The organism is Devosia sp. Leaf420 (genome assembly GCF_001425445.1).
GTDB lineage: Bacteria > Pseudomonadota > Alphaproteobacteria > Rhizobiales > Devosiaceae > Devosia.
In genome coordinates, this window is the sequence record NZ_LMQU01000013.1 from 230687 (window position 1) to 342268 (window position 111582).

General features: G+C 59.6%; 123 protein-coding genes and 1 tRNA gene (2 of these 124 only partly in view). 62 read left to right on the forward strand and 62 right to left on the reverse strand.

Features of this window, described 5'->3' with window-relative positions; genetic code table 11:
- Positions 1-1597, forward strand: partial view of a hypothetical protein gene (locus ASG47_RS16970; protein WP_156464150.1) — the 3' end only. The gene continues 1748 nt to the left of window position 1, outside the view; only the last 1597 of its 3345 coding nucleotides appear in the window; its start codon lies off the left edge, out of view; its stop codon occupies positions 1595-1597.
- A 536-nt stretch (positions 1598-2133) separates the two neighbouring features.
- Here the strand turns inward: ASG47_RS16970 and nhaA are convergent.
- The 3 genes from nhaA to ASG47_RS16990 all read right to left on the reverse strand — a co-directional run bounded on the left by nhaA (position 2134) and on the right by ASG47_RS16990 (position 5130).
- Positions 2134-3330, reverse strand: a complete 1197-nt coding sequence (gene nhaA, locus ASG47_RS16980; protein WP_061911217.1) for a Na+/H+ antiporter NhaA — start codon at positions 3328-3330, stop codon at positions 2134-2136.
- Positions 3331-3716: 386 nt separating this feature from the next.
- On the reverse strand, positions 3717-4508 hold the full coding sequence (gene fliP / locus ASG47_RS16985; protein ID WP_061911610.1) for a flagellar type III secretion system pore protein FliP: 792 nt from the start codon (positions 4506-4508) through the stop codon (positions 3717-3719).
- Positions 4474-5130 (reverse strand): flagellar biosynthetic protein FliO, encoded by a 657-nt coding sequence (locus ASG47_RS16990; protein WP_061911219.1) that lies wholly within the window; start codon positions 5128-5130, stop codon positions 4474-4476. Before ASG47_RS16990 ends, fliP begins: the two co-directional genes overlap by 35 nt.
- A 177-nt stretch (positions 5131-5307) precedes the next feature.
- Here ASG47_RS16990 and flgB point away from each other — a divergent pair, with 177 nt between their 5' ends.
- The 6 genes from flgB (at position 5308) to flhB (ending at position 8887) form a co-directional block, all read left to right on the forward strand.
- On the forward strand, positions 5308-5715 hold the full coding sequence (flgB, locus tag ASG47_RS16995) for a flagellar basal body rod protein FlgB (protein ID WP_061911221.1): 408 nt from the start codon (positions 5308-5310) through the stop codon (positions 5713-5715).
- A gap of 14 nt (positions 5716-5729) precedes the next feature.
- Entirely contained in the window at positions 5730-6140 is a 411-nt protein-coding gene (flgC, locus tag ASG47_RS17000; RefSeq protein WP_061911223.1) for a flagellar basal body rod protein FlgC, read from the forward strand.
- Between the two features lie 20 nt (positions 6141-6160).
- The gene (locus tag ASG47_RS17005) at positions 6161-6655 is read left to right on the forward strand and encodes a flagellar hook-basal body complex protein FliE (protein WP_244484022.1); all 495 of its coding nucleotides are present in this window, start codon (positions 6161-6163) and stop codon (positions 6653-6655) included.
- Between the two features lie 109 nt (positions 6656-6764).
- Positions 6765-7031, forward strand: coding sequence for a flagellar biosynthesis protein FliQ (gene fliQ / locus ASG47_RS17010; RefSeq protein WP_061911225.1), 267 nt, complete (start codon positions 6765-6767; stop codon positions 7029-7031).
- Positions 7031-7801 (forward strand): flagellar biosynthetic protein FliR, encoded by a 771-nt coding sequence (gene fliR, locus ASG47_RS17015; RefSeq protein WP_061911227.1) that lies wholly within the window; start codon positions 7031-7033, stop codon positions 7799-7801. The genes fliQ and fliR overlap by 1 nt, the downstream gene beginning before the upstream one ends.
- A 3-nt stretch (positions 7802-7804) precedes the next feature.
- Positions 7805-8887 carry a flagellar biosynthesis protein FlhB gene (flhB, locus tag ASG47_RS17020; RefSeq protein WP_061911229.1) on the forward strand — a complete coding sequence of 361 codons (1083 nt, stop codon included), beginning with the start codon at positions 7805-7807 and terminating at the stop codon, positions 8885-8887.
- Here the strand turns inward: flhB and ASG47_RS20450 are convergent.
- A complete protein-coding gene (locus ASG47_RS20450; RefSeq protein ID WP_082511810.1) occupies positions 8773-9432 on the reverse strand; it encodes an AAA family ATPase in 660 nt (219 codons plus the stop codon). The genes flhB and ASG47_RS20450 overlap by 115 nt on opposite strands.
- Positions 9433-9591: 159 nt before the next feature.
- Here ASG47_RS20450 and cckA point away from each other — a divergent pair, with 159 nt between their 5' ends.
- A complete protein-coding gene (cckA, locus tag ASG47_RS17030; protein ID WP_061911234.1) occupies positions 9592-12162 on the forward strand; it encodes a cell cycle histidine kinase CckA in 2571 nt (856 codons plus the stop codon).
- A 43-nt stretch (positions 12163-12205) separates the two neighbouring features.
- Positions 12206-12601 (forward strand): DUF2237 family protein, encoded by a 396-nt coding sequence (locus ASG47_RS17035; protein ID WP_061911236.1) that lies wholly within the window; start codon positions 12206-12208, stop codon positions 12599-12601.
- Positions 12602-12611: 10 nt separating this feature from the next.
- Here the strand turns inward: ASG47_RS17035 and ASG47_RS17040 are convergent, their stop codons facing one another.
- From ASG47_RS17040 to araD1, 4 genes are all read right to left on the reverse strand, one after another.
- The gene (locus tag ASG47_RS17040; protein WP_244487126.1) at positions 12612-13100 is read right to left on the reverse strand and encodes a glutathione binding-like protein; all 489 of its coding nucleotides are present in this window, start codon (positions 13098-13100) and stop codon (positions 12612-12614) included.
- 14 nt (positions 13101-13114) lie between these two features.
- A complete protein-coding gene (locus ASG47_RS21130; RefSeq protein ID WP_244487127.1) occupies positions 13115-13255 on the reverse strand; it encodes a hypothetical protein in 141 nt (46 codons plus the stop codon).
- Between the two features lie 8 nt (positions 13256-13263).
- Entirely contained in the window at positions 13264-14280 is a 1017-nt protein-coding gene (locus ASG47_RS17045; RefSeq protein ID WP_061911238.1) for an aldo/keto reductase, read from the reverse strand.
- 131 nt (positions 14281-14411) lie between these two features.
- On the reverse strand, positions 14412-15407 hold the full coding sequence (gene araD1 / locus ASG47_RS17050; RefSeq protein WP_061911240.1) for an AraD1 family protein: 996 nt from the start codon (positions 15405-15407) through the stop codon (positions 14412-14414).
- A 276-nt stretch (positions 15408-15683) separates the two neighbouring features.
- On the opposite strand from araD1, the gene recA reads away from it, so the two are divergent.
- Together recA and alaS are read left to right on the forward strand one after the other, a co-directional pair.
- The gene (gene recA, locus ASG47_RS17055; protein WP_061911241.1) at positions 15684-16754 is read left to right on the forward strand and encodes a recombinase RecA; all 1071 of its coding nucleotides are present in this window, start codon (positions 15684-15686) and stop codon (positions 16752-16754) included.
- 265 nt (positions 16755-17019) lie between these two features.
- Positions 17020-19659: an alanine--tRNA ligase gene (alaS, locus tag ASG47_RS17060; RefSeq protein WP_061911612.1), complete on the forward strand. Its 2640-nt coding sequence runs from the start codon at positions 17020-17022 to the stop codon at positions 19657-19659.
- 109 nt (positions 19660-19768) lie between these two features.
- Here the strand turns inward: alaS and ASG47_RS17065 are convergent, their stop codons facing one another.
- Positions 19769-20653 (reverse strand): DMT family transporter, encoded by an 885-nt coding sequence (locus tag ASG47_RS17065; RefSeq protein ID WP_061911243.1) that lies wholly within the window; start codon positions 20651-20653, stop codon positions 19769-19771.
- Between the two features lie 197 nt (positions 20654-20850).
- Here ASG47_RS17065 and ASG47_RS17070 point away from each other — a divergent pair, with 197 nt between their 5' ends.
- Positions 20851-22548, forward strand: a complete 1698-nt coding sequence (locus ASG47_RS17070; RefSeq protein WP_061911245.1) for a vWA domain-containing protein — start codon at positions 20851-20853, stop codon at positions 22546-22548.
- 69 nt (positions 22549-22617) lie between these two features.
- On the opposite strand, the gene ASG47_RS17075 is transcribed toward ASG47_RS17070, so the two are convergent.
- Positions 22618-23829 carry an NADP-dependent isocitrate dehydrogenase gene (locus tag ASG47_RS17075; RefSeq protein WP_061911247.1) on the reverse strand — a complete coding sequence of 404 codons (1212 nt, stop codon included), beginning with the start codon at positions 23827-23829 and terminating at the stop codon, positions 22618-22620.
- A gap of 142 nt (positions 23830-23971) precedes the next feature.
- On the opposite strand from ASG47_RS17075, the gene ASG47_RS17080 reads away from it, so the two are divergent.
- Positions 23972-24388 carry a MarR family winged helix-turn-helix transcriptional regulator gene (locus ASG47_RS17080; protein ID WP_082511811.1) on the forward strand — a complete coding sequence of 139 codons (417 nt, stop codon included), beginning with the start codon at positions 23972-23974 and terminating at the stop codon, positions 24386-24388.
- Between the two features lie 56 nt (positions 24389-24444).
- Positions 24445-25728 (forward strand): beta-ketoacyl-ACP synthase II, encoded by a 1284-nt coding sequence (fabF, locus tag ASG47_RS17085; protein ID WP_061911613.1) that lies wholly within the window; start codon positions 24445-24447, stop codon positions 25726-25728.
- 2 nt (positions 25729-25730) lie between these two features.
- Here the strand turns inward: fabF and ASG47_RS17090 are convergent, their stop codons facing one another.
- Positions 25731-26066, reverse strand: a complete 336-nt coding sequence (locus ASG47_RS17090) for a TfoX/Sxy family protein (RefSeq protein ID WP_200940963.1) — start codon at positions 26064-26066, stop codon at positions 25731-25733.
- On the reverse strand, positions 26066-26521 hold the full coding sequence (locus ASG47_RS21340) for a GFA family protein (protein ID WP_082511812.1): 456 nt from the start codon (positions 26519-26521) through the stop codon (positions 26066-26068). The genes ASG47_RS17090 and ASG47_RS21340 overlap by 1 nt, the downstream gene beginning before the upstream one ends.
- A gap of 57 nt (positions 26522-26578) precedes the next feature.
- Here ASG47_RS21340 and ASG47_RS17095 point away from each other — a divergent pair, with 57 nt between their 5' ends.
- The 6 genes from ASG47_RS17095 to ASG47_RS17120 all read left to right on the forward strand — a co-directional run bounded on the left by ASG47_RS17095 (position 26579) and on the right by ASG47_RS17120 (position 31522).
- Positions 26579-27148 carry a GNAT family N-acetyltransferase gene (locus tag ASG47_RS17095; protein WP_061911251.1) on the forward strand — a complete coding sequence of 190 codons (570 nt, stop codon included), beginning with the start codon at positions 26579-26581 and terminating at the stop codon, positions 27146-27148.
- A gap of 180 nt (positions 27149-27328) precedes the next feature.
- Entirely contained in the window at positions 27329-27925 is a 597-nt protein-coding gene (locus ASG47_RS17100) for a GNAT family N-acetyltransferase (protein ID WP_061911252.1), read from the forward strand.
- A gap of 56 nt (positions 27926-27981) precedes the next feature.
- Positions 27982-28794, forward strand: a complete 813-nt coding sequence (locus ASG47_RS17105) for an RNA methyltransferase (protein ID WP_061911615.1) — start codon at positions 27982-27984, stop codon at positions 28792-28794.
- 67 nt (positions 28795-28861) lie between these two features.
- Complete coding sequence (locus tag ASG47_RS17110; RefSeq protein ID WP_061911254.1) at positions 28862-30100, forward strand: MFS transporter; 1239 nt, start codon at positions 28862-28864, stop codon at positions 30098-30100.
- A 173-nt stretch (positions 30101-30273) separates the two neighbouring features.
- Positions 30274-30891 carry a 30S ribosomal protein S4 gene (gene rpsD / locus ASG47_RS17115; protein WP_061911256.1) on the forward strand — a complete coding sequence of 206 codons (618 nt, stop codon included), beginning with the start codon at positions 30274-30276 and terminating at the stop codon, positions 30889-30891.
- Positions 30892-31096: 205 nt separating this feature from the next.
- The gene (locus ASG47_RS17120) at positions 31097-31522 is read left to right on the forward strand and encodes a VOC family protein (protein ID WP_061911258.1); all 426 of its coding nucleotides are present in this window, start codon (positions 31097-31099) and stop codon (positions 31520-31522) included.
- Positions 31523-31568: 46 nt separating this feature from the next.
- Here the strand turns inward: ASG47_RS17120 and ASG47_RS17125 are convergent, their stop codons facing one another.
- On the reverse strand, positions 31569-32969 hold the full coding sequence (locus ASG47_RS17125; protein ID WP_061911260.1) for a peptide transporter: 1401 nt from the start codon (positions 32967-32969) through the stop codon (positions 31569-31571).
- Between the two features lie 178 nt (positions 32970-33147).
- Here ASG47_RS17125 and ttcA point away from each other — a divergent pair, with 178 nt between their 5' ends.
- Both ttcA and ASG47_RS17135 read left to right on the forward strand, forming a co-directional pair.
- Positions 33148-34011 carry a tRNA 2-thiocytidine(32) synthetase TtcA gene (gene ttcA, locus ASG47_RS17130; protein ID WP_156464161.1) on the forward strand — a complete coding sequence of 288 codons (864 nt, stop codon included), beginning with the start codon at positions 33148-33150 and terminating at the stop codon, positions 34009-34011.
- Entirely contained in the window at positions 34008-34820 is an 813-nt protein-coding gene (locus tag ASG47_RS17135; RefSeq protein ID WP_061911265.1) for an inositol monophosphatase family protein, read from the forward strand. The genes ttcA and ASG47_RS17135 overlap by 4 nt, the downstream gene beginning before the upstream one ends.
- Here ASG47_RS17135 and ASG47_RS17140 read toward each other — a convergent pair.
- A complete protein-coding gene (locus ASG47_RS17140; protein ID WP_061911267.1) occupies positions 34810-36012 on the reverse strand; it encodes a pyridoxal-phosphate-dependent aminotransferase family protein in 1203 nt (400 codons plus the stop codon). The genes ASG47_RS17135 and ASG47_RS17140 overlap by 11 nt on opposite strands.
- A gap of 105 nt (positions 36013-36117) precedes the next feature.
- Between ASG47_RS17140 and ASG47_RS17145 the strand changes: the two genes are divergently transcribed.
- The 3 genes from ASG47_RS17145 to ASG47_RS17155 are packed head-to-tail and all read left to right on the forward strand — an operon-like array spanning position 36118 to position 37433.
- Entirely contained in the window at positions 36118-36432 is a 315-nt protein-coding gene (locus ASG47_RS17145) for an ArsR/SmtB family transcription factor (RefSeq protein ID WP_061911270.1), read from the forward strand.
- A complete protein-coding gene (locus ASG47_RS17150; protein ID WP_061911272.1) occupies positions 36429-36758 on the forward strand; it encodes an SRPBCC family protein in 330 nt (109 codons plus the stop codon). Before ASG47_RS17145 ends, ASG47_RS17150 begins: the two co-directional genes overlap by 4 nt.
- A 45-nt stretch (positions 36759-36803) precedes the next feature.
- Complete coding sequence (locus ASG47_RS17155; protein ID WP_061911274.1) at positions 36804-37433, forward strand: ATP-dependent Clp protease proteolytic subunit; 630 nt, start codon at positions 36804-36806, stop codon at positions 37431-37433.
- Positions 37434-37468: 35 nt separating this feature from the next.
- Here ASG47_RS17155 and ASG47_RS17160 read toward each other — a convergent pair whose 3' ends face one another.
- The 17 genes from ASG47_RS17160 to purC all read right to left on the reverse strand — a co-directional run bounded on the left by ASG47_RS17160 (position 37469) and on the right by purC (position 50020).
- Positions 37469-38725: a multidrug effflux MFS transporter gene (locus ASG47_RS17160; protein ID WP_061911276.1), complete on the reverse strand. Its 1257-nt coding sequence runs from the start codon at positions 38723-38725 to the stop codon at positions 37469-37471.
- A gap of 121 nt (positions 38726-38846) precedes the next feature.
- Positions 38847-40067 (reverse strand): MFS transporter, encoded by a 1221-nt coding sequence (locus ASG47_RS17165; protein WP_061911278.1) that lies wholly within the window; start codon positions 40065-40067, stop codon positions 38847-38849.
- Between the two features lie 147 nt (positions 40068-40214).
- Positions 40215-40550 (reverse strand): Grx4 family monothiol glutaredoxin, encoded by a 336-nt coding sequence (gene grxD / locus ASG47_RS17170; protein WP_061911280.1) that lies wholly within the window; start codon positions 40548-40550, stop codon positions 40215-40217.
- Between the two features lie 108 nt (positions 40551-40658).
- The gene (locus ASG47_RS17175) at positions 40659-40898 is read right to left on the reverse strand and encodes a hypothetical protein (protein ID WP_061911282.1); all 240 of its coding nucleotides are present in this window, start codon (positions 40896-40898) and stop codon (positions 40659-40661) included.
- Between the two features lie 27 nt (positions 40899-40925).
- Positions 40926-41219 carry a hypothetical protein gene (locus tag ASG47_RS17180; protein ID WP_061911284.1) on the reverse strand — a complete coding sequence of 98 codons (294 nt, stop codon included), beginning with the start codon at positions 41217-41219 and terminating at the stop codon, positions 40926-40928.
- Positions 41219-41842 (reverse strand): HAD family hydrolase, encoded by a 624-nt coding sequence (locus tag ASG47_RS17185; protein ID WP_061911286.1) that lies wholly within the window; start codon positions 41840-41842, stop codon positions 41219-41221. Before ASG47_RS17185 ends, ASG47_RS17180 begins: the two co-directional genes overlap by 1 nt.
- Positions 41839-42162 (reverse strand): HIT family protein, encoded by a 324-nt coding sequence (locus ASG47_RS17190; RefSeq protein ID WP_162243272.1) that lies wholly within the window; start codon positions 42160-42162, stop codon positions 41839-41841. Before ASG47_RS17190 ends, ASG47_RS17185 begins: the two co-directional genes overlap by 4 nt.
- Before the next feature lie 53 nt (positions 42163-42215).
- On the reverse strand, positions 42216-42530 hold the full coding sequence (locus tag ASG47_RS17195) for a DUF6665 family protein (protein WP_061911290.1): 315 nt from the start codon (positions 42528-42530) through the stop codon (positions 42216-42218).
- Between the two features lie 5 nt (positions 42531-42535).
- Positions 42536-42769 (reverse strand): BolA family protein, encoded by a 234-nt coding sequence (locus ASG47_RS17200; RefSeq protein ID WP_061911292.1) that lies wholly within the window; start codon positions 42767-42769, stop codon positions 42536-42538.
- Between the two features lie 88 nt (positions 42770-42857).
- Positions 42858-43451, reverse strand: coding sequence for a hypothetical protein (locus tag ASG47_RS17205; RefSeq protein WP_061911294.1), 594 nt, complete (start codon positions 43449-43451; stop codon positions 42858-42860).
- A gap of 80 nt (positions 43452-43531) precedes the next feature.
- Positions 43532-45757 carry a phosphoribosylformylglycinamidine synthase subunit PurL gene (gene purL / locus ASG47_RS17210; RefSeq protein ID WP_061911296.1) on the reverse strand — a complete coding sequence of 742 codons (2226 nt, stop codon included), beginning with the start codon at positions 45755-45757 and terminating at the stop codon, positions 43532-43534.
- The gene (locus ASG47_RS17215; RefSeq protein ID WP_061911298.1) at positions 45754-46365 is read right to left on the reverse strand and encodes a DJ-1/PfpI family protein; all 612 of its coding nucleotides are present in this window, start codon (positions 46363-46365) and stop codon (positions 45754-45756) included. The genes purL and ASG47_RS17215 overlap by 4 nt, the downstream gene beginning before the upstream one ends.
- Before the next feature lie 33 nt (positions 46366-46398).
- A complete protein-coding gene (purQ, locus tag ASG47_RS17220; protein ID WP_061911300.1) occupies positions 46399-47067 on the reverse strand; it encodes a phosphoribosylformylglycinamidine synthase subunit PurQ in 669 nt (222 codons plus the stop codon).
- A gap of 4 nt (positions 47068-47071) precedes the next feature.
- Positions 47072-47593, reverse strand: coding sequence for a hypothetical protein (locus ASG47_RS17225; RefSeq protein ID WP_061911302.1), 522 nt, complete (start codon positions 47591-47593; stop codon positions 47072-47074).
- Between the two features lie 61 nt (positions 47594-47654).
- Positions 47655-48731, reverse strand: a complete 1077-nt coding sequence (locus tag ASG47_RS17230) for an acyltransferase family protein (RefSeq protein WP_061911304.1) — start codon at positions 48729-48731, stop codon at positions 47655-47657.
- Positions 48732-48996: 265 nt separating this feature from the next.
- Positions 48997-49242 (reverse strand): phosphoribosylformylglycinamidine synthase subunit PurS, encoded by a 246-nt coding sequence (purS, locus tag ASG47_RS17235; protein ID WP_156464151.1) that lies wholly within the window; start codon positions 49240-49242, stop codon positions 48997-48999.
- A 13-nt stretch (positions 49243-49255) separates the two neighbouring features.
- A complete protein-coding gene (gene purC / locus ASG47_RS17240; RefSeq protein WP_061911308.1) occupies positions 49256-50020 on the reverse strand; it encodes a phosphoribosylaminoimidazolesuccinocarboxamide synthase in 765 nt (254 codons plus the stop codon).
- Positions 50021-50248: 228 nt separating this feature from the next.
- On the opposite strand from purC, the gene ASG47_RS17250 reads away from it, so the two are divergent.
- Positions 50249-50572, forward strand: a complete 324-nt coding sequence (locus ASG47_RS17250) for a DUF1476 domain-containing protein (protein ID WP_061911312.1) — start codon at positions 50249-50251, stop codon at positions 50570-50572.
- A gap of 52 nt (positions 50573-50624) precedes the next feature.
- Here ASG47_RS17250 and ASG47_RS17255 read toward each other — a convergent pair whose 3' ends face one another.
- The 6 genes from ASG47_RS17255 to rpe form a co-directional block, all read right to left on the reverse strand.
- Entirely contained in the window at positions 50625-50930 is a 306-nt protein-coding gene (locus tag ASG47_RS17255) for a DUF1344 domain-containing protein (RefSeq protein ID WP_082511832.1), read from the reverse strand.
- Positions 50931-51257: 327 nt separating this feature from the next.
- Entirely contained in the window at positions 51258-51569 is a 312-nt protein-coding gene (locus ASG47_RS17260; RefSeq protein WP_061911315.1) for a DUF1344 domain-containing protein, read from the reverse strand.
- Positions 51570-51802: 233 nt separating this feature from the next.
- On the reverse strand, positions 51803-52216 hold the full coding sequence (locus ASG47_RS17265) for a GNAT family N-acetyltransferase (RefSeq protein ID WP_061911317.1): 414 nt from the start codon (positions 52214-52216) through the stop codon (positions 51803-51805).
- The gene (locus tag ASG47_RS17270; RefSeq protein ID WP_061911318.1) at positions 52216-52767 is read right to left on the reverse strand and encodes an RBBP9/YdeN family alpha/beta hydrolase; all 552 of its coding nucleotides are present in this window, start codon (positions 52765-52767) and stop codon (positions 52216-52218) included. The genes ASG47_RS17265 and ASG47_RS17270 overlap by 1 nt, the downstream gene beginning before the upstream one ends.
- Positions 52764-54095 carry an adenylosuccinate lyase gene (purB, locus tag ASG47_RS17275; RefSeq protein ID WP_061911320.1) on the reverse strand — a complete coding sequence of 444 codons (1332 nt, stop codon included), beginning with the start codon at positions 54093-54095 and terminating at the stop codon, positions 52764-52766. The genes ASG47_RS17270 and purB overlap by 4 nt, the downstream gene beginning before the upstream one ends.
- A 30-nt stretch (positions 54096-54125) precedes the next feature.
- Positions 54126-54806: a ribulose-phosphate 3-epimerase gene (rpe, locus tag ASG47_RS17280; protein WP_061911322.1), complete on the reverse strand. Its 681-nt coding sequence runs from the start codon at positions 54804-54806 to the stop codon at positions 54126-54128.
- A 200-nt stretch (positions 54807-55006) separates the two neighbouring features.
- Between rpe and dgt the strand changes: the two genes are divergently transcribed.
- The 3 genes from dgt (at position 55007) to ASG47_RS17295 (ending at position 58550) form a co-directional block, all read left to right on the forward strand.
- On the forward strand, positions 55007-56350 hold the full coding sequence (gene dgt, locus ASG47_RS17285) for a dGTP triphosphohydrolase (protein ID WP_061911324.1): 1344 nt from the start codon (positions 55007-55009) through the stop codon (positions 56348-56350).
- A gap of 85 nt (positions 56351-56435) precedes the next feature.
- Positions 56436-57173, forward strand: coding sequence for a cytochrome c biogenesis CcdA family protein (locus ASG47_RS17290; protein ID WP_061911326.1), 738 nt, complete (start codon positions 56436-56438; stop codon positions 57171-57173).
- 117 nt (positions 57174-57290) lie between these two features.
- Positions 57291-58550: a GNAT family N-acetyltransferase gene (locus ASG47_RS17295; protein ID WP_061911328.1), complete on the forward strand. Its 1260-nt coding sequence runs from the start codon at positions 57291-57293 to the stop codon at positions 58548-58550.
- On the opposite strand, the gene radC is transcribed toward ASG47_RS17295, so the two are convergent.
- Positions 58542-59219 carry a RadC family protein gene (radC, locus tag ASG47_RS17300; RefSeq protein ID WP_082511833.1) on the reverse strand — a complete coding sequence of 226 codons (678 nt, stop codon included), beginning with the start codon at positions 59217-59219 and terminating at the stop codon, positions 58542-58544. The two genes, ASG47_RS17295 and radC, sit on opposite strands and share 9 nt — an antisense overlap.
- A gap of 50 nt (positions 59220-59269) precedes the next feature.
- The gene (gene map, locus ASG47_RS17305) at positions 59270-60100 is read right to left on the reverse strand and encodes a type I methionyl aminopeptidase (protein ID WP_061911332.1); all 831 of its coding nucleotides are present in this window, start codon (positions 60098-60100) and stop codon (positions 59270-59272) included.
- Positions 60101-60222: 122 nt separating this feature from the next.
- Here map and ASG47_RS17310 point away from each other — a divergent pair, with 122 nt between their 5' ends.
- A complete protein-coding gene (locus ASG47_RS17310; protein ID WP_061911334.1) occupies positions 60223-60993 on the forward strand; it encodes a competence/damage-inducible protein A in 771 nt (256 codons plus the stop codon).
- Between the two features lie 79 nt (positions 60994-61072).
- Complete coding sequence (gpt, locus tag ASG47_RS17315; RefSeq protein WP_061911336.1) at positions 61073-61570, forward strand: xanthine phosphoribosyltransferase; 498 nt, start codon at positions 61073-61075, stop codon at positions 61568-61570.
- Here gpt and ASG47_RS17320 read toward each other — a convergent pair whose 3' ends face one another.
- Positions 61571-62248, reverse strand: a complete 678-nt coding sequence (locus tag ASG47_RS17320) for a spermidine synthase (RefSeq protein ID WP_061911338.1) — start codon at positions 62246-62248, stop codon at positions 61571-61573.
- 19 nt (positions 62249-62267) lie between these two features.
- A tRNA-Leu gene (locus ASG47_RS17325) sits at positions 62268-62352 on the reverse strand.
- A gap of 79 nt (positions 62353-62431) precedes the next feature.
- On the opposite strand from ASG47_RS17325, the gene ASG47_RS17330 reads away from it, so the two are divergent.
- A complete protein-coding gene (locus ASG47_RS17330) occupies positions 62432-62812 on the forward strand; it encodes a RidA family protein (protein ID WP_061911340.1) in 381 nt (126 codons plus the stop codon).
- A complete protein-coding gene (locus ASG47_RS17335; protein ID WP_061911342.1) occupies positions 62812-63090 on the forward strand; it encodes a hypothetical protein in 279 nt (92 codons plus the stop codon). Before ASG47_RS17330 ends, ASG47_RS17335 begins: the two co-directional genes overlap by 1 nt.
- A 13-nt stretch (positions 63091-63103) precedes the next feature.
- Here ASG47_RS17335 and ASG47_RS17340 read toward each other — a convergent pair whose 3' ends face one another.
- On the reverse strand, positions 63104-63775 hold the full coding sequence (locus tag ASG47_RS17340) for an RluA family pseudouridine synthase (protein ID WP_061911344.1): 672 nt from the start codon (positions 63773-63775) through the stop codon (positions 63104-63106).
- A gap of 54 nt (positions 63776-63829) precedes the next feature.
- Between ASG47_RS17340 and ASG47_RS17345 the strand changes: the two genes are divergently transcribed.
- The 5 genes from ASG47_RS17345 to ASG47_RS17365 all read left to right on the forward strand — a co-directional run bounded on the left by ASG47_RS17345 (position 63830) and on the right by ASG47_RS17365 (position 67557).
- A complete protein-coding gene (locus tag ASG47_RS17345; protein WP_061911346.1) occupies positions 63830-64366 on the forward strand; it encodes a methylated-DNA--[protein]-cysteine S-methyltransferase in 537 nt (178 codons plus the stop codon).
- A 7-nt stretch (positions 64367-64373) separates the two neighbouring features.
- Positions 64374-65258: a CHAD domain-containing protein gene (locus tag ASG47_RS17350; protein ID WP_061911348.1), complete on the forward strand. Its 885-nt coding sequence runs from the start codon at positions 64374-64376 to the stop codon at positions 65256-65258.
- Position 65259: 1 nt separating this feature from the next.
- Positions 65260-65727 (forward strand): CYTH domain-containing protein, encoded by a 468-nt coding sequence (locus tag ASG47_RS17355; RefSeq protein ID WP_061911350.1) that lies wholly within the window; start codon positions 65260-65262, stop codon positions 65725-65727.
- 100 nt (positions 65728-65827) lie between these two features.
- The gene (locus ASG47_RS17360; protein WP_061911352.1) at positions 65828-66583 is read left to right on the forward strand and encodes an SDR family NAD(P)-dependent oxidoreductase; all 756 of its coding nucleotides are present in this window, start codon (positions 65828-65830) and stop codon (positions 66581-66583) included.
- Positions 66584-66651: 68 nt separating this feature from the next.
- Complete coding sequence (locus tag ASG47_RS17365) at positions 66652-67557, forward strand: DMT family transporter (protein ID WP_061911353.1); 906 nt, start codon at positions 66652-66654, stop codon at positions 67555-67557.
- Here the strand turns inward: ASG47_RS17365 and ASG47_RS17370 are convergent.
- Both ASG47_RS17370 and ASG47_RS17375 read right to left on the reverse strand, forming a co-directional pair.
- Complete coding sequence (locus ASG47_RS17370) at positions 67541-68089, reverse strand: gluconokinase (RefSeq protein ID WP_244487128.1); 549 nt, start codon at positions 68087-68089, stop codon at positions 67541-67543. The two genes, ASG47_RS17365 and ASG47_RS17370, sit on opposite strands and share 17 nt — an antisense overlap.
- Complete coding sequence (locus ASG47_RS17375) at positions 68076-68846, reverse strand: glucose 1-dehydrogenase (protein ID WP_061911357.1); 771 nt, start codon at positions 68844-68846, stop codon at positions 68076-68078. Before ASG47_RS17375 ends, ASG47_RS17370 begins: the two co-directional genes overlap by 14 nt.
- A 220-nt stretch (positions 68847-69066) precedes the next feature.
- Here ASG47_RS17375 and gndA point away from each other — a divergent pair, with 220 nt between their 5' ends.
- Together gndA and ASG47_RS17385 are read left to right on the forward strand one after the other, a co-directional pair.
- A complete protein-coding gene (gene gndA / locus ASG47_RS17380; RefSeq protein WP_061911359.1) occupies positions 69067-70485 on the forward strand; it encodes an NADP-dependent phosphogluconate dehydrogenase in 1419 nt (472 codons plus the stop codon).
- Between the two features lie 67 nt (positions 70486-70552).
- Positions 70553-71881 carry a chloride channel protein gene (locus ASG47_RS17385; protein ID WP_061911361.1) on the forward strand — a complete coding sequence of 443 codons (1329 nt, stop codon included), beginning with the start codon at positions 70553-70555 and terminating at the stop codon, positions 71879-71881.
- Between the two features lie 3 nt (positions 71882-71884).
- On the opposite strand, the gene ASG47_RS17390 is transcribed toward ASG47_RS17385, so the two are convergent.
- From ASG47_RS17390 to ASG47_RS17410, 5 genes are all read right to left on the reverse strand, one after another.
- Entirely contained in the window at positions 71885-73453 is a 1569-nt protein-coding gene (locus ASG47_RS17390) for a cryptochrome/photolyase family protein (RefSeq protein WP_061911363.1), read from the reverse strand.
- A gap of 31 nt (positions 73454-73484) precedes the next feature.
- Complete coding sequence (locus tag ASG47_RS17395; protein ID WP_061911617.1) at positions 73485-73970, reverse strand: GNAT family N-acetyltransferase; 486 nt, start codon at positions 73968-73970, stop codon at positions 73485-73487.
- On the reverse strand, positions 73945-75279 hold the full coding sequence (locus tag ASG47_RS17400; protein WP_061911365.1) for a TCR/Tet family MFS transporter: 1335 nt from the start codon (positions 75277-75279) through the stop codon (positions 73945-73947). The genes ASG47_RS17395 and ASG47_RS17400 overlap by 26 nt, the downstream gene beginning before the upstream one ends.
- 76 nt (positions 75280-75355) lie before the next feature.
- Positions 75356-76540 carry an FAD-dependent monooxygenase gene (locus ASG47_RS17405; protein WP_061911367.1) on the reverse strand — a complete coding sequence of 395 codons (1185 nt, stop codon included), beginning with the start codon at positions 76538-76540 and terminating at the stop codon, positions 75356-75358.
- Positions 76541-76548: 8 nt separating this feature from the next.
- Positions 76549-76794, reverse strand: a complete 246-nt coding sequence (locus tag ASG47_RS17410) for a zinc-finger domain-containing protein (protein ID WP_061911369.1) — start codon at positions 76792-76794, stop codon at positions 76549-76551.
- Positions 76795-76942: 148 nt separating this feature from the next.
- Here ASG47_RS17410 and ASG47_RS17415 point away from each other — a divergent pair, with 148 nt between their 5' ends.
- From ASG47_RS17415 to ASG47_RS17425, 3 genes are all read left to right on the forward strand, one after another.
- Positions 76943-77713: an alpha/beta fold hydrolase gene (locus tag ASG47_RS17415; protein WP_061911372.1), complete on the forward strand. Its 771-nt coding sequence runs from the start codon at positions 76943-76945 to the stop codon at positions 77711-77713.
- Positions 77714-77793: 80 nt separating this feature from the next.
- Positions 77794-78618 carry a serine O-acetyltransferase gene (gene cysE / locus ASG47_RS17420; protein WP_061911373.1) on the forward strand — a complete coding sequence of 275 codons (825 nt, stop codon included), beginning with the start codon at positions 77794-77796 and terminating at the stop codon, positions 78616-78618.
- Between the two features lie 112 nt (positions 78619-78730).
- Positions 78731-78949, forward strand: a complete 219-nt coding sequence (locus tag ASG47_RS17425; protein WP_061911375.1) for a DUF3126 family protein — start codon at positions 78731-78733, stop codon at positions 78947-78949.
- A 16-nt stretch (positions 78950-78965) separates the two neighbouring features.
- Here ASG47_RS17425 and ASG47_RS17430 read toward each other — a convergent pair whose 3' ends face one another.
- Positions 78966-79622, reverse strand: coding sequence for a hypothetical protein (locus ASG47_RS17430; RefSeq protein WP_061911377.1), 657 nt, complete (start codon positions 79620-79622; stop codon positions 78966-78968).
- A gap of 113 nt (positions 79623-79735) precedes the next feature.
- On the opposite strand from ASG47_RS17430, the gene ASG47_RS17435 reads away from it, so the two are divergent.
- A complete protein-coding gene (locus ASG47_RS17435) occupies positions 79736-80056 on the forward strand; it encodes a DUF6949 family protein (RefSeq protein WP_061911379.1) in 321 nt (106 codons plus the stop codon).
- A gap of 120 nt (positions 80057-80176) precedes the next feature.
- Here the strand turns inward: ASG47_RS17435 and ASG47_RS17440 are convergent, their stop codons facing one another.
- From ASG47_RS17440 to ASG47_RS17450, 3 genes are all read right to left on the reverse strand, one after another.
- Positions 80177-80800 (reverse strand): transglutaminase-like cysteine peptidase, encoded by a 624-nt coding sequence (locus ASG47_RS17440; protein ID WP_061911381.1) that lies wholly within the window; start codon positions 80798-80800, stop codon positions 80177-80179.
- A gap of 211 nt (positions 80801-81011) precedes the next feature.
- Complete coding sequence (locus ASG47_RS17445) at positions 81012-81635, reverse strand: PilZ domain-containing protein (protein ID WP_061911383.1); 624 nt, start codon at positions 81633-81635, stop codon at positions 81012-81014.
- Positions 81636-81705: 70 nt separating this feature from the next.
- Positions 81706-82380 (reverse strand): PAS domain-containing protein, encoded by a 675-nt coding sequence (locus tag ASG47_RS17450; protein ID WP_162243273.1) that lies wholly within the window; start codon positions 82378-82380, stop codon positions 81706-81708.
- 160 nt (positions 82381-82540) lie between these two features.
- Here ASG47_RS17450 and ASG47_RS17455 point away from each other — a divergent pair, with 160 nt between their 5' ends.
- Both ASG47_RS17455 and ASG47_RS17460 read left to right on the forward strand, forming a co-directional pair.
- Positions 82541-83275: a rhomboid family intramembrane serine protease gene (locus tag ASG47_RS17455; protein WP_082511818.1), complete on the forward strand. Its 735-nt coding sequence runs from the start codon at positions 82541-82543 to the stop codon at positions 83273-83275.
- Between the two features lie 110 nt (positions 83276-83385).
- Entirely contained in the window at positions 83386-85185 is a 1800-nt protein-coding gene (locus ASG47_RS17460) for a hypothetical protein (RefSeq protein ID WP_061911389.1), read from the forward strand.
- Between the two features lie 92 nt (positions 85186-85277).
- On the opposite strand, the gene ASG47_RS17465 is transcribed toward ASG47_RS17460, so the two are convergent.
- The 6 genes from ASG47_RS17465 to ASG47_RS17490 form a co-directional block, all read right to left on the reverse strand.
- Positions 85278-86654, reverse strand: coding sequence for a phosphomannomutase (locus ASG47_RS17465; protein ID WP_061911391.1), 1377 nt, complete (start codon positions 86652-86654; stop codon positions 85278-85280).
- A 24-nt stretch (positions 86655-86678) separates the two neighbouring features.
- Positions 86679-87110 carry an alternative ribosome rescue aminoacyl-tRNA hydrolase ArfB gene (gene arfB, locus ASG47_RS17470; protein WP_061911393.1) on the reverse strand — a complete coding sequence of 144 codons (432 nt, stop codon included), beginning with the start codon at positions 87108-87110 and terminating at the stop codon, positions 86679-86681.
- 20 nt (positions 87111-87130) lie between these two features.
- Complete coding sequence (locus ASG47_RS17475) at positions 87131-87355, reverse strand: hypothetical protein (RefSeq protein ID WP_061911395.1); 225 nt, start codon at positions 87353-87355, stop codon at positions 87131-87133.
- A gap of 1 nt (position 87356) precedes the next feature.
- The gene (gene thrS / locus ASG47_RS17480) at positions 87357-89345 is read right to left on the reverse strand and encodes a threonine--tRNA ligase (RefSeq protein WP_061911618.1); all 1989 of its coding nucleotides are present in this window, start codon (positions 89343-89345) and stop codon (positions 87357-87359) included.
- A 161-nt stretch (positions 89346-89506) separates the two neighbouring features.
- On the reverse strand, positions 89507-89818 hold the full coding sequence (gene yidD / locus ASG47_RS17485; protein WP_061911397.1) for a membrane protein insertion efficiency factor YidD: 312 nt from the start codon (positions 89816-89818) through the stop codon (positions 89507-89509).
- Positions 89818-90270, reverse strand: a complete 453-nt coding sequence (locus tag ASG47_RS17490; RefSeq protein ID WP_061911399.1) for an iron-sulfur cluster assembly scaffold protein — start codon at positions 90268-90270, stop codon at positions 89818-89820. Before ASG47_RS17490 ends, yidD begins: the two co-directional genes overlap by 1 nt.
- Positions 90271-90412: 142 nt before the next feature.
- On the opposite strand from ASG47_RS17490, the gene folE reads away from it, so the two are divergent.
- A complete protein-coding gene (gene folE, locus ASG47_RS17495) occupies positions 90413-91033 on the forward strand; it encodes a GTP cyclohydrolase I FolE (protein ID WP_061911401.1) in 621 nt (206 codons plus the stop codon).
- Between the two features lie 25 nt (positions 91034-91058).
- Here the strand turns inward: folE and ASG47_RS17500 are convergent, their stop codons facing one another.
- A complete protein-coding gene (locus tag ASG47_RS17500; RefSeq protein WP_061911404.1) occupies positions 91059-91478 on the reverse strand; it encodes an EVE domain-containing protein in 420 nt (139 codons plus the stop codon).
- A gap of 109 nt (positions 91479-91587) precedes the next feature.
- Here ASG47_RS17500 and hisI point away from each other — a divergent pair, with 109 nt between their 5' ends.
- The 14 genes from hisI to ASG47_RS17575 all read left to right on the forward strand — a co-directional run bounded on the left by hisI (position 91588) and on the right by ASG47_RS17575 (position 108485).
- Positions 91588-92037, forward strand: coding sequence for a phosphoribosyl-AMP cyclohydrolase (hisI, locus tag ASG47_RS17505; RefSeq protein WP_061911406.1), 450 nt, complete (start codon positions 91588-91590; stop codon positions 92035-92037).
- 649 nt (positions 92038-92686) lie between these two features.
- Positions 92687-96142: a DNA polymerase III subunit alpha gene (dnaE, locus tag ASG47_RS17515; protein ID WP_061911410.1), complete on the forward strand. Its 3456-nt coding sequence runs from the start codon at positions 92687-92689 to the stop codon at positions 96140-96142.
- Between the two features lie 365 nt (positions 96143-96507).
- The gene (gene rpsB / locus ASG47_RS17520) at positions 96508-97278 is read left to right on the forward strand and encodes a 30S ribosomal protein S2 (RefSeq protein WP_061911412.1); all 771 of its coding nucleotides are present in this window, start codon (positions 96508-96510) and stop codon (positions 97276-97278) included.
- A gap of 70 nt (positions 97279-97348) precedes the next feature.
- Positions 97349-98278 carry a translation elongation factor Ts gene (gene tsf, locus ASG47_RS17525; RefSeq protein ID WP_061911413.1) on the forward strand — a complete coding sequence of 310 codons (930 nt, stop codon included), beginning with the start codon at positions 97349-97351 and terminating at the stop codon, positions 98276-98278.
- 177 nt (positions 98279-98455) lie between these two features.
- Positions 98456-99175: a UMP kinase gene (pyrH, locus tag ASG47_RS17530; RefSeq protein WP_061911416.1), complete on the forward strand. Its 720-nt coding sequence runs from the start codon at positions 98456-98458 to the stop codon at positions 99173-99175.
- Positions 99176-99263: 88 nt separating this feature from the next.
- Positions 99264-99818, forward strand: coding sequence for a ribosome recycling factor (gene frr, locus ASG47_RS17535; RefSeq protein ID WP_061911417.1), 555 nt, complete (start codon positions 99264-99266; stop codon positions 99816-99818).
- 34 nt (positions 99819-99852) lie between these two features.
- Positions 99853-100614, forward strand: a complete 762-nt coding sequence (locus ASG47_RS17540; protein WP_061911419.1) for an isoprenyl transferase — start codon at positions 99853-99855, stop codon at positions 100612-100614.
- Between the two features lie 59 nt (positions 100615-100673).
- Positions 100674-101471 (forward strand): phosphatidate cytidylyltransferase, encoded by a 798-nt coding sequence (locus ASG47_RS17545; protein WP_061911421.1) that lies wholly within the window; start codon positions 100674-100676, stop codon positions 101469-101471.
- 37 nt (positions 101472-101508) lie between these two features.
- On the forward strand, positions 101509-102645 hold the full coding sequence (gene rseP / locus ASG47_RS17550; protein WP_244484018.1) for an RIP metalloprotease RseP: 1137 nt from the start codon (positions 101509-101511) through the stop codon (positions 102643-102645).
- 180 nt (positions 102646-102825) lie between these two features.
- Positions 102826-104949 (forward strand): outer membrane protein assembly factor BamA, encoded by a 2124-nt coding sequence (bamA, locus tag ASG47_RS17555; protein ID WP_061911425.1) that lies wholly within the window; start codon positions 102826-102828, stop codon positions 104947-104949.
- Between the two features lie 73 nt (positions 104950-105022).
- The gene (gene lpxD, locus ASG47_RS17560; RefSeq protein ID WP_061911427.1) at positions 105023-106051 is read left to right on the forward strand and encodes a UDP-3-O-(3-hydroxymyristoyl)glucosamine N-acyltransferase; all 1029 of its coding nucleotides are present in this window, start codon (positions 105023-105025) and stop codon (positions 106049-106051) included.
- Positions 106048-106521, forward strand: a complete 474-nt coding sequence (fabZ, locus tag ASG47_RS17565; protein ID WP_061911429.1) for a 3-hydroxyacyl-ACP dehydratase FabZ — start codon at positions 106048-106050, stop codon at positions 106519-106521. The genes lpxD and fabZ overlap by 4 nt, the downstream gene beginning before the upstream one ends.
- A complete protein-coding gene (gene lpxA / locus ASG47_RS17570; RefSeq protein ID WP_061911431.1) occupies positions 106518-107327 on the forward strand; it encodes an acyl-ACP--UDP-N-acetylglucosamine O-acyltransferase in 810 nt (269 codons plus the stop codon). Before fabZ ends, lpxA begins: the two co-directional genes overlap by 4 nt.
- Entirely contained in the window at positions 107328-108485 is a 1158-nt protein-coding gene (locus tag ASG47_RS17575) for a lipid-A-disaccharide synthase (RefSeq protein ID WP_061911433.1), read from the forward strand.
- A gap of 30 nt (positions 108486-108515) precedes the next feature.
- Here the strand turns inward: ASG47_RS17575 and gltA are convergent, their stop codons facing one another.
- Both gltA and gltX read right to left on the reverse strand, forming a co-directional pair.
- Positions 108516-109805 (reverse strand): citrate synthase, encoded by a 1290-nt coding sequence (gene gltA / locus ASG47_RS17580; protein ID WP_061911435.1) that lies wholly within the window; start codon positions 109803-109805, stop codon positions 108516-108518.
- A 154-nt stretch (positions 109806-109959) separates the two neighbouring features.
- The gene (gltX, locus tag ASG47_RS17585; protein ID WP_156464162.1) at positions 109960-111375 is read right to left on the reverse strand and encodes a glutamate--tRNA ligase; all 1416 of its coding nucleotides are present in this window, start codon (positions 111373-111375) and stop codon (positions 109960-109962) included.
- Between the two features lie 73 nt (positions 111376-111448).
- On the opposite strand from gltX, the gene ASG47_RS17590 reads away from it, so the two are divergent.
- Positions 111449-111582: the beginning of a ComEC/Rec2 family competence protein gene (locus ASG47_RS17590; RefSeq protein ID WP_082511822.1), read on the forward strand. 1996 nt of this gene lie beyond the right edge of the window; only the first 134 of its 2130 coding nucleotides appear in the window; it begins with the start codon at positions 111449-111451; the stop codon falls past the right edge of the window.

Below are 111582 nucleotides of genomic sequence, written 5' to 3' on the forward strand. Positions count from 1 at the left end.
TGGCTTTGCCATGGAGGCCCTCGGTGTGCTCCGCGTTACCGAAGGCAATCTGCGCAATGATGAATTGCTGGCCAAGCTGAAGATGAGCATGGCCGCCGCCAACATCATGGCTGGCCGTCCCCAGGATGCGCTGACGCAGCTCAACACGCCCGACTATGATCAGGACATCGATGGCATGTTCTGGCGCGCCATCGCCCGCTCGCATGCCGGCGACTATGCCGGAGCGCGCGCCGATGCCACCCAGGCCTATTCAATCATCGATTCCTATCCCGGCTGGGCGCGCGAGACCTTCCTTCTCGCCGCCACCCGCGCCGCCATCGAAGAGCATTATGCCGACCAGGCCCAGCAGATGATCGGCGACGTCCGCTTCTCCGATCTCGGCAATGACCAGGTGGCCGATTTCAATCTCCTCACCGGCCGCATCGCCGAAGAGCGCGGCGAACTCAACAACGCTATCGATATCTACGGCCAGGTCATCGCCATGGAAGTGCGCGAGCCGCGCGCCGAGGCTGTCTACCGCACGCTCAAAATCCTCGACCAGCAGAAGCGTCTCGACATCGTCAAGGGCGCCCAGACGCTCTCTGCCGAAGCGCTGCTCTGGCGCGGCGATGCGCTTGAGGCCTCGATGCAAGGCATGCTGGCCGATCTCTATTTCCGCTCCGGCGAATATCGTCAGGGTTTTGAATCGGTGATGGCCGCTGTGGCGAGCGATCCCGATAGCCGTGACGTGCAGGCGCTCAGCGACAATGCGCAAAAGACTTTCAACGAGCTTTTCCTCAATGGCCTCGCCGATTCCATCGGCCCGGTCGAAGCGCTCAGCATCTATTACGACTTCCGCCAGTTGACCCCGCCGGGCACGCGCGGCGATGAGATGATCCGCAATCTCGCCCGTCGCCTCGTCCGCGTTGATCTGCTGCCGCAGGCGGCAGAGCTGCTTAAGTATCAGCTCGACAATCGTCTGCGCGGCGTGGCCCGCACGCAGGTCGCTTCCGATCTGGCGGTCATTTATCTCGCCGATCAGCAGCCTGCCGAGGCGATGCGTGTCCTCAACGACACGCGGCTGCCCGATCTGCCAGACGGGCTCGGTCGTCAGCGCCGCATTCTCGAAGCCCGCGCGCTCCTCGATGGCGGCCGCGATCAGCTCGCGCTCGACATGATCCGCGAATTGACCGGCAAGGATGTCGACCTCATGCGCATCGACGCGCATTGGAAGGCCAAGCGTTATGGTCAGGCCGGCCAACTCATCGAAGGCCTCTATCCGGCAACGCCGGGCGTACCCCTCAGCAAGTCCGCCCGCATGGCCGTTCTACAGGCCGCAGTCGGCTACGTCATGAGCAATGATTCGAGCGGCATTGCCCGCCTCAGGTCGAAATATTCCGACGCCATGGTCAGCTCGCCCGAATGGCCGATGTTCGACTATGTCACCGGCCCAATCGAAGCCACCAGCAACCAGTTCCGCCAAGTCGCCACCGAAATCGCCTCCGTCAACGGGCTCGAAACCTTCCTCTCGGCCTATCGCGAAGTCTACGGCAGCGAAGGCGCGCTGACTCCGGAGTCGGCGGCGCAGCCGGATGGTGCGGTAGCGACGCTGAAGTAGGAGAGGCCATCGCTGGAAATTGTTGGCGAGATAAAGATGTCGCCAAAAGTCACGTGAGTGACGGGTAGCTATTCATAGAGGCCGTTTTCGACCCCGTTCAAGAAATGGATTAGCTCCTGAAAGCGGATACACCCGCCTCAGGCCGTTAGGAAAAAGTCGATCCATCGCTCAGAACTGCAGGATCAATATAGCTATCGCCACAGCAACGACAATCGCCATGATCAAGATATGGATGTGCACCCTACGCTCCTGCGCTGATCCAGATCGGGCCAGAACCTTCAGCCGGTGCGCACGGAGGCCACGGTCGAGATTTTCGGGCTCGTAAAGGCTTGTGCAAACCGGAGTGAAGTCCGGCTGCATGTGCCAAACGAGCGCCCGAAGATTGGCCGGTGAGCCAACTGGTATAAGCTGGCATCCGACTACACGCTCGCCCGCCGCTACCGGAGAGGATGCCTCGATTAGCACACTCTCCGGGACCGGCTCTCTACGGCCAGGCAGCACACGCTGCACGCCGTAGAGCTTCTTTTCCTGCCTCATCAGACTGGTTTTGCCTTCTGCTCGGGCGCGCGCGCTTGAGACGTGCCGAGCACGAGCGCGCCGAGCAAGGCTGAGATTAGAGATCCCAAGAGAACGCCGAGTTTGACCTCGTCCTGCAGCAGCGTTGAGTCAGGGAAGGCAAGCAAGCCAATAAAGAGGCTCATGGTGAAGCCAATGCCGCAAAGAAGGGACACCCCATAGACCTGCCGCCATGTTGCATACATCGGCAATTCGGCCCAGCCGGCACGAATGACGAGTGCGGCCGCCGCAAAGACCCCGACCTGCTTGCCGATGACGAGGCCCGCCGCAACACCGAGCGGCACTGGATCGGCAAGTTGGCCGATCGACATACCCGCGAAAGACACGCCGGCATTGGCAAAACCGAAGATCGGCAGGATCAGGAAGGTCACCCAGGGTTGCAGGCCGTGCTCAAGCTTATGCAGCGGGGAATTCATGTCGTCAGGACGCGTAGGGCTCGGGCGTAGCGGGATCGTCAGCGCGAGAACGACGCCAGCAAGCGTAGCGTGGATGCCTGATTGCAGGACGAAGAACCAGAGCACCGCGCCGAGCAGCAAATAGGGCCACAGCACACGCACCCCAGTCCGGTTCATGGCAACGAGCGCAACGATGAGACCAGCAGCGAGGCCAAGGTTCATCATATCAATTGAGGTCGTATAGAAGAGCGCAATGATGATGACAGCGCCAAGGTCATCGATGATGGCGAGAGCGGTCAGGAACACTTTTAGCGTTGTGGGCACGCGCGATCCCAAAAGCGACAGTACGCCAAGCGCGAAGGCAATGTCCGTCGCGGCCGGGATGGCCCAGCCGTTGGGGTGACCTGTTGGTCCCATATTGAACGCCAGATAAATCAGCGCAGGCCCCACCATACCGCCTATGGCGGCAGAGCCGGGCAGAACGCGCCTCGGCCATGTCGAAAGCTGCCCATCGATGACCTCCCGCTTGATCTCGAGACCGACCAACAGAAAGAACAGCGCCATCAAGCCGTCATTGATCCAATGATGCACCGAGAGGCCGCCGACATAGGCGTGAAGCCCATCGAAGTAAGCGGCGGCGAGCGGCGAATTGGCGACCAGGATGGCGAGCGCCGCGGCAACCATGAGAATGATACCGCCCGAAGAGGCGTTGTCGAGAAAGGCGCGGAGAAGAGAAACGGGACGCGTGGGCGCAGCAGACATTGTCGCCAGCTCCTTAAGACACGGATGTTCGGAAAAGTGGTTTAGGCCCGACGCGACAAAGCGCGTGGCAGCTCAACAGCCGCCGCTGGGTAAACCAGAAATGCAATGAAGATGGAGTGGCTTTGTTCAGCCAAGCACAAGTGGGCCATGGGTCTCTTTCGAGATTCTGTTCCGCTGGCGGCCCGACCAGCGCAATCCTGCCCCATGAGGGCACCCGAGGAAGGTCTAGCGACCTGTGTCGGAAAGTTCAAGCAATGTTGGGATGCGGTTAGCGACCATGAAGCGTGCCAAATCTCTTCCCGCACCAATGTTGGCTTATGATGAATGTGAGTTTAAAGCCGCCAACCTTCGTCCCAACCCTCGTCTGCCGTTTAGCCCAACACCACCTAACTCACAAAACTTCGCACCAGCGATCCGACGACCAGATACCAGCCGTCCACGAGCACGAAGAAGATCAGCTTGAAGGGCAGGGAGATCACGACGGGCGGCAGCATCATCATACCCATGCTCATCAGCACCGACGCGACGACCATGTCGATGATGACGAAGGGCAGGAACAGCAGGAAGCCGATTTCGAAGGCGCGCCGCAGTTCTGAAATCAGGAAAGCCGGGATCAGCAATTGCAGCGGAATGGCTTCCGCTTCATCGGGGATTTCCGCATCCGTCAGATCGTAGAACAGCGACAGGTCCTGATCCCGGACATTGGCGCGCATGAAGGCATGGAGCGGCGCCACGGTCGGCTCGAAGGCTTCGGTGATCTCGATCTGCCCGGCCAAGAGCGGCGCGATGCCGTTGTCATAGCTCTGCTGCAGCGTCGGCTGCATGATGAAGAAGGTGAGGAACAGCGCCAGCGAGATCATTACCGAGTTCGGCGGCGCCGTCTGGAGACCGATGGCCGTGCGGAGCAGGGACAGCACGACGACGATACGGGTAAAACTCGTCACCATCACGAGGATGGATGGCGCGAGTGACAGGATGGTCAGAAGGCCGATGAACTGGATGGCGCGCTCGGCGATCGCAGTGTCGTCGCCGAAGCCGATGGAGATGTCCTGCGCCTGGGCGATGCCTGTTGCCAGAAGTGTCAGCCCGGCAGCAAGCGCCAGGCCGATAAAGGCCGTTTTCTTGAGGCGCCTGCGCGGGGCGCTAGTTTCTGTTGCTCTCGCCCTGCGCTTCGTGATCACGCGTTATGCTTTCGTTAACCGGCTCGTCTTCGCCTTCTTTAGCTGAGTCGGCCGCGTTTACGGGCGAAATGTCCGCTTTATACCCCGGCGGCAAAGTGTCCTGCGTCGTTACCGGGCGCAGCAGGCCCGTGTGGCGCAGCGATTTGCCCGGCGCATGCTCGCGCACCTTGTTGGCTTCACGGGCGCGATCTGCGGCGGCGCCGGGGCCCGCGGCTACAGTCGCAGCCGGCACAATCGTCGGCTTTATATCGGTCTTGCGCCCTTCACTGGCTGGGCGGCGACCAACCATGGGTACAGGGCGGCGCGAGGTTTGCGCGGCGGGCGGCTCCGGAGGCGTGATCCCCGATTCCACGACGAGGTCCTGGCTGCCGCCGGTCAGGATCAGGTGTTCGACATTGTCGCGCCGCACGATCAGCAATTGCCGCTTCTGATCGACCACCAGAGTGTCGATGATCGCGAGGCGCCGATTGCGTCCGCGCACGCCGTTGCTCGACACGTTGAAGACCAGTTTGAGCAGCCATACACCGAAGATGATGAGGACGATTACGGCCCCGAGGGCGAAGAAAGCGGTCAGGTATGTACTGCCGCTACCGCCGAAAAGGCTGGTGATGAACTGCACTGATTCTAACTCCTAAAGTGGCCGCCGTGATTCTGACGGGCATTTTCTGCCCAGTCAAACCAGGCAATCGTGCAGATTGCGAGGCAATTTGGGACAGCATGCGTGCTCAATTAACTCTTCTTTAACCACAAATGGGCAGGATTTTCCTATCTAGCCTGGACTCAAGGAGCGCTGGCGATGGGATTGTTGGATATGCCGGTCTTCGCGGCGCTGACGGACAAGATGCGCTGGCATCAGGCCCGGCAGGGATTGCTCGCCGAAAACGTCGCCAACGCCGATAACCCCGGCTTCAAGGGTCGCGACCTCAAGCAATACAACTTCGAGGATCGGTTCAAGGTCGCACAGGCGCCGACGGTGGCGACTGCAGCGACCCAGCCTATGCACTTTTCCACCAGCCTTGGCGGCGGTTCAAGCTTTGCCGATCAGCGCATGGTGAATTTCGAAGTCACGCCGCGCGGAAATGGCATCACGCTCGAAGACGAAATGATGAAGGTCACGACCAATATGATGGATTATCAGGCCGCGACCTCCCTTTACCAGAAGTCGGTCAAGATCTTGAAGACCGCACTCGGCAAGACAGCATAAGGAGGGCGTGACCCATGGACTTCAACACTTCGATCGGCATCGCCGCAACTGGCCTTCATGCCCAATCCGCCCGTATGCGCGTCATCGCTGAAAACATTGCCAATGCCGACTCGACGGCCTCGACCCCGGGCGGCCAGCCCTACCGTCGCCGCGTGCCGACGTTCGAAACGGTGATGAACCAGGAGCTTGGCGGTAAGGTCATCACCATGGGCAAGGTTGCCCTCGATCAAAGCGATTTCACGAGCCGTTACGAACCCGGCCATCCGGCCGCGGATGCCAGCGGCTACGTCCAGTATCCCAACGTCAATACGCTCATCGAGACGATGGACATGCGCGAGGCCCAGCGCAGTTACGAGGCCAATCTCAACGTGGTTACCATCTCTCGCCAGATGCTCGGGCAAACGCTCGACATCCTGCGCGGCTGACGTTCTAGGGGGCAAATATCATGGCGTCGACACCATTCAACATCGCAGCCGCGGCCTATGGCAATGCCAGCCGCCTCGCGTCGCAAATCAGCCGTCCGGAAGTCGAAAGCACGATCGCCGGGATTTCCGGTGGTCCGAACTTCGCACAGATGCTGGCCCAGTCGGTCCAGGGCATCGCCGAAACCGGCCGCGCCGCCGACCCGACTGCCGTCGCGTCGCTCAACGATGCCGCAAGCCGTCTTCTCTCCCAGGCGTCGCAGCCGGGCGCGCAGCTCGGCACCAATGCCGGCAAATCAGGCAATGAATTCGCCCAGATGCTGGCCCAGTCGGTGCAGGGTGTCGTCGATACCGGCCGCTCCTCGGACAAAATGGCCATCGACATGGTCAACGGCAAAGCCAATGTCGTCGATATGGTCACCGCCATGTCCCAGACCGAGTTTGCCATCGACAGCATCGTGACCATTCGCGACCGCGTCATCCAGTCCTATGAATCGATCATGAGCATGCCGATCTAAGGCATGCTTTCGCTCTCGCAACTTTGAGGGCTGCCGCTGCATAGAATTCGCGGCGGATTCAGGAATCAGTTACCTATGGCTTCGCGATTCTGTTCGCGGAGCGACTAAAATGACCGGCGCCGAAGTTCTCGACATTGCCAATCAGGGCATTTGGACGCTCGTCATCGTGTCCCTGCCCATGATGCTCGTCGGTCTCGTCGTGGGCGTCGTCATCGCGCTCTTTCAGGCGCTGACGCAGATCCAGGAACAGACCCTGGTCTTCGTGCCCAAGATCATCGCCATCTTCGTCACCATGCTGATCGCCCTGCCGTTCATGGGCGCGACCATGTCGGCTTATATGACGCGCGTGGTCGACATGATCATCGTCGGCGGCTGATGTTTACGCTCAACATCGATTGGGCGCCTGGCGCCGCCTTTACCTATCTCATCCTGTTTTCGCGCATCGCCGCGATGCTGATGCTGATGCCGGCATTGGGTGAAGACACGATCCCCGCGCGCTTGCGTCTCTCCTTTGCGCTGCTGCTGACTTTGGTACTATACCCATTGCTGCGCGACGTGATTCCGCCCGCTTCGACCGATTTCGGCCCGATGCTGGGACTGCTGTTCCATGAGATCGCCGTTGGCCTCATTATCGGGGCCATCGTGCGCATCACCACCATGGCCACCCAGGTCGCGGGCGCCATCGTCGCCTTCCAGACTGGCCTTTCCGGCGCCATGGCGGCCGACCCGACCCAGCAGGGCATGCAGGCTGCGGTGTTTTCAAGCTTTCTGTCGTTCCTCGGCATCACGCTGATCTTTGCGACCGATCTCCATCACATGATCCTCGCGGCGATCTACGACAGCTATGATGTGTTCTCGCCGACCATGCCCATCATGTCGGAAGATGCCATGCAACTGGCGCTCAAGACCGTCGCCGGCGCCTTCTCGGTCGGCGTGCAGATGTCTGCGCCCTTCATCGTCTTCGGACTCGTGTTCAACCTTGGCGCCGGCATCCTGGCGCGCCTGATGCCTGCCTTGCAGGTCTATTTTCTGCTCATGCCCGCCAACATCCTCGCCGGCCTCGTGCTTTTCGCGCTCCTGCTCATGATGATGATGGGGTGGTATCTCTCCGCCTTTGAAAATCATCTGGCCATGTGGCGGGGGTAGTCGATGTCAGACGAGGCCCCGGAGCAGGAAAGCAAAACAGAAGATCCCTCCCATAGAAAGCTCGAGGAAGCCCATAAAAAGGGCGATGTCGCCAAGAGCCACGAGGTAACGGCCTGGTTCATGCTGGTGGGCATGGCCGTCGTGGTCTCGTCGATGGCGCCTTGGGTCGCCCAGCAGATCAGCAATCCACTGCAGATCATCATGATGAATGCCGATCGCTTCGACGTCGAGGGGTCGGGTTTCTCTGCCTTTTTCAATGGGCTCGCGCTCGCCATGATCGGCGCAGTGCTAGCCCCGCTTGGCGTGCTCTATGTCTGCGGCGTCGTTGCCAATCTCATCCAGCACAAGCCGCTGTTCTCTACCGAGCCCGTCACCCCGAAATTCTCCAAGATTTCTCCGCTCGCTGGAGCCAAGCGCCTGTTCTCGGGCGAAGCGCTGGTCAATTTTGGCAAGGGGCTCGCCAAGATCGCCGTTGTCGGCACCGTCGTCGTGATGACTGTCTGGCCCGAGCGAGATCGCCTCGACACCATGATGACGGCCGACCCGATCGTCATCCTGCTCGATTTCCAGGAATTGGCGGTCAAGATCCTGACCTCCGTGCTCATCGTCGTCACCGCCATTGCGGCCGCCGACTACTTCTACACACGCAACAAGTGGTGGAAGCGGCAGATGATGACCATGCAGGAAACGCGCGACGAATATAAGCAGATGGAAGGCGATCCGCACGTCAAGGGCCGCATTCGCCAGCTCCGGCAGGAGAAGGCGCGTAAGCGCATGATGCAGGCCGTGCCCGACGCCACGGTCGTTGTCACCAACCCGACCCACTATGCCGTGGCGCTTAAATACGAAAAGGGCATGGGCGCACCAAAATGCGTCGCTAAGGGCGCCGACGCGGTCGCCTTGCGCATTCGCACCGTGGCCAAGGAAAGCGATGTGCCGATCATCGAAAATCCGCCGCTCGCCCGCGCGCTCTACGCGTCGGTTGACGTTGACCAGGATATCCCCGCCGAACACTTCAAGGCTGTCGCCGAGATTATCGGCTTCGTCATGCGCCTCAAGCACGGGCAGAGCTGGAAGGCGCGCTGATCGCGGCTGTGCTGCTGGAGGCCTAGGGTTGAGATCACGAAATCCGCCCGCGCGACGACCGGGATTTTTGGAAGCTCGATCACGTCATATCCCATTGCGGGGTAGTCGCGCTTTAGCCGCTCATATTCCACCAGTGCGGCGTCTAGCCCATGTTGCCGCTCGGCATCTCTGCGGTAGATCTCTGGCCATGGCGGCGTCAAAAACACTGTCTTGTGGAAGCTCGGATAGCCAGCCTCATAGAGCACGCCGCGATTGCCCGTCACTTCGGCCAGACCAGACAGAGCATCGAAAAGCCCGCGGTCGAAAAATACCGGGCCATCGAGTGTACTTGCCGTCGCAAGATCCTCTCGCGAGAGCGACACTACTCTGGTCAGAAACCCCTTGAGATCCAGCCAGGGCAGGGCGCTTCCGCCCGCGGCTTCTTCCTCGATAACGATCCTTCGCCCGGGCTCTTCGATCACGGCAAAGCCGCGCCGGGACAGTTCGGTCAGCAGCGTGGATTTGCCGCCGCCTGAGCAGCCGGAAATAATGATCAACCCGTTCAAATTCGAATTCCTTTCGTGAGGTTTTATTGCGCCAAACCGCAGGGATTTGAGGCACAGGGCGGGAAAAGCCGCCTTCGCTCTCCCAACGGGGGAATCCATTTGCTAAACCAATGTCGAGTGTCCCGAATCGGGGCAGGTTTTGCGCTGGAGCTCCCATTCATGGCCACGACGCCGCTCGGCGAAGACAACTACCCCGATCCGTTGGTTTCTGCTGCCAAGGGCGGTGCCGGTCTCTGGCGCGTCGCGGCGCTGGGGCTTGTTCTGGTCGGCGCCGCGGTTGCCTTTGCGCTCTTTGGTGAGCGGGTCCCGGCCGAAGTGGTCATGACTTTTGTGGGGCTGCTGGCCGTCGCCGGAGTCTTCTTCCTCTTTGGCTTGGCTGCCGGGCTGTTCCGCTTCGCGGCGTCCGAAGAGCGCCGGACGATCGCCCGAGCTGTGGTCGATACGGCTGCACGCGGGATCGTCGTGGCCGATCGCGATGGCAAGATCGCCTATGTGAATTCGCACTATGGCAATTTTAATGGAGCGCTGACCAATGGCGTGCCCGTCAGCCTGCCGCGCCTTTTCGCCGGACAGGCCGATGCCGGCGAGGCCATTTACCGGCTTACCCGCGCCGCCAAGGATGGCCGTAATGCAATCGAGGATTTGCGCATCGTCGGCGGCCTCGGTGGGTCGCAGACCGAGAGCGCTCGGGCCTTCTGGTATCGCATTTCCGTCCGGCCGCTGCCAGCCACCGATGAGACGACCAAGCCGATGGTCGTCTGGACCGTCGAAGACATTACGCGCGACCGCGAAAGCAACGAAACCGCTTTCCTCGATCTCCAGCGCGCCATCGATTATCTCGATCATTCTCCCGCCGGCTTCTTCTCCGCCGATGCTCAAGGCCGCATCCAATACCTCAACTCGACGCTCGCCGATTGGCTGGGCTACGACCTTGCCGAGTTCAACGCCGGTCATTTGAGCCTTGGCGATGTGGTCCGTGGCGATGGTGCGACGCTCCTGATGCGCGGCCGTCGCGATGGCGAAATCCACACCGAGATCATCGATATCGACCTCGTGCGCCGCAATGGCACCGCCTTGCCGGTTCGTATGTTGCACCGCGCCGCGCGTCTTGCTGATGGCGAATTGGGCGAGACGCGGACCCTCGTCCTCGATCGCTCCAGCGCCCCCGAAAGCGAAGAAGAACTCCGCGCCGCCGAAGTCCGCTTCTCGCGCTTCTTCAACGACACGCCTTTCGCCATTGCTACCCTCGATGGCCAAGGCCGCATTGTGCGAACCAACGCTCCATTCGGGCGCATCTTCCGCTGGTCTGGCGAGGAAAAGAGCTTGGAACTGCAGCCGATGCATGACCTCATCGGCGAAGGCAGCCGCGACAAGCTTATGCGCGCACTGTCCGACGCTACGGCACAGCGCAGTGAAGTCGAACCCGTCGACGCGCAGTTGAGCGTCGAAGGCGAGCATGCCGTCAGGCTCTATATCTCCGCGTCCGAAGTCAGTGCCGGCTCACCTGAGCAGATCAACGTCTATGCGCTCGATATGACCGATCAGCGCAAGCTCGAAGCCCAGTTCGCTCAGAGCCAGAAGATGCAGGCGGTCGGCCAGCTTGCGGGGGGCGTCGCGCACGATTTCAACAATCTGCTCACCGCCATCATCGGCTTCTCCGATCTCCTGCTGCTCAAGCACAAGCCGGGCGATCCGTCGTTCAGCGAACTCATGCAGATCAAGCAGAATGCCAATCGCGCTGCCGGTCTTACTCGTCAGCTACTCGCCTTCTCGCGCCGCCAGACTTTGCGCCCGCAAGTGCTCGAACTGCCGCTGATCGTCGATGACCTCACCGTGCTGTTGAAGCGCATGATCGGCGAGAAGAACAATCTGACGGTCGAGCACGGCCGAAATATCTGGCCAGTCCGTGCCGACGTGGTGCAGCTCGAACAGGTCATCATTAATCTCGTCGTCAATGCGCGCGACGCCATGCCCGATGGTGGCTCGATCACAGTCCGCACCAACAACATCACCGAAGACGAAGCCCGCGACCTCAAGTTCGATGGCATGGCCGCTGCAGACTATGTCCTTATCGACGTCCAGGATACGGGCACCGGCATGAGCCCCGAAGTCATGGCGAAAATCTTTGAGCCCTTCTTCACCACCAAGGAATTGGGCAAGGGCACAGGCCTCGGCCTCTCGACGGTCTACGGCATCGTCAAGCAGACCGAAGGCTTCATCTATCCCGTCTCGGTTGTCGGCGTCGGCACGACCTTCAAGATTTTCCTGCCGCGCTATGTCCCGACCGCGGAAGAGACCGCGGCCAAGGTCGCCATCGCCACGGCGCCGGCCAAGGACCTCACCGGCCACGAACGCATTCTCCTTGTCGAAGACGAGGAAAGCGTTCGCGCCTTCTCGGCCCGCGCACTGCGCACCACCGGCTATGAAGTCTTCGAAGCCGATGGCGGCGAAGAGGCGCTCGAAGTGCTCGAACACCTCGATTACAAGGTCGACCTCATCATTTCCGACGTCGTCATGCCGGAAATGGACGGGCCGACCATGCTCAAGGTCATCCGCGAAAAGATGACGAACCTGAAAATCATATTTGTGTCGGGTTACGCCGAAGAAAGCGTGCGCCGCGATATCGAGGATGATCAGAGCGTCGACTTCCTGCCAAAACCCTATTCGCTCGACCAGATCAATTCCAAGGTCAAGGAAGTGCTTCGGCGCCAGGACAAGACTGACGGCTAGGGCAGGGCGCAACATCGCCCTGCCACCTCAGTTCGGAGCTTTCATGAACCACCAAAACCGCATCGAAGGCCCGAACGAATATAACGTCCTCGGCGAAGCGCTGCAGCCGTGCTCCGACGATCCTCTCACGGGCTTCTTCCGCACCGGCTATTGCGCGGCTGGCCCAGAAAACTCGGCCGTGCATCTTGTCTGCATCGAAGCCACAGCCGAGTTCCTCGCCTATTCCAAATCCGTCGGCAACGACCTCTCGACGCCACGCCCCGAGTTCGGCTTTACCGGCATCGTCCCCGGCAATCGCTGGTGCCTCGTCGCCGCCCGCTGGCTGCAGGCCCATGAAGCCGGCAAGGCGCCACGCATCCATCTCCGCGCCACCAACCGCAAGGTTCTCGACCTCGTTCCGCTAGACATTCTGAAGCGTTACGCAATCGACTTGAACTGACGCATCAACCTCAGTCGTATGCCCGTAGTTCGTCGTAAGATACCATCACATGCTCGCGGAAAGCCTGCCGCTGCGTGAGTTGGTGATAATAGCGCTCGATATTGGGCCAGCTTGGTCGCGGAATATCGATGTCGAAATAGCGATAGAGCACGTGTCCAAACTGGATATCGGCGAGCGTAAAATCGCCGCCCGCCATAAATGTATGCCGCGCCAACTGCGCCTCGGCAATCGCGAGGATTGCATGCAGCTTTTCAAGCGCCGCTGCGATCGCCACGGGATCACGCCGTGACGGCGCCGTCCGTACCACGCGCCAAAATACCGGGGCCGTAAAAGCCAGCGTCACATTGATCTTGGCCCACTCTGCCCACTGATCCACCGGCGCCCGCACTGCCGGATCGCTCGGCCAAAACGGAGCATCGCCGTAGCGCCCCGCGAGATAACGCAAAATGGCGCCCGTCTCCCAGATAGGCTGATTGAGCCCATCCTGCAGCACTGGCACCGTCCCATTCGGGTTTATCGCCAAAATTCCGGCGTATCATTGCCGCCGAAGCGATGCCCGACATCGTAGCGCTCGTAGGGCAGCCCGAGTTCGCCGATGCACCACATCAGCGCCTGCACATTCGACGATGTCTTGCGCCCCCAGACTGTCAGCATGTGATGGCTCAGGCGGTTCCGCCCGGTATCGGCGTCCCCTCGGCCAATAGACCCTTCTCCGCTAGCGCGGTCCACAACGCGTCTGGGATCTTCGCATCCCACCAATTCAAAATGCCATCCAGCTCCTCGGGAGAGCGAGGACCCGGCAGCACATTGCACACGGCCGGATGGGTCAGCGGAAACTGCAGCGCCGCCGCGGGCAGTGGCACGCCGAACTCACGACACACGGCCTCGATCCCGCGAACCTTGGTGACGATCTCTTCCGGCGCGCGCTCATAATTGAACTTGTCGCCGCCAACCAGAATGCCGGAATTGAACGGTCCGCCGACGACGACCGACGCCTTGCGCGCGATACAGGTCGAGAGGAATGGCTCCAGCGAAGTCTGTTCCAAGAGCGTATAACGCCCGGCAAGCAGGAACACGTCCCAATCACCAAGCGCAAAGGCGTCCATCAACACCTGCCACTCGTTGACGCCGAGCCCGATCGCCTTGATCACTCCGCTATCGCGGAGCTCGCGCAGCGCCTTGTACCCGCCGCTCGCCAGTTGCGCCCAGAGCGGCTTGTTGCCCTCAACCCCATGCGTCGCTGTGCCGATATCATGGACATAGACGATATCCACACGGTCGAGCCCCAGCCGCTGCAGGCTATCTTCGAACGAGCGCATCACGCCATCGTAGGTGTAAACGTAGTGCTGATCGAATGGCAGGGGATCGACCCAGTTGCCTTTGTCCTGCCGGTCTGGCGAAACCGGCTTGAGCAACCGCCCGACCTTGGTTGACACCACGGGTCGAACCGCTGCTTCGCGCAGCACGTCGCCGACGAGATGCTCCGATCGCCCCAAGCCATATTGCGGCGCGGTATCGACATAGGTGATGCCCTTGTCGAGCGCGTGTTGCACCGTGGCTCGAGCCTGGTCAGCCGGCACGCGCGAGAAAATCCCGGCCAGCGATGCGCAGCCAAGCCCCAGTGTCGTCACCTCGAGCGCCGTCTCGCCCACGCGCCGCGTGTCAAACCCGCTGGTCACCAGAAACCTCCCTTAACTCCCTCCAAAACAACTGACATGTTAGTTGCGGCGAGTAAAGTGCAGCGCCCTTCGACAAACAAAAAGGCCCCTCGCTTTTCAGCGAGAGGCCCGATTTCAGTCTTGCTAGACCCTCAGTAGAGCCCGCTGATCAGCACTGGCTTTTCCTGCTCGAGACGCACCGGATTGCGCAGCGGCAAACCGAACTGGCCTTCTTCGATTTCGAAGATGTCGTTTTCCTTGGTCGAAATGCCATCCGCAAAGCTCAGCGTCGCCGTCCCGAACATATGGACATGCACATCGCCTGGCTCACGGAAGAGGCCATATTTGAAGTGGTGATATTCGAGGTTGGCGATGGTGTGGCTCATATTGTCCTCGCCGGAGAGGAATGGCTTTTCCCAAAGCACTTCGCCGTCGCGACGAATGCGCGACATGCCTTCGATATGATTGGGCAGATCGCCAACCCGCAGTTCCGGCCCAAAAGAGCAGGCGCGCAGTTTGGAATGCGCCAGGTAGAGATAGTTGATCCGCTCGGTCACGTGGTCGGAAAATTCGTTGGCGAGCGCAAAGCCAAGGCGGCGCGGCTGGCCATTGGCGCCGATCAAATAAATGCCGGCGATTTCAGGCTCTTCGCCCGCGTCGAGCGCAAAGGAGGGCGAGGGGATCGGATGGCCTGGATTGGAAACAATATGGCCATTGCCTTTATAGAACCATTCGGGCTGCACGCCCTTTTCGCCGCCAGTTGGCTTGCCGTTTTCCAGCCCCATGCGGAACATTTTCATGCTGTCGGTCAATTCGCCCGCCGGCTTTTCACCATTGCTCTTGTGCATGGCGTCGCGCGTTGCGGCCGATCCGAGATGGGTCAGGCCAGTACCAGTTACATGCATATGCGTCGCGTCGGGGTGATCGATAGGAGCCAGCAACCGGCCCTCGGCCAAAAGGGCGGCCTTATCTACAGTGCCACAAAGACCACGCGCATCGATCGCGGCCGATAGACCGCCAAGGCCCGCCAGGGCTGCCTGAGCCAGTTCATAGACACTGCTGACGCCCTCGACCTTGCGAGTCGCTCCGTCGCGCGTCACGCCCACGGCGCGGGTGCCATTGTCATCGAAATACTGGATAAGGTGCATGACTTTCCTTGCCTCCTGGGGCCTTCGGGAGCTTGGCAGGCATAAAGCGCAACCAGTCGCAGCATGTCTAGTCAAAAATCATACTTTTGAGACTCGCGGTCCCAATCATCCGCAGAATCATCACACAAGGTCGCATCGGTCAATCTAAATGTTCTCTTTTTGTACCTTGACAGCAATGAAACATAATGAGAACAAATACAGCACGACTTGTGGACATTGATCTCTCGACCCAGCGCGTTGCGTGGTCCTCGAGAGCGTGAAATAAGGAGAGAAATCATGGCTAGCTCGCCGCTTCGCGTTGTTGAGGGTGGATCGATGGATAAAGACAAGGCTCTTGCGGCAGCGCTGAGCCAGATCGAGCGGAATTTCGGCAAGGGCTCGATCATGCGCCTGGGCGAAAATTCCGCAATCGAAGTGGAATCGATCTCGACCGGCTCGCTCGGTCTCGATATCGCGCTTGGTATTGGCGGATTGCCCAAGGGCCGTATCGTCGAAATCTTCGGGCCGGAAAGCTCGGGCAAGACGACGCTGGCTTTGCATGTCATTGCCGAAGCGCAGCGCAAAGGGGGCATCTGCGCCTTTGTCGACGCGGAACATGCGCTCGATCCGGTCTATGCGCGTAAGCTCGGCGTCAATGTCGATGACCTGTTGATTTCCCAGCCGGATGCCGGCGAACAGGCGCTCGAAATCACCGACACGCTGGTCCGGTCCGGTGCTATCGACGTTCTCGTCGTCGACTCGGTTGCAGCGCTCACCCCGCGCGCCGAACTCGAAGGCGAAATGGGTGATGCGCTTCCAGGCCTTCAGGCCCGCCTGATGAGCCAGGCCATGCGCAAGCTGACCTCGTCGATTTCGAAGTCCAAGTGCCTCGTTATCTTCATCAATCAGATCCGTATGAAGATCGGCGTGATGTATGGTTCGCCCGAAACCACGACGGGCGGTAATGCGCTGAAATTCTATGCTTCGGTTCGTCTCGATATCCGCCGCATCGGCGCGCTCAAGGATCGCGAAGAAATCGTTGGCAACCAGACCCGCGTCAAGGTGGTCAAGAACAAGCTTGCTCCGCCGTTCCGTCAGGTCGAATTCGACATCATGTATGGCGAAGGCATTTCCAAGACTGGCGAATTGCTCGATCTCGGCGTCAAGTCCGGCATCGTCGACAAATCTGGTGCCTGGTTCTCCTGGGATAGCCAGCGCCTGGGGCAGGGCCGTGAAAACGCCCGTCAGTTCCTCAAGGACAATCCGGAGATTGCCAACACGATCGAGCAGGGCGTCCGCGAGAGTTCGGGCCTCCTTGGCGAAGTCTTGCTCGTGGCCGGTGGCGAGGAAGACGCCGGCGACGAATAAAGCCTCCACAAAAGTCCCATGCATACTTTTTGACCCTCGCCATCGGCGGGGGTCTTTTTCTAGGGCGAGTTGTAATTGGCAGTTGGTCCGATGCTGCTCTTCTCCTTGTGGTGAGGAAACAAGTGCTGATGTATCGGCATCAGCCACCCCAACCTTCTCCCATCCCAATATCGCCGCAATGCTGGACATTTCCGTCATTCGCACGATAGAAAGCCACGTTTCTTTCTGGACGCGCCCGCGTTCTGTTCGTCATGAAAGCCTGTTGATGACCAGCGTAAACGATCTCCGCTCGAGCTTTGTCGATTACTTCGCCCGCAATGGCCACGAAGCCGTCGCCTCGAGCCCGCTCGTGCCGCGCAACGATCCGACGCTGATGTTCACCAATGCCGGCATGGTGCAGTTCAAGAATGTCTTTACGGGTCTTGAAAAGCGCCCCTATTCGACGGCGACGACGGCCCAGAAGTGCGTGCGTGCCGGCGGCAAGCATAACGACCTCGACAATGTTGGCTTTACTGCGCGCCACCACACATTCTTTGAAATGCTGGGCAATTTCTCGTTCGGCGACTATTTCAAACCGCAAGCGATCGAGCTCGCCTGGAACCTTCTCACCAAGGACTGGGGCCTTTCGCGCGACAAGCTGATGGTCACTGTCTATCAGGACGATGACGAAGCGCTCGAACTCTGGAAGAAGATCGCCGGTCTTTCCGAAGACCGCATCGTGCGCCTCGGCGCCAAGTCGAATTTCTGGCAGATGGGCGATACCGGTCCCTGCGGTCCGTGCTCGGAAATCTTCTATGACCATGGTGACAAGGTCTGGGGCGGCCCTCCGGGCTCGCCGGATGAAGATGGCGATCGCTGGATCGAAATCTGGAACCTCGTCTTCATGCAGTTCGAACAGCATTCCGATGGGTCCCGCACCGGCCTGCCGCGTCCGTCCATCGACACCGGCATGGGTCTCGAACGCGTTGCTGCTGTCATGCAGGGCGTTCACGACAATTACGACATCGATCTCTTCAAGGCGCTGATCTCGGCCGCCGCCAATGCCACGAATGCCGACGTCGATGGTCCGGACAATCGGAGCCTCCGCGTCATTGCTGATCACCTCCGTTCGATGAGCTTCCTCATTGCCGAAGGCGTACTGCCCTCAAATGAAGGCCGCGGCTATGTTCTTCGCCGCATCATGCGCCGCGCCATGCGTCACGCAACCCTTCTGGGCGCGAGCGAACCGACGATCTACAAGCTCGTCCCGGCGCTCGTTCGGGAAATGGGCCAGGCCTATCCCGAACTTAGCCGCGGCGAAGCCATGATCGCCGAGACCGTTCGCCTCGAAGAAGGTCGCTTTCTCAAGACGCTTGGCCGTGGCCTGCAGATTCTTGAATCGGAAACATCCGGCCTCGGCGAAGGTGATGTGCTCAACGGCGCAGCCGCTTTCAAGCTCTATGATACCTATGGTTTCCCGCTCGATTTGACGCAGGACGCCCTGCGTTCGCGCAATATCACGGTCGATCAGGCAGGGTTCGACGCTGCCATGGCCCAGCAAAAGGCTGAAGCCCGCAAGAACTGGGCTGGCTCGGGTGAAGCGGCCACCGACACCGTCTGGTATGGTCTTGCCGACAAGCTCGGACCGACAGAATTCCTCGGCTACGAAACCGAGACGGCCGAAGGCGAGATCAAGGCATTGCTGGTCGATGGCGCAGAAGTCGCTGAGATCGCTGCCGGTCAGGACGGCGTCGTCGTCGTCAACCAGACCCCATTCTATGGCGAGAGCGGCGGCCAGGTCGGCGACTCCGGCGTCATCAAGGGCGAAGGCTTTGCTGCCGACGTTCTCGATACCGGCAAGCACCATGGCGTCTTCAGCCACAAGGTGAAGGTCACCGAAGGCACCCTCAAGGTCGGTCAGGCTGTCGAGCTCGTCGTCGATCACGAGCGGCGCTCCTCGATCCGCTCCAACCATTCGGCCACCCACCTGCTGCACGAAGCCCTGCGCCTCGTGCTCGGCGACCACGTCGCGCAAAAGGGGTCGATGGTGTCCTCCGATCGCCTGCGCTTCGACTTTGTGCACACAAAGCCGATGACCCCGCAGGAAATCGCCCAGGTTGAGGATATCGCCAACACGATCATCCTTCAGAACACCGCGGTCGAAACGCGCCTTATGGGCGTCGATGAAGCCAAGGAATCGGGTGCGCGCGCTCTCTTCGGCGAGAAGTATGGCGATGAAGTCCGTGTCGTTTCCATGGGCGAGCCGACCGGCAATGGCCTCGGCTGGTCCGTCGAACTTTGTGGCGGCACGCATGTGCGTCGCACCGGCGATATTGGTCTTGTTTCGATTGTTACCGAGACCGCCTCGGCCGCAGGCGTCCGCCGCATCGAGGCTTTGACCGGCAAGGCCGCGCGTCATCGCGGCAACACCAATGTCAACATTGTCTCGTCGGCTGCAAGCCTTCTCCGCTCCGGCACGCATGAAGTGCTCGAGCGCATCGAAGCCCTGCAGAACCAGATCAAGAGCGCGGAAAAGGCCCTGAGCGACGCGCGCCAGAAGCTGGCGCTCGGCGGCAGCGGCGAAGGCGGCAGTGCCACTGAAACTGTCAATGGTGTCACTTTCGTCGGCCGCGTCGTTGAAGGCGTCGCCGCCAAGGATATCAAGACAGTCGTCGACGCCGAAAAGAAGCGCATCGGCTCCGGCGTCGTTGTCATCGTTCTCAAGGGCGAAGACGGCAAGGGCACCGTGGCCATCGGCGTGACGGAAGACCTCACCGGCAAATATGCCGCCGGCACCTTGATCAAGTCAGCAACCGCAGCGCTGGGCGGGCAAGGTGGTGGTGGCCGTCCGGACATGGCCCAGGGTGGCGGTCCAGATGCCTCCAAGGCCGACGACGCCGTCGCCGCTATTCGCGCCCTGATCTGATCGAACGGCAGCCTTAAACACAAAACCCCGCGCCATCGGTGCGGGGTTTGTCGTTTCTAGAACCAATTCGCCGCTGAGGACGCGTCGATGGTAACGGACTGCTACCGGATCACTCCCCAATTCGGAAGAAGAACACTCGCGGCTTCCAGCGGATCGGTCGCTTCTCGCTGAGCACATTCATGAGCCCCGCTCCGACCACGATTAGCATCCCGACGACCGCAATCCAGTCCGGATATTCGCCGAAAAAGAGCGCGCCGAACAGGATCGCCCAGATCAGCTGACTGTACTGAACCGGTGCGATCAGGTTGGCAGGCGTCTGCTTGCTGGCCTGAATGAGCAGCAGCGCACCGACACCACCGAGTAGACCAATGCCCAAAAGGATCGCCATCTGCTCCAGATTGGGTACCACGAAAGTCGGTATCATCATGAAGCCATTGAAAATTCCGGAATAGAGCACCTGCAGCCCGACAAGGCTGACGCGTCTCTCTTTGGGCGCTACATGGCGGAGCACGGTTGTTGTGACCGCGGCCAGAGCGGCAGCGACCATCATCACGTAATGGCCCATTTCAAGCTCGCGAAGACCCGGACGGATGACCAGCACGACGCCGAGGAAACTGACGAGCAGGAGCAGCCAACGCGGCACGGAAACATGCTCGTGGAGAAGCACTACCGACAGCAGGGTCACGAACAAAGGTGTTGTAAAACCAATGGCATAGACGTCGGCAAAGGCGATATGAGTGAAGGCATACATGACGCATGCTGTCGCCGAAATCGCCGTTGCGCAGCGCAGGTGCACAAGCCAGGGATGCTGCAATTTATAGATGTCGCGCCAGCGCTCGCCGCGCTTTGTCAGCAAAGCGGGAATGATCGAAAAGCTGGTGGTGAAAAACGCGATTTCGAACACCGACAGGCCGGACCCCGTCGCTTTGATCAGCGCATCGCCGATGGAATAACTGGCATAGGCCAAAAAGGCCAGAATGACGCCGACGGGCATCTCAACTACCTGACAAATCGGGGTTTGGACTCGTGAGCGAGCAATCTACCATACTAAGCTTGTTCTTCGCGGTCACGCTCTTCTAGTCTGCCTTAACTCGGGATAATCTGCCCCCGCCATTCATCCCGGCTTTAGCCGCGCAATGGCTTGGTTGGAGCATGGCGGACCGGTGACCGGCCGCTTCTGGAGGGCATGCCATGACTATGTTCAAGCGAGCCGTGCTTGGCACTATCGCCGCGCTGGGCCTGGCTTTTCCGGCTATATCGGCGGAGCGCGCCATCATCGTGCTCGATGGCTCGGGCTCGATGTGGGCGCAGATCGATGGCAAGGCGCGGATCACCATTGCGCGTGAAACGCTGGCGTCAGTTTTAGCGGATCTGCCGGACGATCTCGAACTCGGTTTCATGACCTATGGGCATCGCAAGAAGGGCGATTGCGGCGATATCGAAATGCTGGTCGAGCCAGCCGTCGGCACGGGAGCGGCGATCGCCAAAGCGGCGGATAGCATCAATCCCAAGGGGATGACGCCGATTTCCGACGCAGTAAAACTTGCGGCGGAAGACCTGCGCTACACCGAGGAAAAGGCCACGGTGATCCTCATTACCGATGGGCTCGAAACCTGCGAGGTCGATCCGTGCCAGCTTGCAAGCGAACTGGAAAAGCAGGGCGTTGATTTTACCACCCATGTCCTGGGCTTTGGTCTCTCCGATGAAGAGGGACAGCAGGTGGCCTGTCTCGCGGAAAACACGGGCGGCCAATATCTTTCTGCCGCCGATGGTGCGGGCCTTGTCGACGCGTTGACAAAGACCGTCGCGCAAGTGGTACAGGCCGAGCCGAAACCAGAGCCCGAACCAGCCCCGAAACCTGAACCGGCGCCTAAGGTCGAATACAACTTTGCGCCAACCGCGTCGCTGTCCGAAGGTGGACCGGATATTGAGGACGGTGGTCCGCTTAATCTGACCTGGCAGTGGTTCAAGGTGAACCCCGACGGCACCAAGGGCGAATGGATCGACACCGACTACTATGCCCGCTTCAAAGGGACGTTGGAGCCCGGCGATTATATCGTCACAGTCGAATATGGTTATGCCACTGCTGAACAGCCCGTGACCATCGTAGCAGATAAGGTCAACGACACGCATTTCATCCTCAACGCAGCCGTCTTCAAGCTGCATCCAAAGTCGAGCGAGGGTGCCGAGGTGAATGAAAATGCCTCAATCGGAATTCGCCACAACGGCGAAAATGTCACGACGCAATATGGCGATAAGGTCCTCGTTCTGCCCGCCGGAAAGCTAGACTTCGACGTGACGATCGGAGAGGCCACGGTGACTCGGTCGTACACGGTAAAGGCAGGCGAGACGATCGATGAAGACGTCATCGTTGGCACGGGTCTTGTGTTCTTCAAGGCTGAGTACGCGCCCGGCGTAAAGGTCGAAGATAATGACCTATACATGGAAATCTTCGATGCCAAAGTGGCGCTTGATGGCACGCGGAGTTCGATAGCCTATGGCTATGATGGCGAGCAGGATTTCGAGCTGGCGCCGGGTGACTACGTCATGGACTACAAGCTGGACGGCGCGACGGGCCAGATACCGTTCAGTGTCGCGACCGGAGAGCGGACGGATGTTCCGGTTGTGCTCGACGCAGGCGTGCTGGCGGTGACGACACCGAGCGACGACTATGTCGAATTCCGCAGCCCCACCAAAGACATCGCGGGCAATATCACGTCGTTCGACTATGGCTATGGGCCGAACGTGCAAACCACGCTCAAAGCGGGCGACTACATCGTATTTTCAGAAAAGGGTGATGTCGAAAGCGAAACGCCGGTGACCATCAAGGCGGGCGAGCGGTTCGAGTTGACCATCACGCGGCCGAAAGCCGGGGGGAAGAAAAAGTAGGGCTGTACCCCAAAAGCAAAGGCCGGATCGTGAGATCCGGCCTTTTTCAATTCAAAGCGATTAGAGCGCTTACGCCATGGCCTTCTGGAGGTTGGCGTCAATGGCGTCGAGGAAGCCGATGGTCGAGAGCCATGGCTGATCTGGGCCGACGAGCAAGGAGAGATCCTTGGTCATCTTACCTTCTTCGATGGTGTCGACGGTGACCTTTTCGAGCGTCGAGGCAAACTTGGCCAGCGCCGCGTTGTCGTCGAGCTTGGCGCGGTGTGCGAGGCCACGGGTCCAGGCGAAAATCGACGCGGTCGAGTTCGTCGAGGTTTCCTTACCCTGCTGGTGCTGACGGTAGTGGCGGGTCACGGTGCCGTGGGCGGCTTCCGATTCCACGATCTTGCCATCGGGCGTTGCCAAAACCGAGGTCATCAGGCCAAGCGAGCCAAAGCCCTGGGCCACGATGTCGGACTGCACGTCGCCATCATAGTTCTTACAAGCCCAGACATAGCCGCCGGACCACTTTAGAGCCGAAGCAACCATATCGTCGATCAGGCGGTGTTCGTACCAGATCTTCTTGGCTTCGAACTTTTCCTTGAACTCGGCTTCATAGATCTCCTGGAAGATATCCTTGAAGCGGCCGTCATAGACCTTGAGAATGGTGTTTTTGGTCGAGAGGTAAACCGGCACGCCGCGCGCGAGGCCGTAGTTGAAGCTCGAGTACGCGAAGTCGCGGATCGACTCGTCCTGGTTGTACATGGCCATGGCAACGCCGGCGCCGGGAGCCTGATAGACTTCGTGCTCGATGACCTGGCCGTCTTCGCCGGTGAACTTGATGGTCAGCGTGCCCTTGCCGGGGAAGGTGAAATCGGTGGCGCGGTACTGATCACCGAATGCGTGACGGCCGACGATGATCGGCTGGGTCCAGCCGGGAACGAGGCGCGGCACGTTCTTGCAGATGATGGGCTCGCGGAAAATCACGCCGCCAAGGATGTTGCGGATCGTGCCGTTGGGCGACTTCCACATCTTCTTGAGGCCGAATTCTTCGACGCGCTGCTCATCGGGGGTGATGGTGGCACATTTGATGCCGACGCCATATTCGCGAATGGCATTGGCCGAATCTACGGTCACCTGATCGTTGGTGGCGTCGCGGTTTTCGATCGAGAGATCATAATACTTGATGTCGAGATCGAGGTAGGGATGGATCAGCTTGTCCTTGATCGCCTGCCAGATGATGCGGGTCATTTCATCGCCGTCGAGGTCCACAACTGGGTTGGCGACTTTGATCTTGCTCATCGGATACTCCCTGAAAATCCTTGCTTTGGCCCCTCGGCCAATTTCGCAGCCCCTATAGCATTATGAGCGCGAAGCGCAAAGACGGGTCCGGCAAGGGGGCATGCCATTGACCCGTGCATATGCACGGGTGTACTGAGCTGCCATGCAGGATGATTTTGATATTTGCCTTGTGCTGAACACGCGAATGGCCGCGCGAGCGGTCACGCGTCTGGCCGATCGGCGCCTACGGCCGTTCGGCGTTACCGCGGCGCAATTCAATATCATGGGGATGCTGGTCAGCCGGCCGAACCGCTCCATCTCGGAAATGGCGAGCGAACTGGCCATGGAACGCACCACGTTGTCGCGCAATCTGGCACTGCTCGAACGAAAAGGTCTGATCGCAACCGAAGCGACTGCCGAGGGAAAAGCGCGGCCCTATGCCCTGACTGGGGCCGGCCGCGCGGCTTTCGACAAAGCTGTTCCCGAGTGGCGAAGCTCGATTGCCGACCTGCGCCTCGCACTGCGCGACCCCGATTATGAGACTGTTATCAACGGTCTCCGCAATATCGCCCGCCTTTAGGCGGCCCCCCACACAGACCATCTCCAAATGAATCCGTTCAAACAGAGGACATGTCCATGCTGAAGCCCGATCCATCCGACCCCATCGTCGTTACCGGCATGGGGGCAGTGACCCCACTTGGCGTTGGTGTCGAGGTTTTCTGGCGCCGGTTGATCGAGGGCAAAAGCGGTATCGTACGCAATGATCGGTTCGATACCGAGGGTTTCGTGTCGCCGATTGCCGGCCTCGTGCCTGGCAAGGATCGCGATGAGCACGGCTTTGACCCCGTTGACTTCATAGACGCCAAGGAGGTCAAGAAGATGGACCTCTTTATCCAATACGCTCTGGGTGCGACGGCTGAAGCCCTGGCGCAGGCGAATTGGTTTCCCGAAACGCTTGAGGACCAACAGGCTACCGCGACGATCATCGGTTCGGGCGTCGGCGGTTCGCCAGTGATGGCCAAGGCGGTTGAGACGATCCGCGAGAAGGGACCGCGCCGATTATCGCCTTTCACCGTGCCGTCCTTCCTCGCCAATCTCGCCTCTGGCTGGGTATCCATTCGCTACCAGTTTCGCGGTCCAATCGGCACGCCGGTTACGGCTTGTGCTGCTTCCGCTCAGGCCCTTGGCGATGGTGTGCGCTTGCTGCTGACAGGTGAAGCCGAAGTCGTCGTGGCCGGTGGCGCAGAGGGATCGGTCGATCCGATCTCGGTCGGCGGTTTTGGCGCCGCCCGCGCGCTTTCCACGGCCTATGCGGATGATCCCACCAAAGCCTCACGGCCATTCGATAAGGGCCATGATGGCTTTGTGCTGTCGGAGGGCGCTGCTGTTGTCGTCATAGAAAAGCTCAGCCATGCGCTAAAGCGCGGTGCGACGCCTTTGGCGATTGTTGCCGGCTACGGCACATCGGCTGATGCCTATCATCTGACCTCAGGCTCTCCGGATGGGGCAGGAGCACAGGTTGCGATGCGCAATGCCATCAAGATGGCTGGGATTGACCAGTCCGCGATTGGTTACGTCAATGCGCATGCGACATCGACTCAGGTCGGCGATATGGCTGAGATTGCCGGCATCGGGGCTGTGTTCGCTGGGCGCGGCAAGGATCTGGCGGTTTCGTCCACCAAGTCGGCTACGGGTCATCTTCTCGGCGCAGCAGGGGCGCTCGAAGCTATCGTGGCCATTCAGGCGATCCGCAACGACATGCTGCCGCCGACGATCAATCTCGACGATCCGGTAGAAGAGGCAGACATTTTCGATCTAGTGCCGAACAAGGCAAAGCCCAAGCAGTTGGACTACGTGCTGTCCAATTCCTTTGGTTTTGGCGGCGTCAACGCGGCGCTTGTCTTCGGTAAAACGCCGTAATTCTATTTGGCTGGGAGCGTGGCGACGAAGCGTCGGCATCGCCCCAGCCAATCAGCGAGGGTGTCGTCGTCTTCGAGGGCATCGCCCGAGACGACGACAAAGCCGGTCATGCTGCGGCCGCCCATATCCATAATGCTGGCTCCGGAAATGGCGAGCGCCTCATCCATTCCGTCTTTGCCCACGCGGACAATGAGACTGCCTTCCTTTGTCGGGCAGCACAGCATGTTTCCGTTTTGCATAAATGCGCGGCCGCCGAACATTTTCTTCTCGGTGAGAAAAGGCATGGGCCCAAGGATATTGCGAACGCGATCGCTCAACTCGTCGCACGCCATGCTCATCACGCTTCGTCCTTTCTATAGGTGTCGTGACGCGGAAGGTGATCGGCGATCAGATCCCAGGCTTGATGGCTCCGTGAAAAGATCAACTGGTTTGGCTTGAACCAGTCATTGGCACCCGCGAAAATGCCCACAGGCACTATACGAAGCGCAGGGGCGCGCGAACTCTGAGCGAGTAGCGTAGTGCCACATTCGGGGCAGAAGTGGCGCGTGAAGCTTGCTCCGGATGCAGCCGGGCGGGAGATCGACTTCAGCGCGCCCCGCGTCCGAACGTCTTCAGCATGGAAAAGAACGACCGCAGAATGTCCGGCGCCGCCAACGCGCTGGCAATTCTCGCATGAGCACATGAACATGGACACGGGTCGGCCGGCGACGTGAACGGAATTGGCGCTGCAATCGCAATGTCCGTATTGATCCAGGTTAAGATTATTTTTGTGGGTCATGGCAAAAAGTTGCATGCTCGTTGCGGGTCTGCAAGATGCCTCAACGTCCCCTTAATCCGCGGAGAAAGTATCATGGGTTACTATCCGCACTTCCCGGTTTCGACGCAAAGGTTGCGGCTTCGCCAATTCACCCGCGGCGATGTCGATGCGGTGTTCGACTATCGCGGTCGGGCGGATGTCGCACTCTACCTCTTCGATTCAGCTCTCAGCCGAGATGAGTGCGCCCAAGCCGTGCAGCAGCGCATCGTCCATACCAATTGGGCAGAAGAGGGCGATAAGATTGTGCTGGCGGTGGAGCTCTCAGACAGCTCGCGTGTCATTGGCGAAATGTCGCTCATTTGGCGAGACGTCGATGCCCGTCAGGCCGAGATAGGTTGGATTTTTCACCCGGAATATCAGGGCCGTGGCTACGCGACGGAGGCGGCGCGTGCGGTCATCAACCTAGGATTTTATGGTGGGGACATCCATCGCATCTTTGCACGGTGTGACGCACGGAACAGTCCGTCGTGGCGCCTCATGGAGCGGTTGGGCATGCGCCGTGAAGCACACTTTCGCGAGCATGCACGGTTCAAGGGTGGCTGGGACGAAGAGTTCATCTATGCTGTTTTGCAGCGCGAATGGCAGGGCGAAAACCAGCCCTGATCGCCGCGGGACTTATTGCTCCATGATATGTGGTTTCACCCATGTCATCCGGAGACATCCCTGTTCGTGCCTGCAAAAGCTGAGTGAACTGAATTTCATTAGATATTGCAGGAACTTCCATCCGATCATGCCGTTGTCCCCTTGGAGCGTCCAGCAGCTTACATAAGGGGCGGAATCGTCATGTCGGGTTTGAATTTTCCAATCACTACCAATCGTCTTGTTCTTCGTCCGTTTGAGCGCAGTGATGTGCCCCTGGTCGCGCGCTATCACACTCTTCCTTCTGTCCAGCGCTATCTCGCTCGTCCAACACGCTATGCTGAAGACGTAGCCGGCGCCGTCGAAGTCATGCGCAACCAGATCGGTTTGCAGCGTCCGGGCGATGTTCTGACCCTTGCGATGCAGCGCAAAGGCGATCAGGCCGTCCTCGGTCATGTGTCGCTGAAATGGTCCGACGCGACCGCGGGGCAGGGGGAATTGCTGTTCTGCATCGATCCCGCCCACGCTGGTAACGGCTTCCTCACCGAATCACTGACCGCGATGCTGAACCTCTCCTTCGATCATTTCCGCATTCACCGCATTTTCGTGCGCTGCGATGGCCGTAATCATCACTCAGCCAAGCTGATGCAGAAGCTCGGTATGCGCCTTGAAGCGCATTATCGCGAGCACGCGCTCTTCCAGGGTGAATGGGACGAGGAATTGCACTTTGCCATTCTCGATCGCGAATGGCAGGCATCGTCCAAGGTGCGCCCGTTGCCGCTGCGCGAACGCGTCGCCTGATTTGCACCTGAGGCGCATCTGCGCTATGTCGCCGCCAAATCGGCTGGATGGCGCAGATGGCAGGCACTGACACTTCCCTCTCCATAACGCTGGCCCCCGGGCCAGCGATTATTTTATGCGAACCGCAATTGGGCGAGAATATCGGCACTGCGGCACGCGCCATGGCCAATTTCGGGCTCTGGGACCTGCGCCTTGTTCGCCCGCGCGACGGCTGGCCGAATGAAAAGGCGGTAGCAGCTGCCTCTCGAGCAGACCATGTGCTCGAGCGTGTCCGTGTTTTCGAAACACTGGAAGACGCCATCGCCGATCTCAAGCTGGTCTATGCCACTACGGCCCGTTCGCGCGACATGCAGAAAGAAGTGCTGGGGCCGGAAGAAGCATCGATCAATATGGCCCAGAGCATCAATGCCGGGCAGGGGGCGGGACTGCTCTTCGGTCGCGAACGTTGGGGCCTTCTCAATGATGAAGTCGCCATGTCGGACGCGATCGTAACCCTTCCGGTCGAACCGGCATTCGCGTCTCTCAACATCGCTCAGGCGGTTTTGTTGATGGCATATGAATGGCGCCGCCATGGTGGCCCGGGCAAAGATCTGCCCTTTGGGGACGGGCTCGATGAAGCCGCGCCGCGCAACGAACTTGTCGGGCTGTTCGAGCATCTCGAAGGCGTGCTTGATCAGAGTGGTTTCTTCACGACGCCGGATAAGCGCCCCAGCATGGTCAACAATCTGCGCACGGCGCTCACCCGCGGGCGATTTACCAGCCAGGAAATCCGCACACTGCGCGGCGTGATTTCTTCAATCGACCGGCGCCATGAGCGACCGAATCCAAACCGGCAGAAGGCCGAGGCCGATAAACCGATCACGGATTAATCTGCCGAACGGATCGGACCAGATTCGCCTTTGACGCCGGTGCGACAAAGTGTCATGCCGGGTCATCATGTCCACGACCCATCCTACTGAGCCCAATCGGCTTGCCTTCACCTATCCCGACTTTCGCTTTTTTTGGCTGACGACACTGTTCGTCAGCTTTGCCGTGCAGATCATGTCGGTCTCCATCGCCTGGCAGATTTTTGCCGTGACTGGTGATTATTTCCTGCTCGGGCTTGTTGGGCTGTGTCTGTTTCTCCCGGCGCTCTGCCTTATCCTCGTTACGGGATTGACCGCCGACCGCTTCAATCGTCGCGGCATCATGGCAATCTGCCTTACCGTGGAATTGCTCTGCGCCCTCGGATTTCTGGCCTTGGTCGAGGTTGAAGCCCATCAGGTCTGGCCGATCTTTGTCATTCTGGTTGTCCTCGGCACCGCCCGCGCCTTCTGGGGTCCTGCGGCGCAATCGCTGGCGCCAAATCTGGTGCCGCCTGAGGCGCTATCAAACGCGATCACAGTCAATGCGTCGGCCTGGCAGATTGCCAGTATCGCTGGACCATCTGTTGGTGGTGTCCTCTACGCAATCAGTCCGATCCTCGCCTTTGGCACAGCCGCCGTGCTGCTGGTCTGCGGCGCTGTCTGCGTCATTCTCATTCCCAAGCCCACTCAGCAACGGGCCCAGCAGGCGACGAGCCTTGAAACCATCTTTGGAGGCTTCCGCTACATTCTGTCCAACAAGGTGGTGCTCGGTGCCATCTCTTTGGACATGTTTGCGGTGCTCATGGGCGGCGCCGTTGCGCTGCTGCCTGCCTTTACCGAGGAAATCCTCCACGGCGGGCCAATGGAATTCGGCGTGCTGCGCGCCGCGCCCGGAATTGGCGCGCTCACCATGGCGCTCGTGTTGACCAAGTTCCCGGTGCGCAAGCATGCGGGCAAGACCCTCTTTGCCTTCGTGGCGCTCTTTGGTCTCTTCACGCTCGTCTTCGGCCTCTCGACCAGCGTTTGGCTCTCCATTGCTGCGTTGATGCTGGTGGGTGCTGCCGACATGGTCAGCGTCACGATCCGCGAAACCATCATGCAGCTTTGGACGCCGGAAGAGGTCCGCGGACGTGTCAACGCGGTCAATTCAGTCTTTATCGGTGCATCCAACGAGCTTGGAGAGTTTCGCGCCGGGACCGTTGCGCACTTCATCGGTCCGGTTGCCGCGGTGGCCGTCGGAGGTGTCGGCGCCATGCTCGTCGCTGGGCTCTGGAGCCGGCTCTTTCCGCAACTGCGAGAGCAGGACAGTTTGGACAAGAAGATGGTCTGAAACCCCTCCGGCGCTTGACAGGATGGCCCCTCGCCACTATCAAGCGCCCACCTATCCGGCCCTCGGGCCTTATAGGCGCACCCGGGATCTCCTGAATTTTTAGGAATCTGTCGGCCCTCGGCGACGAGGGCAAAGGAGGGCGCGATCCATTCAAACTATGAAAGGGATACGCGATGTCGAAGCGTCATTCTGTAAAGTACAAGATTGACCGCCGTCTTGGCGAGAACATCTGGGGCCGTCCGAAGTCCCCGCTCAACGCACGTGCCTATGGCCCCGGCCAGCACGGTCAGCGTCGCAAGGGCAAGCTTTCGGACTACGGTCTGCAGCTCCGCGCCAAGCAGAAGCTGAAGGGCTACTATGGCTCGATCACTGAAAAGGCTTTCCGTCGTCTTTATGACGAAGCCAGCCGTCGCAAGGGCGACACTGGTGAAAACCTGATCGGTCTGCTCGAGTCGCGCCTCGACGCGATCATCTATCGTGCGAAGTTCGTCGCAACGGTGTTTGCTGCTCGTCAGTTCGTGAGCCACGGCCACGTGACCGTCAACGGCCAGCGCGTGAACATCCCATCCTACCAGGTCAAGGTTGGCGACAAGATCGAAGTGCGTGAGCGCTCCAAGCAGCTCACCGTCGTTCTCGAAGCCGTCCAGCTCGCTGAACGCGATGTGCCGGATTACGTAGAAGTCGACCACAACAAGATGGTCGCCACCTACGCCCGCGTGCCCGCTCTCTCGGACGTGCCGTACCCGGTCCAGATGGAACCGAACCTCGTCGTCGAATTTTATTCGCGCTAAGCGAACACGACGCACAGAACTGGGAAGGGCCGCCATCTGGTGGCCCTTTTCTTTTGGCTCAATGAGATGGACTAAAAAGGAAAGGCTGGTGCGGTTAGCCCAGCCCCTGCGTTAAGACCGCAGGTCCTGGCCTTCGCTACGCGATGAGTCCCATGACCTTGAACGCCTGCGCATAGTGCGCGTGCGACACAAAGGTCCTGGAACGATGAAACAGTCTATCGTCGTCATTACACTCGGCGTCGCCGACATCGCCCGCTCACGCCGCTTCTATGGCGAAGGCTTTGGGTGGACGCCTGTCTTCGACAATCCCGAAATCGTTTTTTACCAAATGAACGGGTTCGTGCTGGGTACCTTCCTCAAGTCAGCACTGGAGGAAGACATGAACCTGACGGATCTACCGGTGGGCCCCGGTGCCTATGCGCTAGCCCACAATGTCACGAACAAAGAAGATGTCGAGCCGATCATGGATGCCCTTGTTTCAGCTGGAGGCACGCTTCTGCGCAAGGCCGATGCGCCAATCCATGGCGGCTTCCGCGGCTACATCGCGGACCCGGATGGGCACGCCTGGGAAATCGCCTGGAATCCAGCCTGGCCGATCGATGAGAACGGTCACGTCACTTTTGCCGTATGATCAAAAGTGAAGGGCCACTCCGAGGAGTGGCCCTTTTGTCTGAGTATCAGGTCGTCGCAGCGCCGCTGATGCTTTCCTTGATCGGCTCCTGATCCTTCGGGATAAAGCTCTCGAAGAGACGCAGACGCAGGTAGACCGACTGCAACTCGACGATCGTTGTCCAAGCGCGAGCGAAGAACTGGAACGAGGACGACACCTGGCCGAAGGCCAACTGTACCTGCTGATAGACACCCATTGTCAGGCCGCCAGCAAGAATAGTCGGCGCCATGGTTAGAAGCGGAACGTATCCAACCATGTTGAGGTAGGCGTAACGCGCCAGGTTGAAGTAGGTGTAGTGGAAATAGAGCCTAAAATAGTTCTTCTGCACATTGGCAAAGAGCTCCTTCACCGTTGGCGGATCGGCGCGCTCGGCGTGATCTTCACCGAACACCAGTTCCTTACGATAGGCTGCTTCAACGCGCTGATTAGCAAAATTGAGGCCGGGTAGTTTGATACCAACGGTCGCTAGCAGGACCGTGCCGATAATAGCAGCTGCGAGAGCCACCCAAACCAGACTGCCGGGAACTTCACCGACGAACGGCAGCTCGGTGATCGTGCTCGATAGTCCCCACAGCATCGGCAGAAACACGACAAGCGTGATCAGCGAGCTGAAAAAGGCCGTGCCGAGGTCCTCAACGATGGTCGCGAAACGCATGGTGTCTTCCTGCACACGCTGCGCGGCACCTTCCGTTTGGCGGATCGCTGGCCAATGCGCCATGTAGTAGAAGTTCATCGCCTTGCGCCAACGGAAGACGTAGTGCGAGGTGAAGAAGGCGAGCAAAACTGAAACGATGATGGTTGGCATCAATACGATCAGCAGCGTGAAGACCTCGCCGTAAAAACGCTCAGGCGAAACCGACCGCGGTTGGGTCAAAGCCAGCTGGATCATATCGAAGAACACGCCAGACCATTCGTTGACGAACGCTTCGACCTGCACTTGGAAATAGATGACCAAAAGGATGCCGGTCGACCCGACGACGCTCCACCAATACCACTCGTTGCGCTTGTAAAAGTACCAGAAGACGCAGAACGCAAGCGCAACGAGCAGCACATACTCATAAAGCCAGACGCGATCCCCGTTGAGGAAGTTGCCAACCGAGGACTCGGCGGCGCCTGCAGCGGCAGCCTGTTGCGAGGTCGAAGTGGTGCTTTCTGTCGTCGCCGGAGCATTGGGGTTGGTCTGATCAGCACTAGCCGCAGGCTGCGCAGCAACCGGATCGTCTGCCGTCGTCGGTTGATCGGCGGCCGGTGTCTCCGTCGAGGCGATCTGGGGGTGGGTGAACCGATCGATACTGATGACCGACCGGATGGGTTCGCCGACGGCAAACCAGATCAGCACGGAGGCCAGCAGCCACAAGGCAGCCGACGAAAAGAATATCTTGGGTACGGGGAAAAAGGAGCGGAACACCGGGAGACTCCAAGGTGCCAGGAAGATGTGTCATCTAACTGTGGCATTACGCATAAAACAAGGACAGGAAGTTAAGCTTTGGTAAGGTTAAGGCCTGTCGCTTTTGCTTTCCCTGCGCTTCTGCAGGGGGTATCAGCAGGGCGAAGGTTCATATGAGAGATTTGCCATGACCGCGGTGATGGAAGCCCCGACCACGCTGGCTGACGAGAACGAAACTGGTGCGCATCCGATTTTCGCCAAGGCACCGCGTTCGGTCGAGTTCAACAAGCTGCGGAAGCGTCTCATCCGCAACACGCGCGAGGCACTCGAAAAATTCGGCATGGTCCGGCCCGGAGAGAAATGGCTGATTGCCCTTTCGGGCGGTAAGGACAGCTATGGTCTCCTCGCCTTGTTGCTCGATCTCAAGTGGCGCGGCCTGCTGCCGGTGGAGCTCTTGGCCTGCAATCTCGATCAGGGCCAGCCGAACTTTCCCAAGCATATCTTGCCGGAATTCCTTGCGGGATTGGGGATAGAGCATCGCATCGAATATCAGGACACCTATTCGATCGTGACCGACAAGCTGCCGCAGGGCGCGACCTATTGCTCGCTCTGCTCGCGCCTTCGCCGCGGCAATCTCTATCGCATCGCGCGGGAAGAAGGCTGCACGGCGCTGGTGCTAGGTCATCATCGCGACGACAGCCTCGAAACCTTCTTCATGAACATGTTCCATGGCGGCAAGCTCGCGGCGATGCCGGCCAAACTCGTCAACGATGAAGGCGATCTGCAGGTGCTGCGGCCGCTGATCTATTGCGCAGAGGAAGATCTGCAGAAATTTTCCGATGCCATGCAGTTCCCGATCATTCCCTGCGATCTCTGTGGCTCGCAGGATGGGCTCGAGCGCAATGCGATGAAGGCCATGCTGACCGATATCGAAAAGCGGATGTCGGGCCGCAAGGATGTCATGATCCGTGCGCTCGGCAATATTAATGCGAGCCACATGCTGGATCCTAAACTCTTTGATTTCGCCAGCCTGACCGTGAGCGCAAAGGAAGAAAACGCATGAATATCGAACGGCTTGCTGGAATATTGCGCGAAGCGGCCAAGGCCGAGATCATGCCGCGTTTCCGGCATCTCGACGAGGGCATGGTGCGCAGCAAGACCAACGCGTTCGATCTCGTCACCGAAGCTGACGAGAATGCGGAACGGGTCATTACGGCCGCCATTCGCGCCCATTCGCCCAATACCGTCGTTGTCGGCGAGGAAGCGGTCTCCGCCAATCCGGCGCTGCTCGAAACCAACTTTGAAGATCGCACCGTCATCTATGTCGATCCAGTCGACGGCACCTACAATTTCGCCGCTGGCCTACCGCTTTTTGCCGTGATGGCAGCGGTGGTTGAAAATGGCGAGACGGTCGCCGGCGTCATTTACGACCCGATGGGCGACGATTTCCTGATGACCGAGCGTGGCTGCGGCACTTGGCAGGTCTTTCCCGATGGACGCCGGGTGCGGCAGAAATTTGCCGAAGCTGCGCCGCTTGCCGAGATGGGCGGGCTGGCTTCCGTCTCTTATCTGCCCGAGGGCGTGCGTAGCCAGGTCCTCGCCAATCTGGCCAAGGTCAAGATGTTCGCCAACTATCGCTGTGCTGGCCATGAATATCGCATGGCCGCGAGCGGACACGTGCATTTCCTCATGTATAACAAGCTGATGCCGTGGGACCACGTTGCCGGCGCGCTGATGATGCGCGAAGCCGGTGCGCATGTCGCGCGCCTTGATGGCTCGGAATACAAGGCACGTCACAGCGATGGCGGCCTGCTTATCGCGCCAAGCAAGGAGAGTTGGGACGAACTCCGTCGCGAGGTCTTTACGGTCTAGCCCCTGCGCTGAACGCTTTGGCAGCGGCCTCTATCGCGCCGACGCCTCGCGCGATGCCCAAAGATTCCATGCCCGCTTCTATGCTGGACAGAACGCCAAGCACCATATGGGCATTGACGTGTCCCATGTGACCGATGCGGAAGAAATCGCCATAGGCTGGCTCGCTGGAGAGAGCCATACCGAGACCTATGCCAAGCGTGACGCCGGTTTCTTGCTCCATCCAGCGCCGCAATTTCAGGGCACCACCATTGCCAATGCGCGCTGCGGTGACGGAGTGTCCGCGGGCGGACGGATCAGCAATATTGAGACCGATATGGGAGTGCCCAGCGCTCCAGGCGTCCAGCGCCAACCACACGCATCTGGCAAGCGTGTGGTGGCGCTGCCAGACGTTCTCCAAGCCTTCTTCGTTCAAAATCATATCAAGTGCTTCGCGCATGCCAAAGAGGTGCTGCGTCGGAGCGGTGCCCCCGAAATAATGCCAAAACTCGGCGCCATCGGTTCGCGGTGACCAATCCCAATAGGGTGTTCTGAGATCGCTCTCTGCGGATCGCTCGCGCGCCTTGTGGGAAAACCAGAGAAAGGCGAGACCCGGTGGCATCATCAGGCCCTTTTGGCTGGCGCCGACGATGACATCGACGCCCCAATCGTCCATGCGCAAGTCGTCGCAGCCGAGGCTCGCGACGGCATCGACGGCAAGGAGAGCAGGGTGCCCGGCGGCATCAATGGCACGGCGGATTGCGGCAATGTCATTCTTCGCTGATGAGGCCGTGTCGACATGCGTGACCATGAGCACCTTGATGTTGTGCGATATGTCGGTCTGCAATCGCTCCGCGATCAAATCCGGATTGGCTGCGCCTGACTTGCCACAATCCATCACCTCAACGTCCACACCCAGTCGTATGGCTGAGCTGGCCCAGCCGGTGCCGAAAAGTCCTGTCGCTACCAGAAGGGCCTTGTCGCCGCGCGAAAAGAGGTTCGCATTCGCGGCCTCCCATGCGCCATGTCCGTTGGCAATATAGATTGCCGCGTTCTGCCTGGTGACTGCGACGCGCCGTAGGTCGGCCATCAGGCCATCCATCATCTCAACCACTTCGCCTTCATAGATATTGGGCGAAGCGCGATGCATGGCGTTCAGCACACGCTCCGGCACGACAGATGGACCGGGGATGGCGAGATAGGTGCGACCTGACATGGCAGATTCCGGAGTGATAGACGCTTCAGCCTAGACTTCCTCGACAAACCCGCAAAGAGCCTTGACCCACTTGCTCGACTCATAAGTCTATGCTTATGTGTTTGCATGAGCGATGCTGAAATATTCAAAGTGCTGGCCGATCCGACCCGCAGGGCAATTCTCGAGCGGCTTTCCGGAGCGGAACTGACAGCCACCGATCTGCGCGATGGCTTTGCCATTTCACAGCCGGCGATGTCGCAGCACATTGCGGTTCTCAAGGGTGCGGGAATGATCAGCGAAAGGCGCGAAGGGAGATTCGCTCATTACCGCGTCGATCCCGACGGGTTTGTACCTTTGCACGCATGGCTCGCGCGTTATCGCGATTTCTGGCCGAGCCGGATCGATAATCTCAAGGACCTGCTGCGGGAGATGGACCAATGACCGACAAGGATGAAGCAGTGGTCTTCGAGACCGAGCTCGATGCGCCGCCCGAGAAGGTCTGGCGAGCGCTGACCATCCCCGAATATCTCGAGCGTTGGCTCGATCTGCCTGCCAAGACGGACATTTCAATCATCCACACCGATGAGCCGCACAGCGTGACCTATCGATGGCGAGATCAGGAGGATGGCGCGTTTTCATCCGACAGCGTCGTCACCTTTGAGATCAGTCCGCTTGATAACGGTGGCAGCTATTTCCGGCTAACGCATGCGCCTCTGGCCATGCCGGCGGCCGACAACAGCAACGAGCCCATGATGCTCGCGGCTTAAGCGCCGACCTTACCAATTACACCGAAAATCTGATGGAGGTCGCCGATGCGCGACATGATGCAACTCGTCCCTATGGTCGTCGAACAATCCAGTCGTGGCGAACGCGCCTTCGACATCTATTCACGGCTGCTGCGGGAGCGGATCATTTTCGTGAATGGCCAGATCGAGGACAATATGGCCTCGCTGATCTGTGCCCAATTGCTGTTTCTGGAAGCAGAGGCGCCGACCAAGCCGATCTACATGTATATCAATTCACCCGGTGGCGTCGTAACCGCGTGTCTCTCGATGTACGACACCATGCAGTTCATCAAGGCACCGGTCGGTACACTGTGTATGGGCATGGCAGCATCAGCCGCGACAATCATTCTGGCTGCCGGCGAACCGGGTCATCGTGCGTCGTTGCCCAGCACTTCAATCATGCTGCACCAACCCTCGGGCGGTTTTCAGGGCAAGGTGACGGACATCCTGATCCATGCAGAGGAGAGCCTGCGACTCAAACGCCTGACGAATAATATCTATGCTCGCCATTGTGGACGCACATATGAGGAGGTTGAGCTGGCCCTGGAGCGCGACCGCTATATGACTCCTGAAGATGCCAAAGCCTGGGGATTGATCGACCACGTCTACGCCGATCGTGCCGAGCTTTCCTTCCCACCAGCAGACTCTCCCGCGTAAGAAAAAAGCCACCCATCTTGCGGGTGGCTTGGTTTTTAGTGCGCGTCCAAGATGGGCGTGGCCTCGCCGTGGCTATATTGCTCACCCACGCCGAACAGCCGGCCCTTTTCTGCAACCAGAATGCAGATCAGGGTCAGTACGCCCATGCTGAAATAGCCTGCCGCCACCGGCACGGTGGTGCCATCGAACATCTGCCCGACATAGCTACCGATCAAGGCGCCGCCAACGGTCTGGATAAAGCCGAAGACCGATGCTGCCGTACCGGCGACGGCGCCCAGCGGTTCCATGGACAGCGAATTCATGTTCGACGCAGCCCAGCCGAAGCAGAACATGACCACGCAGAGGAGGCCGAAGAACACCCAGAACGGCACGTATCCCGCAAGCGAGAGCGCCAACAGAACCGCCGATGCAATTGTGTAGACCACCATCGCACCATGGGAGAGGCGACGCATGCCAAGGCGGCGCACGATGCGTGAGTTGGTGAAGGAAGACACGGCCATCAGGCCTGCCACTGCAGCAAATGCCACGGGGAAATAGACGCCGAGGCCGTAGATATCGACGTAGATCTGCTGTGCCGAACTGATGAAGCCAAAGAGCGCGCCGAAAAGGAATGTGCCCGCGAGCCCATAAGAGAAGGCCACGCGATTAGTCACGACGATCTTGAAGCCTTGAATGATCCCCGAAAAGCTGAGGGGACGACGTTTCTCGGCAGGCAGCGTCTCAGGCAGGCGGAAATAGGTCCAGCTCCAAAAGACCAGAGCAAGCAGGCCCATGAAGATGAAGATCATCTGCCAAGGCCCGGTCAGCAACAGGATTTGACCAATGCCGGGCGCGACGATTGGAATCGCCATGAAGACCATGAATGTGAGCGACATGACTTCGGCCATTTCGCGGCCCTGATACCGGTCCCGTACCACAGCGGTGGCGATTACGCGCACGCTCGCTGCACCCATGCCCTGCACAAAGCGGAGCGCGAGAAGCGCGGCAAAGCTTGGCGCAAAGGCTGCGGCGATCACAGCGATGATGTAGACGCCGATGCCGGCAAGCAGCGGCGCCCGGCGGCCAAAGCGGTCGGTCAACGGACCAAAGGCAAGCTGCGCGATGCCCATGCCGAGCATGTAGAACGAGACGACGAACTGGCGCTCGTTCTCGCTGACGATATTGAGCGCTTCGCCCATATAGGGCAGCGCAGGAAGCATAACGTCGACGGCCAGCGCATTAAGCGCCATGAGGGCCGCGATAAGGGCAATGAATTCCGGGCGCGAGAGCACCCGATTAACGTGATCAGACATGAGAATTGCTCAGTAAGGAGGGGCTCGCCCAGAAGATGGCGGCGCAATAATTGGGCGGAACATGAACCTGTCCGGCCGGGTTGGCAAGCTTTTATCGGTAAAAAACGATAGTTGCTATGGGTTAAGCGGGTTGGGTCCTGAAACTCGAAACGCTGCGCTCGTTGATGGGCAGATGCAGCGCCGCGGATGCAAGACCCAGAATGATGCCAAGATACCAGACGAGGCTATAAGATCCGGTCTGGTCATAGACAACGCCGCCCAACCAGACGCCGACGAACGACCCGAGCTGGTGGCTGAAGAACGCGACGCCGTAGAGCATGCCCATATAGCGCGGCCCGAAGAACAGGGTAACGAGGCCCGCCGTCAGCGGCACGGTAGAGAGCCACAGCAGACCCATTGCTGCCGCGAACGTATAGGCAGTGACTTCCGTAACCGGGAACAGCAGGAACGCCGCGATCGCAATCGCGCGGAGGAAGTAGATGGTCGCGAGCAAGATCTGTTTGGGAAGGCGCGAGCCCAACCAGCCTGAAAGCAGCGAGCCGGCTATGTTGAATAGCCCGATCACGGCAATCGTCCAGCTTCCGACTTCCGGGGACAGGCCGCACTGCACGAGGTAAGCGGGCATGTGGACATTTATGAACGCCAGATGGAAGCCGCAAACGAAGAAGCCGATGACCAAGAGCCTGTATGAGCCATGGCCCCAGGCCTGCGACAACGCCTGCATGAAAGGCATGTCGGCTTCGCCGGGTGTGCTGACGCTCCGGCCGCGCAATGCGGCGGATAGTGGGATGATCAGCAGGAGGAGCAGAGCTATCCAAACCAGCGCCATCTGCCAGCCGAAAGCAGAAATGAAGCCCTGACCGAGCGGCGCAAAGATGAACTGGCCAGCCGAGGAGGCAGCGGTGGCAATGCCGAAGACAAAGCTGCGCTTTTCCGCGGGAACGACGCGGCCGAAAGCGGCCATCACGACACCGAACGAGGCGACAGCGATGCCCGTACCGGTTACGACACCGGCGGTGATGGTTAGACTGAGAACGTCGGTCGAAAACGACATGCCCAGCACGCCGAGCGCGTAGATCAGGCCGCCGACGGCAAGGACGCGGCCAGTGCCATAGCGGTCCGCAAAGCCGCCGGCGAACGGCTGTGCTATGCCCCAGACCAGGTTCTGCACCGCCATGGCCATCGCCCATTGCTCGCGCGAGAGGCCAAGGTCTTCTGTCGCCGGCAGGGTGAACAGTCCAAAGGCCCCGCGCGTCCCAAAGCCAATCGCCGCAATGATGCAGCCAGCGATGATGACCACTGGCATTGGAACGACGGGACGGGCGGAAGCGGGAGAGGTCATGGCAGCACCTGAGCGAGTCCACAGAGATTACGCCTCTGCCGCCATCACGCAAAACGATATTGCGGAATGGCTTCGATCAGATCTGGTGATGCTCGGAAAAACAAAAGCCCCGCATGATGGCGGGGCCTTCAGCATAATTCTGACGACTTAGGCGCTCTGCTTTACCGGGATGCCGGCCTGCTGCATGTGGGTCTGCAATTCGCCGGACTGGAACATTTCGCGGGCAATATCGGCGCCGCCGACAAATTCACCCTTCACATAAAGCTGCGGAATGGTTGGCCAGTTCGAATAGGCCTTGATGCCGTCGCGCAGTTCGGGGCTTTCGAGCACGTTAGCGCTATCGTAGTCGACGCCGAGATAATTCAGAATCTGAACGACCTGGCCGGAGAAGCCGCACTGCGGAAAATCTGGAGTGCCCTTCATGAAGAGGAACACGTCGTTGTTCTTCACCTTCTCGTCGATAAAGGCGTTGATGTCGGTCATGGGAGGAGCCTTTCAGTGAACCGGTTTCAAGGACCGGGTAAACTCGCGCTTTAAATAGGACAGGACTGCGGCAGTGTCGAGATCACCGCCTCAACTCGCCCACTATTGTTACTGTGTCGCGCTGCAGCGCTTTTCGCCGGTCGACTTGACCTCGCCCGAAGCAATGTCGAACACTTGTTCTTCGGCAATAACCGCGCCAAGCCCATTGGAGGTGAAATCCTCAAACTGCGGGCAATTGTCCTCCGTGCCCTGCTCGCTGCGCATCCAATAGGTCACCGCGTCGTCGCTGACGGTGATCTCATCGTCGGCAGCTTCATCCACAACGGTTTGGTGCTCGGCGAGGTCCATGATGACGATATTGCCGTCCGGTCCGGTCTATCGGGTCAGAACTAAGTACTTGCCTGCAAGACCCTCAAACCAGAGCGGCTGGCCATCGGGCCAACCTGCCTGACCCAGGGGATTGATGACAAAGTCCGTCTCCCGCTCCACATATTCGCATTTGATCTTACCGCGTGCAGGCGCGCGCGCGAGGATTTCCATGCCCGCACTATCGGTCCGGTCTTGCGCAATGACGAGGAACTGGTCGTTCTGAAAACACTGAGCCTCCTGCGCCATTGCCGGCGCAGCAAAGAGGAACGGCATCAATGCGAGAGCTTGACTGAGGCGCATCAAAGTCTGTCCTTGATCCAAGGGTGCAGGCGGAAGTCGTTGTTGCTGGTGAAGAGCACCGATTCCCAACCGAAATTGCGGGCGCCTTCTACCACTTTTTGCGTATCGTCGAAAAAGAGCGGAATTTCGGTCTGCGGCCCCATCCGTGCTGCAGCGAATTTGAAGAAGGCGTCCATCGGCTTCATGGCCCTGGCTCGGGCCGAATAGAACATATCGTCGAATAAGTCGCCCAGTCCAAGGGTCTGCCAAAGCCATTGGGCCCGCATGTGATCCTGGTTTGTGGCGAGGTAGAGCTTGATGTCTTTCGTTGCCTTCAGCCGACGGATGTCCTCAAGCAGATCTTCATTTGGCTGACTGTTCCGGGCCACCCAATGCTGCGCGAAGGCGATTGTTGAGCCCTTGTAGCCAAATGACGAGAGCCGCCGATCAAGCGCGTCAACGAGAGCGGTTTGCCCGACAACCACCTTCTTGATGAAAATGTCGTAGATAAACTCGTCGCGAAATCGAACGGGGTCGATGCCGAGATCGATCAGGAACTCTTCTTCCCACGTCTTCCCATCAGGCCGCGCGTGATAGCCATGAACGAGCACGCCATCGACGTCGAAGATGATCGAGCGTGTCACTGCTTGAGCGCTTCCTTGAACGCATTCCTGATGCCTTTGCCATCCAGTGGCTCGCCCGCGAACCGTGGAATGACATGGAGGTGGGTATGGAAGACATGCTGTCCACCGACCGATCCGACATTCCAGCCGAGCGTAAAACCGTCGGGCTTTTGGTCGCCATAGTGATCGCGTGTGGCCGCGAGCGCGGCGTTGAAATCACTCCACTCGTCAGGAGACATCTCGAAAGGGCTTTCGCTATGCCGATGCGGCACGATCATGCTGGCGAGGGGCAGATCTGGATCGCGGCTCGCCAGAAGATAGAAATGCTTGGTCTCAAGCAAAGGCGCGTCGATCAGGAGCCCATTTTCTCGACAGAAGCGGCAACCGGCCACTCTCATCGAGATTTTGGGGGCGTCGCGCCGAGACCGTTCAGCACGTTTGCCGGAATTTTTAGATCGCGAATGACGTCGCCGTGCTGACGAAAACCCATGAGCTCGCGCTGAACGAAATAAGACCAGACAGCGTCTCTGGCTTCGTAGAGGGCCTTGTCCGTGCCAGTCTCGAGCACGGCTAGGCTCTTGATGACCCGTGCTTCGGCCGCGCCGATCGAATTGGCGCGTTCGGCCATGATCTCGTGGTCGAGGGCCGCCGTTCCAGCTTCCGGCCGCACCATGCGAATGAGATCAAGCGAGTCGCGCAGCCCGGACATCGGCTCTATTCGGGGATGCCGGTTTGCAGTGCCAGAGCGTGCAGAGCGCCGCCCATGTCTCCCTGAAGAGCTGCATAGACGAGCTGATGCTGCTGGACACGGCTTTTGCCGCGGAAAGCTTCGGAGACGACCTTGGCGGCATAGTGATCACCGTCGCCGGCCAGATCGCGAATCTCGATATCGGCATCGGGCAGGGCGGCCTTGATGCGGCGCTCGATCTCGTGGGCGTCCATTGGCATGTTCAGTCTCCCCGTCGTTTTCGGTTCGCCGTGGCCGGCGCATGTCCTTGATATGGCATGCGGAAGGGGCGGCTTCAATATCGCCGGATTATTGAGGCGGGGCTTGTTCGGTCTCGGGCGTCGCGCCGACGCAACAATCGGCGTCCGAACGGGTCGAGAAATTGGCGATGATGAATTCGACGGCCGGTCGTACCTGCTCGGCGACTGACGTCGCGTAGATACAGTCGAGCGAATAGCCGCGGCTTTGGGCCACGGTCTCACTATGAACCAGCGTGATCGGCACTCCCATGGAAGAGCTTTCGCTCGTGCCCTCGTAATAAAGCGCGGTGGCGTCCTGATAATTCTTGGTGCCGGTTTCCCCGAGCGTGAAGCCGGGGAATGTCTCTACCCAGGCTTCGGTAATCGCAGACGGGTCTAGCGCACCGACGGCCGCTTCCGCGGACCAATCGGCATCTTCTACCGGCACGACGCTCAGGTCGCACTGCAAGGGCGCATTGGGGTGGTTGATGGTCAGCGGTTCGCCCGCGCCGCCGGTGGCCACCATGGCTTCTGGGTAGATGAGAGTGTAGGGCTGGTCGGGGAATATCGAGCGCGTGACGTTGATGGTCTGGGCGTAGCTCGTTGCCGGCAGCGCTACCGCGCTCATGCTGACCACGATCGCCAAAAGCCGCTTCGAATTCATCACTTGCTCCAAAAACAACGCGCCACCCTTTGGCGGACCAAAGGGTGGCGATCATATGGCATCCGCATTCAATAGGCAGATCAGCCGTTCATATAGCTGGGGAACCAGCCTTCGTGCGCTTGGGTCAATTCGGCCAGCGAAACCGCGCGGGCCTTGCCGAGAACGAGTTCCGTGCCGCCCGTGGTGCCGATCCAGGGCGCCTCGATGCCGCGAGTTTTGGCTTCGGCCCAAAGTGCCGCGATCTCTTCGCCCTGCGGGTCGAGATTGAGCGTCACGAGATAGCGGCCCTGGTCCTCGCCGAAATACTGGAGGACTGGATCATGATCTTCGATGTCAGTTACCGTCGCACCGATGCCGCCAGCAATGGCCATTTCGGCCAAGGCTACGCCGAGGCCGCCATCGGAGAGATCGTGGCATGCCGTAACAACGCCCGAACGGATGAGCGTGCGGACGAAGTCGCCGGTCTTGCGTTCGGCCGAAAGGTCGACATGCGGAGCATCGCCGTCGCGACGATCGAACAGGTCGCGCAGATAGATAGACTGGCCGAGGTGGGTGCCACGCTCAGCAGGGCCGCCAATGAGGAGGATTGGCTGGCTCACAGCTGCAAAGCCAATGCGCACGCTCTTCTGCCAATCTGGCAGGAGGCCAACGCCACCGATAGTCGGGGTCGGCAGAATGCCGCGGCCATTGGTTTCGTTGTAGAGCGAGACATTGCCCGAAACGATCGGGAAGTCGAGTGCACGGCAGGCATCACCAATACCGCCCACAGCTTTCACAAGCTGGCCCATGATTTCCGGGCGTTCGGGATTGCCGAAATTGAGATTGTCGGTCGCTGCCAGCGGTTCTGCACCGGTAGCGGTGAGGTTACGCCAGCATTCGGCCACGGCCTGTTTGCCGCCCTCATAGGGGTTGGCTTCGCAATAACGTGGATTGACGTCCGAGGTAAAGGCCAGGCCCTTTGTGTCATGGCCAAGCACACGGATCACGCCGGCATCGCCGCCGGGGCGCTGGATGCTATTGCCTTGAATCAGGGTGTCATACTGCTCGTAGACCCAGCGGCGGGAGGAGCATTGATGACCGCCAACCAGTTTGAGCAGCGCATCGGCCACGTCCATTTGCGGGAAGTCATCGGCGGCGAGTGCGGCCGGAATTTTCGGCTCAACCCAAGGGCGATCGTATTCCGGAGCTTCGTCGCCGAGTTCCTTGATCGGCAGATTGGCGACTTCCGTCCCCTGCCAGAGCACACGGAAACGCAGGTCATCGGTTGTCTTGCCGACGGTGGCGAAATCCAGTTCCCACTTTTCGAAGACCGCGCGGGCTGCTGCTTCCTTATCAGGATGCAGCACCATAAGCATGCGCTCCTGGCTTTCCGACAGCATCATTTCGTAGGCCGTCATCGCCGTTTCGCGCACCGGCACCTTATCGAGATCAAGCTCGATGCCAAGATCGCCCTTGGCGCCCATTTCGACGGCAGAGCAGGTCAGGCCGGCAGCGCCCATGTCTTGAATGGCGATCACGGCACCAGTCTGCATTAGTTCCAGACAGGCTTCGAGCAGGCGCTTTTCGGTGAAGGGGTCACCAACCTGCACGGTCGGGCGCTTTTCCTCGATATCGTCGCCGAACTCGGCCGAGGCCATGGTGGCGCCGCCGACGCCATCGCGGCCGGTTTTGGCGCCAAGATAGACGACAGGTAGGCCGACGCCTTCGGCCTTGGAGTAAAAGATCTTGTCGGTATCAGCCAAGCCGGCCGCGAAGGCATTGACGAGGTTGTTGCCATTGTAGCGCGCGTCGAATTCGACTTCGCCAGCCACGGTCGGCACGCCAAAGGCATTGCCATAGCCGCCAACGCCTGCGACGACGCCATTGACGAGGTGTCGGGTCTTTTCGTGCTCGGGCGCACCAAAGCGCAGCGCGTTCATCGCCGCAACTGGGCGGGCGCCCATAGTGAAGACGTCACGCAGAATGCCGCCGACGCCGGTCGCTGCGCCCTGATACGGTTCGATGAAGCTCGGATGGTTATGCGATTCCATCTTGAAGACAACGGCCTGTCCATCGCCGATATCGACGACACCGGCATTTTCGCCCGGTCCCTGGATAACGCGCGGACCGGTGGTGGGCAGCGTACGCAGCCACTTCTTCGAGCTTTTATAGGAGCAGTGCTCGTTCCACATCGCCGAGAAGATGCCGAGTTCAGTATAGGTCGGCTCGCGGCCGATCAGGTCGAGGATCTTTTGATATTCATCCGGCTTCAGCCCATGGTCGGCGACCAGCTGCGGGGTGATGGCGATGTCGTTGGCAAGGGTCATCGGGTCGTTCCGTAGGGGGGCTCGGGATAGTATTCCATGACGCGTTGCGTCTCGTGGGCCATGTCGTGGCCGAACAGGTGACCGACAAACCACAGCGACATGTCGATGCCGGCGGATACACCGCCACTGGTCACGACGCTGCCGTGGCGCACGTAGCGCTCTTCAGTCGTAAAGTAGGCTTTACGGGCCATGCTGCGCACCCAGTCGAGGGCCACATGATTGGTCGTTGCTCGCTTTCCGTCGAGAAAGCCAGTCTGACCCAGCAGCGCAGCACCGGTGCAGACGGAGGCCTGCCATTTTGCGGCCGCCAGATAGTCTCGCAGGGTGTCGATGAACGCGTCGTCCATGATGACAGTACGCGTGCCTTTGCCGCCCGGTACGATGACGAGATCGGCATGCGGCGCGTCGGAAAAATCGTAGTCGGCTTCGATGCGGAGACCCTTGGCACAGCGTAGCGCTTTGTCGGACCATGCCACCGTAAACGTGTTCACTGGCGCACCCACTTGGGCCGCCATTGTGAAAACCTCCCAGGGCCCGACGAAATCCAGTTCCTCGACTTCGGGGAATACGACGATGCCCACCTGAAGCGGGTTATTGGCGTCAACCATGCTGCACTCCTGGCGGTCTTGCGAGCCGCGCTATCAGGCTGCCTTATTGAGAAGGGTAGCGAAAAGAGCCCGGCCGTCATCGCCGCCATGGGCGCTTTCGATGAGATTTTCCGGATGCGGCATCAGGCCAAGCACGTTCTTTTCAGCGTTTAAAATGCCGGCGATATTGTTGATGGACCCGTTTGGATTGGTGGCCTCGGCATAGCGGAACGCCACGCGTCCTTCACCCTCGAGGCGGGCGAGCGTTTCGGCATCGGCGAAATAGTTGCCGTCGTGATGAGCGACGGGGCAGCGGATGATCTGGCCCTTGGCGTAACCACGCGTGAACGCGTTGTCCGTGTTCGTCACCTCGAGCTTGACCTCGCGGCAGACGAATTTCAGCGATGTGTTGCGCATTAGCGCGCCCGGCAGAAGCCCGGCTTCGATCAGGATCTGGAAGCCGTTGCAGACGCCCAGAACTTTTACGCCTTTGGCGGCACGTTCGCGCACTTTGTCCATCATCGGCGAGCGCGCGGCGATCGCGCCGCAACGCAGATAATCGCCATAGGAAAAACCGCCGGGAATGACGATCAGGTCGACATCTGGAATATCGGCATCCTGGTGCCAGACGACTGCCGGCTCGGCGCCTCCGATCTTGGTCAGCGCGGCGATCATGTCGCGGTCGCGGTTGAGCCCGGGGAAGACGAGAACGGCAGCTTTCATCAGGTCACCTGAAGGTCTGGGGTGCAGCGGCGGAATAGGCTTTCTCCGCGACGTTGTCCACCACGGTTTGATCCGCGCCGTAAACTCTAATCACCAATTGTTTGCCGTCACTCCACAACTGATAGGTGGTGGAGTAGTCGCCGGTCGCAATTTTGGCATTGGTCTTGAACCCGACCGCCGGTCCTGACTCGATCTCCTTGGTGCCGAAATATTCGGATTCGCCGCCAAGAGATTGCGCGTTGGCTTTGCCGAGTTCCGTATAGGTCTCAGTCGTGGTCTCACCAGACCGGACGCGTCCGCCTGTGCCGTCGTCGTTGTGTACCTTGATTTCAAGCATCACCATGCCGCCCTCACAACTGCCACACATGCCGATATAGGCGCCTTCGCGAACACCGGCGATCCAGTCGGGTGGCGCTATGCCATCGATCGCCAGCGTCTCGAATGTGGGATTGAGGAATTCGGCATGGGCCGCCACTGGCGCCAGAAGAACGGGCAGGGCGGCGAGGCAGGCAAGGAGAGGACGCATCGGCAGGGCTCCATCTTGGGTGCCCCGCCGGCCTAGCGAAAGGATTTGGCTACTTCGTGACCTATTCGGCTGGAATGGCCTGCGGATTCGGGGTGGTCGAATTGCCTGTACCGGGCAAATGGGCCCAGGCTGGACGTTCGAAGAGGAATTTGCCAAAGCCGGTCTTTTCCGTCAGCCACCACAGAATGAGCGGCGAGGCGATGGCAATGGTCATGATGATGAGGCTGACCAGATTCGGTTCTTCGATACCAACCGCGAGGAGAATAGTGCGGGCAATGCCCATGGGAAGCACAAAGGCCACATAGACCACCAGCGACTTGCCACCCATCCAGCGCAGCCAGTTCATCCATGGCAGTTTTACCAGCAGTGCGGAGGCGATGCAGATTGCAATGGCACCAGCAATGGCTGCCAGCAGGTGAATGCCGGGCAGGGCGCCCCAACCCACTTGAATGTGGACCGGATCGAGCCGGAAGCCGGGTGTAAAAACCAGCACAGCGTTGACCACTGCCCAGGCCGCCAGAACACTGAGCGCTGCGCCGACATTTTGGCCTGCCCAATCTGCCAGGCGGAAAATTGCTGGGGCAAAGACGTAGCCGGCGTAGAAATAGACGAAATAGGCGCAGAACTGGTCGATGAGATAGCTGCCGGTATGGACTGAAGCCATCTGCAGCACCGCACCGACGCCCAACACCAACCAATGCGGGAGCTTGGCCTGATGCACGAGTTTGCTGACCAGCCCAAAGACGGCCAGCATGTAGATGAACCACAGCACGCCATAGGGCTCGATCACCGCCCAGGCGAGATAGCTCAGTGCGCCGCCTGGATCGCGGCCGACCAGCGCCACCTTGAAGATGATGTGGATGACCGCCCAGAGGACGTAGAAATAGAGATAATGGACCACCCGGCGATCGGCGTAGGCGCGCCATGGTCGATCGATCACCTGGCTCAGGAACAGGCCCGAGATCAGAAAGAATTCCGGCATGCGGAAGGGCATGGCGAAGGCGATCGTCCAATGGAGGAAACCGGTTTGACCGGTATCCTCGCCGACGCTCGACGCGCAATACATGATGACGACCAGAAAAATGGACAGGCCCTTGGCCATATCCACCCAATCGAGCCTCTGCTTACTCAAGCCCATAACCGCATTCCCCGCATGATGACGGGTGCAGATTAGCGTATCCCTTCGACCAGCCGGTTAAACCGGTCGGTGGGTTTGGAAGCATTTGCCGGCTTGGTAATTAATGCCCTAAAGCCGGTCAGACCGGCACAGGCACCGAGGCATAGGCCGCAAAAAGCAGGCCGATGGAGGCGAAGAACAAGACCGAAAGAGCAATTTGGGTTTTACGCATGATGGTACTGTCCTGCGCCAAATGGGGCGCGCCAGTTGTTATCGCAATTAAGCGTTAATTAGAGATTTCGATCTGGTAGTTTTCGATCACGGTATTGGCGAGAAGCTTCTCGCACATGCCTGTTAACTGGGTCCGGGCGGCAGCCTCATCGGTGCCATCGAGAACCAGATCAAAAACCTTGCCCTGGCGAACGCCGGAGACGCCGCCAAAGCCGAGGGAGGACAGGGAGCCTTCGATGGCTTGGCCCTGCGGATCGAGAACGCCATTCTTGAGCGTGACGGTGACGCGCGCTTTCATCAGCTTTTCCCGAAAATTACTGGACCAAGCGCGGACCGGTGGTCAGCGCATTGTCGTTTTCAACCAGGATACCGAGGCGCTGGGCCACTTCACGATAGCTTTCGACAAGACCGCCAAGGTTTTCGCGGAATCGGTCCTTGTCGAGCTTGTTGCGAGTCTTGATGTCCCAGAGGCGGCAATTGTCCGGGCTGATTTCGTCAGCCAGCACGATGCGCATGAGATCGCCTTCATAGAGGCGGCCGCATTCGATCTTGAAATCGACGAGCTGGATGCCGACGCCCATGAAGAGGCCGGTCAGGAAGTCGTTGACGCGGATCGCGAGGCTCATGATGTCGTCGAGCTCGGCAGGGGTCGCCCAACCGAAAGCCGTGATGTGCTCTTCGGAAACCATCGGGTCGCCGAGCGCATCGTCCTTGTAGCAGAATTCGATGATCGAGCGCGGCAGTTGCGTGCCAGTCTCGAGGCCAAGGCGCTTGACCAGCGAACCGGCCGCAAAATTGCGCACGATGATTTCGAGCGGGATGATCTCGACTTCCTTGATCAGTTGCTCGCGCATATTGATCCGGCGCAGGAAATGGGTCGGGATGCCCATGGCATTGAGCTTGGTGAACACGAATTCCGAGATTCGGTTGTTCAACACGCCCTTACCGTCGATCACTTCATGCCGGGCGCCGTTTCCGGCGGTGGCATCGTCCTTGAAATACTGGACCAGAGTGCCGGGCTCAGGACCCTCAAAAAGGATCTTTGCCTTGCCCTCGTAGATTTTGCGTCGACGATTCATGAGGTTTCCGCTGCCGTGAAAAAGCGCACCGTTTAGGCGCGCTTCATGCGCTAGAACCAGGCGGAATTGCAAGCGCTTTCATGGAGGCCGACGTCTTGGGGCACTGGACTGTTGCCTCCGTCACACAAGGTCGCAGGGCCGTCCATGCCGTTGATTTGCTTGTCTCGACCGCCTATGTCGGTCTTGAGACGCCGGAATTCCGGCACGTTGGTCAACATGGGAGAGATCATGAGCGCGTTCGACGACCGTCAGAAGGGCCAGGAAGCCAAATTTGCCTTCGATTCTGAAAAGAAGTTCAAGGCAGAAGCCCGCCGCAACAAGCTGCTCGGCATTTGGGCCGCAGAACTGATGAGCCTCACGGGTGACGAAGCCAAAGCCTATGCGGCCGAGGTCGTTGCTGCCGATTTTGAAGAGGCCGGCGAAGAGGACGTGTTCCGGAAGGTGTCGGGCGATCTCAAGGCCAAGGGCATCTCGGTCGGCGACGACGTGATTCGTCAGAAGATGTCGACGCTGGTCGCGGTTGCCAATGAACAGATCGCCTCCGAGGGCTGACCGTCAGGCTTAAAAAATAAGGAGCCGACCATGGCCGGCTCCCTCGACTAGACTAGCCGATCGTTACTCGGGTCGCTTCATAGGCGCGGCCATTCATCTTCCACTGCACGGTTACCTTTTCACCCGCCTTGAGGCCGGGGTCCTTGAATGTGGCGGGCAGTTGGTAGGTCTTCCCATCCGCCAGGGTCAGCGTGTGTGCCTTGAGGTCGATCGACTTCACGGTGCTCAAAATCGACTGCTCAGCCTGTGCCGAGACGGCCGGCTTAGCGGCCGGAGCCATTGCCGTGGCGGCGAATGCGCCGCTGGCTGGGGCTGCGACGAGCAGGGCAACAAAGAGCGGTGCGATATATTTGCGCATGATGGTCTCCATGAGACTGGCCGATGCGCGGCCATAAAAGTCGGCTTTCAGGGGTCGTCGCGTCGCGGGATGCTTCGTTTCCCGCCGGCGGCTCCAAACCGACGAGAACTGGTTTAGGCCTGGCCAACCGGCTTCTCAAGTTAAGAACATTTAATTCTGCGGCTCCAGATTTCGCCTGAATTTCAGTGAGTTAGGCGACATTTCGGCAAATCAGCGTCGGTCTGGAGCCGTTCTAAATCCTCGCGTTGATCGACCAAAAGAAAAAGGCCGCCCGGATGCCGGACGGCCTTTGTGCAAGGAAAAAGTAGGGAGATTTCTCTCCTTCGATTAGCCGACGTTGATCGCGGTCACATCGTGGCTCGAACCATTCTGCTTATAGTGAACGGTCACCTTTTCACCCGATTTGACATCGGGGAACTTGGTATTGAGCGGCAGGAAGTACCAGCTACCATCCGCGAGCTCGAGGGAACGAGCCGTCAGGTTGAAGCTCTTTACTGTGCCATTGATGGATTGATCGGCAGAGGTCGATGCAGACGCTGCGGGCTTGGCAGCGGTAGCCATGGCCGTGGCGGCAAAGGCACCACTTGCCGGTGCGGCAACGAGCAAAGCGAGAAAGAGTGGAGCGACGAACTTGCGCATGAAATGTCTCCATGAGACGGGCCGATGCGCGGCCATAAGTCGGTTTTCGGGGGTCGTCGCGTCGCGGGTCCTTCGTTCCCGCCGGCGGCTCCAAACCGACGAGCACTGGTCTAGGCCTCGCCACGCTGGTTCTCAAGTTAAGAAGATTTAATTCCCGAACGCCAGATTCCGCCCAAATTTCAGGAAGTTAGGCGGAAAGCCGGCAAATCGGCGTCGAACTGGAGCAGTTCTAATCAGGGTCGGATGACCATGGCCATGCCGATCGATTTCGGCATGACTGGTTCAAACCCGTATTTGGCATAGAGATGCTTGGCGTCGCCATCGGCCACGAGGCTGACATAGGCGCCCGATGGCGCGTGGCTGTGCAAGCGCGCGACCAGAGCTGTCATGATCGCCTTGCCTAGGCCCTTGCCCTGATGCTCAGGCTCGACGGCCATATCAACGATCTGAAAAGCCGTGCCGCCATCACCGATAATCCGACCCATGGCGACAGGTCGTTCGGCGAAAATGAAATGGATGCCATACCACGTGTTGGGCAGACCAGCTTCTGCGCCCTCGCGCGTCTTGGGACTAAGCCCTGATACGACCCGCAAGCGGAGGTAGTCATCCACCTCGGGCGACTGTTCGACAAGCGTGTAGCCGTCCATCACAGCCGCTGCATCAGGCGGGTAAACATCATGAGCCCTTCGGGCCAAGGACCATGGCCGGACTGCACATTGATATGCCCCGCATCTCCAGCTTGATGAAAATCCGATCCCCAGGCCGCAGCATAGTCTGCAGCGCGCTCCAAAGAACAATAGGGGTCGGTGTCCGAAATCACGAGCAGTGACGGGAAGGGCAGCGGATCGCGCGACACGGGCGCAAATGCTGTTGCTTCCTCCGGCACGCTGGCATTGAGCTCAATGTCGGGGGGCGAGACGAGCAACGCGCCCTTCACGCGGCCTTCGGGAAACCGCGACGCCGCTTGCGCAAGTGCAATGCACGCAAGCGAATGGGCGACAAAGACCACAGGCCGATTGGCCAGCTCGACAGCCTTAACGATCGTATCGACCCAATCCTCCGGATCGGGCTCGTCCCACTCGGCCTGCTCGACGATGGCGGCGGTCGACATCTTTTCGGCCCAACGCACCTGCCAATGGCTCGGCCCGGCGGCGCCGAGCCCAGGCAGAATCAGGATATCGGTTTCAGCAATTCTCATGCGCCGAAGACCCGCGAGAAAATCGTGTCGACATGCTTGAGATGGTAAGCGTCATCGAACATGTCGTCGATTTGCGCATCCGACAGCGTTACCGCCGGATCCGCCTTGAGGTTCTGCGCGAAAAGTCCGGCACGATCGCCGCGATGCTCCCAGACCTTCATCGCATTGCGCTGAACGGCCGAATAGGAATCTTCGCGGCTGTAACCAGCCTGGGTCAGTGCAAGCAACACCCGCTGCGAATTGTGGAGGCCGCCGAGCAGGTCGAGGTTTTTCCGCATGTTCTCCGGATAGACGACCAGCTTGTCGATGACGCCGGTAAGGCGCGCGAGCGCGAAATCGAGCGTGATTGTAGCATCCGGGCCGATCATGCGCTCGACCGAAGAGTGAGAAATATCGCGCTCATGCCAGAGGGCCACGTTTTCGAGCGCCGGGGTCACCATGCCGCGCACGAGACGCGCGAGCCCAGTCAGGTTTTCGGTAAGCACCGGGTTACGCTTGTGCGGCATGGCCGACGAGCCCTTCTGACCCGGCGAGAAGTATTCTTCGGCCTCCAGCACTTCCGTGCGCTGTAGGTGGCGGATCTCGACGGCAACGCGCTCGATCGATGAAGCGATAACGCCAAGGGTAGCAAAGAACATGGCGTGACGATCGCGCGGGATGACCTGGGTCGAGACTGGCTCGATCGAAAGGCCCAGCTTTTCAGCCACATATTCTTCGACCTGCGGGTCGATATTGGCGAAGGTGCCAATGGCCCCGGAAATGGCGCAGGTGGCGATCTCGTCGCGCGCTGCCACAAGCCGGGCGCGATTGCGCGAAAACTCGGCATAGGCCTCGGCGAGCTTCACGCCGAAGGTCGTCGGCTCGGCATGGATACCGTGGCTGCGGCCGATGGTGATCGTGTGCTTGTGCTCCATCGCGCGACGCTTCAGCGCCTCGAGCAGAGCATCGATATCGGCGAGCAGGATGTTGGCGGCGCGCTTCATCTGCACCGAGAGCGTCGTGTCGAGGATATCTGAAGAGGTCATGCCCTGATGCACGAAGCGGGCATCCGGGCCGACGATCTCAGAGAGGTGCGTCAGGAACGCGATGACATCGTGCTTGGTCGTGCGCTCGATCTCGTCGATGCGCTCGACGTCGAACCCGTAGTCGCCCATCTCCGCCTTGCGGGCGTTCATCACGTTCCAGATCTTGTCGGCACTTTCTTTGGGCACGACACCGAGCTCGGCGAGTTTGCTTGTCGCGTGGGCCTCGATTTCGAACCAGATAGCGAAGCGGGTTTCGGCCGACCAGTTGGCCACCATTTCGGGACGGGAATAGCGCGGGATCATGGACTTAGCCCTAAAAGGTCAGAAGTGGAGTCAGGCGATGCGGCTCGTTGCCGCCTCGCGGATAGCCGCGAGGCGGCCGGCATAGGTTGCGGGGTCATTGCCGCCATAAATCGACGAACCGGCAACCAATACATTGGCCCCGGCGTCGACCACGGCACGGGCATTTTCAGCGGTTATACCGCCATCGACCTCGAGGTCGATATCGCGCCCGCCGATCAACGCCTTGGCCTGGCGGATCTTGTTGATCGATTCTGGGATAAAACTCTGGCCGCCGAAGCCTGGATTGACGCTCATGATCAGCACGAGATCGACGTCGTCGATGACATGCTGGATGGCGGAAACGGGTGTTGCTGGGTTGAGCGCCACGCCGGCTTTCTTGCCGAGGCCGCGAATGGCCTGCAGGCTGCGATGGAGGTGCGGGCCTGCCTCGGCGTGTACCGTGATGATATCGGCGCCGCCTCCCGCAAAATCGGCGAGATAGGGGTCGACCGGCGAAATCATGAGGTGCACGTCGAACACCTTGTCCGTCACGCCACGGATCGATTTCATGATCGGCGCGCCGAAGCTGATGTTGGGGACGAAGTGGCCATCCATCACGTCGACATGGATATAGTCTGCCCCGGCCGCGACGATGGCCGAGACCTCATCCCCGAGCCGCGAAAAATCGGCGGAGAGGATCGACGGAGCGATGCGAAGAGGACGGGCCGGCATGAAGGCACCTCAGCGACAGAGCGTATTCAGGTATTCGGTCTGGCTATAGGGCGGTCACGGCGCGGGGGCAAGTGAAGTCTCCGCGCCCACCCATATCGCTCGCCACACGTGCATAGCTGTTGAAAAGGCGGCGCTTTGCCGGGACTCCGACATGTTTGGCAGTTCATATCCAGTGTCGCTTGTCTGTGTGAGGACCAGTCATGGAATGGAACCGCCTGATTTCCGAGGAACGCCTCGGGGACAAGAAGACTGCGTCGCAGGCGAGCCGGTCCATTTTCGTGCAAGACCACGACCGCATCGTCTTTTCCGCACCCTTCCGGCGCCTCGCCAACAAGACGCAGGTGCAGCCGCTTTATGAGCACGACCATGTGCATCATCGCCTCATCCATTCCATCGAGGTCAGCAGCGTTGGCCGATCGCTTGCCATGCGCATTGGCCAGTGGCTGGTCGGGCAGGAGCTGATCAGTCCCGGCGACGAGCATGCCCTCGCCAATATCGTTCAGGCCGCCAGCGTCGCCCATGACATCGGCAATCCGCCATTCGGCCATTCCGGCGAAGATGCGATGGGCTCCTGGTTTGCCGAGCAGTTTGCGGCAAGCAAAGGGATAGCCCGCGAGGTCGATGCAGCGATCCAGCCAGAGTTCACCGCCTTTGAAGGAAATGCCCAGGGATTTCGCATTTTGACGCGGCTTGAAATGCGTCGCAACGACGGTGGCATGAGACTCTCGAAGGCAACGCTCGGTGCTTTCATGAAGTATCCGGTGACTGCTAGGACACGCGCTGCGCTCAAGGCAAGCAACGAGACGAGCTATGTCGGCCTCAAGAAATTCGGTTTCTTCAGCAGCGAGGAGGCGTTGTTTGAGGATGTCGCAACGACGCTAGGCTTGCCCGAAGAGCGCATCGGCGTCCAGAAATGGTGGCGCCGCCATCCGCTGGTCTACGTCGTCGAGGCTGCAGACGATATCTGCTACAATATCGTTGATATCGAAGATGCCTTCACCACCGGCGAACTCTCCTACAAGGAGGTCGTCGCAATCCTCGTCAAGGTTGCAAAGCCGCGCGACGAAAGCGCTGGGGATCGAAGCCAGGCCGAGCACGTCGCCATGCTGCGCGCCATGGCTATCGGCCAAGCAATTGAAAGCTGCGTCAAAGCCTTCATCGACAACCACGCTGCGATCATGGACGGCACCTTTTCCGGCTCGCTGACTGAGGTTTGCGAGATGGGCCAGATGTTCACCGACATGCGCCAATTGTCGAACGACCACATTTTCACCGCCCGTCGCAAAACCGAACTGGAAGTCTCCGGCCGTCGCATCATCAACAATGTCATGTCCGGCATCCTGCCGGTCTACGAAGATCTCGCCGCCGTTGGCTGGCAGCCAGAAAGCCTTGGCTCTCGCTCCCAACAACTGGTGCGGGCGCTCGATCTTGACCTGCGCGATCTGACCACACCGGCCGAGGCACTCCACGCGCTAGCCGATTACACGTCCGGCATGACAGACCGCTACGCGCTCCGCATTTCCAAAATGCTCTCGGGCCATTAGTCCTCACATCGGCGCGATGCGACGGTAAGGCAGATTGCTTTACGGCGCTGCCGCGCTAGAGAAGGCGTGAACGAGGAGCGTCACCTTGGAATTTTCCCTGCCTCTGGTCATCGGCGCAGGCGTCTTGAGCTTTCTTAGCCCCTGCGTCCTTCCGCTGGTTCCGCCCTATCTGACCTATATGAGCGGCGCGAGTTTCGACCAGCTCCGCGACGATGTGGATACCGGTGCGGGCAAGCTGACCCTCAAGGTCGCGATCACCTCGCTCTTTTTTATCCTCGGCTTTTCGGTCGTCTTCGTTACCCTTGGCGCAACCGCAACGGCGTTTGGCCAGGTGTTCCGGCAGCTCTTGCCGATCCTGACCCCCGTTGCCGGCGTCGTCATCATCGCCATGGGACTTCATTTCCTCGGCGTTTATCGCCTGGCCTTTCTCGACCGCCAGTTGCGGCACAATGGTCCCGGCGTAGCGTCAGGTCCGGGTGGTGGCTTCCTGCTCGGCCTCGCCTTTGCCATCGGCTGGACCCCGTGCATCGGACCCGTGCTCGCTGCCATCCTCTCAGTTGCCGCCAGCCGCGATACAGCCTGGGAAGGCGCTTCGTTGCTCGGGCTTTATTCGCTTGGCCTCGGCATCCCCTTCTTCCTCGCGGGCATTGCCATCGGCCCGTTCCTGACGTTCTTCCATTCCTTCAAGCGGCATCTTCACACCGTCGAGAAAGTGATGGGCGGCCTGCTGGTGGTCACCGGCGTGTTGTTTCTTACGGGCAATTTTACCCGCATATCGTTCTGGTTCCTCGAGACTTTTCCAGTGCTGTCGACCTTCGGCTGAGCAGGACTTTCTTAACCCTCTCAAATTTTCTGAAAGTCCCAGAACAATTTCTGAGCGATCTTCAGCCTCGGTTTACTCGCGTGCCGCAATGCTTGCGGCGCTATTGGGGCGGGGAATATGGGTACGGCACACATCAACAGCCAACCATTACTTCGGGCACTCGCTATTGAAAGCGATGCGCTCGAGCAAAGAGCCGAAGCAGCGCCGCGTCTCGGCGTGCGCGTCAGCGCGCGGTTCACCCGCAATATTGATGATGTCGAGGCTGTTTGGCGGTCGCTGACCGAGAGTAGCGTCGAGTCGCCCGGGCAGAGCTTTGATTTTATCAAACTCTGGATCGCTGATCGCGGCATTGCCCAAAAGGACCAAGCCTTCATCGTTGGCGAAATCGAGGGCGAGCCAGTCGCGCTGATGCCGCTCCATCGCCGCCGGCAGCTCGGCGTTACGGTCTACACGTGGTTCCCGCGCTCCCAGGTCGGTTGCTACGCGCCGATTTCAAATTACGAAAAGCTCACGCTGCTTGGCCCCGCCGGCCGCTTGCAACTTTGGCAATCGATGATCGCCGAACTGCCTGATGCCGACGCGGTCTACCTTCGCGCCATTCCCGCCGAAATCACGGGCTACGGCGGGCTTTTCGACGAACTCGGCAGCGCCCTCGCGGTCGAAACGCTCTACCGCTCCGAGTTCTCGTCCTGGGAACAGTGCGATCAGATCCAGCGCAGTCGTAGCCGCCGTAAGCATGATCGGCAGCAAGGTGATCGTCTCGCAGCGCTCGGCGAAGTTGGGTTCGAATTCGTTACCAATCCGGTAACCGGCAAGGCCGCCATTGAGGTGATGTTCCGCCAGCGTTCCGCCCGCTTCAAGGCGCAGGGCATTCGCGACACGTTTGTTTGCGACAACCTCGTCGATTTCTACCAGAAGGCGATGCAGCCGGGCTCGGGGCTCGATGTCCGCCTCCACGTTCTCCGCCTCAACGGCGATATCGTCGCGGTGCGCTACAATATCGTCCATGGTACTCGAATGTTTTGCCTGATCTCGTCAATGAGCGACGATCCTGCCATCCAGAACGGTTCGCCGGGCAAGCAGTGTCTGTTGCGCGTCATGCAGTCGGTGTTCGATGGCGGTTTCACCATGTTCGACATGGGCTCCGGCTTCACCGACGAGAAACGCCATTGGTGCAACGTGCAGATTCCGATCCGCCAGCACTATGTCGGTCGCACCTGGAAAGGCCGGCTTTCTGTCGGACTGCACCAGCAGTTCCAGAAGGCGCGTGCTCAGGCCAAGGCCAATCCGCGCATCAAGAGCGCAATCCGGACCGCGCATCAGACCCGCGATCGCCTTTTCGGCAAGAAGCCGCAGGCGTCCCAGACCTCAGAGTAGTTTCAGCCCGCGCAAGGAGGCATGACCCGATCGACCGATGATGATGTGGTCGTGGAGTGTTATGCCCATCTGCCGGGCGATATCTCCGATTTCGCGCGTCATCTTCACATCCGCAGGCGAAGGCGATGGATCGCCGGACGGATGATTGTGGACGAGGATCAATGCGGAAGCGGACAATTCCAGCGTTCGCTTAATGACCTCGCGAGGATAGACCGGCGTGTGGTCGACCGTCCCGACCTGTTGCACCTCATCGGCAATCAGTCGATTCTTCTTATCGAGGAAGAGAACTCGGAACTGTTCGATGTTTTCGAAAGCCATGGCGCTTCGGCAATAGTCGATCAACTGCGTCCACGATGAGAGGATTGGCTTTTCGACATTGATCTGATCGCGCCCATAGCGCTGCGCCACGGCCTGCATGACCTTGAGGTGGGTGATCGAGGTTTCCCCAAGCCCCTTGATCTCCGCCAGGCGCGCAGGGGCCGCACCGAGGACTTCCGAGATCGAACCAAAGCGCGCCAGAAGGTCCTTGGCCAGCGCTTTGGTATCGCGCTGGGGCAAAATGATATGGAGGAGCAGCTCAAGCAGTTCGTAGTCCGCAAGGCCATCCCCGCCTACGGCATTGAACCGCTCGCGTGCTCGCTCGCGATGCCCAAGATAATGCGGTTTCATCGGCGCTTCCGCCAGCCCACCGGATTTGGTCTCGGGTTTGTCGCTCAACGCTACTTCCGTGCTGCGAGAGGATTGAACAGGCCGCCGGGCGAAAGCGTAAACACCTCGTTGCCGGTTTCCGTGATGCCGATCGAGTGCTCGCACTGCGCCGACAGCGTCCGGTCACGCGTCACTGCGGTCCAGCCATCCGAGAGAATTTTCACGTGCGGCTTGCCGAGATTGATCATCGGCTCGATGGTGAAGATCATTCCCGGCTTGATCGGGACGCCGGTGCCCGGCGTTCCGAAATGGAGAATGTTCGGCTCGTCGTGGAATAGCCGGCCGACACCATGGCCGACGAAATCACGCACCACGCTCATGCGCTCGCCTTCGGCGACAGCCTGGATCGCCGCACCGATATCGCCCGTCGTATTACCGGGTTTGGCCGCAGCAAGGCCTGCCTCGAGGCTCGCATAGGTCACTTCGATCAGCCGCTCGGCTTTTCGGGATATTTCTCCGACGGGGTACATGCGGCTCGAATCGCCATACCAGCCATCGACGATAAAGGTCAGGTCGATATTGACGATGTCGCCCTCGCGCATGCCGCGCTCGTCGGGGATGCCGTGGCAGACAACATGGTTGATCGATGTGCAGATCGAATGCCGATAGCCTTTGTAGAATAGCGTTGCAGGCACGGCGCCATGATCGCGACCAAATTCGTAGGCGATCTGGTCAAGCTTTGCTGTGTCGACGCCCGGCTCGACATACTTCGCCAGGATGTCCAATGCCTGTGCCGTCAGCGCGCCGGCCTTGCGCATGCCCTCAAAGCCTTCCGTCCCATGGATCGGAATGATGCCGGCGGTGCGACGCGGTTTGGCGGATGCTTCGACGTAGGTAACCATGCAGGACTCCGGATGATGCCCTAAACCTAGTCAGTTGCTGCCGCAATGGAAAGGGCTTCTAACCTTGACGGCGCGTTGGGGCAGGGGCATTCCTCTTGGCTCAAACACCACCGGGTCCCATCATGTCCAGTCAAGCGCGCGTCACTGCCGGTCTCCTCGTCATCGGCGACGAAATCCTCTCCGGCCGCACCAAGGACGTGAACATCGGCGCCGTCGCCGATTTCTGCACCGATCTTGGCATCGACCTCACCGAAGTCCGGGTCGTCAGCGACGTCGAAGAGTCGATCGTCGAAGCCGTCAACGCGCTTCGCCAGCGCTATACCTACGTCTTCACAACGGGCGGCATAGGCCCGACCCACGACGACATCACCGCCGACGCCATCGCCAAGGCATTCGGCGTGGCGCTGCCAATCAATCCGCAGGCCCGCGCCATGCTCGAAGCCCGCTGGGCCCAGACTGGCACCGAGGTCAACGAGGCGCGCCTGCGCATGGCGCGCATCCCGGAAGGCGCCGATCTCATCGTCAATTCCGTCAGCGCCGCTCCCGGCTTTCGCATCGGCAATGTCCATGTCATGGCCGGCGTCCCCGTCATCATGCGCGCCATGCTCGAAGCGCTCGCCCCAAAACTTGAAGGCGGGAAGAAGGTCCTTTCTAAAACCGTCAAAGCGGCAGTCGGTGAAGGAACTCTCGGCGGCCCGCTTGGGGCACTGCAGGCAGAGTACCCCGACGTGAAGATGGGCTCTTATCCACAGATGGGCAAAGACCGCGTTATGACCGAGCTCGTCTTGCGCTCTTCCGACGAGGCGCGGCTAAACGAGGCCACCGAGAAGGTGCGCGCCATGGTATTAGACGCTCACGAAAAGGCCGGTATCGCGCCACCCGATGCGGAATGATTGGCGGATTGGCCGCGCTTTGATATGGACGGTCCCCACGAAGGATCAATCGGCCCGCACGCCCCCGGAGTTTTGAGCGTTGAGCAATCCCAACCAGAAGTCGTTTCCCGTCACCTGGGACCAGTTTCACCGCGATAGCCGCGCCTTGGCGTGGCGCCTCGCCAGCCTCGGCCCGTTTGATGCAGTCGTCGCCATTGCTCGTGGTGGGCTTGTACCGGCCGCTATCGTGGCGCGCGAATTGAACATCCGCACTGTCGAGACTGTGGCGGCAAAGAGCTACGACCACCAGAACCAGACGGGCATCAAGATCCTCAAGGAAATCAGCCAGCCGGTCATCGAGCTTTGCAAGGGTGGCGGCAAGATCCTGATCGTCGACGATCTCGTCGATACCGGCAACACCGCCCGCGTTGTCCGCGAAATGCTCCCCGGCGCTCATTTTGCCACTGTCTATGCCAAGCCCAAGGGCCGCGAAATGGTGGATACGTTCATCACCGAAGTCAGCCAGGACACCTGGATCTTCTTCCCGTGGGACCTCGACGTCGCTTACGTCGCTCCGATCTCGGGCGGCACAGACTGATCAGCCAGGCTTTTTGCCCAACCAGATAACGTGCCGCGCGCCGCGACCGCCGCTGCGCGCGCGCACTTTTACTTCTTCGACCGAAAATCCCGCTGCCGCCAAACGCTTTGTGAATGGCTCACTCGGATGCGCCGACCAAACAGCGAGCACGCCGCCCGGACACAAGGCATCCAGCGACGTTCTGAGCGACTTGAGCCCATAGAGCTTGTCGTTCTGCTCCCGGCTCACGCCGTCCGGCCCATTGTCCACATCGAGCAAGATCGCATCATAGGCAGCTTTCCGCGCCGCGATAAGTTTTCCGACGTCGTCATTGACGATTCTGACCCGCGGGTCATCCAGGCAGGTACCGAAAACTGGCGTCAGCGGACCGCGCGCCCAGGCGATGATCTCAGGGACCAGTTCCGCCACGACCAATTCGCTGTCCGGCCCAAAACACGCCTGTGCCGCACGCAGCGTAAAACCCAAGCCGAGGCCGCCGATCAAAACGCGCGCCTGGGGACGCTTGCCCACGCGATCGGCGCTCAGTGTCGCCAGCGCTTCTTCCGAGCCACTGAGGCGGCTGTTCATCAGCTCATTGGTGCCGAGCATGATGGAGAATTCATCGTCCCGCTGCATCAGTTTGAGCTGGGTTTTGTCCCCCGGGACATTTGCCGTATCGAGATGGATCCAGGGTTTCATGAGCGCTCGGATAAGGAGATGGTGCGGGCGACGGGAATCGAACCCGTACAGCGTTAGCCGAGGGATTTTAAGTCCCTTGTGTCTACCAGTTTCACCACGCCCGCTTGGCTCGGTGGCCCGTGTTTGTCACAAGGCGATGCGCAAGACAATTGTGCTCTGACGATTCTCAACCCCGGAGAGAAGATGATCGAACGCATCGAAACCGGCATTGCGCCATCCTCGGCGCCGATCAATGACGCTGTGCGCGCCGGCAAGCATCTCTGGCTCGTGGCTATCGCCGAAGATCCGGTCAGCGGCGAGATCGTCGAGGGCGGTATCGAAGCACAGGCTCGCCGCTGTATCGAGAACCTGCAGATCGCACTCAATGCCGCTGGCGGCACGCTTGCCAACCTCGTCATGGTGCAGATTTTTCTTGTCGACAGCGCCGACGCCCCTGGCATGAACACGGTCTACCGCGAGTTTTTTACTCAGCAGCCATTCCCGGTCCGCGCCACGGTGGTCGTCAAGGAATTGCTCGCCAAGGGGCTCAAAATCGAAATCACAGCCACGGCGGTCCTCGACTGATGCTGCTCAAACTCGCGCTTCTCGAAGACATCAAGGCCGGCAAGGTCGATGTGATCTTCCGCCGCTGGAACCGTCCGACCGTTAAAACCGGCGGCACGCTCAAGACCAAGCTTGGTCAACTGTCGATCGTTTCCGTCACCGATATGAGTGCGGATGAAGTTACCGATAAAGATGCCAAGCGCGCCGGTTTCACCGATGTCGCCGATTTCCGCAAATGGCTCGACACCATGAAGGAAGGCAGCATTTTCCAGCGGATCGAAGTGAGGTTCGAAGACTGATCAGAAAGACCGGTCAGAAGGGCGTTGGCGCCACGAAGGTCATGAACTCTTCGCGCGTTGGATGGGTAAAACCCAGCTCTGCCGCATGCAGTTGGAGCCGATCGGCCGCCTTGAAGTCATCCTCTTCGGCATAGAATGCGTCGCCGAGGATGACATGACCAATGGCGAGCATATGCACGCGCAACTGGTGCGTCCGGCCGGTCAGTGGCACCAGCTTTACGCGTGTCGCATTGGTTTCGCGCTCTAAAACCTGCCATTCGGTCTTGGCGTGGCGTCCATTCTCGAAATCGACGCGCTGTCTTGGTTTGTTTTCCCAATCGGTCGCAAGGGGCAGGTCGATGACGCCGCTGTCTTCGGCGACGACGCCTGCAACGCGGGCCACATAGCTTTTCGTCGTCTGCCGATGTTCGAACTGGCTGCCGATGCGTCCATGGGCGCGCTTGTTGAGCGCCAGCACCAAGACACCTGACGTGTCCTTGTCGAGCCGATGACACATGCCGGCGGTTGGCCACGTCTGTCGCGCGCGATGTTCGACGCAATCCCAGAGGCTGGGATCCTTGCCGGGAACGCTCAACAAGCCGCTCTGCTTGTCCACCACCAGAATATCGTCATCGACGTGGATCACGTTGAGATAGGGATCGGTGGGCGGAAAATAGTTAAGCAGTGTGGGCATGGGACCGGGCATGCCGGGGCTTTAGCAGAGCTTGGCCGTTTTCACCAACCCTACTATGCTCGCACGATGCATAGCACGACCTTCACTACGGCGCTCGGCGAATTCGCACTGATCTGGACCGACCAAGGCATCAGGCGCGTATTCCTGCCCGGCAACGAAGCCATCGCGCTCGAGCATCGCCTTGCACAACTCGGCGCCCAACGCTCGGAGCCGCCGCGGGTAATCAGCGCTGTGCTCGACAGGATCGAGGACTATGCCGAAGGCGAGGTTGTCGATTTCGCGGATGTCCCGCTTGATCTCGATGGCGTGCCGACCTTCCACCGTCGCTGTTACGACATCCTGCTCACGATTAGCCGTAGGGAGACAACCACTTATGGTGACATGGCGCGGCAACTAGGCGATGTCGGCCTTTCGCGCGCCGTTGGTCAGGCGATGGGCGCAAATCCTATTCCCCTTATCATTCCTTGCCACCGCGTTCTTGCGGCGCGCGGTGGGGCTGGAGGCTTTTCTGCACCTGGCGGCACGGCAACCAAGCGCGTCATGCTGGCGTTGGAAGGTGTGAGCCTTGGCACGCCGCCGGGGCAGATGCAGTTCGCGTTCTAGGAGTGGCATGAGCTTTTCATTCAAGCAGCGCAAGGACACCCCGGCACAGGTACGGCAGATCGCGGCGGATCAGATCACGTCGGCGCTTGAATTGGCCGAAGCCTACAAGGACTTCGACAAGACTGTTCATGGCCTTCGTCGTCGCTGCAAGAAGATCCGCGGTCTGATACGCCTCGTCCGACCTAATTTCAAAGAATTCGAGGCCGAAAACGCGGCATTCCGGGATGCCGCAAGCGCGCTTTCAGTGTCCCGCGATGCGGCAGTCATGGTCGAAACCTTCGACGCCGCCATGCAAAAGCCATGGGCGGCCGACTGTCCCGAAGAGCGGAAGCAAAATCTTTGCGCGCTGCTGACGTCCCATTTGGACAATGTGAAAGCCGAGCAAAACCAGTCGCAGCTTTTATGGGACTTTGCGCTAGCCATGCAGAACGCGCTTGGCCGCGTGCCCGATTGGTCACTCAGCGGTGACGGTTTCCAGCTGTTCAGAGCGGGCCTGAGCGATACCTACAGCGAAATGCAGATGCGGATGAAAAAGGCCGCGAAGTCCCATGATCCCGTCGATTTTCATGAATGGCGCAAGCAGTCGAAAGGTCATTGGTTTCACATTGGCCTCTTGAGCAAATCCGCGCCGCATATCCTTTCTGCACGCGAGGCGCATCTCGACACGCTCGGCGATCTGCTCGGTGACCATCACAACATCGCGGTTCTCGCTGATTTTCTATCGCAAAAGGCCGGCCCACTCGATGTCAGTTTGCGCGAGGGCCTTGCGGGCCAACAACAAGCCTTGGCCGAAAAAGCGATCCCGCTTGGGCGAGAGCTCTGCGTTGAAAACCGTGCTGCGCTAACCGCCCGGCTCGGAAAATTCTGGAAACTCTTGCCCAAGGACATCTGAATTGGCCGAGGAAATTGAACGCAAATTCCTGCTCAAGAGCGACGCGTGGAAGAGCGCGGTGACAAGTGCAGCACGCCTGCAGCAGGGCTATCTTTCGACCAGCGCCAAGGCCACGGTTCGCATACGTATCTTCGATGATACTCGCGCCGTACTGACCCTTAAGGGTAAAGCAATCGGCCTTACCCGCCCAGAATTCGAATATGAGGTGCCGCTCGCTGACGCGCGGGAAATGATGGCTCTTTCTTCTCCCAATATCGTCGAGAAGCGCCGCCACAAAGCACCGTTCGGCAATCATGTCTGGGAGATCGACGTCTTCGAAGGGCTGCATGAGGGACTTGTTCTGGCCGAAGTTGAAATGACGTCCGAACACGACGAGGTCGCCATTCCCGATTGGATCGGGCGAGAGGTCACCGACGACGATCGCTATGCCAATGCCAGCCTCTCGCGCACGCCTGGTGTGCCGCAATAAGTTCGTGTCGCGATTGAACAATCCGTTCACCGGACTTCGTCGCAAACGCTGTTGCACCAGCGGCCAAAGCGCATATCTCCAAGGGATAAAGGAGATTGTTATGGCACAGGATTTTTCAGGCAAGGTCGCATTCGTCACGGGTGGCGCTTCCGGCATCGGTGAAGCGGTCGTCAAGCAGTTGGCGGCGCGTGGTGCCAAGGTTGTTGTTGCCGATCTCAAGCTCGATGCCGCCCAGGCTGCCGTGGACGCCGTCAAGGCTGCCGGTGGCGAAGCCGCAGCCGTCGCGGTTGACGTCAGCAAGATTGACCAGGTCGAAAAGGCCGTCCAGTTCACTATCGATACCTATGGCAAGCTCGACGTTGCCGTGAACAATGCCGGCATTGGTGGCAAGGCAGCCAAGGCCGGCGATTACACCTTTGACGATTGGCACAAGGTCATCGACGTCAACCTCAACTCCGTCTTTTATTCGATGAAGTACGAGATCGCTGCCATGCTCAAGAACGGCGGTGGCGCCATCGTCAACATGGCCTCGATCCTCGGCACCAATGGCTTTGCCAGCGCTCCGGCCTATGTTTCGGCCAAGCACGGCGTCGTCGGTCTCACCAAGGCGGCCGCCATCGACTATGCCAAGGATGGCATCCGCGTGACCGCCGTCGGTCCGGGCTTTATCGAAACCCCGCTCCTCGGCTCTGCAACCCCGTCGGAAACGTTAAATGGCCTTCGTGCGCTGCATCCGGTCGGGCGTCTCGGTCAGTCCGGTGAGGTCGCGGCGCTGACGCTGTTCCTCCTGTCCGATGAGGCATCCTTCATCACCGGTTCCTATCATCTGGTCGATGGCGGTTACGCCGCGCAGTAATCCGCACTTGCAGGGCAGGGTGGGGAACACTACCAAGGGCGAAACTTTCCCTCCTGTGACCCCCACCCATGCCCAAGCAGAATATCGCGGCCGCCCTTTGGCTTTCGACGGGCGGCCTTGCCGTCATGTCGGGCATGTCGACCGCTGTGCACGCCGTTGCCGCGGATGGCGTACCGACAGGCCAGATTATCTTCTGGCGTAGCTTCGTCGCCCTTTTGCCGACGCTGATCTATCTCACCGTCCGGCGTGAACTCGGCCAATCCATCCGCACCCGGTATCCGCACAAGCATCTGGTCCGCGGCCTCCTTGGCTGCGCGGTCATGTTCTTTTCCTTCGTTTCGCTGCGCTACCTGTCGGTGGGCCTTGCCACGGCGCTGACCTATCTCGCGCCGATTCTCTCGATCGCTGCCGCCATGATCTTTCTGCGTGAGCGGCCTGGGGCCACGATCTTCTTCGGCGTCGTGCTCGGCTTCGCCGGCATCGTGCTGATGCTGTATCCGTCCCTCGTCGGTAGCGATCTGCGCGAAGGAACCTTGATCGGCGTGGGTGCAGGCGTCGCCATGGCCGCCACCAACGCGCTGTCACGTGTCCAGGTCAAGGATCTCACGCGCACCGAGCCGCCTGCCAGCATCGCACTCTCGTTTGCGCTGATCTGCTCGGCTGCCGGACTTGCATCCGCGCTTCTCGGGTGGGCCGACCTGACCCAAGCCCAATTTTGGCTACTTGTCAGCGCTGGTCTTCTTGGCGGCCTCGGGCACGTACTGCTGATGGAATCGGTCGCCCGCGCTCCGGTTTCCGTCCTCGCGCCCTATGAATATACCGGCATCATCTGGGCCTTTGGCTTCGACCTGATCCTACTCGCAATCGTTCCGCCACTAATCGCGCTTCTCGGCGCGCTTCTGGTCGTCGGCGCTGCGGCGCTGGTTGCCTATGGGCAGGGCCGTTTCACCCGAAAAGCTACTGCCAGCGCTTGAAGCTCTTGAGGTGATCGAGTTGGCCGGTCACCGTTGTCACGATCCGGTTTACCGGATCAGTCACCGGCACCACGATGACGTTTTCAGTCTCCGGGTCCGGCACTTCGAGCGTCGCGAACTGGCTGTCGAGGAGGCTCGTCGGCATATATTCGTGGTTGCGCTTGGCCATCCGTTCGCCAATCACCTCGCGGCTGCCATCGAGATAAACGAAACACACCGGCTCTCCGGCTTTCTCGGTAATGAAATCACGATAGGCCTTTCTCAGGGCCGAGCATGCTCCAACAGCAATGCCCTTTTTCTTGTCCGCGGCATCTTTCAATGCTGCCGCCAAGGCTTCGAGCCAAGGCCAGCGATCATCATCCGTGAGCGGAATGCCGGCGCGCATTTTTTCGACATTTGCTTCGGGATGATATTTGTCGCCATCGAGAAATGGCGCGTGCAGCGCCCGCCCCAGCGCCGCGCCGACGGTAGACTTGCCCGAGGAGCTGACGCCCATGACGATAATGATGCGGGCGGGTTCAGACTGCTGCACTGTGGCCTCCATCGACGTAAAGTATGTGCCCATTGACGAAACTGGATGCCGCCGAGGCAAGAAAGACAACGGCGCCGCCGAGTTCATCCGGCTCGCCCCAGCGCCCCATTGGTGAAACGCGCGACATAAATGATTGAAAGTCCGGATCAGCCATGCGCGCAGCGTTCATTTCGGTCGCAAAGAATCCCGGCGCTATACCGTTGACATGCAGACCTCGCGGCGCCCATTCCAGCGCCATGGCGCGGGTCAGGTTCACTAGCGCGGCCTTGGTCGCCGCATAAGGCCCGTTGCCGGGTAGGGGGCGATCGGCCCGCGTCGAGCAGATATTGATGATCTTGCCCCGACCCCGCGCCAGCATGCTCTTGCCAACGACCTGCGCTACGCACAGGGCAGAGACAACATTGGCCGACAGCAAGGCTTCAAAACGATCAAGCGGGTAGTCTTCGAGCGCGCCGCCAACCATTGTGCCGGCGTTGTTGACGAGGATGTCGATCGGTCCGATCTCGCGGTCGCAGTAATCCATTGCTTCCGCAACGCTATCCTCGCTCGCCACGTCAAAAGCCAGCGCTTTGACCTCGACGCCACTTTCGGAGAGATCGGCGGCAGCAGCCCCAAGTGCCACAGTATCGCGTCCATTCAGGACGATATCCGCACCGGACGCAGCGAGCGCCTTGGCCATAGCAAAGCCGAGGCCGCGGCTGGAGCCAGTCACGAGGGCGCGCTGGCCGGAGAGATCGAATGGCGAGCGCTGACCCATCTTGAAATCCTTCTGTCTCGACGCTTCTACCCATCCAAAGCGCTATGAGGCAAGACGCGCATAGGGGCTTCCATACAAGCATGGCGAATTGGTCGAATATTGCCGCCATCGCCCTTTCCAGCGAACCCACTTTGTGGTCATTGTCGCCCCCGCATGCTATGCACCACGCGCATGGCGCACGACATTTTGACGGCGACGAAGACTTCGGAAGGACAGCTTCATGGCGAATGCAGATATCGGCCTGATCGGCTTGGCGGTGATGGGTTCCAACCTCGCGCTCAACATCGCGGAAAAAGGCTATTCCATCGCCGTCCATAATCGGTCTCCCGGCCGCATCGACGAGTTCGTCGAAGAAGCGAAGAAGGAAGGTCTCGATGGTAAGGTCACGGCCAAGTATGACCTCGCCGAGTTCGTCCAGGCCGTAAAGGCCCCGCGCTCCATCATCATCATGGTGAAGGCCGGCAAGCCGGTCGATGAAATGATCGAACAGCTCCTGCCGCACCTCGAAAAGGGCGATGCCATCATCGAATGCGGCAATTCGCTCTTCACCGACACCCAGCGCCGTTTCGACTACCTCGGCCCCAAGGGCATCGGCTATCTCGGCGTCGGTGTTTCCGGCGGTGAAGAAGGCGCCCGCCACGGCCCCTCGATCATGGTCGGTGGCTCCAAGGAACAGTGGCACAATGCCGAGCCAGTGCTCACCGCGATTGCTGCCAAGTTCGATGGCGAAAGCTGCTGCGCCTATCTCGGTGAAGGTGGCGCTGGCCATTTCGTCAAGACCATCCACAACGGCATCGAATATGGCGACATGCAGATGATCGCCGAAGTCTATGGCGTCATGCGTGATGGTTTGGGCATGGATGCAAAGGCTTGCGCCGATGTCTTCAAGGAATGGAACAAGGGTCCGCTCAATTCCTACCTGATCGAAATCACCGGCCACGTGCTCGACGCTGTCGACCCCGACACAAGCAAGCCGCTGGTTGATCTGATCCTCGATAAGGCTGGCCAGAAGGGCACTGGCGTTTGGTCTGCCATCGCCGCGCAGCAGATGGGCGTTCCCGCTACCGCCATCGAAGGCGCTGTCGCTGCCCGCTCGATCTCGTCGCGCAAGGCTGAACGCGTCGCCGCCGAAGGCATCTATGGCAAGCCTAACCGTGCCAAGACCGACGTCACCCTCGCCGATCTCGAAAAGGCGCTCCTCGCCGGTAAGATCGTGTCTTATGCCCAGGGCTTTGCCGTGATTGCCAAGGCTTCGGAAGAAAATGGCTGGGCCCTGCCGCTCGCCACGATCGCCAAGATCTGGCGCGCCGGCTGCATCATCCGCTCGCGCTTCCTCGATCAGATGTCCTCGGCCTATGCCAAGGGTGAAGCAACCAATCTGCTCGTCGTGCCCGACTTCGTCGAGATCATGAAGGACGCCCACCCGAGCCTGCGCAAGGTCGTTGCCGCTGCCGCCATCGGCGAATTCCCGATGATCTGTCTCTCGGCTGCGCTCAGCTACTTTGACAGCTATCGTCAGGCCAAGGGTACCGCCAACCTGATCCAGGGCCAGCGCGACTTCTTCGGCGCCCACGGCTTCGAAATCGAAGGCCGCGGCTCCGATCTCCACGGCACCTGGCCGTCGACGCTCGGCAAGTAAGCGCCGCAATTTTCTCGACGTCATGAGCCGGGGCTAGTCTCCGGCTCAACCATTTCAGAAGCTAGTCATGACCGAGCGCTCTTTCCGCCGAGCACTTCATCTCCGTGTGAACCGCATTTGGTTGCCGCGTTTGCGGCGCCGAGCACTGTTTGTGGTCGGCGGAATTGTCGTCGGCGTTGCCGCCCTCGCGCTCGCTTATGGCGCTGACTTTGCCATGGCGCTTTTTGTGTCCGCGCAGAGGCAATGGCCCTATATGCCCTTGCTGGTGACGCCATTGGGGTTCGGTTTTCTCGCTTGGGTCACGGGTCGCTATTTTGACGGCGCGCAGGGTAGTGGCATTCCGCAGGTCATTGCGGCGCGGCAGCTGAAGGATCAGCAGAGCAAAACAAAATTGGTGTCACCGAAGCTGGCGGCAGCAAAGATGTTGCTTCTCTCCGGTGGGCTGCTCGTCGGTGCATCTGCGGGGCGTGAGGGACCAACGGTGCAGGTGGGCGCATCGATAATGTTCTGGCTCGGCCGTTTTGCGCCGCATCGACAGCCAGGTCTTTTGCTTGCTGGCGCTGCAGCGGGCGTTGCAGCTGCCTTCAACGCGCCACTTGCTGGAATTGTGTTCGGCATAGAGGAGATGGGTCGCTCGTTCGAGTTGCGGACCAGCGGCCTCGTGCTTGGTACGGTGATCGTTGCGGGCTTGGTCCCGCTCGCGATTGTGGGCGACTATACGTATTTTGGTCGATCGCTCGTGACGCTCGGCCATATCCAGCAGTGGATCTGGGTGCTCCCAGTTGCTGCGATCTGTGGTTTTGCCGGCGGACTATTCAGTCGCGGCCTGATCGCGTTTTCTTATGGACTGCCAGGCAGAGTGGGGAAAGTGATTAAGTCGCATCCAGTCCTCTTCGCTGTCCTATGTGGTCTCGGTGTCGCCGTCTGTGGAGTCGTGACGGGGGGAAGTATATTCGGCACGAGCGCCGAGCAGGCAAAAGCTATTATGGCGGGCGAGGGCGCACCCGCCGGCTTTGCTCCGTTGAAGCTGCTAGCGACACTGCTGTCGTCAGTTAGCGGCATTCCTGGCGGCATATTCTCTCCATCACTTGCAGTGGGTGCCGGCATCGCCGAGATGGTCAAAACATTGGTCCCGCTGCCGATTGCGGCACTAACCATCGTGTGCATGGCCGCATATCTAGCCGCGGTCCTCCAAGCGCCGATCACGGCGTTCGTCATTGTCACCGAGATGACTGGAAATCACGCGCTCATCTTTCCCGTGATGATCGGTGCACTGGTGGCCACCTTCTGCTCGAAGCTGGTCTGCCGCGAAGGCGTCTATCACGCGCTCGCTCACCGCATTCTTCTACGGGCGACGCTCGATACAAAACTCAAGTGCCGGGACAATGAGAGCTAGACGCTAAAGGTCTAGTTGCATCTGCGGCTCCGCCGGCTCGTCGTCAGTCGCTGACAATCCATCCAAGAATGCATTCGCTCGGGCCTGAATACTCGTGCGCTGCGCGGGATCCATACGATCCAAGTTTCGGTACGGCATCAGCATCCGCCTGTTCCCCTGCAGCTTTTGACGGTTCTCCATCAGAAAATTCCAGTAGAGCAGGGTGATCGGACAGGCCTTTTCGCCGTCCTTCGTCGCAGGGCTGTAGACGCAACCGCTGCAGTAGTCCGACATTCGGTTGATATAGGCGCCTGAGGCCGCATAGGGCTTTGACGCCAAAAGCCCGCCATCGGCAAACATCACCATGCCATGCGTGTTCGGCAGCTCCACCCAATCGAACGCATCGATATAAACCGCGAGATACCAGGCCTCGATCTGCCGCGGCTCGATCCCCGCCAAGAGCGCAAAATTGCCCGTCACCATCAGGCGCTGGATATGATGGGCATAGGCATGCCGCTGCGTGTCACCGATCGCATTGGCAAGGCAGTTCATCCGCGTCTTGCCAGACCAGTAAAACCAAGGCAGGTCGCGCTTGGCCTCGAGGTGGTTCGTCCCGGCATAGTCCGGCATCTTCAGCCAATAGATTCCGCGCACATATTCGCGCCAGCCGATGATCTGCCGGATGAATCCCTCGGCTGCATTAAGCGGCACGTCGCCCTCGAGATAAGCCCGTTCCGCCGCTCGGCATACCTCTAGCGGGTCGAGCAGACCGACATTGAGATAGGGCGAAATCAATCCATGGTTGAGAAACGGTTCGCCTGATTTCATGGCGTCCTGATAGGTGCCAAAGTCGGGCAGGCAATGCTCGATGAAATGATCCAGCGCCTCCAGAGCGCCATCGCGAGTCACTGCCCATGCAAATGGCTCAAGATCGCCGAAGTTCTTGTCGTATCTCGTAGCCACCAGATCGAGCACCGCGCGCGTCGTTTCATCGGGTTTGAAACGCAATCGCTCCGGTGGCCGGTAGTCGTCGGGCAAAGACTGTCGGTTCTCTGCGTCAAAATTCCATTGACCACCGATCGGCCCTCCGCTCTCCATGAGCAGGCCAGTTTCGCGTCGCATCTCGCGATAGAAATATTCCATACGAAAGCTCTTTCGGCCGTCTGCCCAGGCTGCAAACCGCGCATGGCTGCAGATGAAGCGGTCGTCTTCGCGGACGTCAACGGCTACGCCAAGCCGCTCTTCCCAGCCCGACATCATATCTTTGACCCGCCATGCGCCGGGCTCGGTGACGGCCACGCTTTCGACCGCGTGCCGCCGCAGCGCCCGCGCCAATTCGCCTTCAAGGTTCTGGGTATTTTCCGGATCGGTCAGCGAGACGTAGTCGACGCGAATGCCTTCAGCCCGAAGCTCATCTGCGAAGTGCCGCATCGCCGAATAAATGAAGGCGAGTTTTTGTTTGTGAAAACCGACGACAGTCGATTCGCTGCCGACTTCCGCCATCAGCACCACGTCGTGCTCGCGATCGATATCGCGAAGCGTCGCGAGATTTCGCGAGAGTTGGTCGCCGAGGATGAAACGGAGAATAGCCATGGACCATCTACGCTTCAGGCTGCCCCGCGGTTCAGAAGGTCTTGAACATCACGTAGCTATCCACCAGCCCATGCACCGGGTGACGAAATGCCTTGGGCAACGTGCCGACGATGTCGAAACCAAGCCGCTGCCATAGTGCCACGGCGCGCGTGTTGCTCGACACGACATGGTTGAATTGCATGGCAAGAAAGCCCCGTGCTTTCGCGATGTCCTGGGAATGCTCGCACATAGCCTGTGCCAGACCACGCCCTTGAGCTGCCGACGAAACCATATAGCCGCAATTGGCGACGTGCTGCCCGCCGCCCCGCTGGTTGGCCATCAAGTAGTATGTCCCGACGACCTGACCATCATCCACCGCTACGAAAACCTCGTGCGCCGGCAGGAACCAGTAGTCGAGCATGGCGGCTTCACTCAGGTCGCTGTCGACGGCATAGGTCTCGCCAGCGCGCAAAACCGGCGCGATGATCTTCAAAATCGCTTCGCGGTCAGTCTCAGCGGCGGCGCGGATTGATGTCATCGTCGTCATCGATTGGCGCAACACGCAACTGCCCCGGTGGCGGCAGATCGGGCACGTGTGGATTGTTGGCGATGCTCGGTCGATGCGAAAGTTCGAAGCGCCAGGCTGCGACTGCGAAAATCACGAGCGCAATGACGACGGCGATGCCGCAGGCGATGAATGGCGCGCCCGGGAAGTAGTGACCCGTGCCCGAAGAGTCCGAATAGTAGGAAAAGATCTGCGTTGCCCCCAAGGGCCCAATGATCGTTGCCAAGGAGCTTGCGGCATTCACAGCGCCCTGCAACTCGCCCTGGCTGTTGTCCGGCACCTGCCGCGACAGGAGGCCATTGATCGCAGGCGGCGCGAGACCGCTGACCGTGCCAACGGCGATGAACAGATAGAGGTGATAGACATCGGTCGAGAAGGCGATACCTGCAAAGGCGGCAGCCGCGGCCATGAGCCCGACAATGGCCACGGCGGGCTCGCCGATGCCCTTCGATAAGGGTCCCGTCAGAACCGCCTGGCTGAACGCAAAGCCGATACCGAAAGCCCCCAGCGTGCGCCCGATCGTCGAGGAGGTGAAATTGAACACCTCGACCGTGAAATAGCTGAAGATCGTCGGCAGGGCCTGCGTCGCAAGCTGAAGGAAAAACAGCACGCCAAGCAGCCACAGCACCGAAGGGTAACGCCGCAGCGCAACCACGGCACCCAGCGGATTGGCGCGCTTGATATTGAACTTGCGGCGATTGGCCTTGGGCAGACTTTCGGGAAGAACCAAAAGCCCGAAGAGGAAATTTGCGAAAGCCAAACCTGCGGCCGCGTAGAACGGTACGCGCGGCCCGAGTTCGCCCAATTCGCCGCCAATCACTGGCCCGATGATAAAGCCCAACCCGAAGGCTGCGCCGATAAGCCCAAAACGGTGCGTGCGTTTATGGGGAGGCGTAATGTCGGCCATATAAGCCGTCGCCGTCGCCAAAGCCGCGCCCGCGATGCCAGCGATAATGCGTCCGATGAACAGATACCAGACGAAGGGCGCGATCGACATCATGAGATAGTCGAAGGTCAAACCCAAAAGGGACGCGAGGAGAATCGGTCGCCGCCCGAACCGGTCTGAGAGATTTCCCAAGACCGGCGAAAACACGAATTGCATCAAGGCATAGGCGAAAACCAGATAGCCGCCGATGACAGCCGCATTGGCAACGCTGCCGCCCGTCAGTTCTTCCAACAGTTCGGGCAGTACCGGTACGATAATGCCCACGCCGATCATGTCGATCAGCACTGTGGTCAGGATGCAGGCAAGGGCCAGTCGGGAGCGTGTCGCAGCTTGCATGCGGAGTTCCGTTCCCTTTCAACCAGCCCAAAGTCTCTTAGGGCATTGCCACAGCGGCGCCGTGCAAGGCAAGGCATTACCGCTCTGGCATGCCTGCCGGTGGCGCCACATCGTGGCTATAAATCCATCCCAAGCGGTTGAGATGCCCCCGCGGCCCCTGTGCCCGCATAACCGCGTCGCGCGCTGCGGACATCGGCCATTTCATATGAAATATACGGCCATTGCTGGCCGAAAGTTTTGCCACACGCTCAACGCGAGCCTGCCGCGCTGTCGCGTAACGCGCGAATGCGGTTTCCGGTTCTGCGCAATCCACGAGCAACGGCCCAAGCGTTGCCGCATCCTCGATACCCATGGCTGCGCCTTGCGCCTGAAACGGCACCATGGCGTGTGCTGCATCCCCAAGGATCCCGACGTTGTCGCGGTACCATGTCGACGTCTTGACGGTAAAAAGCGGCCATGGTGTCCAGGTTTCTCCCGCAGCAGCCACCAGCGCTCCAAACGTCGCCTTGCCCTTGAGCATTGGCACCTTTGGGTTATCCTTGGCTTGGCCCGGCAGAAAAAGCGCGAGATTGATCTGACCGCGATGCGGCAGCGGATAGCAAACGAGATGATGTCCGCCGCCAAAGAATACCGAGACCCGATCCATCGCGATCAGCCCCTGCGCGGCCTCGGCAGGAACCAGCGTACGCCACGCAACTCTCCCGCCGAACTGGGCCTCGGGTCCGCCGAGAAACTGCCGCCGAGTTGCAGAGTGCACCCCATCGGCTCCGATAAAAGCATTGGCGCGCGTCGTTCGCGACTGTCCGCTGTCGTTATCGATCGCGACAGTCACCCCGCGGGCGTGGGAGGCAATATCCCAGGTCCGTACGCCGAACATGATGTCGATATTGGCGAAGCGCCGTGTCGCTTTATAGAGCGCCTCCGCGAGGTCGGCGCGATGCATCACTGAATATGGCGCGCCGAAGCGTTCTTCCATGAGCGCGCCAAGTTCCATGGAAAAAAACGGCCTAGTCTCGCCAGGCCTATAGGTGTCGAGGGCTTGGGGGACGAGGTCAATCGTTGAGAGTGTCTCGGAAAGTCCCAGCCGATCAAGAATGCGCCGCGCATTGGGACTGATCTGGAGGCCAGCACCGGCTTCTTGTATGCCGCTATTGCGCTCCAGCACGACGACTGTCGCGCCGAATTTGGCAAGCGTCAGCGCCAGCGTAAGGCCGGAAATGCCGGCCCCGGCTATGATGTAACTACGGCCCGTGCCGGGCATGGTCGAACTCAGGCAGCCTTCGCCTTGAAGATCGCAGAAGCAGGGTTGGACTGACCATCGCCCAGCTCGGATTTGTAGATATAGAGCGTCGAGCAGTAGGGGCAGACGATTTCGGTGTCCTTGCCCATGTCGAGATAGACATGCGGATGATCAAACGGGGGCAGGGCGCCGATGCACTGGAATTCCTTGGACCCAACCTCGATGCTGCGCAGGCCATCGGTGTTGTGAAAGTGCGGGGTGGTGCCGTGAGCCATGGTCTAACCTATAGGGCCGATTTGTTGTGGCGGACCATAGCCAAGCCGCGACGCGAAGAAAAGGGCCAGTGCTCACCTCGTTGTCGCGCTCGTCAGGGTGGCATGGCAAGGCCGCACGCGATAAGACCTCGCGCAAAGGAGCTTCCTCATGCCCATGTTCCAATCCGGCGGATATTCCCTCGCTTATGAAACAGCCGGCGAAGGCCCGGCAGTCCTTTGTATCCATGGCTTTGCCTCAAGCGGGCGCGTCAACTGGATAGAGACCGGCTGGGTCGATACGCTCGTCGGGGCCGGATACAAGGCCATCACCTTCGATCACCGGGGCCATGGCATGTCGGACAAGCCGCACGATCCCGATGCCTATTTTCCTGAGCGAATGGTCGAGGACAGTCTGGCGCTGCTCGATAACCTTGGTGAATCGCGCGTCGCGGTTCTCGGTTATTCCATGGGTGCGCGCGTTGCTGCCTTTCTCGCCTATGATCATCCAGAGAGGGTGGCAGCAGCCATCTTCGGCGGGATGGGCATGAACCTGATCAATGGCCTCACGGACGGAAACGACATCATCTCGGGCCTCCGTGCTCCAAGCCTCGCTGATCTGACCCACCCAACTGCCCGTCAGTTTCGCATCTTTGCCAATCACACGGGTTCTGATCGCGAGGCCCTCGCTGCCTGTATGGAAACGTCCCGGCAACCGATGGCGCGCGCCGATGTCCGCCGAATCGAAGTTCCGGTCCTCGTCGCAGTCGGCGAAGCCGACGAGATGGCTGGCCCACCCGAGCCGCTGGCCGAACTTCTTCCGCAGGGTGAGGCCTTCGTGATCCCGCGGCGCGATCATATGCGCGCTACGGGCGACACCAAATTCAAGGCAGCAGCGCTCGAATTTTTGGGGAGGACTTTTCCTCATGCGATAAAAGCGTGAACCAATCCGTGCGCCTGGCCTTTGTATTGAGCAACCAGATGCTTTATATCGGTACTTCTCGATAAAGCGGAGCTCGGCCCATGAGCGTCAACGTCCAAAAGTCGGCACAGATCAAATCGGTCGATCCCGTTTGGGAAGCGGTTCGCGCTGGCGCGCGCCAGATTCTGGATACCGATCCTGCGCTGGGCAAGATGGCGCTGACGACCGTCCTCAATCACGAGACTTTTGAAGAAGCCTTGGCGCAGCGCCTTGCTGCCCGGCTCGATCACGAAGACGTCTCCGCCGACATCATCCGTCAGACCTTTCTCGAAATACTTCGCGACGTTCCGGCCATCGGCGAATCTGCGCGGGTCGATCTCGCCGCCACGCTTGAGCGCGATCCAGCCTGCCACCGGGCCATCGAGCCCTTGCTCTATTTCAAGGGCTATCAGGCGATCCAGACACATCGGTTCGCGCATGCCCTCCTAAAGGCCGGCCGCCGCGATTTTGCGCTCTACCTCCAGAGCCGCGCCAGTCAGGTCTTCCAAGTCGATATCAATCCCGCCGTCGTCATGGGCAAGGGCATCATGCTCGATCATGGCACCGGCCTCGTCATCGGCGAGACGGCGGTCGTCGGCGACAATGTCTCGATGCTGCAGAACGTGACGCTTGGCGGCACCGGCAAGGCCGATCAGGATCGTCATCCCAAAATCGGCAATGGCGTCCTCATTGGTGCTGGCGCCAAGGTGCTTGGCAATATCCAGGTCGGCGATTGCTCGCGCATCGGCGCGGGTTCGGTGGTGCTTAAGGAAGTGCCGCCCCGCACGACTGTCGCGGGCGTTCCAGCCAAGGTGATTGGTGAAGCCGGGTGCGCACAACCCGCGTTGATCATGGACCAGATGGTGCTGGTTCACGAGAACCCATAAGCGACGGCAAGTCTCTGCCGTGCGTTGTTACCGCTAAAATGGCTGGGGCAGGGGTTGTCAGCATCCGCTCAGTCACTAGATTGCGCGCCAACCCAACAGCAGGACGATTGCCGTGAACCATCCCGAGATCATCAAGCTGCAGAAATTCCTGCAACAGAAATTCAACAACAAGAACATCGACGTGCGTCCGCGCGCCAAGCTCAACGATTCCGTTGAGGTCTTCATTGGCGACGAGTCGATCGGTCTCATCCATCTCGACGATGAAGACGGCGACAAGTCCTACATGTTCTCGATGTCGATCCTCGATATCGATCTCGACGATATCGAATAGAATTGAGATCGGCGCCCTAGTTGGCGCCGATTTTTTGTAACCACTGCCCCATCTGCGCATCGAAGTCTCGCCAGTCGGTGAGCATCGTGGCGTCGAAGCTATAGATCGCCGCCAATCCCGATGTCAGTTGCGCCGTACGCACGCAGCGACTTGCGGCATCCACTTCCACCGGCGCAATGCACTTGGCGACGAATGGCTGAGCAGCCAGCGCGTCATACCACAGCACCTCGCCGGCATATCCACTTCCCCCGAGCGTCTGGCCAATGAGCCCCGGCACGCCACTAAGTGTGCCCTTGGCAAATTGATGCACGTAGACGCTGTCGAGCAATTCACTGCTCGCGCGCGCCCGCGATCGAGGCACCAGCGTCACATCGACGACGCCAGACGCCAGATGCACTGATAGATCGACCTGGCTGACAAAGCCGGTCTGCATCTGCTCGCCAAAGCGAAACCAGTTCTGGGGAATCGTTAGTTCACGGCCACCCACGGTCTGTACGATGGCATTGCCATCGCCCAGCGAAGCGGCCGTCCGTGCGCCGGGTCGGCTTGTCTGATCGACGAGATAGGCCGCACCGACAGCCAGCAGCAACACGCCGAGCGCGATCCCGGCCAGGTTTTGCATCAAGCCCGAAATCTGGCCTTGAGCCGTGTTCGAATGGGATGTCGCGGACATGACCGGTATTAACCAGTTTTCGGAAGCGGAGGTGACACTTCACTTCAGCCGCAATATGGTTACCAAAGCGTTAAGTTGGGTTCTGCCGAGGGTCGGCGGCTGAGGAGGCTTTGATGACGCGCGAACTACTTCTTGCGGCCTTCATCATGGGCGTGGGGCTTTCCATTGCCGCAGCGGGTACGCATTTATACCAGGGCGTCGCCCGACAGCAGGCCATGCTGCGGCTCGACGGCCGAAGCCTCTGGGGCGCGGTTGGTCACCTTGCGATGAGCATTGTCTGCGGTCCTTACATCATGTTGCATATGGGCTGGCAGCATGAAGACGACAGCACTTTGTCCATGACCTCGGCCCTCATTGGCGCGCTCGTCGCCTTTACATGGGCTTTCGTCACCGGTCTTTTCTTCATGAGCTTTTACGTCGCGTTCTTTCGCTGACGTCTAGCCAATCTCAAACACAACAAAGCCGGCCTCGCTAAGCGAGAGCCGGCTTTGTTCTTCAGGCCCCTATCAGGGATCAGATGGGCGGGGCCCGGAAACTCTAGCTCAAGCGCCGTACTAGTTCGCGGCGACGATGGTCGTGCGATCGTCCAGCATATCGACCCACTGGCCGGCATTGGCCTGGGTCTGGCGCTTGAGGTATTGGTACGGCGTCTCATTCCAGAGCCGGATCGCTCCGTCCTGATTGTCGAGCACGAGGTCGCCGCGATCGGTGCGGACCATCAGCACGGCATGGCCGCTGCCATCGGTCTGGCGCACGACGGAAATCAGCAGCGTGCTCACCGGCCATCCGGCCTCGATCAGCGCGCGGCGCTTGGCGAGAACAAAATCCTCGCAGTCGCCATAGCCGCTGGTCGGATAGGTCCAGAATTCTTCGACCTGGTAAAGTTCCTGATCGGTCACCGGGATGATGGTCTGGTTGAAGTGCGCGTTGATCGATACGAGCTGCTGCCAATTGGTCTCATTCAGAGTCACGGCAGACTCGACGACGCTATTGGGCATGCACTCGCCGGGGCGCTGGCGGCAAAAATCGAGATGGCCGACAGGAATAGACGTATTGGTGGATGCAACCTGGATATAGGCGGCATTGGTGAAGTCGAGCGCTGCGCTTGGCTGGGCCCAGCCCGCTAGCGCTGCTACCGCTATCCCCGCGGCGCCTAGGCGCCTGAAATTGATTGTCATTATGCGATCTCCTGATGGAGACCACGCTAAGGACCGCCGATTGCCCCGCTCCGAAAACTAGAGCGCAGTTTTTATGCGTGTTTGAGTTGAATTTGAGCCGTGTTTTAGCCGAGCGCGTAACGTCTGGTTTACGCTGTCTTCGCGGCCTCAAACGCCAATAAAAAAGGACGCGACCAGCGCGTCCTTTTTCAGTTCTGAACTGTGTGAACCCTCAGCTCATCATGCGCAGGTTCTGCTGCACAACGTTGAGCATTTCCTGCGCCGCCGCAAATTCCACTGCGACGCCATTCTGGAAGTGACGGACGACCCGCGCGCGCATGCGGCCAATTGTGATCGGCGTGCCCATTGCCGGTCGCACGTCGAGCTCGACGGCAGCACCCGAGAGCGAAATGTCGATGATCTTGCAATTGTAGCGCCGACCGTCATCGAGCACGACAGTCGAGTGACGCAGATCAGGCACGACGCGTTCGTGCCGGCGATCCTCTGGCAGATTGAGGATATCCTTGTTGGCGAGCCAGGTGAGCTGCGCCGCCATCTTGTCGCGCTTGCGCTGCGTTGCGGAGATATCCATCGTGAATCCGCCGTCCGCGTGGGATTGTAGCGTGCCCTCGATGCGGCCGAGATGATCGAGATAGGCGATGATGCGCTCGCCCTCTGCGCCGGAGACCGGTGCGATGAGGAAAGCATCGCCCGGCGACATCTCTAAAACTTGGCAGGGAAATTCGCGTCGATCCGCAAGCATATAGCGGCCAAGGATCGAGACCTTGACGCGTTGAAAGCGGTTCTCTTGCCCGAAAGCAAGATTGCGGGGGGAATCCAGATCGTCACTAAGCATGCGCTACCGGTTCCTGCCTACAGCACCTAATGCAAGCAGGATACCGATTCTGGGTTAACGCATGGTTGGGTTAGTGGCGCCCACCATCGATGACGGCGAGGTGTGCGTAACGACGTGCGCTGCGGCCATAAAGGGTCGTCTGCATGGCGCCGATCGGCGCTGCTGGTGCAAAACCGATATCGTTGACGACATTGGCAGCGACTTCCCGCATCGATTCCTCACGCGGCATTTCGTCCGGCCAGATTAGGCGAAGCCCGGTGATACGCTGCTCGGCGATCGGCTGTACGCCCAACCAATAGGGTTCGTCCTGAGCGGTCATCGCCCCGAGAATCCGCGTATGGCTCGAGCCATTATGACGGAGCGGCATCAGGATCAGTTCGAACGAGGTCTTGGTGTGAAGGGCAGTGGTGCCCTGGAAGGTCACGAGCGCCACGGCGTGGTCTTCGGTCACGGCGCGGATCAGCGTATCCATCGCATCCTGGTCGCGATCATGCCAGAGAGCCGAGAACGACCGGCCCTTCAATTCGCGGCAATAGCTGGTGCAGAGGTGCGAGCCGGCAAGGCGGAAGGAAAACTTGTCGTCCTCGTTGAGTTCGAGAATGAACGTATTAGCCAGTGCCTCACGGATGCGGGTCGGATCGATATCCTTACGGTCGGGCGCGCTGCGCGCACCACGAATCGTGTTCCAATAGGTATAGAGCGTATTGGTGCTCGGCATCTGCATGGTTCGGACCCGCTTTGTCATGAGAGGCAACCTCTCGCCGTGAGAGTCGTCTGCCGCGTCGTGACAATGGCAAATCGGTCGGGCGATTGCCTGCTTAAACATTAATTAAGGTTAACGCGGGTGTCTCAATGTGGAAAAGACCAGCGTAAGCCAAGGAGCCGTGGGCTCTGGGAGACTGTGGATGAGCGAATTAGACCAAACGCCCGGTTCTTCTGGACGTCCCGCGCGCGAGCCGATCTTCCTGTTACCGGCATCCGTTACGGTACTTGTCGGAATTCTGACAGCGATTCATGTCGCTGCAACCATGGTCCTTAACGAAGAAGGGCAGACCCAGCTCTATTTTTGGTTCGCGTTTCAGCCGCTGCGGATCGTCCTCGCCGCCCAGGATCTAAGCGTCGCAATACCACTGATTTGGACCCCATTTTCTCACGCTTTTCTCCACGGCGGTTGGGACCATCTGCTCGTCAACGTTGCCTGGCTCGTCATATTTGCAAGCCCAGTGGTGCGACGTTATGGGGCAGGGCCCATGCTCGCCATTTTCTTGCTCTCCGCCGCCGGCGGCGCCGCCGCGTTCGCTGCGACATCGCTTTATTCCGGCGCCTATCTCATCGGCGCTTCCGGTGGTGTGGCGGGGCTGACCGGTGCTGCCGTGCGCTTCATTTTCCAGCCTATTCTCTACGCGCAGCATCCAGAGACTGGCCAGCGCATCGTCCTCGGCAGGCGTCTTGCGAGCATGCGCGAGACTTTCGTCAATCCGCGGTCGCGCTTTTTCACCCTCATCTGGCTTCTCCTCAACGCTGCGGTCCCCTTGGCGCCACTTTTGATGGGCACAAGCCTTGGTGTCGCCTGGCAGGCACATCTCGGGGGCTTCTTGACCGGCTTCCTGATGGTTCGCCTTTTCGAACGGCGCACGTGAGGCTCCGCTTGCCGCGGCCGCAGCATTTGCCTGCACGCGGATAGGCGGATATTCCTTTGGCTAGAGATCGGCGGCACGGTGCAAGGTCCGCCCACAACCGGGAGAACCACATGACTTTGAAATTCATGTCGAGACGCACTCTGGCAGCGGTCACCGTTGCATGTCTCGTCAGCGTTGCTCTACCTGCAGCCCCCGCCTGGGCGCAGAAGACCAAGGACAAGCACACGAGTGCCCCGGCAACCCAGGAATCCTCGATCGATGATGTTTCCGTGTCGATCCCGACGGTCGATGCGGTCAATTCGTCGATCGATGGCGACACCATCAAAACCATTCTCTCCGGCGACATAGAAACGAATGCGGAAGCCTTGAGCACCCTCAACGCGGACAGCATCACCGTTCCGGAAATTTCCATCAACATCACCTCGACGGTCGAAGGGAAATCTCAGGAAGCCGTCCTGACCTTTACCGATCTCGTCCTCGAAGACGTGGTTGATGGGGTGGCCGCCAGTGCCAGCCTCGGCGGTACGGGAATGACCATGCCCGAAGGTGGCGCCGATTGGGGCGCAACATCGGTCAGCAATTTCAACATCCGCGGAATTCTCGGCATCTATGGCCTCGTCGACGCCGGCCAGTCCGATGAAATGCAGACGCTCTATTCCGATTTCAAGATGGAAGGCGGCACGTTCGAAGCGCCCGAAATGACCTGTGAAATCGGTCCTTTCGAAGGTGGCGGCGTCCGCGGACGTCCGCTCAAGACGTCGGTTATCGAGTTCGTCCATCTAGCGCAGCGGATGGAAGCGGATCCCGATATGGCCGATCCGGCGCTGTTCGGCGAGTTCGTCAAGATGTATGCCGATTTCCTTACGGCATTCGAAAGCGATCCCTTCACCTTCGAAGGTTTTGCCTGTGACGGGCAGGATGACCAGGGTCAGCCGATGACCTTCAACGTTGGCAATGTCACGATGGGCGGCATGACCCCCGGCATCTATCCGCAAATTTCGATGGATGGTTTTGACGTGTCGGTCGAGGGCAATGGCGCAGTCTCCATCGATAACGTCACCGTCAAACAGTTCGATATGACCTCGACCATCGAGGCGCTCGCCAATGTTCCTGCCGAAGTGGACGAGGCTTGGTTCGATGCCAATGCCCGCACTTTGGTCCCGTCGTTCGAAGGGTTCTCCTTCGCCGGACTGTCGGTCGATATCCCCGACCCCGAAGCTGATGGTGAGCGCGTCGTCTTTGACATCGACAATTTCGACCTGACGCTGGGCAATTATGTCAACGGCATCCCAGGCATGATCGATACCTCCGCCACGGGTATCAAGGCGGCGCTGCCGGAAGAAAGCGGCGATCCGCAACTGCAGCAGTTGATCTCGCTCGGCATCAAGGACATCGACGCCGGCTTCCGCTTTGCCGCGACCTGGGACGAAGCAACCGACACGATCGACGTTAGCGAGATTTCCGTCACCGGCAAAGATCTGGCGAACATTGTGCTGACCGGTACTTTCGCCAATGCGACTGAAGCCTTGTTCTCGCTCGATGAGAATGAAGCCATCGCTGCCGGCATGGGGATCGCGGTCAAGGCACTCAACCTCGACGTCACCGATTCTGGCCTCTCGGACATCATCCTCGCGGTCGTCGGAGCGGAGCAGGGCACTGACCCCGCAACGTTGCGCCCGGTCTTCGCCGGTCTCGCTGAAGGCACTGTTGTCGGCATGATGGCTGGCGCTGCCGACGCGGCCAAGCTCGGTCAGGCGATCAACCAGTTCGTCAGCGGCAGGGCCAAGTCGCTCAACATCGCCATTGAAGCCAAGGAAGATCCCGGTCTCGGCATGGCTGACTTCATGGCCGCCGAACAGGATCCCACGGTTCTAATCGACAAGGTGAATATCACCGCCGCAGCGAAATAAATAAAAGGGGCGGCTCACAAGGCCGCCCCAAGTCTTTGGGAATTCGCTTCCGCTCAAAATGGATCCCTGCGCCGGGACGATAGCCGAGGTTCTTAGCGAACCGCCTTCTCCAGCGCTCCCATAGACCAAGCCAACAATTCCGCGGCCCGGTCCGCTGTCCCAGCTTCGACATAAGAGCGTAACTCCGGCGCATTGCCCGAGGCGCGGAAATGTACCGTCTCGCCGCTCTTGAGATGGAATTGCAGCCCGTCGATGGCATTCACACTGGCGATCTCATGGGGCGCAAAAACCTCTGCCGCGTACCCGCTATCTTTTTGCAGACGCTCAAGAAATGGCCCACTGCGATCGCCCGGCACGTTCTGCAACCGGTCTGCCACCGCCACCTGCAACGGCAACCGTGCCACTAGTTCTGCCACCGAAATCTTTTCCGCCGCGGCTAGGCCGAGCGCAGCAATGACCGGCAGAATCGCGTCGCGGGTCGGCAGGGCCGTGAGGTCAAAACCTTCACCAACAAAGGTCCCACCATTGGCCTCGAAGCCGACGACTTTCTCGGCCTTTTCCATCTCCGCGACGACAAAGGGCGAGCCGACGCGGGTTCGAACGACTTCCACAAAGTAGCCAGTGCGCTCGATAGCCGAATTCGACGTCACCGGCGTTACCACAGTCTTTGCCGACAAGAACCGTGCCGCCAGCAAGCCCAGCGCATCGCCGCGCACGAAATTGCCGCTGCCATCCATCACCAGCGGCCGGTCCGCATCGCCGTCAGCTGAAACTATCGCATCAAGCTCATGCTCACGCACCCAGCCGGTCAGGGGAGCGAACAGGGCATCCGAAAATGCCTCGGTATCCACCGGTACGAACACATCGCTCCGCCCCAGCGACACAACTTTTGCGCCAAGTGCCGCCAGCACTTCGCCCATCAGTACTCGGGACACCGTCGAGTGCTCGAAAACCCCGATCTTGAACCCCTCTAGCGCACCGCCTGGCAACAGATCGACGCAGCGATCCCGATAGGCTTCCAGCGTTTCTTCATTTTCGTCGAGCACCGATTCATCGTAGTCCGGCACATCGATATCCGACAGTGACGCGACGATACCCGCTTCATCAGCCTTGCTGACTTCGCCGGCCGGTTTGTAAAATTTTAGACCATTGCGATCGGCGGGAATATGGCTGCCGGTGATCATCACCGCAGCGCTCCCGGTCGTCATCGCCTGCAATGCCAGCGCCGGCGTCGGCACCGCGCCACAATCCACCGGCTCGAACCCGGCATGGGCAATCGCCGCGAGGCAATCCTCGGCAATCGCCGGGCTGGAGGGTCGCAGGTCATAGCCGAACAGCACACGCCCGCCTGCCATCTGCCCCGACGTTTGCAAATGCCGCAAAAACGCCGTCACATAGCGGCGCGCCGGTTGGCCTTCGAGATCGACCACGAGGCCACGCACGCCACTGGTCCCAAACTTCAAACTCATGACACTGTCCCCGATGTCAGAAAACTAATCTTCGAATTGCGGCCGTCCGCGTCCGTTCTTTATGCTGGAGCGATTGGATTTGGCATCGAGTCGGCGCGTCTTGGAGGCGAGCGTCGGTCGCGTCGCGATCCGCGGTTTTGGTGGATAGGCGCCTTCGCGCAGCAGCGCCACGAGCCGCGCCTGCGCCTCGGCACGATTGAGCGGCTGGTCGCGATGGATATTGGCCAGAATGACGATCACGCCATCCTTGGTCATCCGGCTGCCCGCCAGTGCCGCCACGCGCCGCTTCATCGGCTCGGGAATATTGGGAGAATTTTCGAGATCAAAGCGCAGTTGCACAGCGCTTGCGACCTTATTGACGTTCTGTCCGCCGGGCCCGGAGCCGCGCACGAAAGTCTCCTCGATCTCGCCGGGATCGATGGAAACGGAGCGGGTTATGGCAATCGGATCAGCCATCGACCCGCTCCTTCTTGTCCTCAGCGCTTCCAGCGCCCAGTGAAATAGACCTCTTCATCATGGATGACGCGGCCTTTTTCGGTCGTCCGGAATTTTCCCGGCTCAACCTCTTCCACCCACTTCTTCTTCAGCATACCGGCAAAGGTTTTTTCGCCGATATCCTTGAAGTCATCCGGGCCGAGGACCTTGTCCTCGCCCAGATGAAACAGTGCCTTCATTTCTCTATTGGACGGACGCTGCGGCATCTTAAGCCGCCTGCGCCTTGTCCTTGAGATCAGGCGGGGTCGCCTCGGTTAGAAGCGAAACGATCGCTTCCATCGATGGCATGACCTGTTGGCCCTCGGTGCCGAGACGACGCACGGAAACCGTGCCTTCCTCGGCCTCGCGCTTGCCCACCACGAACATCAGCGGCACCTTCTGCACCGAATGCTCGCGCACCTTGTAGTTGATCTTCTCGTTGCGCGTATCGAGCTCGGCACGGATGCCTACGGCCCGGAGCTGGTTGACCAGCCTCTGGCCATACTCGTCAGCTTCCGAAACGATGGTCGCAACCACAACTTGGGTCGGCGCCAGCCACATCGGCATCTTGCCGGCATGGTTTTCGATCAGAATGCCGATAAACCGCTCCAGCGATCCGAGAATCGCGCGATGCAGCATCACGGCAAACTGCCGTGAGCCATCCTCGGCGACATAGGTCGCGTTGAGGCGTTCGGGCAGCACATAGTCGAGCTGCAGCGTACCGACCTGCCAGGACCGACCGATGGCGTCCTTGAGGTGGAATTCGAGCTTGGGCGCATAGAACGCGCCTTCGCCCTCGGCGATCTCGAAATCGTAGCCGGTCGCGCGCAGGGCATCGCCCAGCGCCTTTTCGGCTGCATCCCAACGCTCGATGGTGCCGCCGAATTTCTCCGGCCGCGTCGCGAGCTTGATGACGACATTGTCGAAGCCAAGATGTCCATAGACCGAATAGAGCAGGTGGACGAAGTGCTCCGTCTCGCTCTGGATCTGGTCTTCGCGGCAGAAGATATGCGCGTCGTCCTGGGTCATCTGCCGCACGCGCATCAGACCATGGAGCGCACCATGGGCCTCGTTGCGGTGACAGCAGCCGAACTCGGCCATGCGCAGCGGCAGGTCGCGATAGCTCTTGATGCCCTGGTTGAAGATCTGCACGTGGGCCGGGCAGTTCATCGGCTTGAGCGCCAGCAAATCGCCGACGTCCTCAAACACCGGACCTTCCTCATCCGTGTTCGGGACGACATCGGGTACGACGAACATGTTCTCGCGATACTTGCCCCAGTGCCCGGATTGTTCCCAGAACTTGGCGTGCATCAATTGCGGGGTTTTCACCTCGACATAGCCCGACGAATTCAGTCGACGGCGGATATAGGCTTCCATCTGGTTGTAGATGGTGAAGCCGCGTGGATGCCAGAACACCGAGCCCTGCGCCTCGGCCTGAAAGTGGAACAGGTCCAGGTCCTGGCCGATCTTGCGATGGTCGCGCTTTTCCGCCTCTTCCACCATGACGAGATACGCGTCGAGCTCTTCCTTGGTCGCGAACGCCGTGCCGTAAATGCGCGAAAGTACCGGGCGATTGCTATCGCCACGCCAATAGGCGCCGGCAACCTTGGTCAGCTTGAACGCCTGGCCGACATCCTTCACGGTCCGCATATGCGGGCCGCGGCAAAGATCGATCCACTGACCCTGCTTGTACATCTTGAGCGATTGGTCAGCCGGAATCGCGTCGACCAGCTCGACCTTGAACTCTTCGCCCTTGGCGCGGAAGAAGTCCTTGGCCTGGTCGCGCGTCCACACTTCCTTGGTGAAGGCAGCACCGCGATCGATGATTTCACTCATCTTCTTTTCGATGACGCGCAGCTCATCTTCGGTGAACGGCCCGGCTTTGCGGAAAAAGTCGTAATAAAAGCCGTTTTCGATCACGGGGCCGATCGTCACCTGCGTATCGGGCCACAGCTCCTGAACAGCCTCGGCCAGCACGTGCGCGGCGTCGTGGCGGATAAGCTCGAGCGCGTCCTTGGACCCGGAATCGCGCGTCACGAACTCGATCTTGCCGTCAGCCTCGAGCGCATCCGAAAGATCGGAAACGACGCCGTTCCAGCGCATGGCGATGGTTTTTTTGGCGAGGCTCTTGGAGATGCCCTCGACCACGGTGGTGCCGGTGGTGCCGCGCGGATATTCGCGAGCTGCACCATCGGGGAACGTCACCTTGATCGTCATTTTGGATCTCCAGAAATTGGGATAATTGCAGCGCGAAATCGCCACAAGGCGGCCTGAATAGCACGCTTTTGCCATCGTGCCAGCCCTTTGGGGCGCACTGCTGTCATTGCTTGGGCGCAAGCACTTCAAAGACTTGCTAGCCAACTAGTCGGTGCAGCGGCCTACTTCCACCGCCCATAACTCCAAGGCGCATACCACTTCGCGTCGACCGGCACAGCCTCCGGCAACGGATCATACCCGTGCGTTCCGCCCGGACGGCAGCGCACAAAGCGCGACAGCCCCATCCACCCACCGGGCCAGAAACCGAAGTGCCATATGGCATCCCGCGTATATTCCGAACACGTCGGCAAGTGCCGGCAGGTGCGCCCTGCAAAAGCAGAAAGCGTGTAGCGATATACGGTGATCAGGAAAATGGCCGAAAATTTGAACGGCAAATCGATGACGCGCCAGAACAGATCGATCACGCGTTGCATCAAGTTTTCGCTGCAGCGCGTTGATCGGTATCAATTTTCTTCAACGCATCAGAGGTGGCTTCAAACACCAGCAGCGTTGAGGCATGCCGCGCCGGATAGTCGCGGACAGCTTCGAGATATCCTAGGTCCGACCATTTTCCATCCGGCGCATGGCCCTCGCCCTTGAGCATGTCACGCATCTGCTGGCTCACCGCCAAAAACGTTTCGACCGGCGTGCCGACGATTTCCCGCGCCACGATCGCTGCCGAGGTCTGTCCCAGGGCACATGCCGATACCTCATGCCCATAGGCCGAGATGATCCCATCGGTTACGACGACATCCACCTCGATCAGTGATCCGCAAACGCGGCTAACCTTCCGCGCCGAAGCTTGGGGCGCTGGCAGCCGTCCCGGCTGCGGCGCGTTGCCGGCGATGTCGAGAATCTTGTCTGAATAGAGCTCAATAAGCGCCATTGGAAAAACTGGCTTCTTGTTCCCGTCTTGTACGCCTTCTATATAGAGGCTCCGGCGAGGACTGCCAGGGTTTCATATGCCCGTGTGGTCCAACTGCCCGGCGCCAGCGTAATCAGGGCGATTGCCAGTTAGGAGTCATTCCGTGGACGCGTCCGTCAATCCTGTTTTCCCAGCACCCACCTCTTCGACGGCACTCCCGCGACCGACGCGCGAAGAAGCCGAAGCGGCAGTGCGCACCCTGATCGCCTGGGCTGGCGATGACCCGACTCGCGAAGGTCTGCTTGAGACGCCAGCGCGTGTTGCCAAGGCTTATGGCGAGCTTTTTGGCGGCTATGGACAGGATCCCAAGGCCGTCCTTGCGAAGACGTTCCGTGAAGTAGGCGGTTACGATGATATCGTCTTCGTGCGCGATATTCCGTTCTACGCCCATTGCGAGCACCACATGGTGCCGTTCTACGGCAAGGCGCACATCGCTTATCTGCCCCATGATGGCGTCGTTGGCCTCTCCAAGCTCGCACGTCTCGTGGAAGTGTTCGCGCGTCGCCTCCAGACGCAAGAGACGATGACGGCGCAGATCATCGACGCGATCAACGAAAATCTTGGTCCGCGCGGCGCCGCCGTCATGCTCGAAGCCGAGCATATGTGCATGACCATGCGCGGCGTCCGGGCTCACGACGTCAAGACGATCACCCATCGCTTCACCGGTGTTTTCGCCGAAGATCGCATCGAGCAGGACCGCTTCTTCGCCATGATCAGCCGCTGATCCGCCAACAGGGCTAACCTCCCACTCAAACGTCCGCGTGCATCGCTTCGGCGATGGCGCGGAAATCGTGCTCCGAAATCTCGAACAATACCAGCCGCATCTGGTAACCCCAGTTGCGGTTGCCACGCGTGAAATCAAGCGTGTCCAGCAAAGGCGCGATCGGCGCTTCGATAGCATCCGCATAATCGACATTACGCCGCCAGGGCGTGAAGTCGCCGCCCATCTCGCCCTGATAGAGCTCCTCGTCCCGTACCCTGCCGATGGTCGTAAAACTCTGCAGGCGATCCTTGCCGCGGATAGTTTCAGCGGGCGAGTAGTAGGTCACGCCATCTCCGGCACGGATCCGCTGCAGTGGCGTCTTCTTCCCGTGGTTGACCTGCATGAACCCGGCTTTGCCGCGCCGCGCATGTTCGGCCGAAGCCACTGCGATCCAGTATTTCGTCATGATCGATCTCCATTCGCCAAAACACTAGACTGCCGAACTGCCAGTTTTCGGCAGTGGTAATCGAATTGGATGCGCGCTAGAGCCTCGCACAACATATCGGGTGACCTGAATGATCTCCTTTGCCGATCCAAAGACGCTGACCCATGATGAGTTGGAAGAGGGTTCGACCTTCGTCCCGCGCTTCGACGCCCATGGGCTGATCACGGTCGTCACCGTAGAAGACGGCTCGAAGGACGTCCTCATGGTCGCCCATATGAACGCCGAGACACTCGGCCTCACTCTTGAGACCGGCATCGCCCACTATTGGTCGCGGTCGCGCCAATCGATCTGGAAGAAGGGCGAAACCTCAGGCGAGTTGCAGGAGGTCGTGGACCTCCGCACCGACTGCGATCAGGATTGCCTCGTCATGACCGTCCGCCAAACCGGCCGGGGCGCCGCTTGCCACACAGGCCGCAAGAGCTGCTTTTATCGTCAGATTGAGACATCGGGCGATACGGTGAGCCTTATAGATACGGGACTGCCGAGGCTTTTTGATCCCACGACAGTCTACAGCAATTAGCCGAAAGCGCGCTGCGGGTCTCCAGATCCGCACTTATCCCGTTTATCCCCGGCCATTTTCTTTCGCTTATCCTGTCCCTCCAATCCCGCAAGGACGGTCTGCAGACGACAGTAGCGGGAGGGCCAATCGCGATGGATCGTCTCCAGTCGTGCGTTTGGGTGCTGAACGCCTTTCGACGAGCGATCGATCGGCGTCCTGTGCCTATCCGAAAAAATGGCGCCTCGGAGCGGCATCTGCTTCACTCTACTAAAACCCTTCGAGGCGAATGCCGCTCCGAGGTCCGTCCACCCATCCGGAAGCCACAGGCTGGCCGGCGCTTTGTCGTGCGCTGATTCCAGCGGATGCATCTCGCGTCCCGCCGAGCTACCTCTAACGAATCCCTAACGCGTTAACCCTGTCCCCGCTTTCCCCGATCATCTCACTAGACCGGAACGAAAACCGAACATATAAGAACATTATAGCAACACGGGAGCTAGAGATGATTGATTTCCTCAAGGACTTCGCCGCCTTCGTGACCCTCGGAGCCTTCACCATCGGGTCGCTGACCTGGATGGACCTGCTGACGCATCTGGGCTGATGCCTGTGGATTGGGGGCAGGGTGATTTGACCTCGGCCGTCCATTGGCTCAGACTTTTCTGAGGAGACCAATATGCGCGGCCCCGGCTTTATCCACCTACACGTTCACTCGGCTTTCTCGCTCCTCGAAGGAGCAGTCCAGCTTGAGGCGATTCTCAAACTTGCAGCGGCCGACAATCAGCCGGCGCTCGGTCTGGCTGATACGGCCAATCTTTTCGGCGCCCTCGAATTTTCCGAGAAGGCGACGAAAAAGGGAATCCAGCCGCTGATCGGCGTCGAGTTGGCCATCGATTTTGCTGCCGCCGAAGAGCGCATCAGTGAGCGTGGACATGTTGCCTGGACTGGCAAATCCAGCGTCGTGATGATGGCTCAGTCCGAAGAGGGCTTTGCCAATCTCTCCCGCCTCGTTTCGCGCGCCTATATGCAGGGCGAAAATGGTTTGGCCCGCGCCAAGCTCGACTGGCTGACCCAAGAATCGCTCACTGGCATGATCTGCCTGACCGGTGGCCCCGAAGGCGCCATCGACATGCCCTTCGCTCATGGCCAGGACGCAAATGCACTGCGCCGGCTCGATCGTCTCGCCGATCTGTTCGGCGATCGTCTCTATATCGAATTGCAGCGCCACGGCCGGGCGCAAGAGGCCAATGTCGAGCCGCGTCTTGTCGACTATGCCTATCGCAAGGGCATTCCGCTCGTCGCAACCAACGAGCCATTCTTCAAGACCGCCAAAGAATACGAAGCGCATGACGCGCTTCTCGCCATTGCTGGCAGCTCAGTCCTTGCCCAGACCGAACGTCGCAAGCTCAACGACCAATATTACTTCAAGACCCGCGCGGAGATGATCGAGCTGTTCTCGGATCTCCCCGAGGCGGTCGATTCAACCATCGAGATTGCCAAGCGCATCGCCTATCGGCCGCGCACCCGTGGACCGATTCTCCCAAAATTCGCTGCCGGATCGCATGCGACCGAAGATGAAGTCGTCGCCGCAGAAGCCAATGCCTTGCGCGACATGGCGATCACCGGCCTCGACAAACGTCTTGCCGCGCACGGTCCCGGACCCGGCAAGACCGAGGAGGAGTATCGCGATCGACTCGATTTCGAGCTGAACGTCATCGAGAAGATGAAATTCCCCGGCTACTTCCTCATCGTGGCCGACTTCATCCAATGGGCCAAGGCGCAGGGCATTCCGGTCGGTCCGGGCCGTGGTTCCGGTGCCGGTTCGCTCGTCGCTTATGCGACGACGATCACCGACCTCGATCCGTTGCGCTACAATCTTCTCTTCGAACGCTTCCTCAATCCCGAACGCGTTTCGATGCCCGACTTCGATATCGACTTCTGCCAGGACCGGCGCGAGGAAGTCATCGAATACGTGCAGAAGAAATATGGCGTCGAACAGGTCGCCCAGATCATCACCTTCGGTTCGCTCCAGGCACGTGCAGTGCTGCGCGACGTCGGTCGCGTTCTGCAGATGCCCTATGGCCAGGTGGATCGCATCTGCAAAATGGTGCCGGCCAATCCTGCCGATCCCTGGACCGTCGAGCGCACCATGAACGAGGTGCCGCAGTTCAAGCAGATGGCTGAGGAAGACGAGGCCGTCGGCCAGCTCGTCGAAATCGCGAAATCGCTCGAAGGTCTTTATCGGCACGCCTCGACTCACGCCGCCGGTATCGTGATCGGTGATCGGCCGCTACAAGACATCGTCCCACTTTATCGCGATCCGCGTTCCGATATGCCGGTGACGCAATATAATATGAAGTGGGTTGAGCCGGCGGGTCTGGTCAAGTTCGACTTCCTGGGTCTCAAGACCCTGACCACGATCCAATACGCTGTCGAAATGGTCCGCAAGCGCGGCGTCGATCTCGATATCGACGCGATCCCGATCGACGATGCCGAAACCTACAATCTCTATGCCCGTGGGGACACCTACGGCATCTTCCAGTTTGAAAGTGGCGGCATGCGGCGCGCCTTGATGGATCTCAAGCCCGACCGCATCGAAGATCTCATCGCCATGAACGCGCTCTATCGGCCGGGTCCGATGGACAATATCCCAAGCTTCATCGACCGTAAGCACGGCAGGGAAGAGGTGGCTTATCCTCATCCCAAGATCAGCGAAGTGCTCGACGAGACCTATGGGATCATCGTCTATCAGGAACAGGTGATGCAGATCGCCCAGCTCCTGTCGGGCTACTCCCTGGGCGAAGCCGACATGCTTCGCCGCGCCATGGGCAAGAAGATCAAGGCAGAGATGGATAACCAGCGGATTCGCTTCCGCGAGGGGTCCGGCCCGCAAGGCGTCGGCGAAGCTTTGGCCGACCAGATTTTCGATCTGCTGGCAAAGTTCGCCAACTATGGCTTTAATAAAAGCCACGCCGCCGCCTATGCCTGGGTGTCCTACCAGACCGCCTATCTCAAGCAGCATTATCCGCATGAATTCTATGCGGCTTCGATGACGCTCGATATGGCCCAGACAGACAAACTCTCCGACTTCCGCCGCGAGGCTGGTAAGAAGAAGATCGAAGTCGTCGCCCCCTGCGTCAACGCGTCAGAAGTCGTCTTCTCGGTGAAGGACGATCGCATTCATTATGGCCTCTCGGCCGTCAAAGGTGTCGGTCGCGCGGTCGCCGAGCATATCGTCGAGGTCCGCGGCGACAATCCGTTCAAGGATCTCGGAGACTTCGCCCGCCGCGTCGATCCCAAGGCGATCAACAAGCGCACACTCGAAACGCTCGTCAGCGCAGGGGCTTTCGACGGGCTCGCGCCGCGTCGCGAGATCGCCTTTGCTGCTATCGAGCAGATCATGGGGACTGCCCAGGCGCTGACTTCCGAGCGCAATGAAGGCCAATGGAATATGTTCGCCTCGAGCGAACCCGAAACATTCCGGTTGCCGACAGGCGTGCCTGCCTGGACGTCCACCGAGCGCGCCGATCGCGAGCTATCGGCCATCGGCTTTCATCTCTCGGCCCATCCGCTCGATGCCTATGCCGATCTTTTCGAACGGCTGCGAGTTCAACGCTGGGGCGATTTCGAGCGCGCCGTAAAAGATGGTGCTTCCGCTGGACGCCTTGCCGGTACCATCTCATCGCGTAACGACAGGCGAACGCGTAAAGGCACGCCGATGATGATCCTGACTTTGTCGGATCAGAGCGGTACTTTCGAGTGCATCGCCTTTTCCGAACAGATCAGTCAATTCGGAGCGATTCTTCAGCCGGGCCATTCGGTTATCCTTGAAGTTGGCGCCCAGGAGCGCGCCGAAGGCATCAGCCTTATGCTCAATGGAGCAAAACCCATCGAAGGCGCGGCCGAAAGCATTGATCGTCAGCTCACCATTTTTGCCGCAGATGCCAAGGCGCTTCCATCTGTCGGCGCCCAGCTCAAACGCGGCGGTAACGGCACCGTAAGCCTCGTCGTCATTCGCGACGCCGGCGCCAAGGAATACGAAATCGAGCTCCCCGGAAAATACGCCGTCAACGCTGAAGTCGCCGGCGGCATCAAGGCGCTCGAAGGCATAACGGACGTGCGGTTCAATTAGCGCGATGTGTGCTCGGCAGATTAGACGAATGCCGAGTGACGAATAAACGCGGAGGAGGCGAGCCTGAACTCATCCTCCTCCACTCGGGGCTTTCACCCTTGTCCCCACGTCGACGCGCGGGTCTATGATTGGTTAACAACCGAGCCGAACGATGGTTCGCTGACGATCATGTGAGTGTTCGTCGTCTCGGAAGGCGAGGCGGGTTGCGCTCAGGGGCGAGTTCGCTTATATCGCCCACGCGTCCGGCGGTTTGCCAGGCGCGATCTCACACACGAAGCAGGCCTTCCTCATAGGGAACGCCATCCGGTGGCGGGCAACCGTCGCACTCGCTTCGTGGAGGTATTAACCGGTAAAGGATATATCACATGGCTCTGCCAGAATTCTCCATGCGCCAGCTTCTCGAAGCCGGCGTTCACTTCGGCCACCAGAAGCACCGCTGGAACCCGAAGATGGAACGCTTCATTTTCGGCGTTCGCAACGACATCCACATTCTCGACCTGTCGCAGACCGTGCCGGCCCTCAGCCGCGCGCTGCAGCTCGTTTCCGACACCGTTGCCGATGGCGGCCGTGTGCTCTTCGTCGGCACCAAACGCCAGGCGGCTCCCCTCGTTGCTGAAGCTGCCAAGCAGTCTGCTCAGTACTACGTCAATTCGCGTTGGCTCGGCGGCACGCTGACCAACTGGCAGACGATCTCGAACTCCATCTCGCGTCTGCGCGAACTGGAATCGATGAGCGAAGACGATCTGGCTCTCCGTACCAAGAAAGAGCGCCTGATGATGTCCCGCGAGCAGGAGCGTCTTGAGCGCGACCTCGGCGGCATCAAGGACATGGGCAATGTTCCCTCGCTCCTGTTCGTGATCGACACCAACAAGGAAGCCAACGCGATCAAGGAAGCCCGTCGTCTGGGTATCCCAGTCGTCGCCATCGTCGACACCAATTGCGATCCGGATATCGTTGACTATGCGATCCCGGGCAATGACGACGCCAGCCGCGCTCTCGAACTGTATGTTTCGCTGATCTCGCGCGCTGCCCTCGACGGTATCGGCCGTTCGTCCAGCTCGCTCGGTGCTGATCTTGGCGCTTCCTCGGAAGCTCCGGCAGAAGATCTTCCGGCCGAAGGCGCAGCTGTCAACTAAGTCCGGTATGTCCGGAATCGTTTGAACGAAACTATGCGGCCCCGGTCTGGGGCCGCCGAAAGGTGAACCCATGGAAATCACTGCTGCACTGGTTAAGCAGCTCCGCGACTCGACCGGCGTCGGGATGATGGACTGCAAGAAGGCCCTGGCCGAAACCAATGGCGACATGGAAGCTGCCGTCGATTGGCTGCGCACCCGTGGCCTTGCCAAGGCTGCCAAGAAGGCTGATCGCGTCGCTGCCGAAGGTCTGGTTGGCGTTGCGACCTCCGGCACCAAGGCTGCCGTCGTCGAAGTCAACTCGGAAACCGACTTCGTTGCCCGCAACGAGCAGTTCCAGAACATCGTTGGCTCGATTGCCAAGCTCGCTCTCGACGCTGACGGCGATGTCGCCAAGCTCGGCGAAATGCCGTTCCCTGGCGCTGGTCACTCGGTCAAGGCAGAGCTGACCGAAGCGATCGCCAAGATCGGCGAAAACATGAACCTGCGTCGCACTGTGACCGTTTCGGTTACCGATGGCGTGGTGGAAAGCTATGTCCACAACGCCGTCAAGGCTGGCCTGGGCAAGATCGGCATTCTGGTCGCTCTCGAATCGACCGGCGACAAGGCTGCTCTGTCGGCTCTGGGCAAGCAGCTTGCCATGCACATCGCAGCGACCAATCCGCTGGCAATCGATGCAAGCGAACTGGATCAGGACGTTGTGGCTCGCGAACGCGCCATCATTCTTGAGCAGGTCAAGGAATCGGGCAAGCCCGCCGACATCGCCGAGAAGATGGTCGATGGCCGTCTCCGCAAGTACTACGAAGAAGTCACGCTCCTCGCGCAGACCTTCGTGATCGACGGCGAGACCAAGGTTGCCGACGCGATCAAGAATGCCGAGAAGGACGCTGGTGCGCCCATCAAGCTGACCAAGTTCGTGCGCTACGCTCTTGGCGAAGGCATTGAGAAGGTCGAGACCGACTTTGCTGCCGAAGTTGCAGCGACCGCAGGCGTAAAGGCCTGATGATTTGGACGGGCCAGCAATGGCCCGTCCTTCGCTCTCCGATGATGCGGATCGAGCTCCGTAAGTTTTGCATTTACTTCCTGCGTGGCTCGGCCTTCAGCTTGCGGCAATTATGCCCTAGTGTCTCATGGGCCTTGCGGAATCGCGAGCCCGCAGCTCTTTAACGTGAGGTCTCCCATGGCGTCGGCTTATAAGCGCATTCTGCTCAAAGTGTCGGGCGAGGCGCTGGCGGGGGACAACTCCTTCGGCATCGAACCGCCATTTCTCCAGGCCGTTGCCCGTCAGATTGCCCAGGTCGCACAAGCCGGAACCCAGGTCGCCATCGTCGTCGGCGGCGGTAACATTTTCCGTGGCATGGCCGGCGCTGCCGACGGCACCGATCGCGTGACGGCCGATCTCATGGGCATGCTTGGAACCATGATCAACGCTCTGGCGCTCTCGAACGCCATTTCGCGTCAAGGCGTCAAATCCAAACCATTCAGCGCCGCGACCATGCCATCGGTTGCCGACACTTTCACCGCACGTGATGCCAAGCAGGCACTGGAAGAGGGTTTCGTCGTCGTCCTTGGCGGCGGCACGGGCAACCCGTTCTTCACCACAGATACCGCCGCCACTCTGCGTGCCATCGAGCTTGAATGCGACGTTGTGCTCAAGGGCACAAAGGTCGATGGCGTCTATTCCGATGACCCGAAAAAGAACCCTGACGCGGTCCGGTATTCCCATATCAGCTATGACGAAGTCATTTCGCGGAACCTGAAAGTCATGGACACGGCTGCATTTGCGCTTGCCCGCGACAGCCAGATGCCGATTATTGTATATTCCCTCGATGATGCGGCGGGCCTCTCCGGCGTACTCAAGGGCGAAGGCCTTTCCACGCGCGTTGGCGGCGCGGCTTAGGGCAGGGCCGTCTGGCACCTTCAGGTGTTTTGAAATTAAAAGAAGCGCGCCCAAGCTGGCTGCGCCAATGACTGGAAGGACCTCGGCCATGGCCTATGATCTCAACGACATCAAGAACCGTATGCAGAAGTCGATCGCCTCGCTCAAGGACGAACTGTCCGGCCTGCGTACCGGTCGCGCCAGCGCCAGCTTGCTCGAGCCCGTCACCGTTGATGCCTATGGCTCGCGTACGCCGCTCAATCAGGTCGCGACCGTGACCGTTCCCGAGCCGCGCATGCTGTCGGTTCAGGTTTGGGATCGTGGTCTCGCCAACGCCGTCGAAAAGGCCATTCGTGACAGCGGTCTTGGCCTCAACCCGATGGGTGAGGGCCAGGTTATCCGCGTTCCATTGCCAGAATTGAACGAACAGCGGCGTAAGGAACTTGCAAAGGTCGCACACACTTATGCCGAACAGGCCCGCGTCGCCGTGCGCCACATTCGTCGCGATGGCATGGACGCCTTGAAAAAGGCGGAGAAGGACAGCGACATGAGCCAGGACGATGCTAAGAAGCAGTCGGATCTGGTCCAGAAGGCGACTGACGATGCCGTCAAGGAAATCGACGTGATCGTCGCGTCCAAAGAACAGGAAATCATGCAGGTCTAAGATCTGCGTGTAGGCGCCACCGGGAGGGGCGTTTATGGCAAGCGAGAACGCTGCGAAAATTGACCCGGCCCCAGGGCCGGGCTTGCGCATTCCAGTCCATCTGGGCGTTATCATGGATGGCAATGGCCGTTGGGCCAAGGCCAAGGGAAAGCGGCGCACCGAGGGTCATGTGCAGGGCGTTCAATCGCTCCGCAATGTCGTCGAATATTGCATCAAGTTCGGCGTCAGTTATCTGACGGTCTTCAGCTTTTCATCTGAAAACTGGGCCCGGCCGGCTGACGAAGTCTCCTTCATTTTTGGCCTTCTGCGCCGGTTCGTAGTGTCGGATCTGCAGCGCCTGATCCGCAATAATGTCCGCATAAAGATCATTGGCGCGCGCAAAGGGCTCGAGCCCTCGTTGATCCGTTTGATAGACGAGGTTGAAGCCAAAACCGCGAACAATACCGGCCTCGTCCTGGTGGTCGCGTTCAACTATGGCGCCCGCGCTGAGATCACGGATGCCGTACGCTCGTTGGTCGCCGATGCCGTCGCCGGCAAGATTGATCCGGCCAGCATCGACGAGGAGACCATTTCTCGCGCCCTCTACACGCGTGAAATCCCCGATCCTGACATCATTATCAGGACCAGTGGCGAGCAGCGTCTATCCAATTTCCTTCTTTGGCAGTCGGCCTACTCGGAATTGGTATTCGTTCCTGAAAACTGGCCCGATTTCGATGAGACGAGCTTTGTGCGCGTCCTCGAAACCTATGCCATGCGTGACCGTCGTTATGGCGGCCTAGGGGCAGGCGGGAGCTGATGGAGCCTCAAGAGCCGTCACCACAGCAGACATCACGCCCAAGCCGCAATTGGGCTGATGTGGGACCTCGTCTGGCTTCTGCTGCGGTTCTGATCCTGCTGACGGTGACCGCGCTTTATCTCGGCAGCTATTTCTTTTCTGGCGTTGTCGGTGCGGTCTATGCGGGCGTTTATCGGGAATGGGAAACCATGGTGTCCCGCGCTCCGCTCACGCCCGGCGGCTTTGCGCTTATTGGTCTCGTCGGGCTTTCCGGTCTGGTTTTCCCCTGGCTTGGCATCATCGGTCTTGTGGCCACTATTGCGATTGCCTGCGTCGTTGCAGTTTTTATGGGCCGAGAACTCGCAAGCTGGCGCATCGGTGGTCTTGCGCTATTTAGCTTGCTGATTTTATCCGCGGTCCTCATGCGCGGGGCCACAATGGATGGCATCTGGGCGGGGGTTTATCTAGGGACCGTGGTGTGGATGACTGACTCGGCGGCTTTCTTCACTGGCCGTCAGATCGGCGGCGAGAAGCTTGCGCCGGGTATTTCTCCGTCCAAAACCTGGTCTGGTGCGCTTGGCGGCTTGGCCCTAGGAACTGCCGCAGGCCTGATCGTCTGGACGCTGATCACGGATTCGCCTTGGTGGATCGGGCTTCTCCTTTCCATTGCCATCAGCATTGTCGGTCAGCTCGGCGATCTCTGCGAAAGCGCTGTGAAGCGGCATTTCCGGATCAAGGACAGCGGCGATATCATTCCAGGCCACGGTGGCCTGATGGACCGGCTTGATAGCCTGACGCTTGGTCTTGTGCTTGTTTTAATCGTGGGTGCGGCACATGGCGGATTTGGCGCGGTAGCCCAAGGTCTGCTTTACTGGTGAGAACCAGGGGCCGGTCGGCCCATTTTGAGGAATGACGATGTTCGAATCCGTGACTTGGCTCTTGTCCTACGTCATTCCATTTCTCGCGGTTCTAACCGTCATCGTCTTCGTCCACGAAATGGGCCATTACCTTGTCGCGCGCTGGAATGGTGTCGCCATCCAGGCCTTCTCGATCGGCTTTGGCCGCGAGCTGTTTGGCTGGACCGACAAACACGGAACCCGCTGGAAGCTCTCGGCCGTGCCCTTGGGCGGCTACGTCCGCTTCGCCGGCGATATGAATGCCTCCAGCATGCCCGATCCCGATGCACCGGAATTGCAGGACCCCGCGATCGCGCCGCGGCTGTTCGTCAACAAAAACGTCTGGCAGCGTATTTCCATCGTTGCGGCGGGTCCGATCGCGAATGTGCTGCTGACCTTCCTGATCCTTTATGCACTGCTGCTTGGCTATGGTCGCTATAGCGTCCCGGCAGTCATCGGCGAGGTTTTGCCTGACTCGGTAGCGCAATCAGCCGGTTTCGAGCCGGGAGATCGAATCCTGTCGGTAGACGGTTATGTCGTTCGTGGCTTTGAGGATTTCCAGCGCTACGTTGCGACGAGTCCAGCTCGCCAAGTGGTCATCGAAATTCAGCGCGGCGATACGAATCGAACCATCGACCTCACGCCCGAGCCGGTGGTCATTCAGGACCGCTTCGGTAACGACCAGAGAATCGGCCGCATCGGGGTTAGTCGAGAAACGTCGCAAGGCGATATCGAGCTTTATAAGCCGGGACCGGTCGAAGCGATCGGCATGACAGTCGAGGAAATTCGGTTCATCGTGCAGCGCACGGCCGCGTTCTTGGGCGATTTCTTCGTTGGGCGCGGTGATGTCCAGCAGCTCAGCGGCCCGGTCAAGGTGGCCAAAGTGTCGGGCGAAGTCGCGACCCTTGGGGTGATCGCTCTGATCAACCTCATGGCGCTCCTCTCACTCAACATTGGTATATTCAATCTTTTGCCAATTCCCATGCTCGACGGCGGGCATCTCATGTACTATCTGATCGAGGCAATTCGGGGACGGCCTCTTAGCATGCGCGTGCAGGAGATTGGTTTCCGCTTTGGGTTCGCGCTGGTTCTGGCATTGATGGTCTTTACACTCTTCAATGATACGGTCTTCGACCATTTCGGGATTTTGCGCTAACCCTTTGTTAACCTTGGTTCGCAAGGTGTTGCACGAATACAAGCGCGCCAATGAATTGCTAACCGCGTCCCGGCTTCCCGCTTGTCCGTGGTTAAAAAAACAGTAAAACACTTCAATGGAGTGGCTTGGGGGAGCGGCGTTTGACGATTCTCCGGGCAGGTCGCAGAAGGCAATAACAATATGATTAACCCCACCAAGCTGATGCGTGGCGCCGTTTCGGTGATCGCCATTATGGGCGCGAGCCCGATGGTCGGAGCCGGGGTGCCAGTTCTGGGCGTTGCCATTGCGCAGGCTCAGGAGCAGTTGGTCGGCTCGGTGTTGTTCGAGGGCAATCGTCGCTTCTCTGATACCCAATTGCTGGCGATGGTCGATGTGTCCGCCTCCGGTATCTACACCCAGCAACGCGTTGCGGCCGACGTTGAAAGCATCCGTCAGGCCTATGATCGCGATGGTTTCCTTGGTGTGACGGTGACGTCCCGCACTGAAGCGACTGCCGATGGGCGCGTCCGTGTTATCTTCCAGGTCAATGAAGGTGAGCGCGCGGGCATCGCTGCGATCAACTTCACCGGCAACAACGCGATCAGCAGCGGCAACCTCAAGGGCGCCATGTTGACCAAGGAAACCGGCATTCTGAGCTGGCTACTCCGCGACGACACGTATGACGAGCGCAAGCTTGCCGTCGATCGTGAGCGCGTTCGTCAGTATTATGCAAATCGTGGCTATCCCGATGCGCAGGTCAATGCGGTCGCTGAGTACGAAGCGGCGCGCAATGCGTACTTCATCAATTTCACGATCAATGAAGGCCAGCGCTACGAGTTCGGCAACATTGGTATCGAAACCAGCATCAACGGTCTGAACACCGAAGTGCTTCGCTCGTCTGTGCAGACGGGGCAGGGTGCGCAGTATTCTGCGACGAACCTGCAGAAGACTATCGAGGACATGTCCTACGAAGCGGCGACCCAGGGTTACTCCTTCGCCGACGTCCGGGCTCGTCTCGATCGTGATGTTGCCACCGGCACCTTCAACGTGACCTACCTCGTCGATGAAGGCGCGCGCATCTATGTCGAGCGCGTCAACATCACCGGCAACACCAAGACCCGCGACTTCGTTATTCGTCGCGAACTGGAATTTGGTGAAGGCGACCCGTTCAACCGTTCCATGGTTGTGCGTGGCCGCGAAGCCATCCAGGATCTCGGCTACTTCTCCGCAGTTGAAGTGACGACGGCTCCTGGCTCTTCGCCGGATAAGGTTGTTCTCAACATCAACGTTACGGAAACCTCGACGGGCGAATACGGCGCCAGCGCCGGCTATTCCACCAGCGACGGTATCCTCGGCGAAGTCTCGCTCACCGAGCGTAACTTCCTTGGTCGCGGTCAGTATCTGCGTGCTGCAATCGGCGCGACCCAGTCTGGCCGTACGTTCGACTTCTCCTTCACCGAGCCCCGTTTCATGGGTCTCAAGGTGTCGGCTGGCGTCGATGCGTATCACCGTATTTCCGACGAAACGACGACGACCTTCTACGGTTCGCAGTCGACGGGCGGTCAGCTTCGCTTCGGCGTTCCGATCACCAGCGCGCTCACAGCGTCGCTGTATGGTGGTTACGAACGCAAAACGATCACTGACGAGAAGGACAATCCGCAGTTCAAGTCGTCCCTCGTCGAAAATGGTCAGGAATTCAACAAGGCATTCATCGGCTATACGCTGACCTGGAATGGCCTTGATGACACCAAGGATCCGACCAAGGGCCTGTATGCGACCTTTAGCCAGCAGTATATTGGCTGGGATCATAACCTCCTGAAGAGCGAGGCTCGCGCCCGTTACTTCGTGCCACTGCTCGATGATAGCGGCATCATTGCCAGCGTTCGTGGTCAGGCCGGCGTGGTCAACAGCATGGACGGTGGTTCGGTCCATGCGGTCGAAGCCTTCATGCCGGGTCCAAACCTCATCCGCGGTTTCGAAGGCCGTGGCGTTGGTCCTCGTCTGACAACCGGCGAATATCTTGGCGCGACCATGTATGCCGCGGCTTCCGCGGAGATCGAATTCCCGATCCCGGCTCTGCCTGAAAGCTATGGTCTGACCGGTGCGCTCTGGGCAGACGCTGCCTGGATCGATGGTCTGCCAGGGCAGGGTACTGGTACCCTTGATCCGGCAAGCCAAGATACGCCGCTCCGGACTTCGGTTGGTGCATCGCTCATTTGGGACTCACCGTTTGGTCCTCTTCGTGGCGACGTTTCCCACGTTTTCAACAAGTCCACTGCGGATCGTACGCAGGTGTTCCAGATCACGCTTCAGACCTTGCTCTAGTCCGAGCAACGTGAAAGAAGTCATCAAGCCGCGGGGCGGTAACTCCCGCGGCTTTTTCTTTTGAAGTGATCTGATGGTCGATACACGATTTCACCGCTTTGCCGGCCCGGTTGCTATTGGGGCATTGCTCACAGAGCTGGGTTTTCCCGAGCTTGCTGCCGACCTGACCAACGCAAACAGTATCGTTGGTGGCGTTTCCGAGCTTGAACTTGCCGCGGCCGATGAGCTCGTTCTCGCGGCACATGCATCCTATACCGAAGAGCTCGAGCGGACGTCGGCTGGCTTCGCCATCGTTCACCCGGTTCTTCGTGAAAAGGCTCCTTCGCACACTCAGGTCATCGTAACGCCGAAGGCTCATATCCTCTTCGCGCAAATCCTGGATCGTCTCTATCCATCGAGCACTCGCTCGGTCATCGCTGGCGGTCGTGACGATCTTGGAGCGCCGATATTTGAACGAGATGTGACCATAGGGTCGAATGTTGTCGTCGGGAATGGTGTCGAGATTGGCCGGGGCACGGTGATCGGCGCCAATACGGTGATTGGTCCTGGCGTAACCATTGGCCGGAACAGCGTCATCGCTGCAAATTGCACGATCGATTGCGCTCACCTCGGCAACGATGTGGTCCTGCATTCTGGCGTTCGTGTCGGGACTGAGGGCTTTGGCTGGCTCGATCATGGTCAGGGCAATCGCAAGATTCCCCAGCTTGGCCGTGTCATCGTCCAAGATCGCGTCGAGATCGGTGCCAATAGCACCATTGATCGCGGCGCTCTGGGCGATACAGTCATCGGTGAAGGTACCAAGATCGATAATCTAGTTCAGATTGGCCACAACTGCCGTATTGGGCGCAATTGCCTTATTGCTGCGATGAGCGGCCTGTCGGGCTCGACGGTCGTTGAGGATGGTGTGCTGCTCGGTGGTGGCGTTGGCACCTCCGGACACTTGCGCATTGGCGCGGGAAGCGTCGTTTATGGCCGCGCGGCTGTGACGAAGGATTGGCCCGCTGGCTCCAAACTGGCCGGCGCGCCAGCCCAGGATGCAAAAGACTTTTGGCGGGAGTTGGCCGCTTTACGTAAAATTTCCAAGGGGGATAAGCGGGGATGATTGAACCGGTGAGCAATACCGAACTCGACGCCATGACCATCATGGATATCCTCAGCACGTTGCCTCATCGGTATCCGATGCTGATGATCGACAAGATCATCGAAATCGATGGCGACGACTCGGCTATCGGTATCAAGAACGTCACGGTCAACGAGCCTGCTTTCCAGGGGCATTTCCCCGGTAGTCCGATTTTCCCCGGGGTGCTGATCATCGAGGGCATGGCGCAGGTCTGCGGCGCGATTGCGATCCGTCACGATTCTCGCGATGATAAGAAGAGCATCGTCATGCTGCTCGGCGTCGACAAGGCGCGTTTCCGTCATCCTGCGGGGCCCGGCGATACCCTCGAATACCATGTCAGCAAGATCCAGCGTCGCCGCAACGTCGGCCGTTATCGTGCCGAAGCGAAGGTCAACGGCAAGGTTGTGGCTGAAGCCGAGATCACAGCGATGATCTCCGAGGCAAACTCGTGAGCGACACCGTTGTCCACCCGACAGCGATTGTTGCCAGCGGGGCGCAGTTGGGAGCCGGCGTCAAAATCGGCCCTTACAGCATCGTGGGCGAAAATGTCGTTCTGGGCGATGGCGTAGAACTGATCTCGCACGCCGTGATCGAAGGCCGTACGACCATCGGTGCGGACACGAAAGTTTTCCCCTTTGCCTCCGTCGGCCATCAGCCGCAGGATCTGAAATTTCATGGCGAGCTGTCGCGGGTCGAAATCGGCGCGCGCTGCACGATCCGGGAATCGGTGACGATCAATCCCGGCACTGAAGGCGGCGGCATGCTGACGAAGATCGGCGACGACTGCCTGCTCATGGCGTGCTCGCACGTCGCCCACGATGTGCTCGTCGGCAACAATGTTGTGCTGGCCAATTACGTCGGTCTCGCGGGCCATTCGGTCATCGGCAACAATGTTCGTTTCGGCGGCATGTGCGGTGTTCATCAGTTCGTTCGCATCGGCGACCACGCTTTTGTCGGTGCCCACAGCATGGTCGATGGCGATGTCATTCCCTATGGCATGGCCATTGGAAATCGTGCGCGTTTGGCCGGCCTTAATCTGGTCGGCCTCAAGCGCGCTGGTTTCGACCGCGAAGAATTGCATCGACTGCGTGCGGCTTACCGCATGATCTTCTCGAGCGAAGGCACTTTGCGCGAGCGCGTCGATGACGCAGCTGGCATGTTCAAGGATGCCAAGCTGGTCCAGGACGTCGTCTCTTTCATTGCCTCCGTGAAAGATAGGCCGCTTTGCTTGCCGCGTGCGGAAGCGGAAGAAGAATAATTGTCCGCGCCCGTCGGCACGCCGAGTCGGTCGAAACCGTTGAACCTGTTCATCCTGGCTGGTGAGCCTTCCGGCGACAGAATTGCCGCCAATCTCGTGCAGCGCTTGCGAGAGACGACAGCGGTAAACTTGACAGGCGTGGGTGGAGAAGCTCTCGCTGACGAAGGCCTTCAGTCGCTCTTCGATATGAACGAGCTCTCGGTGATGGGCTGGGCCGACGTTCTTCCGAGATTGCCGAAGCTCTTGTGGCGGGCACGTCAGGTCGAAAAGACCATCATTCGCCAACGTCCTGACGTCGTTGTCTTTGTCGATGCTCAGGTCTTCTCGGCGATTGTGGCCAAGCAGGTATACAAAGCCGCTCCCGATATTCCAATCTTGCTCTGCGTCGCGCCGGCAGTGTGGGCCTGGAAGCCTGAGCGGGCGCAGGAGCTAAAGCCGCGTTTCCGCGAGGTCATGGCGGTGCTGCCCTTCGAGCCTGCCTTCATGCGCACCGCCGGTGGCCCGGAAACGCACTATATTGGTCATCCCGCGACGCACGCACTGAAATTTCGCACGGACATTCCAGCGACGGGCCCGGTACTTTTGCTGCCCGGCAGCCGCGACGGAGAGCTGCGACGCCATTTGCCCTTGATGAAAGAAACGGCGATCGCACTCGCCAAGCATCCTCGTGTGACAAGCTTCGTGATTCCCACGCCGCGTCGTCTGGAAGCTTCGCTCAAACGGCTTGTCTCCGACTGGCCTGTGCCGGTGGACGTCATCACAGGCGAAGGGCCGAAGGCGTCAGCGATGGCAGAGGCAGTTGCGGCAGTCGCTGTTACTGGCACCGTCACACTGGAATTGGCTTTGGCTGGCGTACCGATGGTCACGACTTATGTCGCCGACAAAGGGCAGGCCAAACGCTGGTTCAAATATAAAGTGAAGTTTGCCGCGCTCCCGAATGCCATTCTGGACCAGGCTTTGGTGCCGGAGATTCTACAGCTGGAGCCCGATGGCGAGGCACTTACGTCCGCCGTCCGACAACTGCTGGACGCACCGGACATTGCGCCCAAGCAGGTGGATGGTTTTGCTCGGATACGGACAGTGATGGAGCAGGGAACGCCGGAGGATCCACGAGTAAATCCAGCAGAACGTGTCTTGAGCCACTGGACCCAGAAATGAAAAGGCCCCGTTGAAGCGGGGCCTTTGTTTTTAGCGGGTCTGGAGGTCGGTGTAATCGCGCGCCGTTGCGCCGTTATAAAGCTGACGCGGGCGACCGATCTTCTTTTGCGGATCGCCAATCATTTCCTTCCACTGGCTGATCCAGCCAACGGTACGGGCGACGGCGAAGAGCACGGTGAACATCGAGGTCGGGAAGCCGATGGCATCGAGAATGACGCCCGAGTAGAAATCGACGTTTGGATAGAGCTTGCGATCGACGAAGTACGGATCTTCGAGAGCGATCTTCTCAAGTTCCTTGGCAACCTGCAGTGTCGGATTGTTCGAAACATCGAGCAAAGCCAGAACGCGGTTTGCGGTCTGCTGCATGACCTTAGCGCGCGGGTCGTAGTTCTTGTAGACGCGGTGACCGAAGCCCATCAGGCGGAACGGATCGTTCTTGTCCTTGGCGCGGGCGATGAATTCCGGGATGCGGTCGACGGTGCCGATTTCGCGCAGCATGTTGAGTGCGGCTTCGTTGGCGCCGCCATGGGCAGGGCCCCAGAGGCAGGCCACGCCCGCAGCGATACAAGCGAACGGATTGGCGTCGGAAGAACCCGAGAGTCGAACGGTCGAGGTCGAGGCGTTCTGCTCATGATCGGCATGAAGCGTAAAGATCAGGTCCATCGCCCGGGCAATCTCGGGGTCAACCTTGTATTCTTCCGCAGGCACCGAGAAGCACATGTGGAGGAAGTTCGAGGCGTAATCGAGATCGTTGCGCGGATACACGAAGGGCTGGCCGATCGAGTACTTATAGGCCATCGCGGCGAGCGTAGGGATCTTCGCGATCATGCGGATCGACGCAATCTCGCGCTGCTGCGGATCGTTGATGTCGGTCGAGTCATGGTAGAATGCAGCCATGGCGCCGACGACGCCGGTCATGACGGCCATCGGGTGCGCGTCGCGGCGGAAGCCACGATAGAAGTAATGCATCTGCTCGTGCACCATGGTGTGCTTGGTGACGAGCTCTTCGAATTCCTTGCACTGCGCGGCGGTCGGCAATTCCCCGTAGAGCAGCAGGTAGCAGACTTCGAGATAGTTGGATTTTTCGGCCAGTTGTTCGATCGGGTAGCCGCGATAGAGCAGTTCGCCCTTGTCGCCATCGATATAGGTGATGGCGCTGTCACAGGCGGCTGTCGAGGTGAAGCCAGGATCGTAGGTGAAGAGGCCGGTCTTGGCGTAGAGCGAGCGGATGTCGACGACATCTGGCCCGACGGTTCCGCTCAGAATCGGGAATTCGACGGTCTGGTCCCCGACCGTGAGTTTGGCGACTTTTTCGGTCATTGAGCTCTCCTCGAAATGCCCGCGCTCCGAGGGAAGGGAGGTGAAGCGGGGCAGCACCTCCAGCGGTGCCGATTTGCTGACGGAGAGGTATCAGTTTTTGCCCCGCTTGGGCAACCGATAGGTAAGCAGAGGTTACCCTCTGCTTACCTATGGACTAAGCGGTTTGGTCATTCAAACGTGCCATCGATTCTTCGCGGCCTATAAGCACCATGACTTCGAAGATTCCCGGCGAAACAGTGCGCCCGGTAAGGGCCGCGCGCAGCGGCTGCGCGAGCTTGCCGAGCTTCAAACCCTTTTCCTCAGCCAGCTTGCGCATCTCGGCATCGATGGCGGGCACTGACCAATCGGCAAGGCCCCCTAACGTTTCGGCAATGCTGGCGAGAACCGTCTTGGCTTCTGGCGTCAGAAGCGCGGCTGCGGCGGCATCGGGCATGATAGGGCGCAGAGCGTAGATGAACTGCGCCAGGTCGATGAGCTCCAGAACGGTCTTGGCGCGCGGCTGCAATTCCGGCAGTGCGGCCAGCACTGTGTTATGATTGGCCATCAAGCCCTTCGCGTCGTCGTCGCGGCCGACTTCCTTGGCCGTCTCGATCATGACGTTGTAGAGGTAGGTCGGGTCGGCTTCGCGGATATAGTGGCCGTTGATATTCTCGAGCTTGACGAAATCAAAGCGCGCCGCGCCCTTGTTGAGTGCTTCAAGGCTGAACCACTCGACCATCTGATCGGTCGAGAAGATTTCCTCGTCGCCATGGCTCCAGCCGAGGCGCGCGAGATAGTTGCGAACCGCTGCAGGCAGATAGCCCATCTGGCGATAGGCTTCGACGCCGAGCGCGCCGTGACGCTTGGAGAGCTTGGCGCCATCCGGACCATGGATCAGCGGGATATGCGCCATCTCGGGCACAGTCCAACCCATGGCGTTGTAAATAATGATCTGGCGGGCGGCATTGGTCAGGTGATCGTCGCCGCGGATGATGTGGGTGACGCCCATGTCATGATCGTCGACCACAACCGCGTGCATGTAGGTCGGCGTGCCGTCCGAGCGCAGGATGATGAAATCATCGAGGTTTTCGGTCTTGAAGACGACATCGCCCTGCACGTGGTCACGGACGACGATTTCGCCGGTCAGCGGCGCCTTGATGCGGATCACGCGCGAGACGCCCTCGGGCGCTTCTTTTGGGTCGCGATCGCGCCAGTAACCGTTATAGCGCGGCGGCTTGCCGGCGGCGCGGGCTTCTTCGCGCATTTGGTCGAGTTCTTCGGGCGAGCAATAGCAGTAGTAGGCATGGCCCATCTTGACGAGCTCGTGCGCAACCTCGGCGTGACGCGACGCGCGACCGAACTGGCTGATCGGATCGCCATCCCAGTCGAGGCCAAGCCACTTCAGGCCATCGATAAGCGCGGTCACGGCCGCTTCGGTTGAACGTTCGCGATCGGTGTCCTCGATGCGCAGCAGCATCTTGCCACCCTGGTTCTTGGCATAAGCCCAGCTGAACAAGGCAGTGCGAGCGCCGCCGATATGCAGGTACCCGGTGGGAGATGGAGCGAAACGAGTAATGACCTGGGACATGATTACCGGAACGAATTGAGGAATTTTGGGCCGTGTGTAGCATAGGCGGGCTTGAGCGCAAGGGCGGGGGCTCGCCATGGACGGGCAGGGGACTGGAACGCGACAACTGATGCCGGTGGCCGAGGCCTCCGGCTATCGCGGCTGGTTGTCTTTTGTCTCACCCACCAAGATCACCGCCTCGCTTGGCGCTGCCAGTAACGGGGCAGTCAA

Bases quoted from the DNA above. Each gene is read 5' to 3' on its own strand.
- nhaA (WP_061911217.1), bottom strand. From the start codon at position 3,330: ATGTCTGCTGCGCCCACGCGTCCCGTTTCTCTTCTCCGCGCCTTTCTC.
- flgB (WP_061911221.1), top strand. From the start codon at position 5,308: ATGGGATTGTTGGATATGCCGGTCTTCGCGGCGCTGACGGACAAGATG.
- flgC (WP_061911223.1), top strand. From the start codon at position 5,730: ATGGACTTCAACACTTCGATCGGCATCGCCGCAACTGGCCTTCATGCC.
- ASG47_RS17005 (WP_244484022.1), top strand. From the start codon at position 6,161: ATGGCGTCGACACCATTCAACATCGCAGCCGCGGCCTATGGCAATGCC.
- fliQ (WP_061911225.1), top strand. From the start codon at position 6,765: ATGACCGGCGCCGAAGTTCTCGACATTGCCAATCAGGGCATTTGGACG.
- fliR (WP_061911227.1), top strand. From the start codon at position 7,031: ATGTTTACGCTCAACATCGATTGGGCGCCTGGCGCCGCCTTTACCTAT.
- flhB (WP_061911229.1), top strand. From the start codon at position 7,805: ATGTCAGACGAGGCCCCGGAGCAGGAAAGCAAAACAGAAGATCCCTCC.
- cckA (WP_061911234.1), top strand. From the start codon at position 9,592: ATGGCCACGACGCCGCTCGGCGAAGACAACTACCCCGATCCGTTGGTT.
- ASG47_RS17035 (WP_061911236.1), top strand. From the start codon at position 12,206: ATGAACCACCAAAACCGCATCGAAGGCCCGAACGAATATAACGTCCTC.
- ASG47_RS21130 (WP_244487127.1), bottom strand. From the start codon at position 13,255: ATGCTGACAGTCTGGGGGCGCAAGACATCGTCGAATGTGCAGGCGCTG.
- araD1 (WP_061911240.1), bottom strand. From the start codon at position 15,407: ATGCACCTTATCCAGTATTTCGATGACAATGGCACCCGCGCCGTGGGC.
- recA (WP_061911241.1), top strand. From the start codon at position 15,684: ATGGCTAGCTCGCCGCTTCGCGTTGTTGAGGGTGGATCGATGGATAAA.
- alaS (WP_061911612.1), top strand. From the start codon at position 17,020: ATGACCAGCGTAAACGATCTCCGCTCGAGCTTTGTCGATTACTTCGCC.
- ASG47_RS17065 (WP_061911243.1), bottom strand. From the start codon at position 20,653: ATGCCCGTCGGCGTCATTCTGGCCTTTTTGGCCTATGCCAGTTATTCC.
- ASG47_RS17070 (WP_061911245.1), top strand. From the start codon at position 20,851: ATGACTATGTTCAAGCGAGCCGTGCTTGGCACTATCGCCGCGCTGGGC.
- ASG47_RS17075 (WP_061911247.1), bottom strand. From the start codon at position 23,829: ATGAGCAAGATCAAAGTCGCCAACCCAGTTGTGGACCTCGACGGCGAT.
- ASG47_RS17080 (WP_082511811.1), top strand. From the start codon at position 23,972: ATGCAGGATGATTTTGATATTTGCCTTGTGCTGAACACGCGAATGGCC.
- fabF (WP_061911613.1), top strand. From the start codon at position 24,445: ATGCTGAAGCCCGATCCATCCGACCCCATCGTCGTTACCGGCATGGGG.
- ASG47_RS17090 (WP_200940963.1), bottom strand. From the start codon at position 26,066: ATGAGCATGGCGTGCGACGAGTTGAGCGATCGCGTTCGCAATATCCTT.
- ASG47_RS21340 (WP_082511812.1), bottom strand. From the start codon at position 26,521: ATGCAACTTTTTGCCATGACCCACAAAAATAATCTTAACCTGGATCAA.
- ASG47_RS17095 (WP_061911251.1), top strand. From the start codon at position 26,579: ATGGGTTACTATCCGCACTTCCCGGTTTCGACGCAAAGGTTGCGGCTT.
- ASG47_RS17100 (WP_061911252.1), top strand. From the start codon at position 27,329: ATGTCGGGTTTGAATTTTCCAATCACTACCAATCGTCTTGTTCTTCGT.
- ASG47_RS17105 (WP_061911615.1), top strand. From the start codon at position 27,982: ATGGCAGGCACTGACACTTCCCTCTCCATAACGCTGGCCCCCGGGCCA.
- ASG47_RS17110 (WP_061911254.1), top strand. From the start codon at position 28,862: ATGTCCACGACCCATCCTACTGAGCCCAATCGGCTTGCCTTCACCTAT.
- rpsD (WP_061911256.1), top strand. From the start codon at position 30,274: ATGTCGAAGCGTCATTCTGTAAAGTACAAGATTGACCGCCGTCTTGGC.
- ASG47_RS17120 (WP_061911258.1), top strand. From the start codon at position 31,097: ATGAAACAGTCTATCGTCGTCATTACACTCGGCGTCGCCGACATCGCC.
- ttcA (WP_156464161.1), top strand. From the start codon at position 33,148: ATGGAAGCCCCGACCACGCTGGCTGACGAGAACGAAACTGGTGCGCAT.
- ASG47_RS17135 (WP_061911265.1), top strand. From the start codon at position 34,008: ATGAATATCGAACGGCTTGCTGGAATATTGCGCGAAGCGGCCAAGGCC.
- ASG47_RS17140 (WP_061911267.1), bottom strand. From the start codon at position 36,012: ATGTCAGGTCGCACCTATCTCGCCATCCCCGGTCCATCTGTCGTGCCG.
- ASG47_RS17145 (WP_061911270.1), top strand. From the start codon at position 36,118: ATGAGCGATGCTGAAATATTCAAAGTGCTGGCCGATCCGACCCGCAGG.
- ASG47_RS17150 (WP_061911272.1), top strand. From the start codon at position 36,429: ATGACCGACAAGGATGAAGCAGTGGTCTTCGAGACCGAGCTCGATGCG.
- ASG47_RS17155 (WP_061911274.1), top strand. From the start codon at position 36,804: ATGCGCGACATGATGCAACTCGTCCCTATGGTCGTCGAACAATCCAGT.
- ASG47_RS17160 (WP_061911276.1), bottom strand. From the start codon at position 38,725: ATGTCTGATCACGTTAATCGGGTGCTCTCGCGCCCGGAATTCATTGCC.
- ASG47_RS17165 (WP_061911278.1), bottom strand. From the start codon at position 40,067: ATGACCTCTCCCGCTTCCGCCCGTCCCGTCGTTCCAATGCCAGTGGTC.
- grxD (WP_061911280.1), bottom strand. From the start codon at position 40,550: ATGACCGACATCAACGCCTTTATCGACGAGAAGGTGAAGAACAACGAC.
- ASG47_RS17175 (WP_061911282.1), bottom strand. From the start codon at position 40,898: ATGGACCTCGCCGAGCACCAAACCGTTGTGGATGAAGCTGCCGACGAT.
- ASG47_RS17180 (WP_061911284.1), bottom strand. From the start codon at position 41,219: ATGCGCCTCAGTCAAGCTCTCGCATTGATGCCGTTCCTCTTTGCTGCG.
- ASG47_RS17195 (WP_061911290.1), bottom strand. From the start codon at position 42,530: ATGTCCGGGCTGCGCGACTCGCTTGATCTCATTCGCATGGTGCGGCCG.
- ASG47_RS17200 (WP_061911292.1), bottom strand. From the start codon at position 42,769: ATGCCAATGGACGCCCACGAGATCGAGCGCCGCATCAAGGCCGCCCTG.
- ASG47_RS17205 (WP_061911294.1), bottom strand. From the start codon at position 43,451: ATGAATTCGAAGCGGCTTTTGGCGATCGTGGTCAGCATGAGCGCGGTA.
- purL (WP_061911296.1), bottom strand. From the start codon at position 45,757: ATGACCCTTGCCAACGACATCGCCATCACCCCGCAGCTGGTCGCCGAC.
- ASG47_RS17215 (WP_061911298.1), bottom strand. From the start codon at position 46,365: ATGGTTGACGCCAATAACCCGCTTCAGGTGGGCATCGTCGTATTCCCC.
- purQ (WP_061911300.1), bottom strand. From the start codon at position 47,067: ATGAAAGCTGCCGTTCTCGTCTTCCCCGGGCTCAACCGCGACCGCGAC.
- ASG47_RS17225 (WP_061911302.1), bottom strand. From the start codon at position 47,593: ATGCGTCCTCTCCTTGCCTGCCTCGCCGCCCTGCCCGTTCTTCTGGCG.
- ASG47_RS17230 (WP_061911304.1), bottom strand. From the start codon at position 48,731: ATGGGCTTGAGTAAGCAGAGGCTCGATTGGGTGGATATGGCCAAGGGC.
- purC (WP_061911308.1), bottom strand. From the start codon at position 50,020: ATGAATCGTCGACGCAAAATCTACGAGGGCAAGGCAAAGATCCTTTTT.
- ASG47_RS17250 (WP_061911312.1), top strand. From the start codon at position 50,249: ATGAGCGCGTTCGACGACCGTCAGAAGGGCCAGGAAGCCAAATTTGCC.
- ASG47_RS17255 (WP_082511832.1), bottom strand. From the start codon at position 50,930: ATGCGCAAATATATCGCACCGCTCTTTGTTGCCCTGCTCGTCGCAGCC.
- ASG47_RS17260 (WP_061911315.1), bottom strand. From the start codon at position 51,569: ATGCGCAAGTTCGTCGCTCCACTCTTTCTCGCTTTGCTCGTTGCCGCA.
- ASG47_RS17265 (WP_061911317.1), bottom strand. From the start codon at position 52,216: ATGGACGGCTACACGCTTGTCGAACAGTCGCCCGAGGTGGATGACTAC.
- ASG47_RS17270 (WP_061911318.1), bottom strand. From the start codon at position 52,767: ATGAGAATTGCTGAAACCGATATCCTGATTCTGCCTGGGCTCGGCGCC.
- purB (WP_061911320.1), bottom strand. From the start codon at position 54,095: ATGATCCCGCGCTATTCCCGTCCCGAAATGGTGGCCAACTGGTCGGCC.
- rpe (WP_061911322.1), bottom strand. From the start codon at position 54,806: ATGCCGGCCCGTCCTCTTCGCATCGCTCCGTCGATCCTCTCCGCCGAT.
- dgt (WP_061911324.1), top strand. From the start codon at position 55,007: ATGGAATGGAACCGCCTGATTTCCGAGGAACGCCTCGGGGACAAGAAG.
- ASG47_RS17295 (WP_061911328.1), top strand. From the start codon at position 57,291: ATGGGTACGGCACACATCAACAGCCAACCATTACTTCGGGCACTCGCT.
- radC (WP_082511833.1), bottom strand. From the start codon at position 59,219: ATGAAACCGCATTATCTTGGGCATCGCGAGCGAGCACGCGAGCGGTTC.
- map (WP_061911332.1), bottom strand. From the start codon at position 60,100: ATGGTTACCTACGTCGAAGCATCCGCCAAACCGCGTCGCACCGCCGGC.
- ASG47_RS17310 (WP_061911334.1), top strand. From the start codon at position 60,223: ATGTCCAGTCAAGCGCGCGTCACTGCCGGTCTCCTCGTCATCGGCGAC.
- ASG47_RS17320 (WP_061911338.1), bottom strand. From the start codon at position 62,248: ATGAAACCCTGGATCCATCTCGATACGGCAAATGTCCCGGGGGACAAA.
- ASG47_RS17330 (WP_061911340.1), top strand. From the start codon at position 62,432: ATGATCGAACGCATCGAAACCGGCATTGCGCCATCCTCGGCGCCGATC.
- ASG47_RS17335 (WP_061911342.1), top strand. From the start codon at position 62,812: ATGCTGCTCAAACTCGCGCTTCTCGAAGACATCAAGGCCGGCAAGGTC.
- ASG47_RS17340 (WP_061911344.1), bottom strand. From the start codon at position 63,775: ATGCCCGGTCCCATGCCCACACTGCTTAACTATTTTCCGCCCACCGAT.
- ASG47_RS17345 (WP_061911346.1), top strand. From the start codon at position 63,830: ATGCATAGCACGACCTTCACTACGGCGCTCGGCGAATTCGCACTGATC.
- ASG47_RS17350 (WP_061911348.1), top strand. From the start codon at position 64,374: ATGAGCTTTTCATTCAAGCAGCGCAAGGACACCCCGGCACAGGTACGG.
- ASG47_RS17360 (WP_061911352.1), top strand. From the start codon at position 65,828: ATGGCACAGGATTTTTCAGGCAAGGTCGCATTCGTCACGGGTGGCGCT.
- ASG47_RS17365 (WP_061911353.1), top strand. From the start codon at position 66,652: ATGCCCAAGCAGAATATCGCGGCCGCCCTTTGGCTTTCGACGGGCGGC.
- ASG47_RS17375 (WP_061911357.1), bottom strand. From the start codon at position 68,846: ATGGGTCAGCGCTCGCCATTCGATCTCTCCGGCCAGCGCGCCCTCGTG.
- gndA (WP_061911359.1), top strand. From the start codon at position 69,067: ATGGCGAATGCAGATATCGGCCTGATCGGCTTGGCGGTGATGGGTTCC.
- ASG47_RS17385 (WP_061911361.1), top strand. From the start codon at position 70,553: ATGACCGAGCGCTCTTTCCGCCGAGCACTTCATCTCCGTGTGAACCGC.
- ASG47_RS17390 (WP_061911363.1), bottom strand. From the start codon at position 73,453: ATGGCTATTCTCCGTTTCATCCTCGGCGACCAACTCTCGCGAAATCTC.
- ASG47_RS17395 (WP_061911617.1), bottom strand. From the start codon at position 73,970: ATGACATCAATCCGCGCCGCCGCTGAGACTGACCGCGAAGCGATTTTG.
- ASG47_RS17400 (WP_061911365.1), bottom strand. From the start codon at position 75,279: ATGCAAGCTGCGACACGCTCCCGACTGGCCCTTGCCTGCATCCTGACC.
- ASG47_RS17405 (WP_061911367.1), bottom strand. From the start codon at position 76,540: ATGCCCGGCACGGGCCGTAGTTACATCATAGCCGGGGCCGGCATTTCC.
- ASG47_RS17410 (WP_061911369.1), bottom strand. From the start codon at position 76,794: ATGGCTCACGGCACCACCCCGCACTTTCACAACACCGATGGCCTGCGC.
- ASG47_RS17415 (WP_061911372.1), top strand. From the start codon at position 76,943: ATGCCCATGTTCCAATCCGGCGGATATTCCCTCGCTTATGAAACAGCC.
- cysE (WP_061911373.1), top strand. From the start codon at position 77,794: ATGAGCGTCAACGTCCAAAAGTCGGCACAGATCAAATCGGTCGATCCC.
- ASG47_RS17430 (WP_061911377.1), bottom strand. From the start codon at position 79,622: ATGTCCGCGACATCCCATTCGAACACGGCTCAAGGCCAGATTTCGGGC.
- ASG47_RS17435 (WP_061911379.1), top strand. From the start codon at position 79,736: ATGACGCGCGAACTACTTCTTGCGGCCTTCATCATGGGCGTGGGGCTT.
- ASG47_RS17440 (WP_061911381.1), bottom strand. From the start codon at position 80,800: ATGACAATCAATTTCAGGCGCCTAGGCGCCGCGGGGATAGCGGTAGCA.
- ASG47_RS17445 (WP_061911383.1), bottom strand. From the start codon at position 81,635: ATGCTTAGTGACGATCTGGATTCCCCCCGCAATCTTGCTTTCGGGCAA.
- ASG47_RS17450 (WP_162243273.1), bottom strand. From the start codon at position 82,380: ATGACAAAGCGGGTCCGAACCATGCAGATGCCGAGCACCAATACGCTC.
- ASG47_RS17455 (WP_082511818.1), top strand. From the start codon at position 82,541: ATGAGCGAATTAGACCAAACGCCCGGTTCTTCTGGACGTCCCGCGCGC.
- ASG47_RS17460 (WP_061911389.1), top strand. From the start codon at position 83,386: ATGACTTTGAAATTCATGTCGAGACGCACTCTGGCAGCGGTCACCGTT.
- ASG47_RS17465 (WP_061911391.1), bottom strand. From the start codon at position 86,654: ATGAGTTTGAAGTTTGGGACCAGTGGCGTGCGTGGCCTCGTGGTCGAT.
- arfB (WP_061911393.1), bottom strand. From the start codon at position 87,110: ATGGCTGATCCGATTGCCATAACCCGCTCCGTTTCCATCGATCCCGGC.
- ASG47_RS17475 (WP_061911395.1), bottom strand. From the start codon at position 87,355: ATGCCGCAGCGTCCGTCCAATAGAGAAATGAAGGCACTGTTTCATCTG.
- thrS (WP_061911618.1), bottom strand. From the start codon at position 89,345: ATGACGATCAAGGTGACGTTCCCCGATGGTGCAGCTCGCGAATATCCG.
- yidD (WP_061911397.1), bottom strand. From the start codon at position 89,818: ATGCAACGCGTGATCGATCTGTTCTGGCGCGTCATCGATTTGCCGTTC.
- ASG47_RS17490 (WP_061911399.1), bottom strand. From the start codon at position 90,270: ATGGCGCTTATTGAGCTCTATTCAGACAAGATTCTCGACATCGCCGGC.
- ASG47_RS17500 (WP_061911404.1), bottom strand. From the start codon at position 91,478: ATGACGAAATACTGGATCGCAGTGGCTTCGGCCGAACATGCGCGGCGC.
- hisI (WP_061911406.1), top strand. From the start codon at position 91,588: ATGATCTCCTTTGCCGATCCAAAGACGCTGACCCATGATGAGTTGGAA.
- dnaE (WP_061911410.1), top strand. From the start codon at position 92,687: ATGCGCGGCCCCGGCTTTATCCACCTACACGTTCACTCGGCTTTCTCG.
- rpsB (WP_061911412.1), top strand. From the start codon at position 96,508: ATGGCTCTGCCAGAATTCTCCATGCGCCAGCTTCTCGAAGCCGGCGTT.
- tsf (WP_061911413.1), top strand. From the start codon at position 97,349: ATGGAAATCACTGCTGCACTGGTTAAGCAGCTCCGCGACTCGACCGGC.
- pyrH (WP_061911416.1), top strand. From the start codon at position 98,456: ATGGCGTCGGCTTATAAGCGCATTCTGCTCAAAGTGTCGGGCGAGGCG.
- frr (WP_061911417.1), top strand. From the start codon at position 99,264: ATGGCCTATGATCTCAACGACATCAAGAACCGTATGCAGAAGTCGATC.
- ASG47_RS17540 (WP_061911419.1), top strand. From the start codon at position 99,853: ATGGCAAGCGAGAACGCTGCGAAAATTGACCCGGCCCCAGGGCCGGGC.
- rseP (WP_244484018.1), top strand. From the start codon at position 101,509: ATGTTCGAATCCGTGACTTGGCTCTTGTCCTACGTCATTCCATTTCTC.
- bamA (WP_061911425.1), top strand. From the start codon at position 102,826: ATGATTAACCCCACCAAGCTGATGCGTGGCGCCGTTTCGGTGATCGCC.
- lpxD (WP_061911427.1), top strand. From the start codon at position 105,023: ATGGTCGATACACGATTTCACCGCTTTGCCGGCCCGGTTGCTATTGGG.
- fabZ (WP_061911429.1), top strand. From the start codon at position 106,048: ATGATTGAACCGGTGAGCAATACCGAACTCGACGCCATGACCATCATG.
- gltA (WP_061911435.1), bottom strand. From the start codon at position 109,805: ATGACCGAAAAAGTCGCCAAACTCACGGTCGGGGACCAGACCGTCGAA.